Source organism: Klenkia soli, assembly GCF_900103975.1.
Lineage (GTDB): Bacteria > Actinomycetota > Actinomycetes > Mycobacteriales > Geodermatophilaceae > Klenkia > Klenkia soli.
Genome location: NZ_FNIR01000002.1, coordinates 1 through 114,156 on the forward strand (window position 1 = coordinate 1; position 114,156 = coordinate 114,156).

Here is a 114,156-nt window from a genome sequence, read left to right on the forward strand (position 1 = left end):
ACAAGTCCCTGTGCCTGCACGACCCGGTCTGGTACGACCACCTGCCCTACCTGCCGTTCCCGGACAACTGGCCGGTGTTCGCGCCCAAGGACAAGATCGGCGACTGGCTGGAGATGTACACCAAGGTCATGGAGCTCAACTACTGGAGCTCCACCACCGTCGAGTCCGCCTCCTTCGACGAGGCCGCCGGGCACTGGGACGTCCAGGTCACCCGGGACGGCGAGCGGCTCACCCTGCACCCCACCGAGCTGGTCTTCGCCACCGGCATGAGCGGCAAGGCCCGCATGCCGCAGTTCCCCGGCATGGACCGCTTCCGCGGCGAGCAGCAGCACTCCTCGGCCCACCCCGGACCCGAGGCCTACCGGGACAAGAAGGTCGTCGTCGTCGGGAGCAACAACTCCGCGCACGACATCTGCGCCGCCCTCTGGGAGAACGGCGCCGACGTCACCATGGTGCAGCGCAGCTCCACCCTCGTGGTGCGCTCCGAGGCCGTGCTGCAGTCGATGGCCGGCACCTACTCCGAGGCCGCGGTCGCCGCCGGCACGACCACCGCACGGGCCGACCTGGTGGGGGCGTCGGTCCCCATGGCGCTGCTCGGGCGCTTCCAGAAGCCGGTCTACGACCGCATCCGGGTGCAGGACGCCGACTTCTACGCCCGCCTCGAGGCGGCCGGCTTCGCGCTCGACTTCGGTGAGGACGACACCGGGATGTCGCTGAAGTACCTCCGCCGGGGCTCGGGCTACTACATCGACGTGGGGGCCTCCGGGTTGGTCGCCGACGGCTCGGTCGCCCTGGCGCGCGGGCAGGTCCAGGAGCTCACCGAGGACGCCGTCGTGCTGGCGGACGGGACGGCGCTGCCCGCCGACCTGGTCGTCTACGCCACCGGCTACGAACCGGCGAACGGCTGGGTGGCCGACCTGGTCGACCAGGAGACGGCCGACCGGCTGGGCCGGGTCTGGGGTCTGGGCTCGGGCACGACCGGCGACCCGGGACCGTGGGAGGGCGAGCTGCGCAACGTCTGGAAGCCGACCGCGGTCCCCCAGCTGTGGTTCCACGGCGGCAACCTGGCCCTGTCGCGGCACTACTCCCTCTACCTGGCCCTGCAGCTCAAGGCCCGGTACGAGGGCATCCCCACCCCGGTCAGCGAGCGTGCGCCGGTGCACCACCCGCGCTGAGGGGTCAGCGGGCGGTGCGGGCGATCCGCTCCAGGAACCGGTCGACCAGGAGCACCTGGTGGTCCGGGGTCATGTGGCCCGGGTCGACGATCGCCTGGATCGACAGCGAGTCGACCATGCCCACGACGTCGTCGACCAGCCGCGGCAGGTCGGCGTCGTCGGCCAGCTCGCCCGCGGCCGAGGCCTGGTCGAGGAAGCCGCGCCACAGCCGGCGCGACCCCTCGTAGGACGCGCTGCGGATCCCGCGCAGGTACGCGTTGCCCACCGACTGGCCCAGGAAGCTGACGTCGACCTGGGCCTCGACGAACCGCTCGTCGTCCAGCGGCAGCGCCTCGAGCATGGCCAGCCGCAGGGCCGTGGTCCCGGTGCACTCCCGGGTGGCAGCCAGGATCCGGTCGCGCGCACGGGCGAAGGCGAGCCGGTGCGCCGAGACCAGGATGTCCTGCTTGTCGCTGAAGTAGTGCGTCAGCACCCCGATGGAGTACCCGGCCTCCTCGGCGATCGCCCGGGTGGTGGCGGTGTCCAGACCCGACCGCGCGATCACCCGCCAGGTGGCGTCCAGCACCTCCCGTCGCCGCTCGGCGTGGTCGACGATCTTCGGCACGGAGCTCCTCGCTGACGGCCCGGGGGTGGTGACCCCGGTCACGGAAATCGCCGGTGGGGTCTTTACAGCAGCGTAGTCGGAATCTAACTTATCTCGAACATCCGACATAAATAGTTCGGACGTCGCACCACCCCCCTGGAGGCCTGCCGTGACCGTCGCCGACGAACGCCTGACCGAGACGCGGACGCGCGACGCCGAGCTGCGTGCCCGGGCCGCCCGGGTCATCCCCGGTGGCATGTACGGCCACATGCTGGTCAACGAGCACACGATGCCGCCGTCCTACCCGCAGTTCTACGAGCGCGGCGAGGGCGCCCTGACCTGGGACGTCGACGGCAACCGCTACATCGACTTCCTGTGCGCCTTCGGGCCGATGCTGCTCGGGCACCGCAACCCCCGGGTCGACGCCGCGGCGGCCGCCCAGCAGGCCCTCGGCGACACCCTCACCGGGCCCTCGGCCCGGATGGTGGAGCTCGCCGAGGTGCTCACCGGGACCATCGCGCACGCCGACTGGGCGATGTTCGCCAAGAACGGCACGGACGCGACCTCGATGGGGATCCGGATCACCCGCGCCGCCACCGGCAAGGCCAAGTTCCTCAAGGCCGCCGTCGCCTACCACGGGGCCAACGACTGGTTCACCCCGCGCACGGCCGGTGTCACCGACGCCGACCGGGCCAACATCGTCGAGTTCGAGTACAACGACGTCGCCTCGCTGCGGGCCGCCGTCGCAGCGCACTCCGGGGACATCGCGGCGATCATCGTCACGCCGTTCCGGCACGACGCCTTCGTCCCCCAGGAGCTGGTCGACCCGGCGTTCGCCCGGGCCGCCCGCGAGTCGGCCACGGCCGAGGGCGCCGCGCTGCTGCTGGACGAGGTGCGGACCGGGTTCCGGCTCGACGTCCGCGGCGCCTGGGAGTCCCTCGGCGTGCGACCGGACCTCACCGCGTTCTCCAAGGCGCTGGCCAACGGCTACGCGATCGCCGCCCTGGTGGGCACCGACGCGCTGTCGGCCGCGGCGTCCGAGGTCTACGTCACCGGCTCGTTCTGGTCCTCCGCCGTGTCGATGGCGGCGGGCATCGCCACGGTCCGCGAGGCGATCGCGGTCGACGCCCCGGCGCTCACGCGGTCGGCCGGCGCCCGCTTCAAGGCCGGGTTGGAGGCCCAGTCGATCGCCGCCGGACTGCCGCTCGAGCTCACCGGGCCCACGCAGATGCCGCTGCTGGTCTTCGCCGACGACGTGCACAAGAAGCGCGCCTTCGCCTTCACCGACGCCGCGGTCAGGCGCGGGGTGCTGCTGCACCCCTGGCACAACATGTTCCTCTCCACGGCCCACACCGACGAGGTCGTCGACGAGGCGTTGCTGCGCACGCAGGACGCCTTCGACGAGCTCGCCGCGCTCGACGTCTGATCCCCCACCCCACCCCACCCGGCACGGCAGAGGAGACCCATGAGCACCGCCCGCCCGAAGGCCCGCCACCGTCGTCGCACCGCAGTACGGGCAGGGGTCGTGGTCCTGGCCGCGACGGCCCTGGCGGCGTGCTCCTCGACCGGACCGGCCACCACCGACCGGACCGGCATCATCATCGGCCGGGCGATGGACGTGAACTCCCTCGACATCTCGCGGTCGCTGTGCGACACCTGCCAGATCTACAACTCCGCCGTGTACGAGACGGTCGTGCGGGCCACCCCCGACGGCGAGCTCGAGCCGTTGCTGGCGGAGTCGTGGGAGGCCAACGAGGACTCCACCCAGTTCACCTTCACCCTCGACCCGGACGCCGTCTTCGCCGACGGCTCGCCGGTCGAGGCGAAGGACGTCGCCTGGTCGTGGCTGCGGGTGCAGAACCTGCAGGGTCTGCCCAGCTACTTCATGCAGGGCATCACCGGGGTGGAGGCCACCGACGACCGCACCGTCGTGGTGACGTCGGCGGCGCCGAACTCGGCCTTCCTCAACATCACCTCGGCCTCCTACATGGGGGTCGTGAACTCCGACCTGGCCGCGGAGAACGGCGCGACCGCCGACGCCGACGCCGCCAGCACCGACACCGCGGAGCAGTGGTTCCTGGAGAACTCGGCCGGCTCGGGCCAGTACGTGCTGGACTCCTACAGCGAGGGGTCGGAGATCGTGCTGTCGGCCAACGACTCGTACTGGGGCGAGGAGCCCAACTTCTCCAGCGTGACCATCAAGGAGGTCACGGACGCCTCGGCGCAGCTGCAGCAGCTGCAGCAGGGCGACATCGACCTGGCCATGCAGATCAGCTTCGACGCCCTGGACCAGATCGAGGGGGACTCCTCGCTGACCACGGACGTCGTCCCCTCGTACAACTTCCTGTACCTGGCGCTGTCCCCCGGGGTGGCCGGGGGCGAGGCCCTGCAGGACGTGCGGGTGCGCGACGCCATCCGGATGGGCATCGACTACGACTCCGTCATCGACGCCACCCTGGCCGGCAACGGCGAGCGGCAGTCCACCGGCATCCCCAACGGCTTCGAGGGCAGCGACGACCTGCCGATCCCCGACTTCGACCCCGAGGGCGCGAAGGCGTTGCTCGCCGAGGCCGGGTACCCCGACGGGCTGACCCTCGACGCCACCTACCCGACGTTCTCCGCCTACGGCGTCAGCTCCAACACCGAGATGCAGTCGATCCAGCAGAGCCTGGCCCAGATCGGCGTGACGCTGAACCTGGCCCCGGTGGACTTCTCCACCTGGGGCGAGCAGATCGACAGCACCGGCTACCCGGTCACCGCGATCTACTTCGCCCCCGACCACCCCGACACCGTCCAGTACTTCCAGTACTTCTCCCTGATCGACGGGTCGGTCTGGGCGGGCCGGGCCCGGATGCCGGTCAACCCGGAGGAGAACTCCCTGGTGGCCGCCGCACTGGCGCAGTCCGGCGACGAGCGGACGGCGACCTACACCGAGCTGGGCCAGCTGATGTACGACGACGCGATCATCCTGCCGATCGTCAACCCGAAGTACATCCTGGCCAGCTCGGCCGAGCTCGAGGGCAACAACTACGACATCACCCGGAACCTGGACCTGACCCGGCTGACGTTCGCAGACTGACCCCCTGGACCTCCCGGGGGGCGCTCACCCGCCTCCCGGGACCCGGACGCCACCCCCACCCAGGGAGCAGCCCGTGCTTCGCTTCACCCTCCGCCGCCTGGCGCTGATCCCCCTCCTGCTGTGGGGCATCGTGACCATCGCGTTCTTCCTGTCCCGCTCGGTCTCCAGCAACCCGCTGGTGACCATCGTGGGCGAGCGCAACCTCGGCAACCCCGACGTCGTGGCCGCGGCCACCCGCCGGTGGGGCCTGGACAAGAGCCTGCCCGAGCAGTACTGGGTGTACCTGTCCAACCTGGTCCACGGTGACCTGGGAACCTCGTTCCGGACCAAGTCCCCCGTGCTGGACGACCTGGGCGCCCGGTTGCCGGCCACCCTCGAGCTGGCGTTCACCGCCCTGGTCATCGCGGTCGTGCTCGGCACCCTGGGCGGGGTGGTCGCCGCCCGGAACAAGGGGCGGGCCGCCGACGGCGTGCTGCGGGTCGCCGCGCTGGCCGGGTCCTCCCTGCCGGTGTTCTGGGTCGGCCTGATCTTCCTGTTCGTCTTCTACGCGACGCTGGGCATCGCGCCCTCCCCCGGCCGGCTGTCGGCCCGCGTCATCCCGCCCCCGGACGTCACCGGCTTCTACACGGTGGACTCCCTGCTGGCCGGGGACTGGCCGCTGTTCACCGACGCCTTCGCGCACCTGCTGATGCCGGCGTTCATCATGAGCCTGGCCCTGCTGGGCACGGTGATCCGGCTGGTGCGCTCGCAGATGCTGGAGGAGCAGGGCGCCGACTACGTCCGCACCGCCCGGGCGAAGGGCATGGCCCGCGGCCAGGTGCTCAACCGGCACGTGCTCAAGAACGCGATCACCCCGGTGGTCACCCTGATCGGCGTCTCGGTCGGCTTGCTGATCATGGGTGCGGTGCTGATCGAGACGATCTTCTCCTGGAACGGCATCGGCACCTACGCGGTCGAGTCGTCCCGGGGCCTGGACTTCCCGGCCATCACCGGCGTCTGCCTGGTGGGCGGGGTGCTCTTCCTGCTCGGCAACCTGCTCACCGACATCGCCTACGCGACCATCGACCCCAGGGTGCGGCTGTCATGACCATCACCGCAGGCGCCCTCCCCGAGACCGGACCGTTCGGCGGCGCCGGTCTCCCGCAGACCCCGCTCGACGACGAGAAGCTGCCCTTCCGGGTGCGGATGCGGCGGTTCGCCCGACCGCAGATCGTGGTCGGCGCCGTCGTCGTCCTGGTGTGGGTGGGCGTCATCGCCCTGGCCGGCGTGCTGGCCCCGCACGACCCGTTCGCGTCGTCGGGTGGCCGGCTGCTCCCGCCGTCGGCCGAGCACCTGTTCGGCACCGACTCCCTGGGCCGGGACGTGTTCTCCCGCGTGCTGCACGGCGCCCGCCTGTCGTTGCCGATCGCCGTGCTGGCCATCGTGCTGTCGGTGGCGGTGGGCAGCGTGGTGGGCGCGGTGGCCGGCTTCTTCGGCGGCTGGGTGGATGCGGTGCTGATGCGCACCGCCGACATCACCATGGCCTTCCCCTCGATCCTGCTGGCCATGGCGGTGGCCGCCGCGCTCGGGCCGGGTCTGACGAACGCGTTCCTGGCCATCGTCGCGGTCTGGTGGCCGATCTACGCCCGGCTGGTCCGCGGGCAGATCCTGTCGATCAAGGAGCGCGAGCACGTGCTCGCGGCCCGGGCGATCGGCATGAGCCGGACGGCGATCCTGCGCAAGCACGTGCTGCCGCACTCGCTGACCCCGGTCTCGGTCAACGCCACGATGGACCTGGGCTCGATCATCATCCTGGTCGCCTCGTTGAGCTTCCTGGGCCTGGGCGCCCTGCCGCCCTCGCCCGAGTGGGGCGCGATGATCACCGACGGCGCGGCGAACTTCTACCAGTGGTGGATCGCCGCGGGGCCCGGCATCGCGATGATCACGGTGGTGCTGGCGGTCAACTTCCTGGGCGACGGCCTGCGCGACGTGTTCGACGTCAAGAACAGAGGACGCTGACATGACCGATGCCCTGCTCGAGGTCCGCGACCTGTCGGTGGCCTTCCGCACCGACCGCGGCGACGTCGAGGCCGTGTCCGGTGCCTCGCTGACCGTGCACGCCGGGCAGACCGTCGCGGTGGTCGGCGAGTCGGGGTCGGGCAAGTCCACGCTGACCGCAGCGGTCAACCGGTTGCTGGCCCCCAACGGACGGGTGACCGGGGGGTCGGTGACCTTCGACGGGGTCGACCTGCTGGCCCGGTCCGAGAAGCAGATGAACGGCGTCCGGGGCAAGCGGATCGGCCTGGTGCCGCAGGACCCGATGTCGAACCTGAACCCGCTGCGCTCGGTCGGGTCGCAGATCGCCGAGGTGTTCACCGTGCACCGCGAGGCCCGGGGCCGGGAGGCGAAGAAGAAGGCGACCGAGCTGCTGGAGCGGGTGGGCATCGCCGACGCCGGCCGCCGCTACGCCCAGTACCCCCACGAGTTCTCCGGGGGCATGCGCCAGCGGGTGCTCATCGCGATGGGCCTGGCCCTGCGCCCGCAGCTGCTGATCGCCGACGAGCCGACCTCCGCGCTGGACGTCACCGTGCAGAAGACCGTGCTCGACCAGCTCGCCGAGCTCACCGCGACGATGGGCACCGCTGTCCTGCTGGTCACCCACGACCTCGCGCTGGCCGCCGAGCGGGCCGACCACGTGGTGGTCATGCGCAAGGGGCGGGTCGTCGAGGAGGGCTCCGCCCGGACCGTCCTCACCTCCCCCACGGCCGACTACACCCGGCTGCTGATCTCCGCTGCGCCCAGCCTGGCCACCTCCTCGATGGTGACGCCGCCGGAGGGCACCCCCGAGCCGATCATCGAGGTCACCGGCCTGCGCAAGGACTACCCCGTGCGCACCGGCGCCCTGGGCCGGCGCACCCCGTTCACCGCGGCCGACGACGTCACCTTCACCATCCCGCGCGGGACCACGGTCGGGATCGTCGGCGAGAGCGGTTCGGGCAAGTCGACGGTGGCCAAGATGGTGCTGAAGCTGGAGCAGCCCACGGCCGGCGAGCTGGCCTTCGAGGGCACGTCGGTCACCGGCATCGGCGGCAAGGAGCTCTTCGCGTTCCGGCGCCGGGTGCAGCCGGTGTTCCAGAACCCCTACGCCGCGCTGGACTCCCGCTACACCGTCGGCGACGCCGTCCGCGAACCGCTGGACGTGCACGAGGTCGGCACCCCCGCGCAGCGCCGGGCGAAGGTCGCCGAGCTGCTGCAGCAGGTCGCGCTGGACCCCGAGCTGGCCCGTCGCTACCCGCACGAGCTGTCCGGCGGGCAACGGCAGCGGGTCGCCATCGCCCGGGCCCTGGCCCTGGACCCCGACGTCGTCGTGCTGGACGAGGCGGTCTCGGCGCTGGACGTGCTGGTCCAGGCCCAGATCCTCGAGCTGCTGGTCTCGCTGCAGCAGCGGCTGGGGCTGAGCTTCCTGTTCATCAGCCACGACCTGGCGGTCGTCCGGATGATCTGCCACGTCGTGCACGTGATGAAGGGCGGTCGCATCCTCGAGAGCGGCAGCCCGGCCGAGTTGTTCGACCACCCGCAGCACGCCTACACGCAGGCGCTGCTGGCGGCCATCCCGGTGGGCGAGGCCGCTCCGGCCTGAACTCGCTCAGCCGCGGTGCGCGTCCAGCCAACCGACGACGTCGTCCAGGACCTGCTCCTGCTCGGGCTCGTTGTGCGGCTCGTGGAACAGGCCCGGGTGGACGGTGTGGGTGACGTCGGCCGAGGAGACCGTGGACGCCACGAACTCGCTGGCCGCCGGCGGGACCAGCCGGTCGGCGCCGCCGTGGACCACCAGCACCGGCATGGTCAGCCGGCGCAGCCGCTCGGGCATGGCGGCGACCGTGGTGATCATCTCGGCCCCGGTGCGGGCCCGGACCTTGCCCATCCGGTTGAGCGGGTCGGCCCGGTAGGCAGCCACCACGGCGGGATCGCGGCTCACGGCGTCGGAGTCGAGGGTGAGGACGCCCAGGTCGGGCAGCAGCCGGCCCAGCACCGGCGCCACCTTCTGCTGGAGGGCGTTGGCGGCGCCGAGGTCCAGCGCGGCCGCCGAGAGGACGGCGCCGCGCACCGGTACCGACGGCGAGCCGGTCAGGTGCTGCGCGGCGACCAGCCCGCCCATGCTGTGCCCGTACACGAACACCGGGACGTCGGGGTGCCGGCGGGCGGCCAGCACGGCGGTCTCGTCCACGCCGGTGACGGTCGCGGCCATCGACCCGATGTTCCCGCGGGTGCCCGGCGAGCGGCCGTGCCCCGGGTGGTCGACGGCGTAGGTGGCGTACCCGGACCGGGCCAGCCGTTGCGCGACGTGGGCGTACCGGCCACCGTGCTCGTGCAGGCCGTGCACCAGGACGACGACACCGGTCACCTCGTCGGGCGCCCAGCCCTGCCAGTACTGGCCCGTGGAGAGGTGTCCGTCGGCGTGGCTCGTCATCGCCGCAGGTTAGACCCGCTCGCCGGTAGGGGAGTCTTCGGACGTCTAGGGGAGCAGCTAGACATCCGTAGACGAGCCGATGGAGGGCGGCGCCGCTACCTTGCCACCGTGTCCACCGTCGTGAGGTTCGCGCTCCGCGTCGTCGTCCTGGCCGTGATCATCTACGTGGTCACCCGGCTGGTCAGCGGCATCACCGTCGTCGGCAACACCGAGGGGACCTTCGGGGTGGCCGGCACCTACCTCTGGGTCGCCCTGCTGTTCGCCGTGGTCAACACGATCGTCGGCCCGGTGGTGCGGTTGCTGTCGCTGCCGTTCGTCGTCCTGACCCTGGGGTTGTTCCTGCTGGTCGTCAACGCGGCCCTGCTGGGCATCACCGCGGCGATCAGCGACCGCCTGGAGGTCGACGGCTTCTGGACGGCGGTCGCCGGTGGCTTCCTCATCGCCCTGTTCAGCTGGATCGCCGAGCTGCTGCTCCCGCTCGAGGTCAAGAGCTGAACACTCCGTGCGCCGGATGACGTCCAGGACGTCTGCCCACTAGCGTCGGGGTCATGGCTCGTCCCGGGACCGTCCCCAGCTCCGCCACCACCACCCGGGACGCCGCCCCGGCCGACGAGATGGCCGCGCTCGAGGCGGCCCGCACCGAGAAGGCGAACCTGCTCGACCTGGCCGGCGAGGCGCTGGCCACCGAGGAGGTGCCCGACCTGCCGGCCGGGCTGACCGACGACGACGTCCCCGCGGTGGTGCACTCCTACTTCCGCGGCGAGCCCGCCGCCGAGGTGGTCGGGCACGACCCCGGCTCGCTGGCCCGCCTGGCGCTGGACCACCTGGCCCTGGCCGCGACCCGGCCGCAGGGGGCGGCGGTGGTGGCGGTCGACCGCACGCAGAACGGCTCCTCCGTGCTGCGCGTGGTCACCGACGACATGCCGTTCCTGGTCGACTCCGTCGCCGCCGAGGTCGTGCGGCAGAAGGTGGTGCTCGACCACGTCGTCCACCCGGTGGTGCACGTGCGCCGCGACATCACCGGCACCCTGCTGCAGTTCTGCGACGGCACCGACCCCGCCGACGCCATCGCCGAGTCCTGGATCGCGGTCGTGCTGGCCGGCACCATCGACGACGAGGCAGCCGATGACCTGGTCGCCGGCCTGCGCACCGTGCTCGCCGACGTCCGCGGGGTGCACGAGGACGCCGAGAAGCTCAAGGCCCGCGCCCTGGACCTCGCCCACTTCCTCGAGCGGGAGCCGGCGAGCACCAGCACCGACCCCGCCGACGACCCGCACGAGGCCGCCGCGCTGCTGCGCTGGATGGTCGAGGGCAACTTCGTCTTCCTCGGCGCCCGCGACGTCGACCTGGTCGAGACCGACGGCGAGCCCGCCACCGCCGCGGTGCCGGCCAGCGGCCTGGGCGTGCTGCGCGACGACACCGACATGAGCACCCCGGTGGTGCCGGTCAGCGCCGCCGCCCGGGGCGCGCTGGGCCGGCGGGTGCTGGTCACCAAGGCCGACGTCCGCTCGACCGTGCACCGCCCGGCGTGGTTGGACGTCGTCGCCATCTCGCTGCCCGGGCCGAAGGGGTCGCGGATCCGGCAGCACCGCATCGTCGGGCTGTTCCCCACCGGCGCGTACACGGCCAGCGTCACCGAGGTGCCGCTGGTGCGCCGCACGGCGGCGGCGGTGCTGGCCCGCTCCGGCGTGGAGGCCGAGAGCCACACCGGCAAGGAGCTGCTCGACGTCCTCGAGACCTACCCGCGCGACGAGCTGCTGCAGGTCGACGTCGAGGAGCTGCTGCCGGTCGCGCTGGCGGTGCTGCACCTGCGCGAGCGCCGGCAGACCCGGTTGTTCCTGCGCCGCGACCCGTTCGGCCGGTTCTTCTCCGCGCTGGTCTACCTGCCCCGCGACCGGTACACCACCGAGGTCCGGCTGGCGATGCAGCGGCTGCTGCTGGAGACCCTGGGCGGGTCCTCCATCGAGTACACCGCGCGCTCCACCGAGTCGGTGCTCACCCGCATCCACTTCGTCGTGCGGGTGCAGGCCCGCCGCGGGGTCGCCGCGCTGCCCGAGGTCGACGTCCAGGAGCTCGAGCGGCAGCTGGCCGCCGCGGCCCGCAGCTGGACCGACGACCTGGGCGACGTCCTCGCCGCCGAGTACGGGCGCGACGCCGAGCGTCGCCTGGCCCAGGTCGCCGATGCGTTCCCGCCCGCCTACCAGGCCGACTTCCCCGCCTCCACCGCCGTGGGCGACCTGGACCGGCTGGAGTCCCTGCAGCCCGGTGAGCTGTCGCTGCGGCTGTGGACCCCCCGCGACGCCGCCCCCGGCGAGCGCCGGCTGACGGTGTTCCGGGTGGGCGAGCGCCTGCTGCTCAGCCAGGTGCTGCCCGTGCTCCAGCACCTCGGCGTCGACGTCGTCGACGAGCGGCCCTACGAGATCGACCGGATCGGCGCCCCGCTGGCGTGGGTGTACGACTTCGGCCTGGCGCTGCCGGCGCAGATCGAGATCCCGGCCACCGACACCCTCCCCCGCCGGTTCACCGACGCGATCGCCGCCGTGTGGCGCGGCGACGCCGAGGACGACGGTCTCGGTGCGCTGGTGCTGGTCGCCGGGCTGACCTGGCAGCAGGTCGCCGTGGTGCGGGCCTACGTGCAGTGGCTGCGCCAGGGCGGGCTGCCGTTCTCGGCGCGGTACGTGGAGACGGTGCTGGCCGAGCACCCCGATCTGGTCGCGATCGTCCTCGAGCTGTTCGCGGTGCGGTTCGACCCGCGGCAGACCGGTGACCGGGCCGGCGCCGAGAACGCGCTGGTCGAGCGGCTGACCGACGGGATCGGCGCCGTCTCCTCGCTGGACGCCGACCGCGTGCTCACCGCGCTGCTGGCCGCCGTCCGGGCCACCCAGCGCACGACCGCCTACACCGCGGGTGCCTTCACCGACGGCACCCCGCTGGCCATCAAGCTGGACCCGCACGCCGTCCCCGACCTGCCCGAACCGCGCCCGGCCCGCGAGGTCTGGGTCTCCTCCCCCCGCGTCACCGGCGTGCACCTGCGCTTCGGCGCAGTGGCCCGCGGCGGGCTGCGCTGGTCCGACCGGCGCGAGGACCTCCGCACAGAGATCCTCGGCCTGGTCAAGGCGCAGACGGTGAAGAACACCGTCATCGTGCCCACCGGCGCGAAGGGCGGCTTCGTGCTGCTGCGCCCGCCGGCCGACCGCGAGGCGTGGCTGGCCGAGGGCAAGGCCTGCTACCGGCTGTTCATCGGCGCCCTGCTGTCGCTGACCGACAACCTGGTCGACGGCGCCGTCGTCCCCGCCGAGGGCGTGGTGCGGCACGACGGCGACGACACCTACCTCGTCGTCGCGGCCGACAAGGGGACGGCGACCTTCTCCGACCTGGCCAACTCGGTGTCGATCGAGCGCGGCTTCTGGCTGGGCGACGCCTTCGCCTCGGGCGGGTCGGTCGGCTACGACCACAAGGCCATGGGCATCACCGCCCGCGGCGCCTGGGAGTCGGTGACCCGGCACTTCCGCGAGCTGGGCATCGACACCCAGACGCAGGAGATCACCGTCGTCGGCGTCGGCGACATGAGCGGCGACGTGTTCGGCAACGGGATGCTGCTGTCCGAGCACCTGCGGGTGGTGGCGGCGTTCGACCACCGGCACGTGTTCGTCGACCCCACCCCGGACGCCGCGACCTCGTTCGCCGAGCGGCAGCGGCTGTTCGCCCTCCCCCGGTCCAGCTGGGCCGACTACGACCCGATGCTGATCAGCGCCGGCGGTGGCGTGTGGCCCCGCACGGCGAAGTCCGTGCCGGTCAGCGAGCCGGTGCGCACCGCGCTCGGGCTGGCCGCCGACGTCGACCACCTCACCCCGGCCGAGCTGATCCGCGCGGTCCTGCTGGCCCCGGTCGACCTGCTGTTCAACGGCGGCATCGGCACCTACGTCAAGGCGTCGACCGAGAGCGCGCTGGACGTCGGGGACAAGGCCAACGACGCCGTGCGGGTGAACGGCGAGGACCTCCGGGTGCGGGTGGTCGGCGAGGGCGGCAACCTGGGGCTGACCCAGCGCGGCCGCATCGAGTACGCGCTGGCCGGCGGACGGGTCAACACCGACGCCATCGACAACTCGGCCGGGGTGGACACCTCCGACCACGAGGTCAACCTCAAGATCGCGCTGGGCGCCGTGCAGCTGGACGCCGAGGGCCGGGCCGCGCTGCTGGCCTCGATGACCGACGAGGTCGCCGCCCAGGTCCTCACCGACAACTACGCGCAGAACGCCACCCTGGCCGCCGAGTCCGCCTCCGCGCGCAGCCTGCTCGACGCCCACACCCGGTTCATGCGGGCCCTGGAGCGCTCGGGCCGGCTGGACCGGGCGGTCGAGGCCCTCCCCGACGGCCGGGCGCTGTCCGAGCGCCGCCGCGACGGCCAGGCGCTGACCTCCCCCGAGCTGTCGGTGCTGCTGGCCTACGCCAAGCTCGAGGCCGACGCCGCCGTGCTGCACTCCACGCTGCCCGACGACCCCGCGCTGGGCCGGCTGCTCACCGAGTACGCCCCGGCCCCGCTGCGCGAGCGCTTCCCCGAGGCGGTCGAGCAGCACCCGCTGCGCCGGGAGATCATCGCCACCGCGCTGGTCAACCGGGCGGTGAACGTCGCGGGGGTCACCGGGTTGTTCCGGCTGTCCGAGGAGACCGGTGCGCCGCTGGTGGCCGTCGTCCGGGCGCACGCGGTTGCTCGTGCGGTCTTCGACGTCGACCGGTTCTGGGACGCCGCCCGCCCGCTGGACAACCGGGTGCCGGCCGCCGTCCAGGTGCAGCTGCGCACCGAGGCGACCCGGTTGGCCGAGCGGGCCGCCCGCTGGCTGCTGCACCTGCCCGAGCTGGCCGCCGAGCCCGGTGAGTCGATCGCCGCGTCGGCCGCCCGGTTCGCCGGGCCGGCCGCGACCGTCGCCCGCGAGCTGCCGCAGTGGCTGCTGGGCGCCGACGCCGAGGCCTACGCCGAGCGCGCGGCGGGGTTCCGGGCCGCCGGGGTGCCCGCGGAGCTCGCCGCCACCGCGGCGGTCGCCCCGCTGCTGCCCGGCGCGCTGGACCTCACCCGGGTGTGCGAGGAGACCGGGGCGCCGATCCCGCTGGCCGGCCGGGTCTGGGAGTGCGTCGCCGCCCGGCTGGACCTCGTGCCGCTGCGCGAGCTGGTCATCGGTCTCCCCCGTGACCGTCGCTGGCCCTCGATGGCCCGGGCCGCGCTCCGCGACGACCTCACCGCCGAGCAGGCCGCGCTCACGGCCGAGGTGCTGCGCGGGCGCGCCGGCGACGACGAGGACCCCGACACCCTCGTCGCCCGCTGGGCCGACCGCTGGGACACCGCGCAGCGCCGGGCGGCCGCCCAGCTGGCCGAGCTGGCCGCGGGCGAGGCGCACGAGCTGGCCGAGCTGGTGGTCGCCGTCCGCACCCTGCGCGGCCTGCGGAGGGGCTGACCGGACCGGCCGCTCAGCGCAGGCGGGACAGGCGCACCAGAGCGACCACCACGGTGGCGATCCCGGTGGACGCGGCCAGCACCAGCAGCACCCCGCCGACGGCGATGGTGGTGCCGGCGCCGTTCTCCAGGGCCGACTGCAGCAGGCCCAGGGCGGTTCCGCCGCCCTGCTCCACGAACATCCCGGCCCCCACCAGTGCCAGGCCGGCGCCGACCCCGGCCCGTGCGCGCTGGACCACGGCGCCGACCACGAGCAGCGCCACCCCGACCAGCAGCACCAGACCCGCGGCCTGGAAGATCGACTCCTGGTCGCCGAAGCGCTGCAGGACCGGGCTGAAGTACCCGGTGCCGTCGGCGAAGGTGTAGGTCGGCAGGACCGTGCCCAGCGCCCCGAGGACGGCGGTCACCAGGGCGAGCACCAGAACCGGGGTGCCGCCCCCGGCGGCCGGCCGCGCCGCCGGGGTGCCCCACGCGGCCTGCCGGGCCTGGGGTGCCCACTGCTGCTGACCTCCCCACGCGGGCTGCGGCTGGTCCCAGGGCGGCTGCGGTGGCTGGCTCACGCCGGTGATCCTGCCGGGCACCCGGCGTACCTGCGCAGCAGCCGGCGCAGCGCGGTGACGGCGCGGCCGGTGCGTTCGGCGCCGCCGAATGCGGTCTGGTGGAGCACCAGGGCGTCCAGGGTGAGGAAGACCAGCTCGGCGAGGTCGGGGTCGTCCAGGCCGTTGCGCAGCAGCTCCTGGCTCACCGCGGCGCGGTAGCGGGCGTTGACCCGCTCCATGACGGCGGCGATCCCCGGTCGCCGGCGACCCTCGAGGTACAGCTCGAACTGGAAGGCCTGCGCCTCGGGGTGCAGGGTGACCATCTCGACGATGCCGGAGGCCAGGGACCCGAAGCCGGGGTCGGGGGAGCCCAGGTGGATCTCGGCGAGGCTCCGGGTGACGCAGTGCTGCAGTGCTTCCTCGACCAGGACGTCCCAGCTGCCGAAGTGGTACCGCACCGAGCCGTGGGTGACCCCCGCCTCGGCGGCGACCGACCGGTAGGTCAGGCCGCGCAGGCCCCGCGTGGCCGCGACGGTGACCGCGGCCTGCAGCAGCGCCTCCTTCGCCGTCCCGTACGGCACGCTCCTCACACCGGCAGCAGGGACAGGTCGAAGGTCAGGGTGCGGAAGGGGTTGGCGAGCCCGACCTGCGCGGCGCGCGCGGGGTCGTCGACCACGGGCACCTCGCGGACCAGGGAGTCCTTGACGCCGAAGACCGCGTCGGAGTCCAGGTAGGGGCTGTCGGCGACGAACACGTGGGTGGTGACGGACCGGTACCCCTCGGCCTGCGCGATGAAGTGCAGGTGCGCCGGCCGGTTCGGGTGCCGGCCGGTGGCGGCCAGCAGTTGCCCGACCGGGCCGTCGTCCGGGATCGGGTAGTAGCGGGGGACCACCGACCGGAACCAGAACCGGCCCTCGTCGTCGGTGGTGAAGATCCCCCGCAGGTTGCCCGCGGGCTGGACGTCGGGTTGCTGGACGTCGTAGAACCCGTCCTCGTTGGTCTGCCAGACGTCGACCGTGGCCCCGGGCAGGGGGTCGCCGTCGGGGCCGGTGACCTGGCCCGAGACCAGGCAGGGGGTGCCCTTGCCGTCGAGGGCGATGTCGTCGCCGAGCTCGCGGGCGGGGGAGACCACCATGTGGAACGGTCCCAGCACGGTGGACTCGGTCGCCGTCCCGCCGGTGCGGTGGTTGATCGTCTCCACCAGCATCGACAGCCCCAGGACGTCGGACAGCAGGATGAACTCCTGCCGGGTCGGGGTGCAGGTCTGGCCGGTGTCGGTGAGGAACCCGATCGCGGTCTCCCACTCGGCCTCGGTGAGCTCGACGTCCTTGACGAAGTCGTGCAGGTGCCGCACCAACGAGGTGAGCACCTGGCGCAACCGCGGGTCGGGGGTGCCGGCGAAGCTCTCGGCGACCACCTCGGCCGAGCGCTCCTCGCTGAACAGCTCGCCGGTCATCGAGCGGTCCGCAGGATGCGGGCGTCCCAGGGGCCGAGGACGGCGGGGTCGTGGTCGGGGAGGTGGTCGCGGTTGCCCAGCAGCACCTCGGCCTCGACCGCCTCGGGCAGCAGCTCCGCCAGCGGGTGGGGGATGCCGGACACGTTGCAGACCACCAGCAGGGTCTCGTCGTCCGAGGTCCGGGTGTAGGCGTACACGTCCTCGTGGTCGGGGAGCAGCATGTCGAACGCCCCCAGCTGGACCGTCCGGTTCTCGTGGCGGAGGGCGATGAGCGCCCGGTGGTGGGCCAGCACCGAGTGCGGGTCGTCGCGTTGTGCGGCGACGTTCCAGTCGACGTGGTCGGGGTTGACCGCCAGCCAGGGTTCACCGGTGGTGAAGCCGGCGTGGGGGGAGTCGTCCCACTGCACGGGGGTGCGGGCGTTGTCCCGGCTGGTCGGGCGGAGCGCGGCGAGCACGTCGTCGGGGTCCTGACCGCGGGCGGTGGCGTCGGCGAAGTGGTTCAGCGACTCGATGTCCCGGAAGTCCCGGACGTCGGCCCAGGTCGAGTTGGCCATGCCGATCTCCTCGCCCTGGTAGACGTAGGGCGTGCCGCGGTGGCCGTGCAGCAGCGTGGCCAGGCAGGTCGCCGAGTCCCGGCGGTGGGCGGGGGAGTCGTCGCCGAACCGGGAGACCGCCCGCGGCTGGTCGTGGTTGTCCCAGTAGAGGGAGTTCCAGCCGACGTCGGCGAGCCCGGCCTGCCAGCGGCCCAGCGAGGCCTTGAGGTCGGTCAGCCGCAGCGGGCGGCGGTCCCACTTCGAGTCGCCCTGGTCGAGCTGGACGTGCTCGAACTGGAACACCATGTCCAGCTCGGCGCGGGCCGGGTCGGTGACCAGCCGGGCCTGCTCGACGGTGGCGCCGGGCATCTCGCCGACGGTGATCAGGTCGGCGTCCCTCCCCGCGAACACCTCGCGGTGCATCTCGGCGAGGAACTCGTGCAACCGCGGGCCGAAGAAGGTGGCCACCGTGCCGTCGCCGTAGGGCGTGCCGGGGATCGGCGGGCCGTCGGGCAGGTCGGGGACCTTGCTGATCATGTTGATGACGTCCATGCGGAAGCCGTCGACCCCGCGGTCCAGCCACCACCGCATCATCTCGTGGACCGCCTGCCTGACCTGCGGGTTCTCCCAGTTGAGGTCGGGCTGCTTGCGGCTGAACAGGTGCAGGTAGTACTGCCCGGTGGTCTCGTCGAGCTCCCAGGCGGGGCCGGAGAAGAAGGACTCCCAGTTGGTCGGCTGGGCGCCCGGGTCGCCGGCGTCCATGCCCTCGCGGGCGTCGCGCCACCAGTACCAGTCGCGCTTGGGGTTGGTCGTCGAGCTGCGGGACTCGACGAACCAGGGGTGCTCGTCGCTGGTGTGGTTGACCACCAGGTCCATGACGACCTTGATGCCGCGGGCATGCGCGTCGGCGATCAGGCCGTCCATGTCGGCGAGCGTGCCGAAGGCCGGGTCGATGTCCTGGTAGTCGCTGATGTCGTAGCCGTTGTCGTCCTGCGGCGAGCGGTACACCGGCGACAGCCAGACGACGTCGACGCCCAGGTCGGCCAGGTGGTCCAGCCTGCCCCGGATGCCGGGGAGGTCACCGATGCCGTCGCCGTCGGAGTCGGCGAACGAGCGCGGGTAGATCTGGTAGACGACGGCGGAGGTCCACCACGCCGGGTTCTCGACGGTCACACCCCCATCCTGCCGGAGGCGGAGCGGACTACCCCATCTCAGGCCGGCGCTGCCCGTGGCCTGTGGCCTGCTCGAAGGCGTGGCCGACCTCGAGCACCCGGCGGTCGGCGCGGGGGGCGGCGACGACCTGCAGGCCCACCGGCAGGCCGTCGGGGGTGAAGCCGCCCGGGACGCTCAGCGCCGGGCAACCGGTGGCGCTGATCAGCGTGCAGGAGCGCATCCAGCCCAGGTAGTCGTCGAACTCCACGCCGGCCACCGAGGTCGGGTACTCCTGCTCGACCGGGAACGGCAGCACCTGGGTGACCGGGGCCAGCAGCACGTCGTACCGGGTGAAGAACTCGACCACCCGCTCGTAGAGCTTCGTGTGCGCGACCTCGGCCCGACCGACGTCGGCACCGGTGAGGGCCGCGCCCTTCGCCGCGTTCCACTTGATGGTGTCCTTGACCAGGTCGGGGGAGCGGCGCACCGCGTCGCCGAACGACGCCTCGAACAGCCAGGCGCGGAGCACCCCGAACGCCTCGTCGGCGCCGGTGAGGTCGGGGCAGTCCTCGTCGACCGTGGCGCCCAGGTCGCGGAAGACCTGCAGCTGGGCCGTCAGCACCTCGGTGATGGCCGGGTCGACCGGCACCCGGCCCCCGAGGTCCGGCGTCCAGGCGATGCGCAGCCCGGTCAGCTCGGTGGGCAGCGGGTCGGCGAAGGCGGCAGCCGGGTCGGTCAACGAGATCGGCACCCGCGGGTCGGGGCCGGCCAGCACCGACAGGCCCAGCGCGACGTCGGAGACGGTGCGGGCCATCGGGCCCTGCACCGACAGCTGCGACCAGCCGATCGCGGTGGGGTGCGAGGGCACCCGACCGGGTGTGGGTCGCAGGCCGACCACGTTGTTGAACGCGGCGGGGTTGCGCAGCGAGCCGCCCATGTCGCTGCCCTCGGCCAGCGGCACGAAGCCCGCGGCCAGCGCGGCGGCGGCCCCGCCCGAGGACCCACCCGCGGAGAGCCCGTGCCGGTACGGGTTGTGGGTGGCGCCGAAGAGGGTGTTGAACGTGTGCGACCCGGCCGCGAACTCGGGCACGTTGGTCTTGCCGACCCGGATCGCCCCGGCGGCCTTCAGCCGGGCCACCACCAGCTCGTCGCGGGCAGGCACGGTGTCCCGGTGGAGGGGTGAGCCCCAGGTGGTGCGCATGCCGCCGGTCTGGTGGGTGTCCTTGTGCGCGACCGGCACGCCGTGCAGCGGGCCGACCGCCTCCCCGGCCGCCAGCCGCGCGTCGGCGTCGTCCGCGGCGTCGCGGGCCGCGTCGTCGTCCCGGGTGACGATCGCGTTGACCCGGCCGTCGTACCGGTCGATGCGGGCCAGGTGCGCCTCCAGCACCTCGCGGGCGCTGACCTCGCGGGTGCGGATGAGGGCAGCCAGCTCGGTGGCGGGACGGGTGCACAGCTCGTCGGTCACCGAGCGACCGTAGCGCGGAAAGTACCTCAGCGGTGAGATAGTTCTGGACGACGTCAGACTCCCCGGGTGACCGTGCGACCCGCCACCGCCGAGGACGCCGCGGCGATCACCGCCGTCTACGCCCACCACGTGCTGCACACCCTGGCCACCTTCGACCTGGTGCCGCCGACGGTCGAGCAGCGGCTCGCCTGGCTGGCCGAGCACCCCGGTGGCCGGCACCGCGCCCTGGTGGCCGAGCGCGACGGCATGGTCGTCGGCTTCGCCGCCAGCGGTCCCTTCCGTCCGCGGCCGGCCTACGACGCCACCGTCGAGACCAGCGTCTACCTGGCACCCGACGCCGTCGGCCAGGGGCTCGGCAGGGAGCTGTACACGGCGTTGTTCGAGGTGCTGGCGGGGGAGGGGGTGCACCGGGCGCTCGCGGTCATCGCCCAGCCGAATCCGGCGTCCGAGGCCCTGCACCGGGCGTTCGGGTTCACCCGCGTGGGCACCTTCGGCGAGGTCGGGCACAAGTTCGGCCGCTGGGTCGACGTCGCCTGGTTCCAGAAGGAGATGTGACCCACCTCGCCACATGCATCGCGTGCAATGCATCTGGTTCCGGGTAGGTGGTGAGGGCGCCGCCGGGTCCCCGTGATCCCGGCGCTCCCCCGACCGCCAGACCCGAGGAGAACCACGTGCCCACCACCGTGACCGCCCGGTCCACCGCCTCCGCCGGCGGCTCCTTCGAGCGCACCACCATCGAGCGCCGCGACGTGCGCCCGCACGACGTCCGGATCGAGATCGCCTTCGCCGGCATCTGCCACTCCGACATCCACACCGCCCGCGACGAGTGGGGTGCCGCCAACTACCCGCTGGTGCCCGGCCACGAGATCGCCGGCACCGTCGCCGAGGTCGGCGCCGAGGTCACCAAGTACCAGGTCGGCGACCGGGTCGGCGTCGGCTGCTTCATCGACTCCTGCCGCGAGTGCGAGAACTGCAAGGCCGGCGAGGAGCAGTACTGCCTGAAGGGCGAGACCGGCACCTACGGCGGCATGCAGGACGGCAAGCCCACCGACGGCGGCTACTCCGAGCAGATCGTCGTCGACGAGAACTACGTGCTGGGCATCCCCGAGGGCATCTCGCTCGACGAGGCCGCCCCGCTGCTGTGCGCCGGCATCACCCTGTACTCCCCGCTGAAGCACTGGGGTGCCGGCCCGGGCAAGAAGGTCGCGATCGTCGGCCTCGGCGGGCTGGGCCACATGGGCGTCAAGATCGCTGCCGCTCTGGGCGCCGAGGTCACCGTGCTCTCGCAGTCGCTGAAGAAGCAGGAGGACGGCCTCCGCTTCGGCGCGCAGCACTACTACGCCACCAGTGACCCGGAGACCTTCGAGAAGCTCGCCGGTGAGTTCGACCTGATCGTCAACACCGTCTCGGCGAACCTGGACCTCGACGCCTACCTGGGCATGCTGCGGGTCAACGGCACCCTGGTCGAGGTCGGCGCCCCCGAGCAGCCGATGACCGAGGCCGCGTTCTCCCTCATCCAGAACCGGCGCTCGCTGGCCGGCTCGAAGATCGGCGGCATCCGCGAGACCCAGGAGATGCTCGACTTCTGCGCCGAGCACCACCTGGGTGCCGACGTCGAGGTCATCGGCGGCGACCAGATCGACGAGGCCTACGAGCGCGTCGTCCACTCCGACGTCCGCTACCGCTTCGTCATCGACACCGCGAAGCTCTGACGCCCTGACCGCGTGCCCCCGACCCATCGGGTCGGGGGCACGCGTGCGTTCAGGAGACGGTGAACTCGCCGAGGTCGTCCCAGTGGTCGCCCTCGATGAGCATGTTGCGCACCTTCGGGGTGCGGACCAGGTACTGCGGCAGCTCGGCCTGGGCCGTCCTGAAGTGGTCGCTCGTCACGTGGGCCTCGGCGGCGTCGTCCTGGAAGCCCTCGACCACGATGTACTCGTTCGGGTCCTCGACGTTGCGGGACCAGTCGAAGAAGAGGTTGCCGGGCTCGGCCCGGGTGCCCTCGGTGAACGCGCGGGTGAGCTCGGGCCACTGGTCGGCGTACTCGGGCTTCACCGGGAATCGGACGCAGATGAAGATCATGCGCCCAGTCTGCGGGGAGCCGGACCGGTCCGCCCCCGGGCGGCTGTCTCGATCTGCGACAGGGCTCAGGCCGGGACGACGAGGGTCAGCGCACTCGACCCCCGCGCCCGTTCCACGTGGAACCCGCCCCGGCGGAGCAGCCCCACGAGGGCGGTGGCGTCGGCCGGCTCGGCCCGGCTGGTCACCAGGTGCCGGGCCAGCCGGCCCTTGTGCGCCTTGTTGAAGTGGCTGACCACGGCCCGCGACCCGTCGGCCCGCTCGCTGAGCACGTCGACGGTCACCGCACCCGGCACCGGCGCCAGCGCCTGGTAGCCGCCCGAGCGCAGGTCGACGACCAGCCCCTCGTGCGCGGCCAGCACGGGGGGCAGCACCGGCTTCCACAGCGTGCGCAGCGTGGGCAGGCCGGGCAGCTGCGACCCCGACGACAGCCGGTAGGCCGGGATCGGGTCCCCGGCCCGGACGACGCCGAACAGCGCCGAGCCCACGGCGAGCCGGGCGTCGGCCTTCGCGCGCTGCACCTTCGTCAGCGAGCCGACGTCGAGGGCGTCGTAGAGCACGCCGGTGTACCGCTGGATCGCCGGCAGCGTGGGGGAGTGCCGGAGGGCGGCGTTCCGCGCGATCTCGCCGTCCAGACCGGGGGACAGGCCCAGCGCGGCCCGGGACGCCGGGACGTCGCCGGCCAGCTCCACCACCGCGTCGACCAGCCGCGCCCGCACCTCCGTCAGCTCGTCCGGCGCGGTCAGCGCGGCGAGGTCCAGCGGCGGCCCGCTGCCTCCCGCGTGCTTGGTCTCCGAGGGCGGCAGCAGGACGAGCACGAGGAGCGAGGCTACGTCCAGTACAGGAAGCGGGCCCCGGGCAGGCGGTGCTCGACCGCGTCGGTGAACCAGCCGCGCAGCTCGGCCATCACGTCCTTCGGGTAGACGTGCTTGACCGCGCCGAACTTCCCGCGTTTCTGCACCCGCAGGTCCTCGTCCATCTCCAGCTTGGTGCGCGGGTACCACTCGGTCAGCGTGGCCTTGGAGTTCGGCGTGAACCGGTGGGTGATGCACTCGACGGTCAGGTCGGCGCCGGGCGGCAGCACCGCGGCCACGGAGTCCAGCAGCTCGCCGTACTCGGTGTGCCAGTCCTCGACCGGCATGATCGGCGCGATGGTCAGGCCCACCGGGTACCCGGCCTCGGCGACCCGGCCCAGCGCGGCCACCCGGGCGGCGATCGGCGAGGTGGCGCCCTCGAAGCGACGGCCGACGGTAGCGGCGTTGACGGAGAACCGCAGCCGGGTGCGGCCGCGGTGGGGCAGGTCCAGCAGCGGGCCGACGTCGTCGAACTTCGTCGTCGCCCGCAGCTGCACCGGGCCGGGCCATTCGTGCGTGCCGAAGTGCTCGATCGCCGTGGCGAGGCCACCCGTGAGGTGCTCGATCGCCAGCGGGTCGGTGTAGCAGGAGGCCTCGAACGTCGTCCCCTCGTGGCCGCGCTCGAGCGTGCCCGACGTGATCGACCCGTGGCCGACGTAGCCGTCGAGGGAGGCCAGCACGTCGGGCAGGTCGGCGAACACCCGGGTGATCGGCGGGCCGGTCAGCGAGCCGGCGAGGTAGCAGTACTGGCAGTGCGCCGGGCAGCCCTCGGCCAGATCGAACCGCCAGTCCGCCGAGGGCGGGATCGGCTGCAGCTTGCGCTTGGACGGCGCGCCCACGACCACGGCGAGGGTGTCCTTGGCGGCCATGAAGGCGGCGCGGTCGCCGTCCCCGCGCAGGTTGGGCAGCCGGTCGCCGGGCAGCACCCGGACGTCGGCCACGCCGGCGGCCTGCACCCGCTCGAGCACCGAGCGGCCGTACGGCAACGCTGCGGCGGAGCGGGTCACCAGGACCCTTGACGGCGTCCACACGCGGGTGGGGGCAGGGGCGGTGGTCATCACCAGGGAGAACCCCAGGGGGTGGGGGCTCGCTTCCCCATCTGTTGACGAACGGCCCCGCAGCCAGGATCTTCGTGCCATGACGGTGCCGGCAGTGACGCGCATGGGGTCGTGGGTGCTGGACCGCCGCGGTCAGGGCCGGGGCGTGCGCATCACCCGGCACCCCGAGATGCACGCCATCAACCTCAGCATCTGGCGCGACAGCGTGTGCGCCGGCACGGTCCACCTCACGCCGGCCGACGCCGCCGACGTCGTGCACGCGATCACCGTGCAGCTGGCGGCGCTCGCCGTGCCGGCCCCGGCGGTGCGCGCCGCCGGCCGAGTGGACGAGCTCGAGGCCCGCATCGCCCAGCTGGAGCAGCAGGCGAAGCCGCGCCCGCCGGTCTGGCGGCGAGCGGTCGACAAGCTGGTCGCGGTCAGCGCCGCGCACCCGTTCGGCACGCCCGGGCCGCCGACGCCGACCGGGCCGATCGGCGTCGTCCGCTAGTCGGTCAGCTCCACGACCACGGGGGCGTGGTCGCTGGCGCCCTTGCCCTTGCGCTCCTGCCGGTCGATCGACGCACCGGTGACCCGGGCGGCCAGGGCGGGGGAGCAGAGCGCGAAGTCGATCCGCATGCCCTCGCGGCGCGGGAAGCGCAGCTGGGTGTAGTCCCAGTACGTGAACTCACCGGGTGTGTACGGGCGGACGACGTCGGCGTAGCCGGCCTCGACCACCGCGGCGAACGCGGCGCGCTCGGGCGGGCTGACGTGGGTGGAGTGGGCGAAGACCGCCATGTCCCACACGTCGCCGTCCTCGGGGGCGATGTTCCAGTCGCCGGTCAGCGCGATCTGGGCGTCGTCGGTGAGCCAGCCCGCGGCCGCCGTCCGCAACGCCTCGAGCCACTCCAGCTTGTAGGCCAGGTGCGGGTCGCTCAGCTGCCGGCCGTTGGGCACGTACAGCGACCAGGTCCGCACCCCGCCGCAGGTGGCGCCGATCGCCCGCGCCTCGGGGGCGGGGTCCACACCCTCCTTGCTCGACCACGAGGGCATGCCGTCGAAGCCGACCTGCACGTCCTCGATGCCCACCCGCGACACGATCGCGACGCCGTTCCACTGGTTCAGCCCGACGTGGGCGACCTCGTAGCCGATCGCCTCGAACGGCAGGTGCGGGAACTGGTCGTCCCGGCACTTGGTCTCCTGGATCGCCAGGACGTCGACCTCGCTGCGCTCCAGGAACGCGGTGACCCGGTCGACCCGGGTCCGGACGGAGTTCACGTTCCAGGTCGCCAGGCGCACGCCGTCGACCCTAAGGACGACGCCGTCCGGCGGCCGGGCCGGGGGTGGACCTGGCCCCCGGCCGTCAGGCCTGGGCGAGAGGGGCGATCTCGGTGTCCTGCCTCGCCTGCACCCGGGCGCGCATGCGGTCGCGGGACTCCACGAACTTGGTCGCCTGCGCGTCGAGGCCGGTCATGAACTGCGCCAGCTCCTCGCGGGCCTGCTCGCCCTGCGCGCCGAAGCCGGTGCGCTCGAACACCTTCCAGTGCCGCAGGATCGGGGCGACGACGTCGTCGTGGTGCAGCCGCAGGTCGTAGATGCCGGCCTTGGCGATGATCGTGGAGTTCTTGCGGAAGCCGGCCATCGTGGCGCCGGGCATCTCGAAGCCGATGACCTCGTCGGCGATGGCCCGCATCGTCTCGTCGGGGGCGATCTCCAGCGCCGCGGCCACGATGTTCCGGTAGAAGACCATGTGCAGGTTCTCGTCCTTGGCGATCCGGGCGAGCATCTGGTCGGCGATCGGGTCGTTCGTGGCCTTGCCGGTGTTGCGGTGGCTGACCCGGGTGGCCAGCTCCTGGAAGGACACGTAGGTGACGGCCTCGAGCGGGGTCTTGTCGCCGGAGTCGTAGCCGGAGGTCATGTAGTCCATGCGGGCCCGCTCGAGCTCGACCGGGTCGACGCCGCGGGTGACCACCAGGTAGTCGCGGATGGCGATGCCGTGCCGGTTCTCCTCGGCGGTCCAGCGGCCCACCCAGGTGCCCCACGCGCCGTCCCGGCTGAACCGGGTGGCGATCTCGCGGTGGTAGCTCGGGAGGTTGTCCTCGGTGAGCAGGTTGGTGATCATCGCGGCCTTGGCGGTGGCGTCGAGCCGGGACTGCTCGGGCGCCCAGTCCTCGCCGCCCAGGAACGCGAAGTCGCGGCCCTGCGACCACGGCACGTAGTCGTGCGGGTGCCACTCCTGGGCCATCTTCTCGTGCCGGTTCAGGTTCTCCTCGACGACCGGCTCGAGCTCGGCGAGCAGGGCTGCCGTGGCGGGGGTCTGGGACACCGTGCACCTCCAGTGGGACGACGGGTCCGACGCTACTCGCCGTCGTCCTGTGGCACCCTGTTGCCTGATGCTCGCAACAAGCACCCACGTGGACCTGGCCGGCCCCGCCGACGTCGACGCCGCGCGGACGCTGATGATGCGCGTCCTCGCCGAGGACCTCGGCTACGGCTTCCGCCCCGAGTGGCACGCCGACCTCGCCGACCCGGCCACCGCCTACCTGCACACCCCGGGGCAGGCGCTGTTCCTGGCCCGCGACCCCGACGGCACCCTGCTGGGCACCACCGCGGTCAAGGCCGGTGGCCCGCGCAGCCCGCAGCTGCTGGTCGACCACTACGCCGGCCGGCCGGTCGCCCAGCTGGCCCGGGTCTGGGTGCTGGCCGAGCACCGCCGGCGCGGGGTGGCGCGGGCCCTGGTGCACGCCGCGGCCCGCTGGGCGGTGGCCGAGGGCGGGTACCGCACCGTCTACCTGCACACCGATGCCGCCGTCCCCGGCGCCGAGGCGTTCTGGCGGTCGATGCCGGTCCGCGAGGTCCTCGACGAGCGGGCACCGGGCGAGCTGCTGCAGACCATCCACTTCGAGCTGGACGTCACAGCGCTGCCCGGGAACCCCGCGCGGCCCGCGCGCGACTGAGGGACCGTGCCCGACCTCGCGATCGACGACGTCTTCGCCCCGCTGACCCGGGTGGACGTCGACCCGGTGCCGTGGCTGGCCGACCGCCGCGAGGAGGGCCCGGTCACCCGGCTGGACCTGTTCGGCAACCCGGTGTGGCTGGTGACCCGGCACGCCGACGTCCGCGCCGTGCTCGCCGACACCGCCGCCTTCAGCAACGACTTCGCCCACCTGGCCGCCGCCGGCGGGGACGACGACGGCGACCTCGGGCTGGCCGACCCGGGCGGCCTCGGGTTCCGCGACCCGCCCGACCACACCCGGCTGCGCCGCATGCTGGCGCCGGCCTTCACCGCCCGCCGCCTGGCCGCGCTGGCCCCCGCGGTCGAACGGGTGGTGCACGAGCGCCTGGACGCCCTCGCCGCCGCCGGCCCGGGCGCCGACCTGGTCGCCGAGTTCGCCACCCCGGTGCCGGCCATGGTGATCGGCGAGCTGCTCGGGGTCTCGCGGGCCGACCAGGAGTCCTTCGCCGACATCGCCACCGGCCGGTTCGACCTGCTGTCCTCGATCGTGGCGCCGCTGGACTCCGCGGCCGAGGGGCTGGCCCACCTGCGCGACCTGGTCGCCCGCGAGCGCGCGCACCCGGGGCCCGGGCTGCTCGGCGACCTCGTGCGCGACCACGGCGACCACGTGGACGACGTCGAGCTGGCCGGGCTGGTCGACGGCCTGCTGGTGGGTGGCCACGAGACGACGGCCAGCATGCTCGCCCTGGGCAGCCTCCTGCTGCTGCGCGACCCGGCCCGCGCCGCCCTGGTCCGCGACGAGCCGGGGGCGGTGGCCGGTGCGGTCGAGGAGCTGCTGCGGCACCTGACCGTCGTCCAGGTGGCGTTCCCGCGGTTCGCCCGGGCCGACGTCGAGCTCGGCGGGCAGCAGGTGGCGGCCGGCGACCTGGTGCTGTGCTCGCTGGCCGGTGCCGACCGCGACCCCCGGCTGGCCGCCGACCTGGACCGCCTCGACCTGCGCCGGGCGCCCACCCAGCACGTGGCCTTCGGGCACGGCATCCACCACTGCCTCGGTGCCCCGCTGGCCCGCCTCGAGCTGCAGATCGCCTTCCCGGCGCTGCTGCGCCGGTTCCCCGGCCTGGCCGTCGACGCCGCCCCCGAGATGCTGACGTTCCGTCAGCGGTCGATCGTGTTCGGTCTGGACGCGCTGCCGGTCCGCTGGTGATCCTCCCGCCAACGGGTGGTCTTGATCGCTGACCGGCGACCCGGCCGGGCCGCGGTGGGACGATGGGTCGATGTGCCGACGGGAGAGCGAGCGGGCGAGAGCGTGCAGGTGACCGGCTGATGGGTCCCACCGACCCGCAGGACCCGATCGACAGCACGGCCCGCATCCCGCGCCGCGAGCTCGACGCCGGTCGCCCGCCTGCCCCGGGCACCCGGCGCAGCCGACGGGCCGAGGGGAAGACCGACCCGGAGCTGGCCGCCCGGGCGCGGGCCGCGGCCGGGCTGCCCCCGGTCACGCCGGAGCCCCCCGTGCGCACCCACCCCACCACCCACGAGGACGACGTCGAGACCGCCTGGGTGGCCCCGGTGGTCGACGTCGAGCCCGCGGACCGGCCCACCCCGTCCGGCCACCGTCGTCGTCCGTCCCGCAGCTTCGGCCGGGCAGCCGGGCTGACCGTCCTGGGCGCGGTGGTCCCGGGCGCCGGGCTGCTGGCCGCGGGCTGGCGGCGGACCGGGGCCGTCGTCCTCGCGGTGTTCGTGCTGCTGCTGGGCGGACTGGTCTGGCTGGTGACGGCGGGGCAGCGCACCGCCGTGCGGGCCGCGGTCGACCCGGGCCTGCTGCTCGGCGTGATGGTCGGCGTCGGCGTGCTCGCCCTGCTGTGGATCATCGTGGTCGTGCTGGGCTACCGGCTGCTCGTGCCCCGGCGGTTGTCCCGGGTGCAGCAGGTGGCCGGGGCGCTGCTGGTCCTGGTGCTGGTCGGCGGGGTCGCCGCACCGGCGGTGACCGCCGTCCGGCTGGCCGGCGCGCAGCGCGACCTGGTCGACACCGTCTTCGCCGACACCGACAGCGCGACGGTGGTCGAACCCGCCGACCCGGTGAACCCCTTCGGCGACCAGGAGCGGGTCAACGTGCTGCTGCTGGGCGGGGACGGCGGCGACGGCCGCGAGGGCGTGCGCACCGACACCGTGATCGTGGCCAGCATCGAGACCGCGACCGGCGCCACCACGCTGTTCAGCCTGCCGCGCAACCTGGAGAACCTGCCGTTCCCCGCGGGCACCGAGCTCGCCGACCTGTTCCCCGACGGGTTCGACACGGGCGAGGAGAGCGAGAGCCTGCTCAACGCCGTCTACCGCAACGGCCCGGCGCTGTACCCCGACGCCCTGGGCGCCCCCAGCGACAACCCGGGTGCCGACTGGCTCAAGCTCGGGGTGGGCGAGGCCCTGGGGTTGCCGATCGACTACTACGTGCTGGTCAACCTGGACGGCTTCAGCCAGCTGGTCGACGCCCTGGGCGGCATCACGGTCAACGTCAACTACTACGTGCCGGTCGGCGGCGAGCCGAACGTCTCGCTGCCCGACTCCTACATCGCGCCGGGCCCCGACCAGGAGATGGACGGCGCGACCGCGCTGGCCTTCGCCCGGGGGCGCATCGGGCTGTCGGACTACCTGCGGATGGACCGCCAGCGCTGCGTGCTGGACTCCATCGTCGCGGCCGCCGACCCGGTCACCCTGCTCACCCGCTACCAGCAGCTGGCCGCGACCACCTCGGACATCGTGAGCACCGACATCCCGCAGTCGGTGCTGGACGACTTCGTGGACCTGGCCTTCCTGGTCAAGGACGCCGGCATCCGCAGCGTGGTCTTCGACAACACGGTGATCGAGCCCGCCTACCCGGACTACGACCAGATCCGGCTGCTGGTCCAGCAGGCCCTGGGCACCGCGCCCCCGACGACCACCGGCAGCGCACCGTCGTCGGCGGCCCCCACCACGGCCCCCACCACGACTCCCGCGCCCACCACCGACGCGGGCCCGACCACCGCAGCGCCCACGGGTGCCGTGGCGGACGTCGCCGACGCCTGCGCCTACGACCCCGCAGCTGCGCAGGCGGCCCTGGACGCCGGCGAGCCGCCGACCCGCGGCTGACGTCAGTCGGCGGCGACGGCGGCGAGCACGACCGGGTCCGCGCAGCCCGCGGCGAAGCCGGCGATCCGGCGGCGGATGTCCCGGCCCAGCACCAGCACCCCGAGGCGCTCGACGGCCGGGGCGGCCCACCGCGGGCGGCACCGGAAGACGTAGCGCCAGACCGCGCGGGTGCCGCCGTCCCCGGTCGGGGTGAATCGCCAGCTCCCGGCGAACACCTCGAAGAACCAGGGCCCCTCGGTCATCCGCATGCCCACGTGCGATCCCGGGGCCCAGCTCACGTACTCGCTGACCATGTGCAGGTGGTGCCGGGACGTGGTCGACGTCCGCACCCCCTTGCCGGGGGCCGTGGCGCCGTCCAGGAAGTGCTGCTCGGCGACGAAGGGGTCCCACCGGTAGCGGGTGGGACCGGTCGTCTGCGAGACGGCGAAGGCGACGTCGGGGCTGACCGGGACGACCGCCTCGGCGGTCACCTGGGCCACGGTCAGGCGGAGATGGGCTCGCCGGCGCGGATGGCGCGGACCATCTCGGCGACGGCCGGGTCGCCGATCACCTGGTCGTAGGAGATGACCGGCCGGTCGCCGGCGGTCTCGCGGACCCGGTCGGCCAGCTTGCCGTGGGTGAGGACGACGTCGGCGTCGGCGGGGATGGCGTCGAGCGGGCTGTGCTCCACCACGACCCCACCGAGGCTCTTGCGCAGCTGCACGCTCATCAGCACGCTGCTGGCCATCCCCGCATCGCAGGCGATGACGAGCTTGCGGACGGCGGTTCCCTCGATCGTGGGCATGGGGGTGCGGAACTCCTCGCTGGGTGGACGAACCTTCATTCTCCCCTCCAACGGCAGGTGTGACCGTGTTCTCAACGGTGATCACCATCACCCCGCGTGCGTCGGAGGACTGGCAGAGTGCGGCCATGACGACGACGTCGCTCCACGTGAAACCCGGCACCGAGTGGGCCGCCGTCCTCGGCCGCGCTGCGGAGCGCGCCCCGGACGCCTTCGGCACCGACCGGCTGCACAACCTGGTCGACGGCACCTGGCGCCCGATCGGCGACCCCGAGACGCTGGTGTCGCCGGTGGACGGGTCGCGGTTGACCGGGCTGCCCAAGGTGAGCGCCGGCGAGGCGCAGCACGCCGTGCTGGCCTCGGCCGCCGCGCACCGCGAGTGGGCCACGACGCCGGTCGCCGAGCGCAAGGCCCGGGTGACGGCCGCCGTCGAGGCGCTGGCCGATGCCCGCGACGACCTGGCGCTGCTGCTGGCCTGGGAGATCGGCAAGCCGTGGAAGCTGGCCTGCGCCGACGTCGACCGGGCCCTGGACGGCGTCCGCTGGTACGTCGAGGAGATCGACGCGATGCTCGGCGAGCGGACGCCGCTGGACGGCCCGGTCTCGAACATCGCCAGCTGGAACTACCCGATGTCGGTGCTGGTGCACGCCGAGCTGGTGCAGCTGCTGGCCGGCAACGCGGTCATCGCGAAGACGCCCTCGCAGGGTGGGGCGACCTGCCTGACCCTGGCGCACGCGCTGATGGCCCGGGAGGGCCTGCCGGTCACGCTGCTCTCGGGCGGGGGAGCCGAGCTGTCCAGCGTGCTGGTGCGCTCGCCCGAGATCGGCGCGCTGGCCTTCGTCGGCGGGCGCTCGAACGGCGGCAAGGTCGCCGCCGGGCTGCTGGACACCGGCAAGCGGCACATGCTCGAGCAGGAGGGCCTCAACGCGTGGGGCATCTGGGAGTTCTCCGACTGGGACGGCCTGGCCGCGCACCTGAAGAAGGGCTTCGAGTACGGCAAGCAGCGCTGCACCGCCTACCCGCGCTACGTCGTGCAGCGCGAGCTGGTGGACCAGTTCCTGGCCACCTACCTGCCCGTCGTGCAGTCGCTGCGGTTCGGCCACCCGCTGGCCGTGGAGCACGACGACGACGAGCTGCCGACCCTGGACTTCGGGCCGGTGATCAGCGCCGGCAAGGCCACCGAGCTGCGCGACCGGGTGTCCGACGCGATGCACCGCGGCGCGGTCCCGCTCTGGCGGGGGTCGCTGGCCGACGGCCGGTTCATCGCCGGGCAGGACACCTCGGCCTACGTCGCCCCCGCCGCGCTGCTCTCGCCCGGCGGGGCCTCGGCGCTGATGCACTCCGAGCCCTTCGGGCCGGTGGACACCATCGTGGTGGTCGACAGCGAGGCCGAGCTGCTGGCCCAGATGAACGCGTCGAACGGGGCGCTGGTCGCCTCGCTGGCCTGCGACGACGAGGCCAAGGCGCACCGGCTGGCCCGCGAGGTGCAGGCGTTCAAGGTCGGCATCAACAAGCCCCGCTCGCGCGGTGACCGGGCCGAGCCCTTCGGCGGGCGCGGTGCCTCGTGGCTGGGCTGCTTCGTCGGCGGCGAGCTGCTCGTGCAGGCCGTCACCCAGGGCCCGGAGAACGAGCTGCTGTTCGGCAACTTCCCCGAGCACTCGCGCTACCCGGCCGCCATCTGACGGCTACGCGGTGGGGAGCCAGACGCGCATCGTGGAGCTGCCGGCCCGGCCCCAGCGGCGGTAGGGCACCAACGTCGCGGGCCGCTGCTCGGCGTCGGCGGCGGGGTGCGGCGCCTCGCCGTAGGGCAGGCCGTCGCCGTCCCGCGGGCCGGCGTCCGGGCGCACCTGCAGGGTGATCCCGACGCCGCCGTCGGCGGTCGCGGTGAGGCCGGCCGCCACGTCCACGGCGACCCGGTCGAGGTCCAGGCCCTGGTCGGCGGTGGCGTCCAGGCAGAGCACGTCGGGCCCGCGCTGGACGGTCACGCACCCGCGCACCGCGTCGATGCGCGCGTCGGGGTGGGACCACCGCGGGGTGGTGTTCAGCACCAGCTCGATCGTCGTCCCGGCCGGGAGCGCGCCGTGCAGGACGGCGGTGTCGTGCCCGACCGCCTGCTCAACGCCGTCGACCGTGACCCGGGCCCGCCCGCGGGACCAGCTCGGCACGCGCAGCGACAGCGTCCAGTCCCAGCCGGGCGCCTCGGTGACGGTGAGGACGACGGTGCCCTCGTCCGGGTAGCGGGTGCGCACCTGCAGCCCCACCCGGCCGGCGGGCAGGTCGGTGGCGATGTCGCACGAGGCGTACTGGTGCACCTGCAGGCCCTGGTCGTCGGCGGTGGCCAGGTAGCCGTCGAGGGAGGCCAGCAACCGGGCCACGTTGGGCAGGCAGCAGGAGACCTCGAACCAGGGCTGCCGCCCGCCGCCGCCGAAGGCCAGGGCCTCGCCGTCGGGGTCGGTGTCCGCGGTGGGGGTGCGCTGGTGCAGCGTGTTGGCGTAGAAGAACGACCGGCCGTCGTCCCCGGGCGAGGTGGCGACGACGTTGTAGAGCAGCCGCTCGACGACGTCGGCGTGCCGGGCGTCGCCGGTGGCCAGCAGCAGCCGCCAGGCCAGCATCACCCCGGCCACCCCGGCGCAGGTCTCGGCGTAGGCCCGGTCGGCGGGCAGCACCCAGTCGTCGGAGAACGCCTCGTCCTGGTGCCGCGAGCCCATGCCGCCGGTGACGTAGGTGCGCCGGGCCAGGGTGGTGTCCCACTGGGTGAGCACGGCCTGCAGCAGCTCGGCGTCGTCGGTCTCGACCGCGACGTCCACGGCGCCGGCGGCCAGGTACAGCGCCCGGACGGCGTGCCCGCGCAGCACCTGCGCCTCGCGGACCGGCTGGTCGTCGAGGAAGTAGGCGGCCCCGAACTCGTGCGGTGGCAGGGTGCCCCGGCCGCGGCGCTCCACGAACATCGCGGCCTGCTGCAGGTAGCGGGGCTCGCCGGTGGTGCGGTGCAGCTCGACCAGCGCCGTCTCGATCTCGGGGTGGCCGCAGACGGCGGCGACGCCGGCGGGGCCGAAGCGGTCGCACACCTGGTCGGCGACCCGGCGGGCGATCTGCAGCCACGCGTCGCCGGCCCCGGACCGGGCGTGCGCGACGGCGGCCTGCAGCAGGTGGCCGGCGCAGTACAGCTCGTGGCCGAAGGCGAGGTCGCTGTAGCGCTCGGGCTGGCCCGGTCGGCCGAAGGCGGTGTGCAGGTAGCCGTCCTCGGCCTGGGCCGAGCCCACCGTGGCGGCCAGCTTCTCCAGGTGCTCGAGCAGCTCCGGCGAGCCGGTGCGGGCGGCCTCCCAGGCCACCGCCTCGGCGTACTTGTAGATCTCGGAGTCGGTGAACTCCCGGCCGCGCCGGTCGGCGGGGGTGCCGGCGGCCGAGGCGTCGGTGAAGGCCTGCACCCAGCCCAGCCGCTCGGTCCAGCTGCGCAGGTGGTCCAGGGTCGCCGCACCGTTGACCGCCTGGAGCTCGTGCCACAGCCCACCGGTGAGGTGGACCTCGTCGAGGGTCAGCGGTCGCAGCCGGCCCCGTCCGGGCAGGGCCGGGGCGGCGGTCCGCGAGGTGGCAGCAGGCACGGTGGGATCCGTTCGGGAGCGGGGCGGGTGTCAGCAGCGGGAACGTAACAGCGCCGCGCCGTTATCGAAAGAACCCAGTACCAGCCGAAGAAAGTTTCCGAAAACATGCCAGAAACCGTTGACGGGTGGGTGGCACCGCTCACACACTCTCGCTCGACCACCTGTCGCACCCGGCAGGGAGCCACACCACAGAGAGGGACCTCCATGTCCGCACGCGTCACCTCGAGGGGCACCGCCGCCGGCCTCCTGGCGCTCGCCCTCGTCACCAGCCTGTCGGCCTGCTCCAACGGGAGCTCCGACGACTCGGCATCGGGCGGCGAGGGTTCGTCGTCGCTGACCCTGTGGGACCCGTACCCGCAGTTCGACGAGTCCGACGCCTGGCCCCAGCTGGTCCAGAAGTGCGGCGAGGAGAACGGGGTGACGATCGAGCGGACGGGCTACGACACCACCGACCTCACCAACCAGGTGCTGCGTGCGGCCCAGCAGGGCAACGCCCCCAGCGTGCTGGTGGTCGACAACCCCGTCGTCTCCACGCTGGCCGACGGCGGCGTGCTGGCCGACAACGACACCACCGGCCTGGACGCCTCGGGCGTCGAGGACAACATCCTGGCCGCCGGCGAGGTGGACGGGCAGACCTACGGGGTGCCGATCGGGGCCAACACCCTGGCGCTCTACTACAACAAGACGGTGCTCTCCGCGGCCGGTGTCGACCCCTCGACCATCACCGACTGGGACAGCCTCACCGATGCCCTGCAGAAGGTGGAGGACTCGGGGAAGAACGGCATCACCTTCTCCGCGATCGGCACCGAGGAGGGCTCCTTCCAGTTCCTCCCGTGGTTCTGGGGCTCCGGCGCCGAGCTGACCGACCTCGCCAGCAGCGACGCGCAGTCGGCCCTGTCGCTGTGGAGCGGCTGGGTGCAGCAGGGCCTCGCCCCGCAGACGGTGATCAGCAACAACCAGCAGTCGGCGTGGGAGGAGTTCCTCACCGGCGACTACGGCTTCGTCGAGAACGGCACCTGGCAGCTCGGCCCGGTCAAGGAGAGCGGCCTGGACTGGGGCGTCATCCCGATCCCCGGTCGCGACGGCGGCACGGCCCCGGCGCCCACGGGTGGTGAGTTCGTGACCATCCCGACCCAGGCCGACACCGCCAGCTACGACAAGTCCGCGGCCGTCGTCCAGTGCCTCACCTCGGCCGACAACGCCCTGGAGACCGACACCACGCTGTCCTACGTCTCGGCGCTGGCCGACGTGCAGGAGCAGCAGGTCTCGGCCGACGCCGACCTCCAGCCCTGGGTCGAGGCCGTCTCGGCCGCCCGCGGCCGCACGTCGGACGGCCTGGGCACCGACTACCCGGGCATCTCCGAGCAGCTCTGGAACGCCGTGCAGGCTGCGCTCAGCGGTTCGCAGTCCCCGCAGGCCGCCCTCGAGGCCGCCCAGCAGGCGGCGGGCAGCAACTGACCCGGGACCGGCCGGGGCTGCCCCCTGCGCCCCGGCCGGTCTCGCACCACCCGGCACCACTGCACAGAGCACGACAGGAGGAGCGGTAGATGGCCAGCACACTGACCCCCGTGGCGGACCCCGCGCGCGCGTCGGCCCCCAGCCAGGTGTCGGCTCCCCGGCCCCGCCGCCGGCGGCGGCCCGAACGCTGGGCGGCCGCAGCCTTCCTGGCGCCGCTGGTGGTCTACCTGGTGGCGTTCTACGCCTACCCGCTGTACCGCAACGTCGAGCTGAGCCTGCGCAACTACACCGTGGCCAGCTTCGTCAACGGCGGCGCGCAGTTCACCGGCTTCGACAACTACCGCACGGTGCTGTCGGACCCCGTGTTCGTGCAGGCCCTGTGGCACACCGCGGTGTTCACCCTCGGCTCCCTGGCCGTGCAGTTCACCCTCGGCATGGCCCTGGCGGTGTTCTTCTCCGCGCACTTCCGGCTCTCGGGCCTGCTCCGGGCGCTGTTCCTCGTGCCGTGGCTGCTGCCTCTCATCGTCTCCAGCTCCACCTGGGCGTGGATGCTCAACGGCCAGTCCGGCGTGGTCAACGCCGGCCTGCACGCGGTCGGGTTGCCCGAGCCGCAGTGGCTGTCCTCCCCGACGTGGTCCCTGGTCGCGGTGCTGATCGCCAACATCTGGATCGGCGTCCCGTTCAACCTGGTGCTGCTGCACTCGGGGCTGCAGGCCATCAGCAGCGACGTGAACGAGGCGGCGGCGCTGGACGGCGCGGGCGCCTGGCAGCGGTTCCGCCACATCACCTTCCCGCTGCTGCGCCCGGTCTCGGCGATCACCCTGCTGCTCGGCCTCGTGTACACGCTGAAGGTCTTCGACATCATCTGGATCATGACCCGGGGCGGGCCGTCGAACTCCTCCACGACGCTGGCGACCTGGTCCTACCAGCTGTCCTTCGGCGGGCTCATCCCGAAGTTCGGCCCCGGCGCCGCCGTGGGCAACCTGCTCATCGTCGTGGCGTTCCTGGCCGGCCTCCTCTACCTGCGCTACCAGCGGAAGGCCGAGCTGTGACCACCACGACCCCCACCACAACCTCCGCCAGCACCCGGCGGGCCCGGCGGGGCACCGGCCGCACCGTCCTCGGGGTCGTCGCGACCCTGGTGATGCTGTTCCCGGTCTACTGGATGGTCAACGTCTCGCTGACCCCCCAGGACCGCATGCGCAAGTCGCCGCCGGACCTGTTCCCGTTCCACCCCTCGCTGGAGGGCTACCGCACCGTCATCGCCGACCAGGGCCCCTACCTGGCGACGTCCCTGGTGATCTCGCTGGCCACCGTCGTCCTCACCCTGCTGATCAGCGCCCCGGCCGGGTTCGCGCTGGCCAAGCTGCGGCCCCGGGGTGCCGGCGCGCTGACCTTCGTCGTGCTGATCTCGCAGATGATCCCCGGGGTCATCATGGCCATGGGCTTCTACGCCGTGTTCCTCAACGCCGGGCTGCTGGACAACCCGGTGGGGCTGGTCATCGCCGACTCCACCATCGCCGTGCCGTTCGGGGTGCTGATCTTCTCGGCGTTCATGTCCGGCGTGCCCGACGAGATCATGCAGGCCGCGAAGATGGACGGCGCCGGCACCTTCCGCACCTTCTGGGCCATCGTGCTGCCGGTGTCGCGCAACGCCGCGGTCACCGTCTCGCTGTTCACGTTCCTGTGGGCCTGGTCGGACTTCCTCTACGCCAACACCCTGGCCCGCAGCTCCGACTACCAGCCGATCACGCTGGGCATCTACAAGTACATCGGGAACAACAGCTCCGACTGGAACGCCATCCTGGCCACCGCGGTCGTCGCCTCCATCCCGGCCGCCGTCCTCCTCGTCGCCGCCCAGCGCTACGTCTCGGCCGGCGTCACCGCCGGCGCGGTCAAGGACTGAGGCCCGCACATGTCGACCGCCGCCCCCGCCGAGCCGCCCCGCCCGGCGGTGATCGGCGACGTCGCCCTGCTGGCCGGGGTCTCGCGCCAGACGGTGTCGCGGGTGCTCAACGGCAGCGGGAGCGTCAGCGCCGAGGCCCGGCGCCGGGTGCAGGACGCCGTGGTCCGGCTGGGCTACGAGCCCGACGCCAGCGCCCGTGCCCTGGGTGCCCGGCGGCGGTCGTCCGCGGGCCGGGTGGTGCCGGCCGCACCGACGGGCGGGGTCGTCGAGCGGGTCGCCCCGGTCGCCCGGCACGTCCTGGTCACCGGCGGCAGCGGCAAGCTCGGCCGCGCGGTCGTGGCGCAGCTGGTCGAGGACGGCGACCGGGTCTCGGTGGTGGACCTCGCCCACCCCGGCCGGGACGACGTCGCCTGGACCCGCGCCGACCTCACCGACTACGGCCAGGCGGTCGGCGTCCTCACCGGCGTCGACGACCGCTGGGGGCGGCCGGACGCCGTCGTCCACCTGGCCGCCCTGCCGGCCCCGGGGCTGCGGCCGGACGCGACCACCTTCGCCGCCAACGTGACAACCACCTACAACGTCTTCTCGGCCTGCCGGGTGGCCGGCGTCGACACCGTCGTCTGGGCGTCCAGCGAGACGGTGCTGGGGTTGCCCTTCGACGTTCCGCCGCCCTACCTCCCCCTGGACGAGGGGTGCGGGCCGGCGCCGACCACCTCCTACTCGCTGTCCAAGACGCTGGAGGAGGAGATGGCCCGGCAGTTCGCCCGCTGGCGGCCCGAGCTGTCGATCACCGGGCTGCGGTTCTCCAACGTGATGGAGCCCGCCGACTACGCCGCGTTCCCCGGCTTCGACGCCGACCCCGCCGGCCGCCGCTGGAACGCGTGGGCCTACGTCGACGCCCGGGACGGCGCCCGGGCGGTCACCGCCGCGCTGGCCGCCCGGTTGCCCGGGGCCGAGCTGTTCGTGGTCGCCAACGACGACACCGTCATGGGCCGGCCCAGCGCGGAGCTCGCCGCCGGCTGGTTCCCCGGGGTGCCGGTGCGCGGGCAGGTCAGCGGCCACCGGGCGCTGATGAGCTCGGCCCGGGCGCAGCGGTTGCTGGGCTGGGTGCCCCGGCACAGCTGGCGCGACGAGGTCTGAACCCGCTCAGCCGCCGCCGAGGGTGGACTCGCGCAGCACCAGCCGGCAGGGCAGCCGCTGCACGCCGCGCTGCGGGCTGCCGTTGATCGCCTCGAACAGCGCCCGCGCCGCGGTCTGGCCCACCACCTCGAGGTTGAGGTCGATGCTGGTCAGCGGCGGCCGGGCGGCCACGGTGATGACCTCCCAGTTGTCGTAGCCGACCACCGCGACGTCGTGCGGGATGCGCACACCGCGGTCGCGCAGGGTGTCGCAGACCCCGCGGGCGATGTTGTCGTTGCCGCAGAAGATGGCGTCGACGTCGGGGTCCTGGCGCAGCACCATCTCGGCGGCCACCCGGCCCCACTGCTCGGTCCAGTCGCCGGTGAGCGGGCTGCGGCCCGACAGCGCCAGGTCGTGCTCGGCGAGGACCCGCTCGGTGGCCGTGGCCCGACGCCGGGTGGCGACGAAGTCGTCGGGGCCGGTGACGTGGGCGATGCGGCGGCGGCCCAGGGCCAGCAGGTGCTCGACCGCGGTGACCGCCCCGGCGTCCTCGTCGGGGACGACCGAGAAGTCGTCGGGGGAGGTCGACGCCCCGTAGGCGTAGACCACGGGGACGCCCAGGTCGCCGAGGGAGGGCTGGTCGTCGGTGGTGGCCCCCAGCGCGATCAGCCCGTCGATGCCGTGGTCGAGCAGGGTCTGCAGGTGGTGCCGCTTGCGGATGTCGTCACCGCGGGAGTCGCAGAGGACGACGGACATGCTCTCGGCACCCACGGCGTCGCCGGCGCCCAGCAGCACCGGGGTGCTGAACCGCCCCACGCTGTCGCTGGTGAGCAGCCCGACGGTGCGGGTCGAGCCGGCCCGCGGACGGCGCGTGCTGCTGGCCGACCGGTACCCCATCTCCTCGGCCAGCGCCCGCACCCGGGCGCGGGTGGCCGAGCTGATGTCCTGGCCGGACCCCAACGCCTTGGACACCGTGGCGATCGAGACCCCGGCGGCGTCGGCCACGTCGGTGAGACGGATGGGCACCGCGCTCACGCGGCCGGACGGATGGTGGCGGGCACAGGGTTTTCGTACGCCTTTCGATCCCTCGACGCAAGGGTCCTGGCCGTGGGCCGAGGCGCTTCTCGAAATCGTCGAAACTTCTCGACCTCCGCGGTCGGTCAGTGCCGGGGTGGCTCGGTGTCCATGCCGGCGGTGAACCGGTCGAACAGCTCGGCGAGGCGGGCCCGGTCGGCGGCCCGCCAGCCGGCGGCCAGCCCGTCGACGACCTGCGCGCCGTGCCCGTCGACGGCCTCCCGCAGCTCCTGGCCGGTCGTGCTGACCGTGAGCAGCACCACCCGACCGTCGGCGGGGTCCGGCGTGCGGACGACGAGGCCGCGCTCCTCCAGTCGGCGCAGCTGCACCGTGATGGTCGAGCGGTCGACGCCCTGCCACGCGGCCAGGTCGCTCGAGCGCACCGGGCCGTAGCGGGTGACCCCGTCGAGCAGCCACAGGTCGGTGGGGGTCAGGCCGGCGGCGGCCGGGCCGGCGCGGTCCTCGATCGAGCCCGGTCGGGTGGCCCAGCGCAGCAGCCGGGTCAGGGCCGCCTGCAGGCGGACGGCGTCGTCGTCGGGCACGGCTGGTGAGACTAGTCCAACTTCTTGTTTGACTTCTCAAGCACGTGGGCATCTCGAAGTCGTTGGACACGTACAACCACCCAGGGAGCCCCCGATGACCACGATCGACACCACCGTCCCCGCCGCCACCCCCACCCCGACCGGCCTGGTGACCCTCGCCCGCTTCGGCGACTACGCCTCCGCGCAGCGTCTGGTCGACCGCCTCTCCGACGAGCGGGTGCCGGTCGAGAACACCCGGATCGTCGGCCACGGGCTGACCAGCGTCGAGATCGTGACCGGTCGGCTGACCGTCGCCCGTGCGGCCCTCTACGGCGCCGGGTCGGGCGCCTGGTTCGGGTTCTTCATCGCCCTGCTGTTCGCGATCTTCACCATCGGCCCGGCCTGGCTCGGCGTGCTGCTGACCACCGTGGTGCTCGGCGCGGTGTTCGGCGGGCTGGCCGGCGCCATCGGGCACTGGGCCACCCGCGGCCGCCGCGACTTCTCCAGCGTCTCGACGATGCAGGCCGCCGAGTACGAGGTGCTGGTCGAGGCCGCCGTGCACGCCCAGGCCGCGCGCATCGCCGCGACCGCCTGACCGCCCACCGGACCGACCGCCGGGCTCAGCGGTCGGTCCGGTCCTGCACCTCGGCGTAGCGCTCGCGGACGGCCGGGGTCGGGGCGGCCTCGACCGTGCGGGAGCCACCCGCTGCCCAGGTCGGCAGGTCGCCGGTGAGCACCCAGGCAGCCTGCCGGGCGGCACCGTCGGCCACCGCCTCACCGGGCTCGGGGACGACGACCGGGCGGCCCAGCACCGCCGGGGCGATCTGCTGCACCGCCCGCGACCGGGCCCCTCCGCCCACGAGCAGCACGCGGTCGACCGCGGCACCCTGCGCGACCAGGGCGTCGATGCCGTCGGCCAACCCGCACAGCAGGCCCTCGACGGCGGCCCGGGCCCAGTGCGCCGGGGTCGAGGTGGCCAGGGTGAGGCCGTGCACCGAGCCGGTGGCGCGGGGGAGGTCCGGGGTGCGCTCGCCCTCCAGGTAGGGCACCAGCACCAACCCGCCGGCACCGGCCGGAGCCGACAGGGCCAGCTCGGCCAACTCGTCGAGGGACACCCGCAGCATCGCCGCGGCGGCGTCCAGCACGCGGGCGGCGTTGAGCGTGCAGACCAGCGGCAGGTGTCGGCCGGTGGCGTCGGCGAACCCGGCCACCGCGCCGGAGGGGTCGCACGCGGGGACGTCGGACACCGCGGTGGCCACGCCCGACGTCCCGATCGAGACGACGACGTCGCCGGGACCGGCGCCCAGGCCCAGCGCCGCGGCGGCGTTGTCCCCGGCGCCCGGGCCCAGGAGGACGTCCCCGTGCATGCCGACCCGCTCGGCCGGACCAGCCACCCGCGGGACCCGGGGGCTGCGCCCGCGCAGCGCCAGCTCGAGCAGGTCGCGGCGGTACTCGCCGGTGCGGGCCGACCAGTAGGCGGTGCCGCTGGCGTCGGACCGGTCCGTCACCAGCGAGTCCAGCCCGACCGCGCCGGACAGCTGCCAGGTCAGCCAGTCGTGCGGCAGGCAGACGGCCGCCGTGCGGTCGGCGTTGCCGGGCTCGGCGTCGGCCAGCCAGCGCAGCTTGGCGCCGGTGAACGAGGCGACCGGGACGACGCCCACGACGTCGGCCCACGCCTGCCCGCCACCCAGCTCGTCGACCAGGGCCGCGGCGGCGTCGGCGGAGCGGGTGTCGTTCCACAGCAGGGCCGGGCGGACCACCTCGCCGCCGTCGTCCAGGCAGACCATGCCGTGCTGCTGACCGCCCACGGAGAGGGCGGAGACGTCGGCGAGCCCGCCGGCCTGCGCCAGGGCGTCGGTGAGGGCGGCCTCCCAGGCGGCCGGGTCGACCTCGGTGCCCGCCGGGTGCGCGGCGCGGCCCTGGCGGACCAGCTCGCCGGTGTCGGCGTCGCGGACGACGACCTTGCAGGCCTGGGTCGAGCTGTCCACACCGGCGACGAGCGGCACGGTGGCCTCCTGGGCTTGACGGGATGACGTGACGCAGACAATAGTCCAGCGACCGAACGAATAGCCACATCCCAGGAACCACGGTTCCTGGGCCGGGATCCCGCAAACCGCGGTTCCCGGGACGAGGGGGGCCGGTGCAGACGCAAGGACAGGTGCGCAGCGCCAACCTCGCCGCCGTCCTGGCCTGCCTGCGGGACGACGGGCCCCGCAGCCGGGCCCAGCTGGCCGCCGGCACGGGGTTGACCAAGGCCACCGTGTCCAGCCTGGTCGGCGAGCTGGTCGACCGAGGCCTGGTGTCGGAGGGCGGGCTGCTCCGGCCCGGGTCGGTGGGCCGGCCGGGCACGCTGGTCGAGCTCGCCGGGCGCGGCACCTGCGGCATCGGGGTCGAGATCAACGTCGACTACCTCGCCGTGCTCGTGCTGGACGTCGCCGGGGAGGTGCGCCGGCAGGCGCGGGTCGCCCTGGACACCGCCGCGCTCGAGCCCGCCGAGGTGCTCGCCCGGGCCTCGGCGATGACCGCGGCGGCCCACGCCGAGCACCCCGCCGTCGGGGTCACCGTCGCCTTCCCGGGCGGGGTGCAGGGCAGCGTCGTCCGCACCGCCCCGAACCTGCCGCGCTGGGTGGGCACGGACGTCGCCGCCGGGTTCGCCGAGCTGGCGCTGCCGGTGCGGGTGGCCAACGACGCCGACCTGTCCGCGCTCGCCGAGTGGTCGGCCGGCCCGCACGCGCACGTCCCGGACCTGGTCTACCTGACCGGCGAGGTCGGGGTCGGCGGCGGTGTCATCACCGGCGGGCAGCTGCTGCGCGGCAGCACCGGACTCGGCGGCGAGGTCGGCCACCTGGCGCTGACCCCCGGCGACGCGGCGTGCGGGTGCGGTCGCACCGGCTGCTGGGAGACCGTCGTCGGGCTGGCCGCGCTGCTGCGCGCCGCGGCCGACCCCGGGGACCCGCTGCGCGACCCGGGCCGGGACCTCGAGGACCGGCTCGCCGAGGTCGCCGACCGTGCCAGGGACGGCGACGCCCGCACCCTGGCCGCGCTGGCCGACATCGGCACCGGCCTGGGGGTGGGCGCCGCCGTCCTGGTGTCGCTGTTCGACCCCGCGGTCGTCGTCCTCGGCGGGTACTTCGCCCAGCTCGGGGAGTTCCTGCTCGACCCGCTCACGCAGGCGCTGGGCGCCCGCGTCGCCGACCCGCACCGGGTGGTCCTGTCGACCCTCGGTTTCACCGCAGCCGTCCGGGGTGGCGCGCACGTCGCGCTGCAGCCGGTGTTCACCGATCCCACCACCGTGCCCTTGGAGGCCTCCGCATGACCCGTACCCCGACGCCCGCCGACCGCTTCTCCTTCGGCCTCTGGACCGTCGGCTGGCAGGGCGTCGACGTGTTCGGCGGCGCCGTCCGCCCGCCGATGGACCCGGTCGAGGCCGTGCACCGCCTCGCCGAGCTGGGCGCCGCCGCGGTGACCTTCCACGACGACGACCTGGTGCCCGACGACACCACCCGCGACGCCACCCTCGCCCGCTTCAAGGACGCCCTGACCGAGACCGGCATGGGCGTGGAGATGGCCACCACCAACCTGTTCGGGCACGCGGTGTTCAAGGACGGCGCGTTCACCGCCAACGACCGCGACGTCCGCCGGTACGCCCTGGCCAAGGCTGCCCGCAACATCGACCTGGCCGCCGAGCTGGGTGCCACCACCTACGTGTTCTGGGGTGGCCGCGAGGGTGCCGAGTCCGGTGCCGCCAAGGACATCGGCGCCGCGCTCGAGCGCTACAAGGAGGGTCTGGACACCCTCTGCGGCTACGTGCAGGAGCAGGGCTACGACCTGCGCTTCGCCATCGAGCCCAAGCCGAACGAGCCCCGCGGTGACATCCTGCTGCCGACCATCGGCCACGCGCTGGCGCTGATCAACGAGCTCGACCACAGCGAGATGGTCGGGCTGAACCCCGAGGTCGGGCACGAGGAGATGGCCGGGCTGAACTTCGCCGCGGGCATCGCCCAGGCGATGTGGCACGGCAAGCTGTTCCACGTGGACCTGAACGGGCAGCACGGGCCGCGCTTCGACCAGGACCTCCGCTTCGGCGCCGGCAACCTGCGCGGGGCGTTCTGGACCGTGGACACCCTGGAGCAGGGCGGCTACGACGGCTACCTGCACTTCGACTACAAGCCCCCGCGCACCGAGGACGTCGCCGGTGTGTGGGAGTCCGCGCGCGGCTGCATGGCCAACTACCTCGTGCTCAAGGAGAAGGCCGCGGCGTTCCGGGCCGACCCCGAGGTGCACGAGGCCCTGGCGGCGTCGCGGGTGGCCGAGCTGTCGCAGTCGACGCTGGCCGCGGGGGAGACGCTGGCGACCGTGCGGGCCGAGTCCTTCGACGTCGCCGCGATGGCCGCCCGCGGGATGGCCTTCGAGCGGCTGGACCAGCTGGCGATGGACCACCTCCTCGGCGTCCGCTGACCCGCCGGGTGCGGGGCTCCTAGGCTGCAGGCATGGCCGAGCCCCGCACCCGCAACGCCCGCCGCGAGCGCCTGGTGGGGTTGCTCCTGCTGGGCATCGCCGTCGTCCTGCTGCTGTCGTCGCCGACCTGGTTCTCCCGCGACGAGTCCGCGGTCGCGATCGCCCAGATCGTCGTCGCCCTGGTGCTCGGCGGCATCGGCGGCTTCCTGGTCAAGCGGGCGCAGACGCCGTGAGCGGGTGGGTCACCGGCGTGCTCGCGCGCGTCGAGGTGGCCGACCTCGACGCCGCCCTCCCGCTCTACCGGGAGCTGGCCGGCACCGACGAGGTGCGCCGGTTCCGCGCCGGACCGGTCGAGCTCGCCTGGGTCGGGGACTTCCTGCTGCTGCAGGGCGCGCCGGCCGACCTCGAGCGGGTCCGCCGGGTGGCCACGGTGCTGGTCACCGACGCCGAGGCGGTGGCCGCGGCCGTGACCGCGGTCGGCGGTGAGCTGCTGGAGGGCCCCGCCCCCGGGCCGAACGGCCCGCGGCTGGTCGCCCGGCACCCCGACGGCGCGGTCGTGGAGTACGTCCAGCCGGCGTGACTCGTGGGGGCAGTTCGGAAGAGCAGGACAACGGGACCTGCGTAGGCGAGGGCGGTGCTCGCAGTCCTACTCGGCCGCCACAGACCCGGCGGACGAGCTGGGGACTCGCCCGATCTCGTCCATCAGACCGGGGAACGGGTCGATGACCGCACGACGGGCGGAGCGGACAGATGCACGTAGTTCGCGGAGCTCGTCGCCTGCAACGTAGTAGCGACCCCGCGTCTGGCCCACGGCGTCGAGCAATCCCCGTTCGGTGAGGAGGGCCAGATCGCGGGTAGCGGTGCGCTTCTCCAGCTCGGTGTGCTTGATGTAGGTGCTGCGCTGGACGCGGAGGCCGAGGGCAGCCTCGAACAGCAGGTTGGTGACCCGGTCGGGGAGTCGGTGCTGCGCGGTCAGTTGATCCAGCGCAACCCAGGTCCGCTCAGCCTCGTCGAACCTCCGCTGCAGGGTCTGGGCCTGCATGTGGTGTGCGCGGACGTTGAACTTCACCCAGAGGTGGGAGTCGTTCTCCGGGTGCCATGCGCCCTGTCCCGTGGCGCTCAGCACGCGGTAGTAGTCACCCGTGTTGGCGCCCAGCCATTCCTCGATGCTGGAGAAGACGGGTTCGATGACGTCGTCCTGGGCCAGGGCCATGGTCTGCAGGGCTCGTGCCATGCGCCCGTTGCCGTCGCGGAACGGGTGGATCATCACCAGGTTCAGGTGGGCGAGGGCGCCGCGGACGAGTGGGTCGGCGTCCCGGTCCTCGTCCAGGCTGAGGATGAGCGACGCCATCAGTGCGGGGACGTCGTCGCTGTCTGGCCCCTCGTACACGGTGACGTCGCGGACGTCGTCCCGTACGTAGATCGCCCGTTGTCGGTACTGCCCGGGCCCCTTGCCGAGGTCGTGCTCGAGGAGCATGAAGTGCAGAGCCTTCACCGTGGCCTCGTCGATGCGGAAGCCGGGCTGGGTGGCGACGTTCAGGACATACGTGAGCACTCGGCGGTAGCCCAGGATCTCGGCCCAGGTCTTCTGGTCCGCGGTCAGTGGCGCCTCGTCCTCGACAGCGGCTGCGGCGTCCTGGTTGCTGACGGAGTAGCCCTCGATGCTGTTGGAACCCTGGATGGCTCGAGCCTGGCTGGTCTTGCGCAGTCCTCCCTGCCACCGTCGAGGGGCGCGGAGGACAGAGGCCAGATCGGACCGCATCTGGTGGACGCCGTCGATGGCTGCTTGGTCGTCGAGATCCAGATCGGGTAGTTCGTAGAGGCGAGGCATGTCCCAATGTCCTTATGAAGAGGACATCATCCTAGCCCCTGTCGGCTTCATGTCTCAACGATTGAGACATAGGGACATGTGCTGGACGCCGTCAGCCGGTGTAGGGGCGCTCGCGGGCGAGTTCCTCCTTGGCGACCGAGCGGATGTGCACCGCATCGGGGCCGTCGACGATGCGCAGGGTGCGGGCGTGCGCCCAGAATTCGGCCAGCGGGGTGTCGTCGCTGACCCCGGCGCCGCCGTGCACCTGGATGGCCCGATCGATGACGTCCAGGCACACCTTCGGCGCGGACACCTTGATCGCGGCGATCTCGGTGCGGGCGCCCTTGGCGCCGTACTTGTCGATGAGGTCGGCGGTCTTGAGCACCAGCAGCCGGGCATGGTCGATCTCGATGCGCGAGAGCGCGATCTGCTCGCGCACGGTGCCCTGCTCGGCCAGCGGCCGACCGAAGGCGACCCGCTCCTGGGTGCGCCGCACCATCAGGCCCAGCGCCCGCTCGGCCATGCCGATGGCGCGCATGCAGTGGTGGATGCGGCCCGGGCCCAGGCGGGCCTGGGCGATCATGAAGCCGTCGCCCTCGCCGGCCAGCATGTTGGTCGCCGGCACCCGGACGTCGGTGAACCGCAGCTCGGAGTGCCCGTGCTGGTCCTGGTACCCGAAGACCGGCAGGTGCCGCACGATCTCCAGGCCCGGGGTGTCGCGGGGCACCAGGATCATCGACTGCTGGCGGTGCGCGGGCCCGTCGGGGTCGGTCTTGCCCATCACGATGAAGATCGCGCAGCGCTCGTCGGCCGAGCCGGTGATCCACCACTTGCGGCCGTTGATGACGTAGTCGTCGCCGTCGCGGACGATCGAGGTGGAGATGTTGCGGGCGTCGGAGGACGCGACGTCGGGCTCGGTCATCGCGAACCCGGACCGGATCTCCCCGGCCAGCAGCGGCTCGAGCCACTGCGACTTCTGCTCGGGCGTGCCGAACAGCATCAGGGTCTCCATGTTCCCGGTGTCCGGGGCCCCGCAGTTGATGACCTCGGGGGCGATGACCGGTGACCAGCCGGTGATCTCGGCGACCGACGCGTACTCCAGGTTCGACAGCCCGGCGAGGTCGTGGTGGAACAGGTTCCACAGCCCGCGTGAGCGCGCCTCGGCCTTGAGCTCCTCGACCACCGGCGGCAGCCCGTGGTCGTCGTGGCCCCGCTCGGTGCGCCAGGCGTGGTAGATCGCCTCGGCCGGGAAGACCTGCTCCCGCATGAAGTCCCACAGGCGGCCGGTGACGTCCTCGGCCTTGGCCGACAGCGCGAAGTCCATGCCCGCGACCGTAGCCGGGGTCACCTCAGGCGGCGCGGGGCCGCAGCAGGTCGTGCTCCCGGACGGCGGCCAGCACCAGCGTCTTGTAGCCGGCCCGGTCGAACAGGACGACGACCCGGTCGCCCTCGGTGCGCATGACCACGCCGGGGCCCCACTCGGTGTGCTCGACGGCGGTGTCCACCGCGAACTCGCCGTCCTCGTGCTGGACGACGACGGCGGTGCCGGCCGAGCAGGTGTCGCAGTTGCCGCAGGGCTGGGTCAGCTCCTCGCCGAAGTAGCCCAGCAGGTACTGGCGCCGGCAGCCGGTCGTGTCGGCCAGGCCGCGCATCATCTCCACCCGGCTGGTGTCCACCCGCTGGCGGTGCTCGGCGAGCTCCCGGGCGGCCGTCGCGGCGGGGCCCGGTGCCGGGCCCTCCGGGGCGGGGGTGACGGTGCCGTCGTCGGCGAGCACGACCGCGCCGACCTGGTCGAGCAGGTTCAGGTCCTTGGTGAGCGGGCTGGCGCCGCGGCCGGTCTCGTCGCGCAGCGCGGTGACGTCGACCCGGGCGCCGGCCGCGGCGCCGGCGCGGACGAGCCCGGCCACCTGCTGGAGGTCCTCCTCGGCGGGCACACCGGCGGCGAAGAAGGTGCGCAGCCCGAGGTCCTCCTGCCGGAAGAAGAGGACGGCGACCGCGGGCCGGCCGTCGCGCCCGGCCCGGCCGATCTCCTGGTACCAGCTGTCCACGGAGTCGGCCGGCTCGGCGTGGAGCACGAAGCGGACGTCGGGCTTGTCGATGCCCATGCCGAACGCGGTGGTGGCCACGACGACGTCCAGCTCGTCGGCCATGAACGCCCGCTGCACGTCCTCGCGCTCGGCCTTGCGGAGCCCCGCGTGGTAGGCCCGGGCCCGCAGTCCGCGGTCGACCAGGGCCTCGGCCAGCTCGACCGTGCCCTTGCGGGTGGCGGCGTAGACGATGCCGGTGCCGTCCTCGGCGACGGCGCGGTCCAGGAGCGCGGCCCGCTTGCCGTCGGCGTCGGCGTGGTGCTCGACCTCCAGGCGGATCTCCGGGCGGTCGAACCCGGCCACGACGACGGCGGGATCGGTCATCCGGAGCCGCTCGACGACCTCGGCGCGCACCGGGGGAGCGGCCGTGGCGGTCAGCGCGAGCACCGTGGGCGAACCCAGCTGCTCGACGACGGCCCCCAGCCGCAGGTAGTCGGGGCGGAAGTCGTGTCCCCACGCCGACACGCAGTGCGCCTCGTCGACCACGAACAACGCCGGTGCGGTCGCGGCCAGCGCGGCGACGACCTCGGCGCGGGCCAGCTGCTCGGGGGCCAGGAACAGGTAGCGGACCGATCCGTCCCGCAGGCCGTCCAGTGCCGCCTGCTGGTCGGTGGCGGACTCCGCGGAGTTGAGCAGGGCGGCGGTCAGGCCGAGGGTGGTCAGCCGGCCGACCTGGTCCCGCTGCAGCGCGATCAGCGGGGAGACCACCACGACCGGGCCGTCGAGCAGCTCGCCGGCGACGGTGAAGACCAGCGACTTGCCGGCGCCGCTGGGGAGCACTGCGAGGGTGTCCTGGCCGGCGCAGACGGCCTGGAGAGCGGCCTCCTGGCCGGGGCGGAAGACGGCCTCCGGATCACCCAACACCTCGCGGGCGCGCTCCCGGATGCGGCGGGTGCGCACGGCGGCGGTGGCTCCCGCAGTGGCCCGTCGCGAAACGGTGCTGGCGCTGGTCAACGGTGAGTTCCGCAGTCGGTCACGAGATCCTGCTGCCCCGGTGGGCGAGATCGTCAAACAGGTTGCAGGTCAGCGGTCGCATTCGTTCCGTAGCTCAACCCAGATCGCGACCCCGGGGTGCCGGGCAGGCGTCGAGCCAGGCCTGCTCGCCGGCGTCGAAGACCCGGCTGCGGGTGAGGAACCGGACGCCCTCGGGTGCCTCCAGGCTGAACCCGGCCCCGCGGCCCGGGACGACGTCCAGCAGCAGCTGGGTGTGCCGCCACAGCGCGAACTGCGGCCCCGAGATCCACACCGGAGACAGGTCGTCCGGGATCGCCGTGCCCGGCTGCAGGACCGGTGCCGGTGCGCCGGGGTGGGCGTCGTCCAGCAGGCCGAGCAGCACGTCGTCGTCGCCCACCAGGAAGTCCCCCCGGGGGTAGCACATCGGGGCCGACCCGTCGCAGCAGCCGCCGGACTGGTGGAACATCAGCGGGCCGTGCGTCGCCCGGAGGCGGCGGACCACCTCCGCCGCCTCCGGGGTGAGCGACACCCGTTCGACCGCGTCCACGGTCAGAAGAAGCCCTGTGCCTGGTCCGAGTAGCTGACCAGGAGGTTCTTCGTCTGCTGGTAGTGGTCCAGCATCATCTTGTGGTTCTCCCGGCCGATGCCGGAGGCCTTGTAGCCGCCGAACGCCGCGTGCGCCGGGTAGGCGTGGTAGCAGTTGGTCCACACCCGGCCGGCCTGGATCTCGCGGCCGGCCCGGTAGGCGGTGTTGCCGTTGCGGCTCCACACGCCGGCCCCCAGGCCGTACAGGGTGTCGTTGGCGATGGAGATGGCCTGGTCGTAGTCGGCGAACGCGGCCACCGACAGCACGGGGCCGAAGATCTCCTCCTGGAAGATCCGCATGTCGTTGCGGCCCTCGAAGATCGTCGGCTGCACGTAGAACCCGCCGTCGAGGTCCCCGCCCAGCCGCGTCCGCTCGCCGCCGGTGACCAGGCGGGCCCCCTCGGCCTTGCCGATGTCGATGTAGCTGAGGATCTTCTCCAGCTGGTCGTTGCTGGCCTGCGCGCCGATCATCGTGTCGGTGTCGAGCGGGTTGCCCTGCCGCACGGCCTTGGTGCGGATCGCGCCGAGCTCGAGGAACTCGTCGTAGATCGAGTTCTGGATGAGGGCCCGCGAGGGGCAGGTGCACACCTCGCCCTGGTTGAGGGCGAACATCGTGAAGCCCTCCAGCGCCTTGTCCTGGAAGGCGTCGTTCTCGGCCATGACGTCGGCGAAGAAGATGTTCGGGCTCTTGCCGCCCAGTTCCAGCGTCGTGGGGATCAGGTTCTGCGAGGCGTACTGCAGGATCAGCCGCCCGGTCGTCGTCTCGCCGGTGAAGGCGATCTTCCGGATCCGGGACGACGACGCCAGCGGCTTGCCGGCCTCCACGCCGAACCCGTTGACCACGTTGAGCACCCCGGGGGGCAGCAGGTCCCCGACCAGCTCGACCAGGTGCAGGATCGAGACCGGGGTCTGCTCGGCCGGCTTGAGGACGACGGCGTTCCCCGCGGCCAGCGCGGGCGCCAGCTTCCAGATCGCCATGAGGATCGGGAAGTTCCACGGGATGATCTGGCCGACCACGCCCAGGGGCTCGTGGAAGTGGTAGGCGACGGTGTCCTCGTCGATCTGCGAGACCCCGCCCTCCTGGCCGCGGGCGGCGCCGGCGAAGTAGCGCAGGTGGTCGATGGCCAGCGGCAGGTCCGCGGCCAGGGACTCCCGGATCGGCTTGCCGTTGTCCCAGGACTCGATGACGGCGAGGTCCTCGAGGTGGGCCTCCATCCGGTCGGCGATCCTCAGCAGGATGCCGGCGCGCTCGGCGACCGCGGTCCTCCCCCACGCGGGCGCGGCGGCCCACGCGGCGTCGAGGGCCTTCTCGACGTCGTCGGCGGTACCGCGGGCGACCTGGGTGTAGACCTCGCCGGTGACCGGGGTCGGGTTGTCGAAGTACTGACCGGTGGCCGGCGGGGTCCACCGCCCGCCGATCCAGTTGTCGTAGCGGGACTTCACCGCGACCGTGCTGTCGCTGCTGCCGGGAGCCGGGTAGACGGCCATCGGGTCCTCCTCGAACGGGGCGGTGCCGGAGGTGACCGGCGTCACCCCAGGGTGGGAGGGCCGGGGTTGCAACCGGGTGGCACCGGCAACGTCGGGGCAACGACCAGCGGTCGGCACGTGTCTTCGGTCACACCGCGACCCGGTCTGCGGATCGTCGTCCGAGGCCCGCGCCGCTCGTGCGGCCGGACGGGAACCGGCAGCTCAGCGGCGCCCTAGCCTCGGTCGCGACATCCCGTCCCGACCTGAGGAGCCCCCTGTGCGCCTGTCCACCCGCAACCAGCTCGCCGGCACCGTCACCGCCATCAACGTCGGCTCCGTGATGACCACGGTGAAGATCGACGTCTCCGGCCAGGAGGTCACCGCCGCCGTCACCAAGGAGGCCGTCGAGGAGCTGGGCCTGACCGTCGGGTCCCCCGTCGTCGCCCTGGTGAAGTCGACCGAGGTCATGCTGGGCGTCGAGGACTGACCTCGGCGCAGGGCTCAGCTGCCCAGCAGGGTCCGCTCGACCTCGTCGAGCCGTAGCAGCGCCGTCGTCCGCCGGGCCGAACCCACCGGCAGGCGGTCGACGAGCGCCTGCCAGGCCTCCGCGGCGTCGGCGCCCTCGGCCCGGTCGGCGTACTCCAGGAGCAGGTCCACGTGCGCGTGGGCGACCAGCGCCTGGCGCAGGTGGTCGGCCACCCGGCGACGGAGCTGCGCGGCGACCGGGGACGTCGAGGTCGGCAGCACCGGACCCCGGTGCACCTGGAGCGCCTGCCGGTGGGCCCCCCGGCGCAGCAGGGCCAGCAGCTCGACCGCGTCGACCTCGAGCGGCCGCTGCAGCCGGTAGGGGTGCTCGTCGCGCAGGACCCCGGGCGCGAGCCGGCGCAGCCGGTGCACCTCGGCCCGCACCGTGGTCGTCGGGGTCTCGCCGTCCCAGCAGTCGGCGGCCAGCTCCTCGGCGGTGCGTCCCCGGTCCTGCGCGCCGGCCAGCGCCAGGCTGAGCAGCAGGTCGGAGTGCTTCGGCGACAGGACGACGTCCCCGGTCGGCCCGTGGAGCACGGCCCGGTCCCTGCCCAGCACCCGCAGCTGCGTGCCGCCGGGCTCGGATCCCGCGTCCTCGGTGAGCTCGCGACCCAGTGCGTCGGCGACGAACCGCACCAGCGCGAGCACCGCCGGCGTCGCCACGTGGTCACCACCGAGCAGCCCCACGGCACCGCGGACCCGGCCGGACCGGTCGCGCACCGGTGCTGCGGCGCCGGCGAACACCCGCGCCGCCACGAGGTGGTGCTCGGCCCGGAGCACCTGGGTGCACACCCCGGTCGCGAGGCACGTGCCGACCGCGTTGGTGCCGACGTCCGGCTCGGCCCACGAGGCCCCCGGCACCAGGCCGACCCGGGCGGTGCGGTGGCCCATCATCACCGAGCCGCCGGCCCACAGCACGACGCCCGCGGCATCGGCGAGCACCACCGACAGGGTGTCCGCTGCGGCGTCCTCGACCAGGTCGGCCTGCAGCCGCCCGACCGCGGGCGTCCACGGTCCACCGGCGAGCACCGCGGCGACCTCGCCCGGACCGCGCACCACCGCGGGCCGATCCAGCGCCGGGTCGACCCCGGCGGCGACCGACCGGCGCCACGAGGCCCAGACCTCGGGGCGCACGGCGGGCAGGGGAGGGTCGGCGGGGGCGTCGACCCCCATGGCCAGCAGCCAGGCACGCGCCTCCTCGACGGCGCGTCCGTCGTCCAGCGGCAGGTGCGGGGCCAGTGCGAAGCGCGGCCGGTGCGGCACCGGTCCGGGGCTGCTCCTGCTCACCACGCCTCCTCGTCCGATCCGCTGCTGCGGTCGATCATGCCTGGTTTTTCCGACTGTGCGGAGCTCTGGGCTTCCCAGGACGGCGGATGCGTGCTCATGATGGCCGTGCCGCCGGTCACACCTGACCGGTCGCGCCCCGGGCCCACGGGCCCCGCAGCCGAGGAGTTGACGTCGACATGACGCTCATCGAGGAGAGTCGTACCGAGCTCGACCGCACCCGCTTCTTCATCGACGGGGAGTGGGTCGCGCCGCAGGGCAGCGAGCTGCACACCGCGATCGAGGCGCACACCGAGGAGGCCTTCGGCGTCGCCTCGCTGGGCACCGAGGCCGACATGGACGCCGCGGTGCGGGCCGCCCGGCGGGCCCTGGACGAGGGGCCGTGGGGCCGGACGACGGCGGCCGAGCGGGCCGACGTCATGGACCGGTTCGCCGCCGCGCTGTCGGCCCGCGCCGACGCCACGAGCACGCTGGTCACCCGCGAGAACGGCATGCCGATCACGCTGTCGAACGCGTTCAACGGCGCGGCCCCGGCCGGGCTGCTCCAGATGTACGCCCAGATCGCCCGGCAGACCGAGTTCGAGTCGGTACGACCCAGCATGAGCGGTGCGACGATCGTCCGCCGCGAGCCGGTCGGCGTGGTCGCGGCGATCACGCCGTGGAACTACCCCCAGGTGCTGGCGATGATGAAGATCGCCCCGGCCCTGGCCGCGGGGTGCACCATCGTGCTCAAGCCCTCGCCCGAGACCGCGCTGGACACCTACGTGTTCGCCGATGCCGCACAGGAGGCCGGGCTGCCCCCGGGTGTGCTCAACATCGTGCTGGCCGGGCGTGAGGCCGGTGCCGCCCTCGTCCGGCACCCGCTGGTGGACAAGGTGGCCTTCACGGGGTCCACCGCTGCCGGGCGGGCGATCGGAGCCGAGTGCGGTGGGCTGATCCGCCGCATGACCCTCGAGCTGGGCGGCAAGTCGGCGGCGATCGTGCTCGACGACGCCGACATGGACACCTTCCTGGCCAACCTGGACGGCGCCTCGTTCATGAACAACGGCCAGACCTGCACCACGCAGTCGCGGATCCTGGCCCCGCGCAGCCGGTACGCCGAGGTGACCGATGCGCTGGCCGACTACTGCCGCAACCTGGTCGTGGGCAACCCGCTCGAGGAGTCGACCACCCTCGGCCCGATGGCCAGCGAGACGCACCTGAAGCGGGTGCAGGGCTACATCGACATCGGCAAGGCCTCCGGTGCCCGGCTGATCACCGGCGGTGGGCGCCCGGCCGGCCTGGACCGCGGCTGGTTCGTCGAGCCCACCGTCTTCGCCGACGTCGACAACGACGACCAGCTGGCCCGCGAAGAGGTGTTCGGGCCGGTCTACGCGGTCATGCCCTACGACTCCGAGGAGGACGCGATCCGCATCGCCAACGACAGCGAGTACGGGCTGGGCGGCTCGGTGTTCACCGCCGACGAGGGGCGCGGCATCGAGGTCGCGCGGAGGATCCGCACCGGCACGATCGGGGTGAACTACTACCAGCTCGACCTCGGCGCCCCGTTCGGCGGCATGAAGAACAGCGGCGTCGGCCGGGAGCTCGGACCCGAGGCGCTGAACGCCTACCTCGAGTACAAGTCGGTGTTCGTGAGCGCCGACCAGCTGGGCTGAGCCGGGCGCCCGGGGCACGGGCGGGCACACTGACGGGCCTCCCGACCGGAAGGCCCGCCAGTGTCCCGCCCGCTCACCCTCATGGCCGTCCACGCCCACCCCGACGACGAGGCGACCTCGACCGGCGGCGTCCTCGCCAGGTACGCCGCCGAGGGCGTCACCACGGTGCTGGTCACCTGCACGGACGGGGCGCTGGGCGACGCCGGCACGGTCAAGCCCGGCGAGGAGGGCCACTCCACCGCGGAGGTCGTCGCGCTGCGCGCCGCCGAGCTGGCCGAGAGCTGCCGCATCCTGGGCATCACCCACGCCCACCAGCTGGGCTACCACGACAGCGGGATGATGGGCTGGCCGCAGAACGACGCCGAGGGCGCCTTCTGGACGACGCCGCTGGAGGAGCCGGTCGCCCGGCTGGCCGAGCTGATCCGCCGGCACCGGCCCGACGTCGTCGTCACCTACGACGAGAACGGCTTCTACGGGCACCCGGACCACATCCAGGCCCACCGCATCACCGTCGCCGCCCTCGAGGCCACCGGCTCGGACGCCCGGTTGTACTACTCCACGATCCGGCGCAGCGACTTCGCCCGGTTCGGCGAGCTGATGCGGGAGGCCGGCGAGGAGTTCCCCGAGCCCGAGGAGGGCCAGGAGCAGCCCGGGTGGGGCGTGGACGACGACCAGGTCGCCGCCGACGTCGACGTCACCGCGTTCGCGCAGGCCAAGCGCGATGCCCTGGCCGCGCACACCAGCCAGGTCGAGAACATCTTCTTCCTCAAGCTGCCGCTGGAGGTCTTCACCGCCGCCATGGGCCGGGAGGCCTTCGTGCAGGCCCGCCCCGCCCGCACCGACGCTGTGCTGCACGACGACCTCTTCCACGGCCTGCGCTGACCCCGGATCCCGGACACCGCGGTTTCCGGGAACGGGGATCCGCAGGTGCGGGCACCCGGGCGTTGCTGGTCCGCGGGTGCGTGTCTAGGGTGCGGCTGTGACCGCCACCTACCGGATCGCCGAGGCCGCCGAGCTGCTCGGGGTCAGCGACGACACCGTGCGGCGCTGGATCGACAGCGACCGGCTGGTCGCCCACCGCGGCGACCACGGCCCCGCCCAGGTCGACGGCACCGACCTCGCCCGGGTGGCCAAGCAGCTGCACGAGGCGCCCGCGCCCGGCACGACCAGCGGCTCCAGCGCCCGCAACCGGCTCACCGGCATCGTCACCCGCGTCGTGCGGGACACCGTGATGGCGCAGGTCGAGATCCAGTGCGGGCCCTACCGCATGGTCTCGCTGATGAGCCGCGAGGCCGCCGACGAGCTGGGCCTGGAGATCGGCGTCCGCGCGGTCGCCACGGTCAAGGCCACCCAGGTCAGCGTCGACGTCCCCTGATCCACCCACCCACCGAGAGAAGGCACCCGTGCGTCTGCGCGCCCTCCCCGTCCTGGCCGTCGCCGGGCTGCTCACCCTGACCGCCTGCGGCGGCTCCTCGTCGTCGTCGGACGCCGCGTCGTCGACCTCGGCCGCCGCCTCGAGCTCCGCGGGGGGCGGCGACCTCACCGGCACCCTCACCGTCTTCGCCGCGGCCTCGCTGACCGACGTCTTCACCGACCTCGGCGACCAGCTGATGGCCGACAACCCCGAGCTCACGATCACCTTCAACTTCGCCGGCAGCTCGGCGCTGGCCACCCAGATCACCCAGGGCGCGCCCGCCGACGTGTTCGCCAGCGCCAACCAGAAGCAGATGACGGTGGTCACCGACGCCGGGCTGGACGCCGACGACCCGACGGTGTTCACCGAGAACGTGCTGGAGATCGCCGTGCCCCCGGGCAACCCGGGCGGCATCACCGGGCTGGCCGACTTCGGCGACGCCGACAAGACGCTGGCGATCTGCGCGCCCGACGTCCCGTGCGGCGCCGCCGCCGAGACGGTGTTCGCGGCCGCCGGCATCACCGCGCAGCCCGACACCCTCGAGGAGGACGTGCGCGCCGCGCTGACCAAGGTCGAGCTCGGCGAGGTCGACGCCGCCCTGGTCTACGCCTCCGACGTCCAGGCCGCCGGTGACGGCGTCGAGGGCATCGAGTTCCCCGAGGCCGAGGACGCCGTCAACGAGTACCCGATCTGCACGCTGACCGGGGCCAGCAACCCCGAGGCGGCCCAGGCGTTCCTCGACCTGGTCGAGTCCGACGAGGGCCAGCAGGCGCTCACCGACGCCGGTTTCCGGAGCCCGTCCAACTGAGCACCGCACTCCGCACACCGCCCCGGCGCCGACGACGGCCCCGGGGCGGTGGCGTGCCCGCACCCCTGCTGGTCCCGGCGCTGGTCGGCGTCGCGTTCCTGGTCCTGCCCCTGCTCGGGCTGCTGATCCGCGCGCCCTGGTCGGACCTGTGGCCGCAGCTGACCCAGCCCCAGGTCGGCCAGGCGCTGCGGTTGTCGCTGGTGAGCGCGACGCTGGCCACCCTGGTGTCGCTGGTCCTCGGGGTGCCGATCGCGTGGGTGCTCGCCCGCTCGACGCTGCCGGGCCGGTCGGTGCTGCGGGCGCTGGTCACCGTGCCGCTGGTGCTGCCGCCGGTCGTCGGCGGCGTCGCGCTGTTCCTGGTGCTGGGTCGGCAGGGGATCCTGGGCCGGTACCTGTACGAGGAGTTCGACTACACGATCCCGTTCACCACGACCGCGGTCGTCATCGCCGAGACGTTCGTGGCCATGCCGTTCCTGGTGATCAGCGTCGAGGGCGCGCTGCGGGCCGCCGACGCCCGGTTCGAGGACGCCGCCGCCACCCTGGGCGCGAACCGGTGGACGACGTTCCGCCGGGTCACGCTGCCGCTGGTGGCCCCGGGCGTCGCCGCCGGCGCGGTGCTCTGCTGGGCCCGCGCGCTGGGCGAGTTCGGCGCGACCATCACCTTCGCCGGCAACTTCCCGGGGACCACGCAGACCATGCCGCTGGCGGTCTACCTGGCCCTGCAGAGCAACCCCGAGGGCGCGATCGTGCTCTCGCTGGTGCTGCTGTTCGTCTCCCTGGCCACCCTCCTGCTGCTGCGGGACCGCTGGCTGGGCCGGTCCGGGGCGCCGCTCGCGTGAGCCTGCGTGCGCACGTCGTCGTCCAGCGGGGGGCGCTGCTGGTCGACGTCGACCTGACCGTCGCCGACGGCGAGGTGCTGGCCGTGCTGGGTCCCAACGGCGCCGGCAAGTCCACGGTGCTGCGGGTGCTGGCCGGGTTGCTGGCCCCCGACGGCGGCCGGGTGGCCATCGACGTCCCGGGTGGTGAGCTGGTGTGGGACGGCGACCAGCGGCACGTGCCCGCGCACGAGCGGCCGCTGGGCATGGTGTTCCAGGACCACCTGCTCTTCCCGCACCTGAGCACCACCGACAACGTGGCCTTCGGCCTGCGGACCCGGGGCGTACGCAAGGCCCAGGCCCGGACGACGGCGGCCGCCTGGTTGGCGAGGGTCGGGTTGGCCGAGTTCGGCGACCGGCGGCCCACCCAGCTCTCCGGCGGCCAGGCGCAGCGGGCGGCGCTGGCCCGGGCGCTGGTGGGCGAGCCGCGGTTGCTGCTGCTCGACGAGCCGCTGAGCGCGCTGGACGCCCGCACCCGGCTGACCGTGCGGGCCGAGCTGCGCCGGCACCTGGCCGAGTTCGGCGGGTGCACCGTGCTGGTCAGCCACGACCCGGTCGACGCGATGGCGCTGGCCGACCGGGTCGTGGTGGTCGAGGACGGCGTCGTCGTGCAGGAGGGGACGCCGGCCGAGGTCGCCCGGATGCCGCGGACGGACTACGTCGCCCGGCTGGTCGGGCTGTCCCTGCTCCCGGGCACGGCGTCGGGCACGCGCGTGGACCTCGACGGCGGTGGCCTGGTGTGGACCGGGGAGGAGGCCGCGGGCGAGGTGTTCGTCGCCGTCCGGCCCGAGACCGTGTCGCTCTACCTCGCGCGGCCCGACGGCAGCCCGCGCAACGTCTGGGCCCTGACCCTGGTGGCGGCCACGCCGCACGGGTCGACGGTGCGCTGCGACCTCGACGGCGAGGTGCCGCTCACCGCGGACGTCACCGCGACGGCGTTCGCCGAGCTGGGCCTGGTGCCCGGTGCGCAGGTGTGGGCGAGCGTCAAGGCCTCGGAGATCGCGGTCTACCCCCGCTGACCGCCGCAGCCCGGCGGGGAGGACGCCCTCCCCGCCGACCTGCAGCAGCGGCTCAGGAAGTGATCTTGGCGCTGATCTCGGCGAGCCGGCGGCCCTGGTAGCGGGCGGCGGCGAGCGCGGCGTCCGAGGCGGCGTCGGCGTCCCCGCCCGAGGCGACGGAGGTGCCGTAGGGGTTGCCGCCCGCGGCGAACAGCAGCGGGTCGGTGTAGCCCGGCGGGACGATGACCGCACCGAAGTGCGAGAACACGTTGAACAGCGTCAGGATCGTGGACTCGTTGCCGCCGTGGGTGTTCTGCGCGCTGGTGAACGCCGTCGCCCCGCGGTTCGCGAGCTTGCCGGTGGCCCACAGGCCGCCGAGGGTGTCGATGAACCCCTTGAGCTGCGCGGACGGCGTGCCGAAGCGGGTCGGGGTGCCCAGCGCGTAGCCGTCGGCCCACTCCAGGTCGTCCGGGGTCGCCAGCGGGACGTCGGCCACCGAGTCGGCGTGCGCGCGCCAGGCCGGGTTCGCGTCGATCGCGGCGTCGGGGGCCGTCTCGGCGACGCGGCGGAGGCGGACCTCCGCGCCGGCGTCCTCGGCGCCCTGGGCGAGGGCCTGGGCGATCTGGTGCGTGTTGCCGGTGGACGAGTAGTAGACGACGGCGATCTTGGTCATGCGGGAGAAGCCTCCGGGGTGTGGACGATTGCGTCCTCAACCATCTACCCCGGTCGGCCAGATCTACCCGTCGCGCCCGGGGCGGACGACGGGCCGGCGCAGCGGCCACCGGAAGGGCGGCGTGCCGGGTCCGCCGGGCGGGACGGGGCGGCGGGTCCGGGTGGTGTGCGGCGGGACGGGGTGAGCGGGCACGACTGCTCCTCGGGTGGGGGTGGTTCCACGGTCTCATACTTGCTTGTCAGCCGACAAGTAAATGAGCTGAGCCGGGATGGGAGAGTGTCGGGGTGCCGGGACCGGTGGTGCGCAGGACGCAGGACCAGCGCCGTGCGGAGACCGAGCGCCGGGTGCTGGACGCCGCGGTGCAGCTCATCGCCCGCAAGGGCTCCCGCGCGGTGACGCTGGCCGAGGTGGGCCGGGCTGCCGGGTACAGCCGCGGCATCGTGCACTCGCACTTCGGCAGCCGCGAGCAGCTGATCGAGGCCGTCGTCCGCGACGCCCAGCGCTTCCCCGTCCCCGGCACGACCGGGACCGGGCTGGACCGGCTCGCCACCCTGGTCGAGGCCTACCTCGGCAACGTGCACGCCCGCCGGCCGGCCACCGGGGCCTTCCTGCTGATGTGGGCCGAGTCGGTGGCCTCCGAACCGGTGCTCGGACCGCTCTACGCCGAGCGGGACCGGTCCTTCCGGCAGTCCCTGGCCGACGTCGTCCGCGACGGGATCGCCGACGGCTCGGTCCGGGCCGACGCCGACCCGGACGCCGTGGGGGTCCTCCTGCTGGGGTTGCTCCGCGGCATCGGCATGCAGCAGGTCTCCCCGGCCGGGGTGTCGGTCGACGCCGTCCTCGCCGAGCAGGTCGTCGAGCTGCTCCGGCGCGGCCTGGCGGCCTGAGCGGCTCACCCGGGGCGGGGGACCCCCAGGCGCACCACGAGGACGGCGACGTCGTCCGAGCGGTCCACCACCAGGTCGTCGACGCCCCGGCAGGCGTCGTCCGGCGTCGCGGCGGCGGGCATGGCCGCCCACCGCTCGTGCAGCCGGGCGATGCCCTCGTCGATGTCGCGGACCCGGCCACCGGCCAGGCTGGGCTGCTCGATGAGCCCGTCGGTGTAGAGCAGCAGCTGGCTGCCGGCGGGCAGCTCGCGGGTGGTGCAGGCGCGGGGCGGCCGCTCGTGGGACAGGCCGGTGCCCAGCAGCAGCCCGTGCTCGTCGCAGAAGACCTCCACCGCCCCCTCGGGGGTGCGCACGAGCACCGGCGGGTGGCCGGCGTTCGCGCACTCGACCACCCAGGAGCCGCCGCCCTGCGGGTCCCCGGACGGGGTGGCGCGCATCAGCGCAGCGGTGGCCACGACCGGCAGCCCGAGGACGCCGAGCAACCGGTCCACCCGGGCCAGCACCGCGGCCGGGTCGGGGGCGTCGGTGGCCCAGGCCTCGGAGCGGATCAGCCCCCGCAGCTGGCCCATGGCGGCCGCCGCGGTGATGTCGTGGCCGGCGACGTCGCCGATCACGACGCCGACGGCACCCCCGGGCAGCGGCAGCAGGTCGTAGAAGTCCCCGCCCACGGCGGCCGCGGTCGAGGCGGCGGTGTAGTGCGCCGCCGCGGCCAGCCCGGGGATGGCGGGCAGCTCGGGGAGCAGCGCGTGCTGCAGGGTCTCGGCGACCGAGGCCTCCTGGCTGAACCGCCGGGCGTTGTCCAGCGCCTGGCCGGCCCGCCGGCCGAGGTCCCGGGCGACCTCGACGTCGTCCTGGTGGAAACCCGCCGGGTCCTCGCGGACCAGGACGAAGACACCCCACGTGCGGGAGCGCGAGGTCAGCGGGATGGCCACCACCGAGCCGGTGCCCAGGGTGGCCAGGGTGTCGGTCCCGTGCAGCCGCCGGCTCCACGGCCGCATGCCCTCGTCGGTCAGCCCGGCCAGCACCACGGGCTGGCCGGTCGCCATGGCGACGGCGTTGGGTGAGGTGTCGGGGAAGCGTCGGCCCAGGTACTGCGCGGACATGGTGTCCAGCGCCTCGCGCGCGGCCTCGCCGGCGCGGTGCTCGGCGACCACCGAGGTGACCACGCCCTCGTCGTCCACCTCGGAGATGGCCACCCAGTCGGCCAGCAGCGGCACGCACAACCGGGCCGTGCGCTGCTGCAGCTCGGCCATGTCCAGGCTGGCGCCCAGCTGGGTCGTCGCCTCGGCCATCAGGGCCAGGCGTGCGCGGGCGGCCTCGGCGACCGCCCGGTCCCGCTCGGCCGCCCTCCGTGCCGACTGCTCGGCGGCCAGCGCGGCGTCGCGCTCGGCGTCGGCGACCACCCGGGCCGTGACGTCGGTCTGCACGCCGACGAAGCTCACCAGCTCGCCCGCGCCGTCCCGGACCGGGCTGATCGCCACGTGGTTCCAGAAGGCGGTGCCGTCGGGGCGGTGGTTGAGCAGGGTGACCGCCGTCGACCGGCCCGCGTCCAGGTCGGCGACCATCTGCGCGACGGCGGCCGGGTCGGTGGCCGGGCCCTGCAGGAACTTGCAGTTGCGGCCGACCGACTGCTCGACGGTGTACCCGGTGACCCGGGTGAACGCGGGGTTGACCCAGACCAGCGGGTTCCCCGGCTGCCGGGGGTCGGAGATGGTGAAGCAGATGTCGGTGGCCAGGACGGCCCGCTCGCGCAGGGCCTGCATCACCTGGTCGGGGTCGGCGGCACCGCGGGGTTGCTCGACCGGGAGGAAGACCAGCAGCGACAGCTGGTCGCCGTCGGTGTCCAGCGGGAAGCCGGTGGCCCAGACGACCGGGCCGGGCTCGCCGTCCTCGTCGGTGCCCCGGACGCGGACGGGCTCCCCGGCCAGCGGGTCGCCGGCGGCGATGCGGCTCAGCGGCTCGCTCGTGGCGGCGAGCGGGGTGCCGTCGATGTCGGTGACCCCGGCCGCGGCGGCCCACCGGTCGGTGGCCACCGGCAGTCGCACGTCACCGGCCAGGGCGAGGGCGGCGGTGTTGGCGTAGGTGACCTGGCCCGACGACCGGTCGACCAGCAGCACCGCGACGGGGGAGTCCCCCAGCACGCGGGACAGCAGGAGCGGTCCGGCGGCGTGCGACGCGCCGGTCAGCGCGTCGTTCGCCGGGCCGACCACCGAGGTCTGCAGCTGGTCCGTCGACGAGCTCGGCGAGGTGTCGCCGGACCCGCCGGCGCTGGTGTGCACCTCGCAAGGCTAGAGCATTTACGCAGGTGGTCCTGGGGGGCCGTGCGCGGTGCCGGTGGTCGGCGGGTCGTCGGGCTGCGCCCGTGCCACACTCGCCGGGATCGAGCGAGGAGGATCCGTGGTCGACCGGGCTCGGCTCACCCCGCAGGAGCACGCTGCCGCAGCGGCGTCCTGGGCGCACGACACCCCGGTGCCGCAGCCGCCGCAGGCCGACCGCCTCGTCCACCTCCTCGAGTCGATCCGGTCGCTGGGCGCGGTCCGCCGGCAGGTGCGCGCGTTCCTGCGGGCCGGGCTGCCCGACGACGCCGGCGAGGCCGCGGAGGACGCCGTCGAGCACGCCGTCCTGGTCATCGACGAGCTCACCTCCAACGCGCTGCGGCACGGCCGGCCGCCGTCGCGGCTGCAGGTGTGCGACGAGCCCGACCGCTGGATCGTGGTCGTCAGCGACGCGGCCCCCGAGCGCATGCCCACCCCCGCGGTCGAGCGGCCGGCGGGGGCCGGCGGGTACGGCCTGCACCTGGTCGCCGACCTGACCGGCGCGCACGGGGTGCACTACGAGACCGACCAAAAGCTGGTCTGGGCGTGCCTGGAGAAGCCCGGTCGCTGATCAGGCCGGCCGCCACGCGCTGCGGCGCAGCAGGCGGACCCCGTTCAGCGCCACCAGGATCGTCGAGCCCTCGTGCCCGGCCACGCCCAGCGGCAGCGGCAGGTGCGCCACGAGGTCCCAGGTGACCAGCCCGACGACGACCACCCCGGCGAGCACCAGGTTCTGCACCACGAGCCGCCGGGCCCGCCGCGCGAGGTCGAGGACGGCGGGCAAGGTGGCCAGGTCGTCGCGCACCACCACGACGTCCGCGCTGGACACCGCGAGGTCGGACCCGATGCCGCCCATCGCCACCCCCACGTCGGCGGCGGCGAGCGCGGGCGCGTCGTTCACGCCGTCCCCGACCACCAGCACCCGGTGGCCGGCGGCCTGCAGCTGGCGCACGGCGTCGACCTTGTCCTCGGGGAGCAGCCCGGCCCGGACGTCGGTGATGCCCACCTCGGCGGCCAGCGCACCCGCCGCCCGCTCGCCGTCGCCGGTCAGCAGCACCGGCGCGCGGCCCAGCGACCGGTGCAGCGCGGCGACCGTGGCCGCCGCGGCGGGGCGCACCCGGTCGGCCAGGGCGATCCAGCCGGCGGGCTCGCCGTCCACGGTCACCGCCACCACGGTGCGGCCGCGGGCCTGCTCGGCGGCGCCGCCCTCCGGGTCGTCGCCGTCGGGCGCCGCGGCGACCGCGACGACCCGGCCGCCCACGCTGCCGGTGACCCCGTGCCCGACCCGGGCGCGGAAACCGGACACCGGCCCGTACGCGATCCCGCGGGTGCGGGCGGCCTCGACCACGGCCCGACCCAGCGGGTGCTCGCTGGGCGCCTCGACCGCCGCGGCCAGGGCCAGCAGCTCGGCCCCGGACCACCCGGGGCGGGGACCCACGGCGACGACGGTCGGCGTGCCGTCGGTCAGCGTGCCGGTCTTGTCCACGACCACCGCGGTGACGCTGCCCAGGCCCTCCAGGGCCACCGCCGAGGTGACCAGCACGCCGTTGCGGCCGGCCGTGGCGATCGCCGACAGCAGCGGCGGCATGGTGGCCAGCACCAGCGCGCACGGCGAGGCGACGATCATGAACGTCATCGCCCGCAGCAGCGCGCTCTGCAGGTCGGCGCCCAGCAGCAGCGGCACGGCGAAGATCGCCACCGTGGCGACGACGACGCCGACCGAGTAGCGCTGCTCGACCTTCTCGATCAGCAGCTGGGCGCGTGCCTTGGTGCCCGAGGCCTGCTCGACCAGCACCCCGATGCGGGCCACCACGCTGTCGTGCGACGGCGCGCCCACCCGCACGGTGAGCGTGCCCGTGCCGTTCACCGTGCCGGCGAACACCGCGTCGCCGGCCTGCTTGTCCGCCGGCAGCGGTTCGCCGGTGATCGATGCCTGGTCGACCTCCGAGGCGCCGTCCAGCACGGTGCCGTCGGCCGGGAGCCGGTCCCCGGGCCGGACCAGCACCCGGTCGCCGACCGCCAGCTCGGCCGCCGGGACCTGCCGCTGCGTGCCGTCGTCGGCCACCCGGCAGGCCTGCTCGGGGGCGAGGTCGGTCAGGGACCGGACGGCGTCGCGGGTCCGCTGCGTGGCGAAGGCCTCGAGCGCGCCGGAGGTCGCGAAGATGACGATCAGCAGCGCGGCGTCGAACACCTGGCCGATGCCGACGGCGCCGACCGCGGCCACGACCATCAGCAGGTCGACGTCCAGCGTGCGCTCCCGCAGCGCCTGCACCCCGGCCACCGCGGGCTCCCACCCGCCGGCCACGCCGCAGGCCAGGTAGGCCGTCCACCACAGCGGCGCCGGGGCGCCGGCGAGGTGCAGCGACGCGCCGACGGCGAACAGCGCCAGCGACAGCGCCGCCCACCGCACCTCGGGCAGCGTCCAGGCCACCCGCGCGGCCACCCGCGCGGCCACCGCCGGGCGGTCGCGGCGGTCGCGGCGGTCGACGTGGACGGTCCGGTCGGCGGTCGTCGCGGTCACCCTTGGCACACTACCTGCGCATGCGTGAAGAAACGCAGGCTGTCGAGCAGGCCGGGTGAGAGGGTGGGGTCGTGTCGGTCGCCGCGCTCGTCCTGGCCGCCGGGGGCGGTCGCCGCTACGGCATGCCCAAGGCCCTGGCCCCGCTGCCCGACGGCGAGCTGTTCGTCGAGCGGGCCGTGCGCACCGCCCGGGCGGTGTGCGACCCGGTGCTGGTCGTGCTGGGGGCGGCGATGGTGGAGGTCTGGCAGCGGGCCGACCTGCACGGCGCCACCGTGGTGGGCAACCGCGACTGGGAGACCGGCATGGCCTCTTCGCTGCGCACCGGCATCCAGGGGCTGCAGGCCCTCGGCGCGGGCATCGAGGCGGCCGTGGTGATGCTCGTCGACGTCCCCGGCCTGACCCCCGAGGCGCTGGCCCGGGTCACCGCGCACGCGGCGCCCGACGCGCTCGTCGTCCCCACCTACGACGGCGTCCCCGGGCACCCGGTGCTGATCGGGCGGGACCACTGGGCCGGGGTGGCCGACTCGGCCACCGGCGACGAGGGCGCCCGGGCCTACCTGCGCGAGCACGCCGTGACCGAGGTCGACTGCACGGGCCTGGCCGACCCGGCCGACCACGACACGCCGCGCGCGTAACGTCCGTGCGGTGATCGCCCGCATCAGCGAGGAACCGCTGGACGTCGCCGCCCACGAGGCCGCGGCCGCCCACCCGGCCGCCGGGGCCACCGTCAGCTTCGCCGGGGTGGTCCGCGACCACGACGGCGGCCGGTCGGTCACCGAGCTCGAGTACGTCGGCCACCCCACCGCGCAGGCGCTGCTCGAGGAGATCGCCGCCGAGTTCGCCGCCCGCCCCGAGGTGCACGCCGTCGCGGTCAGCCACCGGGTCGGCCTGCTCGCGATCGGCGACGTCGCGCTGGCCTGCGCGGTCTCGACCAGCCACCGGGGCCAGGCGTTCAGCGCCTGCGCGGAGCTGGTGGACGAGGTGAAGGCGAGGCTGCCGATCTGGAAGCGGCAGGTGTTCACCGACGGCGCCGAGGAATGGGTGGCCTGCCCCTAAGCTGAGCGCCGTCGGGAGGGGGCCCCGGGTGGTGCGGCAGGCCGGTACAGGGGTGCTCGAGGGCATGCCCATGGGGTTCCTGCAGTTCTCCGCCGACTGGACGGTCACCTACGTCAACGCCGGTGCCGAGCGGGCCTTCCGCCGCCGCCGCGAGGACCTCCTCGGCCGCAACGCGTGGCAGGCCTTCCCCGGCAACGAGGACTCCGCCCTGGGCCGGGCCTACCGGCGGGTGGCGAGCACCCGCGACCGCGAGGTCCTCGAGGTGCGGTCCGCGGTGCTGGGTGTCTGGTTCGAGGTCCGGATCGTGCCGGCCGAGGGCGGGGGTGTCAGCGCCTTCTTCACCGACACCACCGACCGGCACCGCACGCAGGAGCGGCTGGCCGTGCTGGCCCAGATCAGCGCCGAGGTGGCCGGCACACCCGACGCCGTGCAGAGCATGAGCCGCATCCCCCGGGTCCTGGTGCCGGCGCTGGCCGACTGGGCCGTCGTCACCGTGCTGGAGGACGACGGCCGGCCCCGGGACGTGGGGTGCTGGCACGCCGACCCCGCGCTGCGGCCGGTGCTGGCCCGGTACAGCGAGCTGCGGCTGGGCGAGCTGCCGGCGACCACCCCGCTGATCCGCTCGATGCACACCCAGGAGCCGACCCCGGTCACCGCGGCCGAGGTGGCCGACAGCCTCCCGCCGGGCGAGAGCCGCGACCTCCAGCGGCGGCTGGCCACCGGCTCGGGGCTCTACCTGCCGCTGCTGGGCCGTGGCCGCACCCTGGGCGTCATCACGCTGTGGTGGGCCGCGGGGCACACCCCGGAGGCCGAGGACCTCGCCGCCGCCCGCGAGGCCGCCGACCGGATCGGCCTGGCCCTCGACAACGGCCGGCTGTACCGCCAGCAGGCCGCGCTGGCCGAGGAGCTGCAGCGCAGCCTGCTGACCCAGCCGTTCCAGCCGGCCGGCGCCGACGTCGCGGTGCGGTACACCCCCGCGGCCGAGGCGGCCCGGGTCGGCGGCGACTGGTACGACGCCTTCCGGGCCTCCGACGGGGCCACCACCCTGGTGATCGGCGACGTCGTCGGGCACGACACCGCCGCGGCCGCCGCGATGGGCCAGCTGCGGGGGCTGCTGCGCGGCATCGCCACCTACTCCGACGCCGGCCCCGCCGAGGTGCTGCGGGGGCTGGACGCCGCCATGGCCCAGCTGTCCTTCCCCACCCTGGCCACGGCCGCCGTCGCCCGGCTGGTGCCCACCGGCGACGGCGGGGCCTGCCTGCGCTGGTCCAGCGCCGGCCACCTGGCCCCCGTGGTGCTGCGCCCCGACGGCACCCTCGACCCGCCGCCCCCGTGGCAGGGCGACCTGCTGCTGGGCGTCGACCGCCTCGCGCCCCGGGTCGAGCACGACGTCGCGCTGGCGCCGGGGTCGACGGTGCTGCTGTTCACCGACGGCCTGGTCGAGCGGCGCAACGAGGACCTCGACACCGGCCTGGCCCGGCTGCGCGCCGCCGTCGAGCAGCTGGCCGACCGGCCGCTGGACGACCTGTGCGACGAGCTCGTCGACCTGCTCGTGCACGGCCGGCCGGACGACGACGTCGCGCTGGTCGCCGTCCGGCTGCGCTGACCTACCGCGCGCCGGCCAGCCCGTCGTCGTCCCGGCGGTGGTGGTCGCGCTGCTCGAGGGCCTCCTCCTCGGCCTCGCCCTCGAGGCGGCGGGCCTCGCCGGCGACCTCCGCCGCGGCGTCGCCGTGGGACTCGCCGTAGACCTCCGTCGCCCGGCCGAGCAGCTCCTCCGCCTTGGCCTTGGCCTTGTCGAACACGCTCATCCCAGTGCTCCTCTCATCGGTGGGCCGAATCCCTGATCTCCCCGACCAGCTCCTCGAGGATGTCCTCGAGGGCGACGACGCCGACCACCCGGTCCTCGTCGACCACGGCGGCCAGCTGCGCCCGGCCGGCCTGCATGGTCTGCAGCGTGGTCCGCAGGTCGGTGGTCGCCTGCACCCGGGGGAGCGGGCGGGTGATGTCGGCGACCCGCACGTCGGCCTCGCCCTCGGCCACCAGCACGTCCTTCAGGTGCACGTAGCCGGCCAGCTCGCCGTCGACGACCACCGGGAACCGGGAGAACCCGGTGCTGGCGGCCAGCTGCTCGACGGCCAGGCCGTCGTCGTCGCGGTCCAGGACGGCCAGCTCGCTGCGCGGGATGAGGACCGACCGGGTGTCCCGGTCCTCCAGGGCCAGGGCGCCGGTGAGCAGGTCGTGGTCGGCGGCGTCCAGCAGCCCGCCCTCGCGCGACTGGTCCAGCAGCCCGGCCACCTCGTCGCGGGTGAAGGAGCTGGTCACCTCGTCCTTGGGCTCGACCCCCACCAGCCGCAGGACGGCGTTGGCCACGGCGTTCATGAGCAGCAGGAACGGCTTGAGCACCGCCACCACGACCTTGAGCGGCGGGGCCAGCGCCAGCGCGGCGCGGTCGGGGCCGGCCAGGGCCAGGTTCTTGGGCACCATCTCGCCGATCACCACGTGCAGCGCGACGACGACCGAGAGCGCGATGGCGAACGAGATCGGGTAAACCGCGGCCTCGGGCACCCGGAGGGCCTCGAACACCGGCTCGAGCAGGTGCGCCACGGCCGGCTCGCCGATGGCACCCAGGCCCAGCGAGCAGACCGTGATGCCCAGCTGCGCGCCGGCCATCATCAGCGAGACCTGCTCCATGGCGGCCAGCGTGGTGCGGGCCCGCCGGGACCCGGCCTCGGCCAGCGGCTCGATCGACGAGCGGCGCGCCGAGATCAGCGCGAACTCGGCGGCCACGAAGAACGCGTTGGCGCCCAGCAGCACGACGGCCACCAGCAGCCCGACCCAGTCGCTCATCGGTTCGCCTCCTCGACGGCTGCGGCGGGTTCGGTGTCCTCGCCGGTGGCCGGGATCTCCCCGACCAGCAACCGGTCGACCCGGCTCCCCTCCAGCGACACGACCTCGAGCCACACGCCGCCCAGGCCGGTCTCGTCGTCGACGTCGTCGGCCAGCTCGGGCGGCAGCTCGCGCATGACCTCGACCCGGTCGCCCACCTCGGGCATGCGGCCGAGCTGGCGGAGCACCAGCCCGCCGAGGGTCTCGTAGCTGTGGTCGTCGGGGACCTGCAGCGCGGTGGCCTCGCGCACCTCGTCGGGGCGCAGCAGGCCGCTCAGCGACCAGGTGCCGTCGCCGAGGTCGGTCAGGCCGGGCACCTCGGGCTCGTCGTGCTCGTCGGCCACCTCGCCGACCAGCTCCTCGACCAGGTCCTCGACGGTGACGACGCCGTCGGTGCCGCCGTACTCGTCGACCAGCACGGCCATCTGCAGGCTGCCCTGGCGGAGGTCGGTGAGCAGGTCGTCCAGGCGGCGGCTGGTGGGCACGTGCAGCGCGGGCACCATGACCGCCGCGACGGCCGTGGTGCGCCGGTCGGGGCGGGGCACGGCGAGGGCGTGTTTCACGTGGACCAGCCCGACGACGTCGTCCACGCCGTCGCCGACCACCGGGAATCGGGAGTGCCCGGACTCGCGGGCGGCGTCCAGCACGGCGGACACGGCGGCGTCGGCCGGGATCGTGGTCATCTGCAGGCGACGGGTGGCGACGTCGGAGGCGCGCAGCTCGCCGAAGGCCAGGCTGCGGGTGAGCAGCTGGGCCGTGGTGGCCTCGAGCGTGCCCTGGCTGCCCGACCGGCGGACCAGCGAGGTCAGCTCCTCGGCGGAGCGGGCCGAGGCGAGCTCCTCCTGCGGCTCGACCTTGAACAGCCTCATGAGGATGGCGTTGGCCCAGCCGTTGAGCGCCCGGATGACCAGCGCGGTGGAGCGGGTGAAGCCGCGCTGGAAGCCCGAGACCGCCCGCGCGGTGCGCAACGGCTCGGACAGCGCGATGTTCTTGGGCACCAGCTCGCCGAACACCATGGTCAGCGCGGTGGCCAGCACCAGGGCCAGGGTGATGGACACCGACCGGGCAGCGGCCTCGCCGAGACCGAGCGCCCCGAGGGGTCCCTGCAGCAGGGCGGCGATCGACGGCTCGGCGACGAAGCCGACGGCCAGGTTGGTCACGGTGATGCCGAGCTGGGCGCCCGACAGCTGGGTGGACAGCGTGCGCAGCGCCGCGAGGACCCCCTCGGAGCCCTTGTCGCCGTCGGCCACCTGGCGCTCGACGGTGGCGCGGTCGACGGTCACCAGGGAGAACTCGAAGGCGACGAACGCTGCGCAGCCGGCGATCATCACGATCCCCACCAGGACGAGCAGCCATTCGATCACGGGGCGCACGTCCCCAGCGGGGCCAGTCGGGAAACCGGTGGGACAGGACTGTGAGGCAACGAGCTCACGAGCGGGGTGGATCAGCCTCCGGCGAAGGGGGGCAGCACGTCGACGACCGCCCCGGGTGCCAGCACCAACGCGCGATCACGGGTGGAGGTTCCGTCGACCAGGAACGAGCAGGCGGTGAGCACCCGTTCGAGCTTCTCGCCGTGCTCGCCGACGATCTGCCCGACCAGCTCGTCGAGCGAGCCGGCGTCGCGGGTCTCGGTGTCCACGCCGACCGCGGCGCGCGCCCCGGCGAAGTAGCGCACGGTGACGGCCACCTCAGCCCCCGATCGCGGACATGGGCCGGGAGGGCTGCAGGAACGACGGGTCGTCGATGCCGTGGCCGGGCAGCTTGGTCAGCGTGGCGATCCGCCAGCGGTCGGCCAGCTCCTGGTCGCTGGCGCCGTCCCGCATCGCCGTGCGCAGGTCGCTCTCCTCGCGGGCGAACAGGCAGTTGCGGATCTGCCCGTCGGCGGTGAGCCGGGTGCGGTCGCAGGCGCCGCAGAAGCTGCGGGTGACCGAGGCGATGACGCCGACGGTGAGGTCGGTGCCGTCGACCAGCCAGCGCTCGGCGGGGGCGGCGCCGCGCTCCTCGACGTCCGGGGTGAGGGTGTGGGTGGCCGACAGCTTGGCCAGGATGTCCTCGGCCGTGACCATCTCGGCGCGGGTCCAGGCGTGGTGGGCGTCCAGCGGCATCTGCTCGATGAAGCGCAGCTCGTAGCCGTGCTCGAGGCAGTACTCCAGCAGCGGGACGGCGTCGTCCTCGTTGATGCCCTTGAGCAGCACCGTGTTGACCTTGACCGGGGTCAGCCCGGCCTCCTTGGCGGCCTTGAGGCCGGCCAGCACGTCGGGCAGCCGGTCGCGGTGGGTGAGCTGCTTGAACCGCTCGCGGTCGAGGGTGTCGAGGCTGACGTTGAGCCGGTCGAGGCCGGCCGCGGCCAGGGCGGGCGCCATGCGGGAGAGCCCGACGGCGTTCGTGGTCAGGCTGACCTCGGGGCGGGGGAGCAGCGCGGTGGTGGCCGCGACGATGCCGGGCAGGCCGGGGCGCAGCAGCGGCTCGCCGCCGGTGAACCGGACCTCCTCGATGCCCAGCTGCTCGACGCCGATGCGCACCAGCCGGACGACCTCGTCGTCGGTGAGCTGCTCGACCTTGGGCAGCCAGTCCAGGCCCTCGGGCGGCATGCAGTAGCTGCAGCGCAGGTTGCAGCGGTCGGTCAGCGAGACCCGCAGGTCGGTCGCGGTGCGACCGTGCCGGTCGACCAGTCCGCCGCTGCCCGGGGCGGGCGCGGGCATGCGGACCACCGGGTCGGGGAGCGGGCTCGGCGTCGTCACCCTCCCGACTGTAGGGCCGCCTCGTGACGGGTTCGTGACGGCTGTGTCCGCGGTCACCCACCCCTCCGCGACTGCGGATCTAGTGGCCGCTCCCCGCCGCACCAGCGGGTTGCACGACGTTGCTCAGTGGGTGAGGACGAGCTTGAGGACGACGACCAGCAGCGCCACGCCCGCCGCGACGGCACCCACCAGCACGGCCCGCCCGAACGGGACGTCGGCCCGCAACCGCCGGTACACCACCCCGATGCCGGCCACCCGGACCAGCCCGACCAGCGCGGCCAGCGCCTGCCCCCACAGCTCCGGCGGCCAGCCCAGCGCGGTGGCGGCCAGGACGAGGGCCGGCAGCGCCCCCGAGCTCAGGATCGGCGTCGCGTCCCGGGCGGCCTGCCGCAGCTCCCGGTGCTCGCCGCCGGTGACCAGCGCCCCGACCGAGTGCGCGAGCACGTGCGCGACGTAGGTCGAGAGCACCGTGCCCACCACGATCGTCACGGCCGCACCCGAGTCCACCGCCTCGGGCGAGCAGCCGACGACGGCGGCCAGCACCAGCACCGTCCCGTAGACGTAGGCCGACACCCGGCTCTCGGCCCGGTGCGGGTCGAGGTCCTCGCGTCGGCGGGTGAGCGGACGCACCACGCGGGAACCGGTCACGGACCCATTCTGGGTGGCGCGGGTCGTTAGCATCGGCAACGCCACCCGGGAGTCCGGCAGGCCCCCCTGTCTCCGCCAGTGGCCAGGAAGTCGAGATCGATCCCCGTGTTCAACCCGTTCTCCCCGTACGGCCGCATCTTCGCGGTCCCGGGTGCCCGTTCCTTCTCCTTCGCCGGCTGGCTGGCCCGCGTCCCGATGTCGAGCATGGGCCTCGGCTCGGTGCTGATGGTCGCCGGCGAGACCGGCAGCTACGGCCTGGCCGGGGCCGTCTCCGGCACCCTCGCGCTGGCCAACGCCGTCGGCAGCCCGCAGTGGGCCCGCGGCATGGACCGGCTCGGCCAGGGCCGGGTGCTCGTCTGGTCGGCCGCGGTCTTCCTGGTGCTGGGCATCTCGTTCGCCGCGGTCGTCGTCTCCGGCGGCCCGCGGTGGTCGTGGTTCGTGCTCGCCGCGCTGACCGGGGCGTCGGCGGCCAACGTCGGCGCCGCCGTCCGGGCCCGCTGGGCGCACGCGCTGCCCGGCACCGATGCGCGGCAGACGGCCTTCGCGTTCGAGTCGGTGGTCGACGAGGTCGTCTTCGTCGTCGGCCCGCCGACCATCACCTTCCTGGCCGCGCTGATCGCCCCGCCGGTCGGCTTCCTGGTCGGCCTGCTGGTCGGGGTGGCCGGCTCGCTCTGGCTGGCGCGCCAGGTGGCCACCCAGCCGCCGGCGCACGCCCGCACCCGCGGGACGAAGCGGTCGGCGACGTCGGTGCTGAGCCCCACCCTGGTCGTCGTCGCGATCGCCTACCTCGCCGTCGGCACCGTCTTCGGCGCGATGGACGTCGTCGTGGTCGGGTTCGCCCAGGAGCAGGGCCGACCGGTCATGGCCGGGGTCGCGCTGGCCGCCTACGCCGGGGGCAGCCTGGTGTCGGGGCTGCTCTACGGCATCGTCCGGCTGCCCGGCACGCTGCTGACCCGCTTCGTGGGCTGCGGCCTGCTGTTCGGGATCGCCACCCAGAGCCTGCTGCTGGTCGGTTCGCTGCCCTGGCTGGTGGTCGCGGTGTTCCTCGCCGGCCTGACCATCGCCCCGGTGCTGGTGGCGGGGATGTCGCTGGTCGAGTCGCGGGTGGCCCGGGCCGCGCTGAACGAGGGCCTCACCTGGACGACGACCGGCCTCACCGTGGGCGTCACCGCCGGCGCCGCGCTGGCCGGCACCGCCGTCGACGCGTGGGGTGCGCAGCCGGCCTTCCTGGTGCCGGCACTGGGCGCGGCCTCCGCCGGGGTGCTCGCACTGGTCGGTGGCCTGCTGGTGCGCGGCAGCGCCCCGGTCGAGGCGGTCCCCGTGTCCCCCGCCCCCGCGCCCGTGGCTCCTGTGCAGCGTTGATCAAGGGGGTGCACAAGAGTCCGTCCTCCCGGCGCAGAGCTGGTGGAGGAGGACGGATTTCCCCGGAGGAGGACGACGGCCTGCCCGGTTGCCGCCGATGGCCCACCACGCCGGGTAGCTCTTCGATCGCCGAGAATGACCTGGCCAGCGGCCTGTTCGGCTGACCGGAATTGTCGTACCCCTCTGGTGGACTGGGTCCATGACGGCGACGGCGGAGCGGTCTGGGTGAGCGGTGGCCGGGGCCGGTGCTGGCGATGGCCGGTGCTGATGATGGCCGGGGCTGATGCGGACCGGGGCTGATGCGGACCGGCGGCCGGGGTCGGGGCCGACCGGCGGTCGGTGGCGGACAGCTGGTCCCGACCACGTGGCTCCGTGGCCCGGGGGTGTGGGGCGCGGGGCAGGCGGCAGGATCGGGGCGTGGACCTCACCGTGCGCCCGATGACCGAGGACGACCTGGCAGAGGCCTGGGCACTGGGCCGCTGGGCGTTCGGCGGGCCCGCGGAGGCACCGCCGCGCGCCCTGCAGGTGCTGCCCGAGACCCACCGCTGGGGCGCCTACGACGCCGGCGGCCGGCTGGTCGGCAAGGTCACCGACCACGAGGAGCGCTCCTGGTGGGGTGGCCGGCAGGTCCCCTCGGCGCACGTCAGCGGCGTCGCCGTCGCCCCGGAGGTCCGCGGCGGTGGGGTGGCCCGAAGACTGCTCACCACCGCGCTGGCCGCCGCCCGCGACCGCGGCGCCGCGGTGAGCGCGCTCTACCCGACCGTCTCGGCGGCCTACCGGTCGCTGGGGTACTCGGTCACCGGGCTGCTCGGCTCGGCCGTCCTGGACACCGCCGCGCTGCCGGTGCTGCGCGCCCCGGAGGGCGTCGTCCTGCGGGCGGGCACGCCCGCCGACCGGCCCGCCGTCGTCGACCTCTACGAGCAGATCGCGCGCGGCTTCGACGGCCCGCTCACCCGACGGGGCGGCCGGTGGGAACTGCCGCCCCGCGATGAGCAACCCCTCGGGGACGGCGTCGACCTGCTCACCCTCGCCGAGCAGGACGGCGTGGTCACCGGGGCGCTGGCCTACGAGCGCGGTCGGGGCTACGACGCGTCGGCCGGGCTCGACGTCAGCGACCTGCTGGCCACCACGCCGGCTGCTGCCCGCGCGCTGGTCGACGTCCTCGCCGGGTGGCGCACCGTCACGCGCACCGTCGACGTCCCGGTCCTGCTGGGCGACGCCGTGTCCGCCGTCCTTCCGCTGGAGCGGGCCACCGCCCGCGGCACGCACGTGTTCATGCACCGGCTCGTCGACGTCGAGCGCGCCGTCGCGGCCCGCGGCTGGCCGGCGCACGTGCGCGGCTCGGTGCGCTTCTCGGTGGTCGACGACGCCGCCCCGTGGAACAGCGGCAGCTGGCAGCTCGAGCTCGACGCCGGTGAGGGCCGGTTGACCCGCACCACCGAGGACGCCGACCTGGTGCTCGGCCCGCAGGGTCTGGCCCTGCTGTGGACCGGGGCCGGCCGCGGACACGGGGCGGCGACGGCCGGCCTGGTCACCGGTCCCGGCGACCCGGCCGGGCTGGACCTGCTCGCCTGCGGTCAGGCCCCGCAGCTCGTGGACTACTTCTGACCCCCATCCGTCCCGGCAGGCATATCCGTTGCGCGCCACGGGCATGGCAGGAGGCATGGCGAACGTCCCGAACATCACCCTGAACAACGGCGTCGAGATCCCCCAGCTGGGCTTCGGCACCTACCAGATCGAGCCCGAGAACACCCGCGAGGCCGTGAAGACCGCGCTCGAGGTGGGCTACCGGCACATCGACACCGCCGAGATGTACGGCAACGAGAAGGAGGTCGGCGAGGGTTTCCGCGACTCCGGGCTGGCCCGCGACGAGGTCTTCATCACCTCGAAGCTGAACAACGGCTTCCACGCCGAGGCCGACGTCGCGAAGGCGATCGACCAGTCGCTGGCCGACCTGCAGCTCGAGCACCTCGACCTGTTCCTCATCCACTGGCCGCTGCCGGGCATCGACGTCGACTTCGTCGAGACCTGGAAGGCCATGGAGCAGCTGTACCGCGACGGCAAGGCCCGCGCGATCGGCGTCTCCAACTTCCAGACCAACCACCTGAACAAGCTGCGCGACCAGACCGACATCACCCCGGCGGTCAACCAGATCGAGGTGCACCCCTACCTCACCCAGGACGAGCTGCGCGCCTACAACGCCGAGCACTCCATCCACACCGAGGCCTGGTCGCCCATCGCCCAGGGCAAGGTCCTCGACGACCCGGCCATCGTGCGCGTCGCCGAGCGCGTCGGCCGCACCCCGGCTCAGGTCACCCTCCGCTGGGCCATCCAGCGCGGCGACATCGTGTTCCCGAAGTCGGTCACCCGCAGCCGGGTCGAGGAGAACTTCGCCCTGTTCGACTTCGAGCTGAGCCAGGACGACATCACCGCGATCAGCACCCTGAACCGCGACGAGCGCACCGGCCCGAACCCGGACACGTTCAACATGATTCCGTAGGTGGGGGACGGCCGTCCCCGGTCGTGGAGGCCGGGGACGGCACAGGTCCGGGTGGCCGTGGTCGCGGGGGTCGGAGACCTCCCGACCGCGGCCACCGGACGGGCTCGGCGCACCAGGGGGACGGCACGTGGCCGCCGTGCGATCCGGAGGATCGCGATGTGCTCAGCCGGTCGTGACGAAGTCGATCAGTTCCTCGACGCGGCCGATCAGTGCTGGCTCCAGGTCGGTCCAGGTGGTCACGCGGGCGAGGATGCGCTGGGCCCAGACGTAGCCGGTGTCGTCCTCCCAGCCCAGCCGGCGGCAGACGCCGCCCTTCCAGTCCTCGCCCTTCGGGACCGTCGGCCAGGCCTTGATCCCGACGACGGCGGGCTTCACCGCCTGCCAGATGTCGATGAACGGGTGCCCGACGACCAGCGCGTGCGCGCCGGTGACCTGGGCGGCGATCCGGGTCTCCTTCGAGCCGGTGACCAGGTGGTCGACCAGCACCCCCAGCCGGCGCCCGGACGACGGCCGGAACTCCCGCACGATGCCCGGGAGGTCGTCCACGCCGTGCAGCGGTTCGACGACGACGCCCTCGATGCGCAGGTCGTGGCCCCACACCTTCTCGACCAGCTCGGCGTCGTGCTTGCCCTCGACGTAGATGCGGCCCTCGCGGGCCACGCGCGCCCTGGCCCCGGCCACGTAGGTCGACCCCGACGCGCTGCGGGTGGGGGCGGTGACCACGGCGGCCTTCGGGCGCACCAGCGTCACCGGGCGGCCCTCCACCCAGAAGCCCGGGCCCAGCGGGTAGCCCTTCACCCGGCCGAAGCGGTCCTCGAGGTGGACGACGTCCCTCTCGCAGCGCACGACGGCGCCGACGAAGCCCGAGCTGGGGTCCTCGACGACGAGGTCCTTCTCGGCCTCCACCTGCACGGGTGGCTTCTTCACCGTGCGCGGGTGCACCAGGTTGTCGTACTGCGAGCGAGGAGGCACCGATCGAGTCTGCGCAGCCCGCGGCGCAGCCCGGAGCAGCGACACGCAGGGGGCGTAGCGTTCACCCCTCAGCCGCAGGCGCACGCCACCTCCGGACCGCGCTCCGTGACAGTCCGCCGGGTTCCGGTGGCGAGGAGTCCCCATGGCCGGCAAGAACAAGGGTGGCCGCGAGGCCAAGAAGCCCAAGGCCGAGAAGGTCAAGAACAACGCGTCGCAGCCCAGCCTGAAGGACAGCGCCGTCCAGGCCATCAAGCAGAAGGCCCGCTAGAGCCCGCCCGCCCGCAGGTCCTCGACGCAGGCGGCCCACGGGCTGGTGGGGTCCTTCGGGCGGCGGGTGTGCCCCCGCAGCGCACCGCGGGGCACTGGCCGCCCGCGCCGTCCCGGCGTCCCGCGCCACCAGTCGGCCAGCAGCTGGGCCTGCTGCTCCAGCCCGTAGGCAACCAGCGGTCGCACCGGCAGGTCGTAGGCGTAGGCGTCCCGGCCCGTCGAGTGCCGCACCTGGGCGAGGACGGCCGTGGTGACCCAGCTCCGCCGGCTGGCTGCCGCGTGCACCTGGCAGGTGTGCACCAGCTCGTGCAGGAACGTGTGCGGGTCGGTGCCCACCGGGTCGGCGTACAGCTCCGGGCCCAGGTTGACCGTGATCGCGCCGTCCCAGCGCGGGAAGACGAACGGCCGCCCGCCGGCGCCGATCGTGTCGGTGACGACCAGCCGTCCCCGGGGCGGCAGCGCGTCGCCGAGCAGCTCGGTGCGCGCCCATTCGTGCTCGACCGCGGTCATGCCCCGCTCGCGCGAGCGCAGCGCGGCCACCCCGGAGGCGAGCACGGCCAGCAGCGAGTTCTCCGGCCCGGCGCCCCACAGCAGGCCGTCGGCGATGCGCGCCCCGGCGGCGGGGGACCCGGTGGTGACCAGCGAGCCCAGCACCAGCCCGGCGCCGGTGACCACCCCGGCCGGGTGCAGCGCCGTGCCGACGGCCCAGGCCGTCGTCGTGGCCAGGACCCCGGCACGGTTCACCGGCTGATCGTGGCAGGTCCGACCACCCGGTCCGGTTTCCACCCCCGGCCGGTCCGGGCAGACCCCGGAGGCAACCGCACCACCCGCGCACCACCACCGAGGAGCACCCATGAGCAGCACGGACGACGACGGCGTGCGCTTGGGCGCCGACCTGGACGACCGCGGCACCCGCACCGGGGACGCCCCCGTCCGGCTCGGCGACGACCTGGACGACCGCGGCCAGCACGCCCCCCGCTCCGCCGAGGACGGCCCCGACCGGGACGACGAGGTCGCCGGCTGACCGGGTCTCAGCCCAGCGCGCGGGCCAGCTCCTGCACCCGGGTCGTCGCGGCGACCCGCTGGGCCTCGGCGTCGCCGGCGAGCGGTGCCATCGCCGGCACCCGGCCGGCCAGCGTCAGGTCCAGCGTCACCACCTCGACGTGCATGCCGAAGCTCTGGCCCAGCACCTGCGCCAACGGCGGGACGGTGTGGTCCAGGCCGGCCGTCGGTCCGCCGGGGGCGTAGCCAGCACCCCGGCTGGACACCACGACCGCCGTCCGGCCGGCGAGCGGCTGGTCGGTCCGGTCACCGAAGGGCACCGTCGTCCCCAGGACGTGCACGTGGTCGACCCAGGCCTTGAGCGTCGAGGGCAGCGACCAGTTGTACATCGGTGCGCCGACCAGCAGGACGTCCGCGGCGAGCAGCTCGTCCAGCAGCGCCCGCTGCACCGGGTCGTCGACCTCCGCCGCGGCCTCGTCGGCGGTGCGCAGGGGCGCCGCCCAGTGGAGCGCGGCGTGCGCCAGGTGCGGGGGCGGGTCGGCCTGCAGGTCGTGGTGGGTGACGGTGTGGTCGGGGCCGAGCGCCCGCCAGGCCTGCGCGAAGGCGGCGGTGACCGGCCGGGACGACGACGCCCGCGGGTCGAGGGCGGAATCGAGGTGCAGCAGGTGGGGCACGGGGACTCCTCGGGACGGCCCGGGCAGAACCGTGCGCCCGGGGGGTGGTGGCACTGAGTGTCACAGGGCATCCTGAGACCCACAGCACAGTGCGGCACCGCAGCCGCCGGAGGAGGACAGCAATGGCCAACCAGTGGTTCGAGACCGTCGCCGAGGCGCAACGGCGGGCCAAGCGCCGGCTGCCGAAGTCCGTGTACGGGGCGCTGATCGCCGGCTCCGAGCGGGGCTGGACGGTGGAGGACAACACCCGGGCCTACGCCGAGCTGGGGTTCGCCCCGCACGTGGCAGGCCTGCAGGGCGAGCGCGACCTGTCCACGACGGTGATGGGCCAGCCGCTGTCGATGCCGGTGATGATCTCCCCGACCGGTGTGCAGGCGGTCCACCCCGACGGCGAGGTCGCCGTCGCGCGGGCCGCGGCCGCCCGCGGCATCACCATGGGCCTGTCCTCGTTCGCCTCCAAGAGCGTGGAGGAGGTCGCCGCGGCCAGCCCGCAGACGTTCTTCCAGATGTACTGGGTGGGCTCGCGCGACGTGCTCGTGCAGCGCATGGAGCGGGCGCGCAAGGCCGGCGCGGTCGGGCTGATCATGACCCTGGACTGGTCGTTCTCCAACGGCCGCGACTGGGGCTCACCGGCCATCCCGGAGAAGGTGAACCTCAAGGCGGCGTTGCAGTTCGGCCCCGAGGTCGCGCTGCGCCCGCAGTGGTTGGCCACCTGGCTGCGCAGCGGGGCGATCCCCGACCTGACCACCCCGAACCTGACCCCGCCCGGGGGCACCGCGCCCACGTTCTTCGGCGCGTACGGGGAGTGGATGGGCACCCCGCTGCCGACCTGGGACGACGTCGCGTGGCTGCGGGAGCAGTGGGGCGGGCCGTTCATGCTCAAGGGCGTGATGCGTGTCGACGACGCGCACCGCGCGGTGGACGCCGGGTGCACGGCGATCTCGGTGTCCAACCACGGCGGCAACAACCTCGACGGGACCCCGGCCCCGGTCCGGGCGTTGCCGGCGATCGCCAAGGCCGTGGGCCACGAGGTCGAGGTGGTCACCGACGGCGGCATCCGCCGCGGGTCCGACGTCGTGAAGGCCCTGGCCCTGGGTGCCAAGGCCGCGATGATCGGCCGCGCGTACCTGTGGGGCCTGGCCGCCAACGGGCAGGCCGGGGTGGAGAACGTGCTGGACATCCTCCGGTCGGGCATCGACTCCGCCGTCCTGGGCCTGGGCCACCGGGACGTGAAGGACCTGCGACCCGAGGACGTCGTCGTCCCGGCGAACTGGCCCCGCGTGCTGGGCACCGCCGACCAGAAGGACGTGGTCTAGGAGCGGAGCAGGTCGACCCGCCAGTCGGCCTCGGGGTGCCGGCCGCCGCGCCACCACGGGCGGACCAGCTCGAACCGGCTGAGCACCCCGGCCCGGTCGGCCCACAGCAGCGCGAGGTGGTTGCCGGCCGGCGGGGCGCCGTCCAGCGCGAGCTGGGTGGTGGGCGCCTGCTGGTAGAACGCCCGCAGCGCCGCCGTGTCGGCCGGCGGGAGCTCGCCGTCGTCGGAGTGCCAGACCCGGACGACGTCGTGGTCGGTGGTGATGATCAGCCCGCTCATCGGCAGACCGAGGTTCTCGCCGCCGCTGTCGCCGACGTCGAAGGTGAGCTGCTCGCCGATCGACGCCCGCCACGGCTTCAGCTGCTCGACGGCGTGCCGGCGGACCAGCTGCCGGTCCAGGTGGGGGTCGGCCGCGCGCTGCCACCCGTGCTGCCGGTGGACCTGCTGGCTGACGGCCACCCCGGCCACCAGCGCCTCCTGCACGGCGCGCAGCAGCGGCCGCAACCGGGCCGTCGTCGCCTCCCGGGTCCCGTCCACCCGACGATCATGCCCGCCGGCACCGACATCAGCCGGGCAGCAGCACCGTGCGCAGCTCGTGCGCGCCGTCGGGCCGGGTGATCTCGTAGAACCAGCGGACGTCGCCGCCGGGCAGCTCGACGGCGTCGGCGTACCGCAGGCCGCCGTCCGGGCCCTGCAGGTGCGGGCCGTCGGGGAGTGCCCGCCACCCCTCGCCGTCGCGGACGGCGACGCCGGTGCGCTCCTCCCAGTTCTCCGCCGCGCTCGCCCGGCCGTCGTACAGCGCCCAGTCGCCGAGGACGGCGGCGAACCGCACCCCGCGGGCGTCCCAGGTGCCCGGTGTGCCGGTGAGCGCGGTGTCCACCCAGGTCCACGCCACGCCGTCGGCGCTGACCGCGTGCTCGGTGGTCATCCGGTCGGTGGCGTCGGGGTCGTCGAGCGGGTGCACCGACGCCCACAGGTGCCAGCGGGCCCCGTGCTCCCGGCCCTGCCCCCCGACCCCGCCCTCGTGCCGGATGACCGGGTCCTTCACCGCCGAGCCGGGCACCGGGCCCGACCCGAGCACGGTGCGCGCGGGGGCGCCCGCGAGGCCCTCGACGGTGTCGGCCTCGAGCAGGTCGACCCGCCAGTGCTTGGTGCCCGGGGTGGCGCAGCTGACGTAGAGCCGCCACCGGCCCTCGGGGGTGTGCACCAGTGCCGGGCGCTCCAGCGAGTCGCAGGCGAAGGACTCGCGCAGCACGGTGGCGACCGGCGTGAAGTGCACGCCGTCGGCGGACCGGGAGACGACGTTGGCGAACCCGCGGCCCTCGCCCACCGGGCGGCGCAGCCGGTGGGCCAGCCACCAGGTGCCGGCGACGAACTGGGCGCTCGGCCCGCCGGCCCACGACCCGGGTCGTGGGTCCTCGGGGGCCAGCACCAGCTCGGCGTCGGCGAGGAAGCGGTCGACGTCCACGGGCAGGGTCACCCGGCCGAGTCTGCCTCGCGGGCCGCGGCCCGGCTGGCGTAGTCCCCGCGCCCGGTGTCCCCGCGCCAGTCGTCGAAGGACTCGCCGGTGACCTCCTCCAGCAGCGCGATGTCGTCGAGCACCCGGGCCTGCACGGCCCGCCGGACCTCGACCGCCAGCGGTGGCCGCTTCGTCGCCGCGGCGTGGATCGCGGCGAGCACGGGGCGGCTGGCCTGCCGCCAGACCTGCGGCGGCACGTGCGCACCGGCAGCGGCGCCGGCCCGGGCCAGCTGCGCCAGGCGCCGGTACCGCGGGGTGTCGGCGACGTAGGGCTTGACGTTCTCCGGCGGGACGGCGCGGGCCACCCCGGTGCGGACGCCGAGGAAGTCGCTGACCCGGTCCAGCGTGCGGGCCTGCTCGGAGACGACCTCGCGGAAGCGGAGCAGCAGCAGCTGCTCGCGCGGGACCAGCGTGAGCAGGTGCTGCAGCTGCTCGCCGTACCGGCCCATGCGCGTGTAGTGCCAGAACGGGGCGTACCCGTCGGCGACCCGCTGGTCCTCCAGCTCGACGGCCCGGCCGAAGTCGGGCTCGGGCTCCAGCCCGTCCGCCCGGAGGTGCACCCAGTTGGAGATCGCTCTGTCGACCGGGTCGCGGACCACGGCGATCACCTTGACGTCGGGGACGTCGGCCACCAGCCGGCGCTGGGCCGCCCGGTCGTACAGGTAGAACGGCGTGCTCTCGCCCCGCACGGCGTCGGCGGGCGCCCGGTCGAACAGCGCCAGGTAGCGGTCGCGGCGCCAGACCCACTCCTGCGCGCTGTGCGCGTCGCCGGGCCCGCGCTGCGCGGCCGGCGGCGGCGGACGCCCGTCGGTCAGGTAGAACTTCGGCTCCTTCACCGGCGACAGGTACAGCTCCGGGTGGGTGGCCAGCGCCGCGTGCAGCGCCGTCGTCCCCGCCTTGGGGGCGCCGGCGATCACGAACTGCGGCAGGCGGTCGGTCATGCAGGATCCAATCGGTAGCCCCGGCCGCGGACGGTGACCAGCTGGCCGGCGGCGGGGCCGAGCTTGGCGCGCAACCGGGCGACGTGCACGTCGACCGACCGGCGACCGCGGTCGTCGTCGGTGCCCCAGACCGCAGCCAGCACCTGCTCCCTGCTGCGGGTGCGGCCCCGGGCGCGGGCCAGGTCGGCCAGCACCTCGAACTCGCGGACGGTCAGCGGCAACCGGCGGCCGGCGAGGGTGGCCACGTGCGACGCGGGGTGGACGGCGAGGTCCCCGAGCTCGACGGCGTCGCTGTCGGGGGTACGGGCGGTGGCCCGGTCGAGCAGGGCCGCCAGGGGGGCCAGCTGGTCCGGGGTGGGCGGCAGCAACCGGCCGTCCTCGGTGAGCACCAGCAGGGCCACCGGGGCGGACGAGGGCGGCGGCACGACCTGCAGCCGGGGCGCGGGGACGGGGGAGGACAGGGCAGCGGACATCGGGGCTCCAGCGAGGGGTGACGGGTGGCGTGACGGAGGCGTCAGGCCCGACAGCTGCTGGAGCCCACCCGGACGAGGTCGACGTGCAGACGTCGGCTCAGGGTCGGGTGGCTCACGGGGAGAGTTCTACCAGCAACCCCAGTTTCTCCATCGAACCGGTAGGGATTTGCAGCACCCGGGTCCGGAGGTGCACGCTGGTGCACGTGACCCGTCCCGAGCTGGAGCCGTTCTGGCCCGGCCGGAGGTCGGACGCCTTCGACGAGCTCTGTCGGCCGGCCCGCCCCGCCGTCCGCCCGATCCAGCCCTGAGGAGCACCACCGTGACCGTCACCGACGACCTGCTGCAGAACAACGCCCGCTACGCCGAGTCCTTCTCCGGTCCCCTCCCGCTGCCCCCGGCCAAGCAGATCGCCGTCCTGGCCTGCATGGACGCCCGCATCGACGTCTACCGCGTGCTCGGCCTCGCCGAGGGGGAGTCGCACGTGATCCGCAACGCCGGTGGCGTGGTCACCGACGACGAGATCCGCTCGCTGGCGATCAGCCAGCGGCTGCTCGGCACGAAGGAGATCGTGCTGATCCACCACACCGACTGCGGCATGCTCACCTTCACCGACGAGCAGTTCCGCGACGGCATCGCGGACGAGGTCGGCACCCGCCCGACGTGGGCGTCGGAGGCGTTCACCGACCTCGAGGACGACGTCCGGGCTTCACGGCAGCGGATCCTCGACAGCCCGTTCATCCCGGTCAAGGACAGCGTGCGCGGGTTCGTGTTCGACGTCGCCACCGGGCAGTTGCACGAGGTCTCCTGACCCACCCGCCCGACCCACCGCAGGCGGTGCCCGGCCCCGGCGACAGCCCGGGGCCCGGGCGCTGCCGAGCCCCGTACGGAGGAAGCACGTGCCCGACCCCTCGTCCCCGCTCCACCTCGTCGCCGCCCTCGACGGCGCCGGCTGGCACCCCGCCGCCTGGCGCGAACCGGGCGCCCGCCCGACCGAGCTGCTCACCGCCGGCTACTGGACCGACCTGGCCCAGGAGGCCGAGCGCGGCCTGCTCGACGCCGTCACGATCGAGGACGCGCTGAACCTGCAGTCCGACGACCCGTTCACCCCCGACGACCGCACCGACCGCGTGCGCGGCCGGTTGGACGCCGTGCTCGTCGCCTCCCGCGTGGCCCCGACCACCCGGCACCTGGGGTTCCTGCCGACCGCGGTGGTCACCCACACCGAGCCCTTCCACCTGTCCAAGGCGATCGCGACGCTGGACTACGTGAGCACCGGCCGGGCCGGCGTCCGCGTGCAGGTCGCCGCCCGTCCGGACACCGCCGCGAACTTCGGCCGCCGGGAGCTCCCCCCGGTCGACCGGTCGACCGCCGCCACCGGGCCGCTGGTCACCGAGCTGTTCGACGAGGCCGCCGAGTACGTCGAGGTGCTCCGCCGGCTCTGGGACAGCTGGGAGGACGACGCCGAGATCCGGGACGCCGCCACCGGCCGGTTCGTCGACGTCGACAAGCTGCACTACATCGACTTCGCCGGCCAGAACTTCTCCGTCCGCGGCCCGTCGATCACCCCGCGGCCGCCCCAGGGACAGCCCGTGGTCGCGGCCCTGGGCCACGCCGAGGGGCCGTGGCGGCTGATCGGCCGCTCCGCCGACCTGGGCTTCGTCACGCCCACGGATGCCGCCGACGCCGCCCGGCTGGTGGCCGCCGTCCGCACCGAGCAGGCGGCGGCCGGCCGGTCGGAGGAGCCCGTGCACGTGTTCGGCGACCTGGTCGTCGTCCTGGACGACGACGCCACCGCGGCCGCGGACCGACTGGCCCGGCTCGACGACGTGGCCGGCGCGCCGCTGCGCAGCGACGCACACGTGTTCACCGGCACCCCGGCGCAGCTGGCCGACCTGCTCGCCGAGTGGCAGCGGGCCGGGCTGACCGGCTTCCGCCTGCGGCCGGCCGTGCTGCCCGACGACCTCGAGCGGATCACCCGCGGCCTGGTGCCCGAGCTGCGGCGCCGCGGGCTGTTCCGCACCGGGTACGAGGCCGACACCCTGCGCGGGCTGCTCGGCCTGACCCGCCCCGCCAACCGCTACGCGCACGCCTGAGGGACCCGAGATGACCAAGCAGATCCACCTCGCCGCGCACTTCCCCGGCGTCAACAACACCACCGTGTGGAGCGACCCGGAGTCGGGCAGCCACATCGAGTTCGACTCGTTCCGCGAGTTCGCCCGGATCGCCGAGGCCGGCAAGCTCGACTTCATCTTCCTGGCCGAGGGCCTGCGGCTGCGCGAGCAGAACGACCGCATCTACGACCTGGACGTCGTCGGCCGGCCCGACACCTTCACGGTGCTGGCCGCGCTGGCCGCGGTCACCGAGCGCATCGGGCTGACCGGCACGATCAACTCCACCTTCAACGAGCCCTACGAGGTGGCCCGGCAGTTCGCCAGCCTCGACCACCTCTCCGCCGGCCGGGCCGCCTGGAACGTGGTCACCTCGTGGGACGCGTTCACCGGCGAGAACTTCCGGCGTGGGGGCTTCCTGGCCCAGGTCGACCGCTACGACCGGGCGAAGTCCTTCCTGCAGACCGCGCACGAGCTGTTCGACTCCTGGCGGGGCGACGAGGTCGTCGCGGACAAGGAGACCGGCACCTTCCTGGCCGACCCGCACCCGGGCGCCTTCGCCCACCACGACCGGTTCTTCGACATCGCCGGCCAGTTCGACGTGCCGCGCAGCCCGCAGGGGCGGCCGGTCGTGTTCCAGGCCGGTGACTCCGACGAGGGCCGGGACTTCGCCGCGGCCGCGGCCGACGTGATCTTCTCGAGGCACAGCACGCTGGAGGCCGGTCAGGCGTTCTACGCCGACGTCAAGGGCCGGCTTCCCCGGTTCGGCCGCACCCGCGACGAGCTGCTGATCATGCCGGCGGCCACGTTCGTGCTCGGCGACACCGAGGTCGAGGCCGCCGAGCTCGCCCAGGAGGTGCGGCTGGCGCAGGTGTCGCCGGCGACGGCGATCAAGTTCCTCGAGCAGCTGTGGAACCGCGACCTCTCCGACCACGACCCCGACGGCCCGCTGCCCTCGGTCGACCCCGTGGTCGGGGAGAACACCATCGCCCGCGGCCGGGCCAGCGTGCGCATGCACCGCGACCCGGTGGCGACGGCGCACGAGTGGCGGGCCAAGGCCGAGGCGGAGCACCTGACCACCCGCGAGCTGATCGTCGAGGTGACCGGCCGGCAGTCCTTCATCGGCACCCCGGCCACGGTCGCGGCGACGATCGACGAGTTCGTGCAGAACGACGCCAGCGACGGCTTCGTGCTCGCCCCGCACATCACCCCGGGCGGGCTCGGCCGGTTCGTCGAGCAGGTGGTCCCCCTGCTGCAGGAGCGCGGCGTCTTCCGCACCGACTACGAGGGGACGACGCTGCGCGACCACCTGGGACTGCCGCTGCGGGACGGCGACCACCGGTCCCGGACACTGGCGGGGTGACCGACGCGCACCCCCTGGACACCGCCGCCTGGTCGTCCCTGACCGGCCCGCACGCGCGGTTCGCCGAGCGCGTCGGCCGGGTGGTCCGCTACCCGGCCGACGTCTCGCCGTTCGCCGCGCTCCCGCCGGACCCGGCGCCGCAGGACTGGGCCGACGCCGCCGAGCTGGTCGGCCCGGGCGGGGTCGTCGTCCTGACCCTGCCCGCGACCGCGCCGGACGGGTGGACGCAGGAGTTCGCGATCCCCGGCGTGCAGCTGGTCGACGAGGGCGTCGCGGCGGCCCCGGACGACGAGGCGGTGCGGCTCGGGGCGGACGACGTCCCCGAGATGACCGCGCTGGTCGCCCGCACCGAGCCGGGCCCCTTCCTGGCGCGCACCCACGAGCTGGGCAGCTACCTGGGCATCCGGCGCGACGGCGAGCTGGTGGCGATGGCGGGGGAGCGGCTGCACCCGGCCGGCTTCACCGAGATCAGTGCCGTGTGCACCGACGCCGGCCACCGCGGGCAGGGCCTGGGCACCCGGCTGGTGCTGGCCGTGGCGCACGGCATCCGGGCCCGCGGCGAGACCCCGTTCCTGCACGCCTCGGCCAGCAACACCGGCCCGATCGCGCTGTACGAGCACCTGGGTTTCCGGCTGCGCCGCACGACGACCTTCGCCGGGTACCGCCCGCCGGGGTCAGCGCAGCAGGGGTAGCACCTCCTCGCCGACCCGCCACGCCTCCTCGAGGTGTGGGTAGCCCGAGAGCACGAACTCGTCGAAGCCCAGCTCGGCGTACTCGGTGATCCGCTCGGCCACCTGCTCGTGGCTGCCGACCAGCGCGGTGGCCGCGCCCTCGCGGACCAGGCCGATGCCGGCCCACAGGTTGGGGGCGACCTCCAGCGAGCGGGCGCCGTCCCCCGCGCTGCCGCCGTGCAGCGAGGCCATCCGGGCCTGGCCGACGGAGTCCATCCGGGCGAACCGCTCCTGGGTGGCCGCGATCGCGCTGGCCGGCATGCCCGCCAGCATGCGGTCGGCCTCGGCCCAGGCCTGCTCGGGGGTGTCCCGGCTGACCACGTGCAACCGGATGCCGAACCTGATGGTGCGGTCCTGCGCGGCGGCCTTCTCCCGCACCCGGTCCAGCCGCTCGCGCACCATCGTGGGCGGCTCGCCCCAGGTCAGGTAGGTGTCCACGTACCGGGCCGACACGTCCTCGGCCGGCCCGGACGCCCCGCCCAGGTAGATCGGGGGTGCGGTCTCCGGCGGGTCGGTCAGCCCGGCGCCCTGCACCTGCACGTGCTCGCCGGCCAGGTCGAACCGCTCGCCGGCGAAGCTGCGCCGCACGACGTCGAGGAACTCCGCCGTCCGGGCGTAGCGGGCGTCGTGGTCGAGGAAGTCGCCGTAGGCGCGCTGCTCGACCGGATCGCCGCCGGTGACGACGTTGAGCCGCAGCCGCCCGCCCGAGAGCCGCTGGAAGGTGGCCGCCTGCTGCGCGGCGAGCGTGGGCAGGATGAAGCCGGGCCGGAAGGCCACCAGGAAGTGCAGCCGCTGCGTGCGGTCCAGCAGCGCCGCGCAGGTCACCCAGGCGTCCTCGCAGCCCGACCCGGTCGGGGTGAGGACGGCGGTGAACCCGGCCTGCTCGGCGGCCCCGGCGACCGCGCCCAGGTAGTCGAGGGTGGGCCGGCGCCTGAGCGCGGCGGCGTTGTGCCCGCGGTCGGTGGTGGCCGGGCCGACGTCCCGGCCGTCGCCGCGGGTGGGCAGGAACCAGTGCAACTCCATCCCTGAAGTGCACCATGCCGATCGGGATTGTCTGCTAGCGTCTCCGGCAGGTCACGAGCACCAGCGCGAAGCCCCGGCTCGCTGGTCGGCAACCCTTCCACCGCGATGGGGTGCTCCGGGTGACGACCCGGCGGCTGCGCAGTGCAGCCGCAAGCGCGGGCCCGCGGGCCCTGGACCACCAGGAGTGCACCACCATGACTGCCGTCCTCGACTGCCCTCCCACCACCGCAGCCCTGCTCCCGACCGTCGGTGCCGACACCCGCGTCCCGCTGGTCGACGGCGCCACCGCGACCTACGCCAACCTCGACGTCGCGGCCAGTGCCCCGGCCCTGGTGTCCGTCGCGGCGAAGGTCGCCGAGGCCCTGCCGCTCTACGCCAGCGTGCACCGGGGCGCCGGGTACCTCTCCCAGGTCTCCACCGCCCTCTACGAGTCCGCCCGCGACACCGTGGCCGCCTTCGTCGGCGCCCGCGAGGACGACGTCTGCGTGCTGACCCGCACCACCACCGACTCGCTGTCCCTGCTGGCCGGCTGCCTGCCCGCCGACGGCGCCGTCCTGGTGCTGGACGTCGAGCACCACGCCGACCTGCTGCCCTGGCAGCAGCGTTCCCGCGAGCTGTGCGACGTGCTGCAGGCGGCGCCGACCGTGGCCGGGACGCTGGACCTGCTCGCCGACGCACTCGCCGCCCGGCGGTACGTGCTGCTCGCCGTCACCGGCGCCTCGAACGTGACGGGGGAGTCCCTCCCGCTGAGCCGGGTCGCCGACCTCGCGCACGACCACGGCGCGCTGCTGCTCGTCGACGGCGCCCAGCTGGTGCCGCACCGGCGGTTCTCCCTCGCCGAGTCCGGCGCCGACTGGGTCGCCTTCTCCGGCCACAAGCTCTACGCCCCGTTCGGCACCGGTGCGCTCGTCGGCCGCCGCGACTGGCTCGACACCGGCCGCCCCTACCTGCCCGGCGGCGGCGCCGTCGCCCAGGTGGACCTCGACGCCACGACCTGGGTCGCCGCCCCGCACCGGCACGAGGGTGGATCGCCCAACGTGCTCGGCGCGGTCGCGCTGGCCGCCGCCTGCGACGCGCTGTCCGCGCTCGCCCCCGGGGCCCTCGAGCAGCACGAGCGCGACCTGCGCACCCGGCTGGTCGACGGGTTGGTCGGCATCGACGGGGTCCGCCTGCTGCGCATCTGGTCGGACTCCGTCGACCCCACCGGCGTCGTCTCCTTCACCGTCGACGGCGCCGACCCCGGCCTGGTCGCCGCGTACCTGTCGGCCGAGCACGGCATCGGCGTCCGGGACGGCCGGTTCTGCGCGCACCCGCTGCTGGCCCGGCTCGGCGTCGGGGGCGGGGCGCTGCGGGCCAGCGTCGGCGTCGGCACGTCGTCCGACGACGTCGACCGCCTGGTGACCGCGATCACCCGGTTCGTCGCGCTCGGACCGGGCACCGACTACGCCGTGGTCGACGGGCGGCACCAGCCGGTCGCCGACCCGCGTCCGGTCGCCGGCCTGGCCGGCGCCGACCTGTCCGCGGTGGCCCGCGGCGCAGGGTGCGGGCCGTCGCCGGTCCGCTGAACCGAACCCCCAGACCCCGCCGAACCACGGCGGACATCCACCCCGGCACCGAGGAGAACACCCATGGCCACCCGGCCCAAGGCGAGCGTCGTCCCCTTCACCAACCACGCGGAGGGCACCGGCGTGGCCCAGACCGTCACCGTCGGCGGCGACGCCGGCCACGTCTTCGACGTGGACACCTACCCGGCCTTCGGCGGCGCGGACGCCCAGCCCAGCCCGCTGTCCTACGTGCTCGGCGCGCTGACCTCGTGCAACCAGATCACCGCCTCGATCGTGGCCAAAGAGCTCGGGGTGACCCTCGGCGCCTGGACCTTCGACGTGCAGGGCGACCTCGACACCGCCGTGATGGTGGGCGGCGAGGAGGGCAACGCGAACTTCGACGCCGTCACCGTGCGCGCGACCGTCGCCACCGACGCCGACGAGGAGACCTTCGCCCGGCTGCAGGCCGAGACCGAGCGGCGCTGCCCCGTCACCCAGCTCTTCCAGCGCTCCGGCCTGGAGTACTCCAGCGACTGGACCCGCGCCGCCCTCTGACCCCCACCCCCGGCGGCCCGGGGTTCAGCGACGATCAGGGGGGTGCGCCGGAGTCCGTCCTCCGCCACGAGATCTGGCGGAGGAGGACAGACCTGCGTGCACCCCCCTGATCAACGCTGCGGGGGGCTCGTGGCTGCGACCAGCGCGGCGGTCAGCGCGCGCAGCTGGTCCAGGGTCTCGGCGACGGCGACGCGCGCCAGGTTCTCCGGGCGGGCGAGGACGTCGACGTCGCGGGTGACGGCGATGCCGTGCAGCGGTCGGGTGACGACACCCGGGTGCAGGCCGGGGCGGCCCAGGTGCCGGGGGACCAGCGCGAGGCACCGGCCGGCGGCCGCGACGGCGCTCGCCAGCCCGAAGTCGTTCACCCGGTGCACGACGTCGAGGGGGCGCCCGGCGGCGGCGCCGATGCCGTCCAGCACCCCGGTGAGCGGGAACCCCTGGTGGACGGCCACCCACGGGTGCGCGGCGGCGTCGACCGGCGCCACCTCGGGCGCGGCGGCCAGCGGGTGGTCGGCGGCCAGGGCGACGTCCATCGGCTCGGAGAGCAGCCGGGTGACCACCAGGCCCCGGTCGGTCGGCCAGCGGGGCCCGTGCCGCAGCCGGTGGGCCAGCACGAGGTCGTGGTCGGCGACCAGGGCCGGGAACGACGCCTGGGCGATGTCCTCGTCGCGGCAGTGCACCGGCGGTCCACCGGAACCGCTCGACCAGGCCAGCAGCGGGCCGAAGAACGCCTGACCCGCGCTGTGGAACGCGCTCACCCGCACCGGCGCCGTGCGGTCGGCCAGGTGGCCGCCGACCGCCCGCTCGGCCCGCCCGAGCGCCTCGGCGATGTCGACGGCGGCCCCCGCCAGGGCCCGGCCGGCCGGGGTGAGCGCCAGCCGTCGTCCCCGGCGCTCGGTGAGCGGCACCGCGGCCTGCCGCTGCAGTGCACGCAGCTGCTGCGACACCGCCGAGGGGCTGACGTGCGCCGCCTCGGCGACCGCGGCCAGGCTGCCGCGCTCGCCGAGCTCCCGGAGCAGGTGGAGGTGCCGGATCTCCATGAAGCCCAGGCTAAACCGTCGATGAACGAAGAGGCCGTTGCTCTCATGTGTCCGGGCGCCGGATGCTGCCCTCGTGCGCCTCTCCCGGACCGACGTCAGCCTGCTCGCGGTCGCCGCGGTGTGGGGCAGCAGCTACTGGGCGGCGCAGCACGCCGCCGGCACGATCGGGGTCCTGCCGCTGCTGGCGGCGCGGTTCGGCCTCGCGGCCGCCGTCCTCACCGTCGTCGCCGTCCTCCTGCGGGTCGCCCGGCCGTCCCGCGACGAGCTGCGGCTGGGCCTGCTGCTGGGTGGGTCGCAGGCCGTCGTCCTGGTCCTGGAGACGTGGGGGGTGACCCGGACGACGGCGACCAACGCGGGGCTGCTGATCAGCCTGACCGTGGTGCTGACCCCGGTGCTGGAGAGCCTGGCCGGTCGCCGGTGGCTGCCCCGGCCGTTCTTCGTCGCCGCGGTGACCGCGGTCGTCGGGGTGGCCCTGCTGGTCTCCGGCGACGGGTTCAGCGCACCGACGGTGGGGGACACGCTGATGCTCGTGGCCGCGCTGGTGCGGTCGGTGCACGTGACGGCCAGCGGCTCGCTGACCCGGCACCGCGAGGTGCGGACGGTGACGCTGACGCTGGTGCAGAGCTGGGTGTGCGCGGTCGGGTTCACCGTCGCGGCCCTGCCCGGCGGGCTGGGGGCGGCGTTCGGGGCCGCGGACGCCGGGACGTGGTGGGCGGTGGCCTGGTTGGGGCTGGCCTGCACGCTGTTCGCGTTCCTGGTCCAGCTCTGGGCGGTGCGGGCGACGTCGGCGGCGCGGGCCAGCCTCGTCATGGGCACCGAACCGGTCTGGGCCGTCGCGGTCGGCATCACGCTCGCCGGGGACCAGCTGACCTCGCTCATGGCCGCGGGCGCTGCGCTGGTGCTCGTGGGCACCGGCTGGGGGCAGCAGGTCGAGGTGCGCCACCGCACCGGCCCGGCCCTGAGCGCGGATCAGGGGGGTGCACCGGAGTCCCGCCTCCTCCACCAGAGCTGATGGCGGAGGACGGAGCTTCGTGCACCCCCCTGATCATCGCTGCGGGGGCAGCGGGGGCTACGAGGCGACCGCGGGGTTGAGCTCGGGGGCGTCCACCGCCTCGTCGGACAGGCCCCAGCGGTCCAGGGTCTGCTGGTAGCTGCCGTCGTCGAAGGCGTGCTGCAGCGCGGCCTGGACCGCCTCGGCCAGCCCGTTGCCCTTCAGCGTCGTCGCCGCGACGTAGGTGGTGTTCGGCCAGCCGGCGTTCACCGTGCCCACGACCTCCACCGTGCCCTTCGAGGCCTGGTACACCGCGTTCGGGTTCGGCCCGAGGTAGGTGTCCAGCCGGCCCGACTGGATGGCGAGCAGGGCGTCGGCGGCGTTGGCGTAGTACTCCAGCGTCGCGGGCGCCTCGCCCTCGGCCTCGAGCGTCGCGTTCCAGTCGAGCAGGATGCGCTCCTGGTTGGTGCCCGAGCCCACGCCCACCGACAGGCCCGAGATGGCCTGGGCATCGGTGATGTCCAGCCCGCTGTCCGGGGCGGCGACGAAGGCCATGATCCCCTGCCGGTAGGTGGCGAAGTCGAACAGCTGCAGCCGCTCGGCGTTGACCCCGACGTTGGAGAACACCGCCTCCAGGTCGCCGGACTGCACGCCCAGCGGCCACGCCTCCCACGTCGTGTTGACCACCTCGAGCTCGAGGCCGAGGCCGTCGGCGACCAGCTGGGCGATGTCGACCTCGCTGCCGACGACGGTGCTGTTGTCGTCGGCCAGGAAGCCCAGCGGCGGGTCACCCGCGCCGTTGACGCCCACCCGCAGCACGCCGTCCTCGGCGACGTCGGCGGGCACCAGGGCGGCGGCGTCCGGGTCCTCGTCGGTGCGCACCCGGTCGGCCTGCTCGGGTGAGGTGTCCACCACCAGGGCCGAGGACGGTGCGTCGGACGACTGCGCCTCCTGCTCGATCTCCGCCGAGCTGGTGCACGAGGTCAGCAGCAGGACGGCGACGACCGGGAAGGCGGCGACGAGCCGGGACAGACGGATGCGTTCCACGTGGAACCCCTTCATCAGGCGCTCAGACCGGGCGGGTTGAGCTGGGAGGAGTCGACGGCCTCGGCCGACAGGCCCCAGCGGTCGAGCACCTGGGCGTAGGTGCCGTCGGCGATCACGTGGTCGACGGCGGCCTGGAACGCCGCGGCGTAGCCGTTGCCCTTGACGGTGGTCACCGCGATGTCGGCGGTGGCCGGCCAGCCGCCGCTGGTGGTCCCGGCGATGGTGAAGTCCTGCGGCGCGGTGGCGGCGCTGTAGGCCGCGGTCGGGTTGGGGCCGACGTAGGCGTCCAGCCGGCCCGACTGCAGCGCCAGGATCGCGTCGTCGTACTTCGGGTAGTAGTCGATGGTCACCGGCGCCAGGCCGGCGTCGACGTTCTCCTGGTTCCAGGCCAGCAGGATCTGCTCCTGGTTGGTGCCCGAGGCGACCCCGACGGTGAGCCCGGCGATGTCCGGTGCCGAGGAGATCTGCAGGCCGGAGTCGGCGCCGACCAGCCAGCCGAGCACGTCGGAGCGGTAGGTGGCGAAGTCGTAGAGCTGCTTGCGCTCCTCGGTCACCGTCACGTTGGATATGACGGCGTCGACGTCGCCGGACTGCACCGACAGCGGCCAGTTGGACCAGTCGTTGACCACGAACTCGACGTCGAGGCCCAGGGCGTCCCCGAACAGGGTCGCCAGGTCGGTCTCGCTGCCGATCACGGTGGAGTTGTCGTCGGCGTAGAACGCCAGCGGCACGGCGCCCTGGGTCACGGAGACCCGCAGGACGCCGTCGTCGAACGCGCCGGCGGGCAGCAGGGCCACCGCGGCGGGGTCGACGGTGGAGTGGATCCGGTCCTGGTCCGGGCTGGTGTTCACGGAGATGGCCGAGCTGTCGGCTGCGGCCCCGGTGCGGGCCTCCTCCTCGATCTCGGCGCTGTTGCTGCACGCCCCGAGGGCCAGGAGTGCGGCGGTGGCCAGGGACAGTGCGACGGTGCTGCGCCGCAGGTGTGCAGTCACGGGTGTTCTTCCTCTTCTGGACGTGCTTCAGCTACCGGCGACGCGGGTGCGCCGTCGGGGGATCAGGGGCAGGAGCTAGAGGACCTTGGCCAGGAACGCCTTCGTGCGCTCGTGCTGCGGGTGGTCGAGCACGTCGGTGGGCGTGCCCTGCTCGACGATGCGGCCCTCGTCCATGAACACGATCTGGTCCGCGGCCTGCCGGGCGAAGCCGATCTCGTGGGTGACCACGATCATCGTGGTGCCGGTGCGGGCCAGGTCGGCGATGACGGCGAGCACCTCGCCGACCAGCTCGGGGTCCAGCGCCGAGGTCGGCTCGTCGAACAGCAGGACGGCGGGCCTCATGGCCAGCGCGCGGGCGATCGCCACCCGCTGCTGCTGGCCGCCGGAGAGCTGCCGGGGGTGGGCGTCGGCCTTGTCGGCCAGCCCGACCCGGGCCAGCAGCTCGCGGGCCTCGGCCTCGACCTCGCGGCGGTTGCGGCCCTGGGCCGACACCGGTGCCTCGACGACGTTCTCGAGCGCCGTGAGGTGCGGGAACAGGTTGAAGCTCTGGAAGACGAAGCCGAACCGGGTGCGCTGGCGCAGCAGGTCGCGCTCCTTGAGCTCGTGCAGGGTGTCGCCCTTGCGGCGGTAGCCCACGAGCTCGCCGTCCAGGGCGATGAACCCGCGGTCGACGGCCTCGAGGTGGTTGATGCTGCGCAGCAGCGTCGACTTGCCCGACCCGGAGGGCCCGAGGACGACGGTGACGCTGCCGGGCTCGACCACCAGGTCGACGCCGTTCAGCACCTCGTGGGCGCCGAAGGACTTGTGCACGCCGTGCACCTCCACCCGACCGGTGCGGGTCTCGACGGCGGTCACCGGTGGTCCCCGACCGGGCGCACGCGGGACAGCCCCGCGGTCAGGTTGCCGCGCAGCCGTTGCAGCGGTGTGGGTGGCAGCGTGCGGACCGCGCCCTTGGCGTAGTACCGCTCCACGTAGTACTGGATCACCGTGACCACGGTGGTCAGGACGACGTACCAGATCGCGGCGACCACCAGCATCGGGAGCACGCGCTGCGTGCGGCCGTAGATGACGCTCACGGTGTAGAACAGCTCGCCGAGGGCCAGCACGTAGACGATCGACGTGCCCTTGAACAGGCCGATGATCTCGTTGACCGCGGTGGGCACGATGGTGCGCATCGCCTGGGGCAGCACGATCTTCGTGGACTGCCGGCGCCGTGGGATCCCCAGCGAGGCGGCCGCCTCGTGCTGGCCCTGGTCGACCGACAGGATCCCGGCCCGGACGATCTCGGCCGAGTAGGCGGCCTGGTGCAACCCGAGGCCGAGGATCGCGGCGCCGAACTTGTCGATCAGCGACAGCGTCTCGAACGAGGCGAAGGACGGGCCGAACGGGATGCCGACGTCGAGGGACTGGTAGAGGTAGGCGAGGTTGTACCAGAGCAGCAGCTGCAGGATCAGCGGCACGGAGCGGAACACCCAGGTGTAGCCCCAGCTCACCGCCCGCAGCAGCGGCGACTGCGAGAGCCGCATGAGGGCGAGCACGGTGCCCAGCGCGAACCCGAGCACCGCGGTGATCAGGGTGAGCTTGATCGTCATCCAGACGCCCTGGACGATCGACACCTCGCCGAGGTAGGCCCAGACCACGCCCCACTCCCACCGAGGGTTGGTGATCAGCGAGTTCAGCACCATCGCCAGCAGGACGGCGACGACGGCGGTGGCGGCCCAGCGGCCCGGGTTCTTGGCCTTGACCACCCGGAACTGGTCGTACGGGGTGCCCGCGGGCGGCGCGGCGGCCGACGGGCGGGTCTCGAGCGTGGTCATCGGGGATCCCCCTGGAGGTCCTTCACGAACGGGTAGATGCGCTGCTCCACGGGCAGGGCGCGCAGGGTCTCGAGGTCGGTGGGTCGCAGGTGCGCGGGGTCGAACATCGGGGTGTAGCCGGCGGCCAGGTACAGGTGGCGGGCCTCGGGCTGGCGGGGGCCGGTCGTGAGGTACACCCGCCGGGCTCCGCGCTCGACGGCGAGGGCCTCCAGCTCGGCCAGCACCCGGCGGGCGAGTCCGTGCCGGCGGTGGGTGGCGGCGGTCCACATCCGCTTGACCTCGACGGTGCCGTCGTCCGGGTGCGGCTTGAAGGCGCCCCCGGCGACGGCGACGCCGTCGGCCAGCAGCAGCACGAACGCGCCGTGGGGTGCGGTGAACAGCTCCGCCGGGTAGCGGTGCAGCTCGTGCTCCGCGCCGCCGAACAGGTCGCCGTAGCGGGTGTCGTACTCGACGGCGAGCTCGGCGAACAGCGGGGCGGCCAGCGGGTCGTCGGGATGGACGACGACGACGTCCACGTCGAGGCCGAGCAGGGGTGATCGGGACATGCGGGTGCTCCAGGGGAGGCGGTCTGGCCCCGGGACTGTGCGACCGGGGTGGGGGAGCGCGGGAACAGCTCAGCGACAGAGCGCGCTGTCGGTACGGACCAGGTCGATGACCGGCCGTCCGACCAGGAGGAGGACAGGCAGCGCCAGGGACCGCGGGGCGGCCTCGGGGATCTCCACGTCGTCTCCTCGTCCCCCGCCGAGCGGCGGGGCTGCACTTGCGACGGTCGGACGCCGTCGCCAGGTCGTCACCCGGGGCACCCCACCGCAGCGGAGGGTTGCCGGCCAGCGAGCCGGGGCTTGTCGCTGGCACTCAGAACCTGTGCAGGAACGTAGGACCACCCAGGCCGATGCGTCAAATCCGATCGACTTGGTAGAGAATGGGCGGGTCCCCCGCTCCGGAGAGGAGGTCCGCGATGCCCGACCAACCGCTCGTCCGCCGTCGGCACGTGGACCTGTGCCGCACCGGCAGCGCGCTGGGCCGGTGCCGGTAGGCCCTTCCCGCCTGTCCGCACCCCAGCTCCGGAGCAGCCCCGTGACCAGCTCGAACACCCTCACCGTCGCCCTCGTCGGCGCCGGTCCCACCGCACTCGGCGTGCTCGAGCGGCTCGCCGCCCGGGCTGCGGGCCGCGGGCTCGTCGTGCACCTGGTCGACCCGTTCCCGCCCGGTGGCGGGCGGGTGTGGCGGACCGCGCAGTCCGACCTCCTGTGGGCCAACTCATTGGCCCGCGACGTCACCGTGCTGCCCGACGAGTCGGTCACGGTGCCCGGCCGGGTGCTCGCGGGGTCCACCGTCGCGCAGTGGGCCGAGCAGGTCGGGTCGGCGCTCCCCGGCGAGGTCGGCGCGGCCGCCCGGGCCCTGACGCCGGGCACGTTCCCGCCGCGTCGGTTGGTCAGCTCCTACCTGCGGTGGGTGCTGGACTCCCTCACCGACCTCCCCGGGGTCGCCGTGCACGAGCACCGCACCCGCGCGGTCGACCTCGTCGAGCACGACGCCGGCGTGCAGGTCCTGCTCGAGGACGGCGACCGGTTGGACGTCGACACCGTCGTGCTCGCCCAGGGCCACCTCGGCCGCACGCGCACCGACCGGGAGGTCGAGCTGGCCGCGGCAGCGGCCACCGCTGGCCTCACCCACGTGCCCACCGGCTACACCGCGGACCTCGACCTCTCGGTGCTGCGTCCGGGCGAGGACGTCCTGGTCCGGGGCGCCGGTCTGGCCTTCGTCGACCTGGTCACCCTCCTCACCGGTGGTCGCGGCGGCAGCTTCGCGACCGTCGACGGCACCCTGGTCTACCGACCCTCGGGGCAGGAGCCCGTGCTGCACGTCGGCTCCCGCCGGGGCACGCCGTACAAGGCCAAGCTGGACTACGACTGGGCCGGTCCGCCGGTGCCGCTGCGGTTCTTCACCCCCGCCGAGCTCACCGCCCGGTTCGGGGACCGCCCGCTGGACCTGCGGGCCGACCTGGCCCCCGTGATCGCCCGTGAGCTGGCGTGGGCGCACTGCACGGAGCTGTTCCGCGCGCACCCGGAGCGGGTCACGATGCCGTGGGCGGAGTTCGCCGAGCGCTTCGTCGCCGGCGCGGACCCCCAGGCCGAGGCGATCCCCGACCCGGCCGACCGGTTCGACCTGGCCGTCCTGGACCGCCCGCTGGCCGGCGCCCGGTTCGCCACCGGCGAGCAGCTGCAGGAGTGGGTGCGTGGCTACGTCCGGGCCGACCTCGCCCGGGCCGCGGACCCCGCGCACAGCGCTGACCAGGCCGTCTTCACCGCGCTGCTGTTCTGCCACGGCACGATCGCCGGGCTGGTCCGGGCCGGTCGGCTCACCCTCCGCTCGGCCCGCGAGGACGTCAGCGGCTGGTGGATGAACCTGTTCAGCCACCTGGCCAGCGGTCCGCCGTCCCCGCGGTCGGCCGAGCTGCTGGCCCTCAGCGAGGCCGGTGTCGTGCGGTTCACCGGCGCCGACACGGTGGTCACCCTCGAGGAGGGTCGCTGGGTCGCGCGCTCCGCGAGCACCGACGAGGTGACGACGGCGACGGCGCTGGTCGAGGCCCGGGTGCCGGCGGTCGACGTCCGCGCGACCACGGATCCGCTGCTGCGCGCCCTGCAGGCCCGCGGCACGGCCGCCGAGCAGCCCGGCACCGGCCGCCTGCACGTCGACGCCGGCCACCGGCTGGTGTCGGCCACGGGCGGGTCCGCCGAGCGGGTGCACGCCGTCGGCTTCTGGACCTCCGGGGCCCAGGTCGCGGCCTTCGCCCGGCCGCGCACCGACGCCCCCTTCTTCCACCAGGACGACCACGTGGCGCAGGAGCTGTGGGCGCTGGTGCCCGCGGCCGCCGTGCGGGCGGCGTGACTCAGGCGGTGATCGAGCGCAGCACCAGCGCGGCGACGGCGACCAGCAGCAGGAAGGCGGCCGGGCCGTAGCCGTTGTCCTTCACCCGCAGGTGCGCGACGACGGCACCGAGGAAGTACAGGACGACGCCCACCGCGGCGGCGATGCCCAGCGGCGCCCACAGCACCAGCCCGATCACCAGGCCCACGGCACCGGCCAGCTCCAGGGCGGCCAGCACGGGGATCCGGTTCGCCGGCACCCCCACGCCGAGCACGGCCGCGGTGGCGCCCTCGTTCTTCGTGAGCTTGCCGATCGCGGAGGCGACCAGGGCGACGGTGAGGAAGACGGTGACGACGACGGTGGCGATGAACACGGGTGCTCCAGGGGTCAGCGGATCGGGCAGCCCCCGCAGCGCCCGGGCGGGCGGCGCTGTTCCCGCCCGGTGATCACGATCCGGTGACGGTCACAGGGCCGAGCTCAGCGACCCCAGCACGGGGTTCCACTCGGCCACGGTGGTCGAGGCGACGACCCCGCGCAGGGCGAACGGGTCGGCGTCCAGCCAGCCCTGCACCTGGGCCTCGTCCTCGGCCCGGAAGACCAGCAGGGCACCGGCCGGCGCCGCCGGCCCGAAGGGACCCGACAGGAGCAGGGAGCCGGCGTCGGCGAGCCCGCCCAGGTACTCGCGGTGCTCGGCGCGCACCTCGTCCCGCAGGGCGACGTCCTCGGTGTAGCGGTAGGTGACGGCGACGATCACGCGGAGCTCCTCGGTCGGTGGCAGGACCTGCGATCCTGCCACCGCGGCCGGTCAGGCCAGGATCGCCCGGGTGACCGCGACCTGCTCGGTCAGCACCCCGCCGATGACGGCCTGGGTCTCGTTGATCGTCTCGATCACCGTGCCGATGGAGGCCAGCGACGAGACGACGGCCTCGACCTGCTCCTGGATCGCGTTGATCTTGGCGTTGACGTCGGTGGTGGCCACCGCGGTCTCGCGGGCCAGCTCCTTGACCTCGTTGGCCACGACGGCGAACCCGCGGCCGGCCTCGCCGGCGCGGGCGGCCTCGATGGTGGCGTTGAGGGCCAGCAGGTTGGTCTGGGCGGCGATGCTGCCGATGGTGTGCGCGACCTGGCCGACCTGCTGGCTGGACTCGCCGAGCTGGGCGACGACCCGGTTGGCCTCGTCGGCCAGGGTTCGGCCCTCGCTGGCCACGTTGGTCGCCGAGAGCACGTTGCGCTCGACCTCCTCGATGGAGATCACCAGCTCCTGGCCCGCGGTGGACAGCCGCTCGGTCGAGGCGATGCGGTCGAGGGCCTGGCCGAGCAGGTAGGCGGTGTTGCGGAGGGCGGCCTCGCGGCCGGGGGACAGCACCATGGTCCAGGTGGCGAAGAAGTCCATCGTGCCGATGATCTCGCCGCCGACGACGATCGGGAGGCAGACGCCGGACTTCACGCCGGCCTTCTGGGCGACGGGGGCCCGCACGCAGTCGGTCATCTCGCCCAGGTCGGGGACGAAGAAGAGGTCCTTGTTCCGCCAGGTCCGACCGGACAGGCCGACGCCCGGGGCGAAGGTGGCCGACAGGGTGACGGCGCGGAACTCGGGGCCGGCGTCGCCGGACTCGCGCTCGAAGCGCAGCACGTTGGCCGAGGGGTCGACCCGCCAGAAGGAGCCGTAGATCCAGCCGAAGCCGGAGCGGATGGTGTCCAGGGCGATCCGCAGCGCGGCGTCGGCGTCGGTGGTGGTGGTGAGCTGCTGGAGCACCGAGGTGACCGCGGCGACGTCCTGGGCGGTCTTGCGGTCGGCCTCGACCGCGGCGAACCGGGCCAGGGACTGCGAGACCAGCGTGCCCACGCAGCGCAGCGTCGACAACCGCCGCGGGGAGGGGGTGAGCTCCTTCATGCAGAAGAAGTCCATGGTGCCGGTGACCTGGCCGTCGGCGAACAGCGGGAAGCAGATGCCCGAGCGCACGCCCACCCGCTGGGCGACCGGGGCGCGCACGCAGTCCTTCACCTCGCCCAGGTTGGAGGTGAAGACCAGGTCGCGGGTCGACCACGCGCGGCCGGAGAGGCCCACCCCGCGGGCGAACGTGGCGGTGGCGGTGACCTGCGCGAACTCGTCGCTCACCGAGCCGCTCTCGGAGGAGAAGTGCAGGGTCTGGTCGACCGGGTCGACGGTCCAGTGCGAGCCGTAGGCGTAGCCGAAGGCGTCCCGGACGGCGGTCAGCGCCGCGACGACGGCGCTCCTGGTGTCGGTGGCCGCGGCCAGCGCGGTGACGACCGCGGTGACGGCCTCGATGTCGAGCTCGGCCTCGGTGGGGCCGAGCACCTCGCTGCGGGCGGTGCGACTGGCGAACACGGGCACTCCTCGGGACGGAGCGCGCGGGAGCGCGCCGGTGGTGATCTCGGCCGCGCGCAGTGCATGTTGATCCGAATCGCCCGCGGAACTGGAACGGCTCCATCCATCGGGGGGAGAGGCGTGCAACGCCGTTGCAACGCGGCGTCGTCGCACGCGTGCGAAGGTGGGCCGGTGAGCCAGCCCACAGCCACCCCGCCGTCCGCGGCCGCGCCGGCCGACCCGGATGCCCTGGCCGAGTCGCTGCGGGCGACCGGCTACCTGCCCGACGAGGGGCTGGCCACCGCGGCCTACCTGGCGCTGGCGATGCACCGCCCGCTGTTCCTCGAGGGCGAGGCCGGGGTGGGCAAGACCGCGCTGGCGCACGCGCTGGCCGAGGTGACCGGCCGGCCGATGTACCGGCTGCAGTGCTACGAGGGCCTCGAGGCCAGCCAGGCGCTCTACGACTGGGACTTCGGCCGCCAGCTGCTGCACCTGCGCGCCGCCGAGGCCGCCGGCTCCGGCGGCGACACCGCCGCGCTCGAGGCCGGCCTCTACGACCGCCGGTTCCTGCTGGCCCGCCCGTTGCTGCAGGCCCTCGAGGACTCCCCGAGCGTGCTGCTGGTCGACGAGATCGACCGCGCCGACGACGAGTTCGAGGCCTTCCTGCTCGAGCTGCTCAGCGACTTCACCATCTCCATCCCCGAGCTGGGCACGGTGCGGGCCGCCGTCCCCCCGCTGGTCGTGCTCACCTCCAACCGCACCCGCGAGGTGCACGACGCGCTCAAGCGCCGCTGCCTCTACCACTGGCTCGAGCACCCCGACTTCGAGCGCGAGGTCGCCATCCTGCGCAGCCGGCTGCCCGAGGTGACCGAGACCCTCGCCCGCCAGGTGGCGCGGGCAACCGCGAAGCTGCGCAGCCTGGACCTGCTCAAGCCCCCCGGCATCGCCGAGGCCATGGACTGGGCCACCGCGCTGCACACCCTCGGCGCCCGTGAGCTCGACCCCGACACCGCCGCCCGCACCCTCGGCGCGGTGCTGAAGTACCGCGAGGACACCGACCGCGTGCACGCCCTCACCCGGGGTGCGCTCTTCGGATGACGGAGCTCGCCTTCGGGCTCACCGTCGAGCGCCGCCAGCGGGACGTCGTCGAGGTGGTGCTCGGCTTCGCCCGCACCCTGCGGCACGCCGGCGTGGCCGCCTCGCCGGACCGGGTCGAGGCCATGCTGGCCGCCGTCGGCCACCTCGACGTCCTCGATCCCACCGACGTGTACTGGGCCGGGCGGCTCACGCTGTGCGGCAGCCCCGACGACCTCGACCGCTACGACGCCGCGTTCGCCGCCTACTTCGCCGGCGAGGCGCCCCGGAAGAGCCGGACGAGCGCCCAGCACGAGCAACGGCTGGCCGAGTCCGCACCGTTGAGCGCGTCCGAGGGGTCGGGCGAGGAGTCGGAGGAGGCACCGGACCTGAAGGCCGCGGCCAGCGAGGCCGAGGTGCTGCGCAGCCGGGACGTCGCCGACCTCACCGTCGCCGAGCGCGACCAGCTGCGCCGGCTGTTCGCCCTGCTCGTGCCGGCGGCCCCGATGCGGCCCTCCCGCCGGCGCCGCCCCGACCGGCACGGCGGGGTCGACATGGCCCGCACCATCCGGCACGCCCTGCACGACGGCGGCGAGATCACCCGGCTGCGGCGACGACGGCCCCGGCCCCGGCCGCGGCGGGTGGTGCTGCTGGTCGACGTCTCGGGCTCGATGAGCCCCTACGCCGACGCGCTGCTGCGGTTCGCGCACGCCGCCGTGCGGGCCCGGCCCGCGGCCACCGAGGTGTTCACCATAGGCACCCGGCTGACCCGGGTCACCCGGGAGATGCGGCTGCGCGACCCGGACAAGGCGCTGGCCGCCAGCGGGCACGCCATCCCCGACTGGTCGGGTGGCACCCGCATCGGCGAGGTGCTCAAGGCGTTCCTGGACCGGTGGGGCCAGCGCGGCACCGCCCGCGGCGCGGTCGTCGTGCTGTGCAGCGACGGGTGGGAGCGCGGGGGCACCGAGCTGCTGGGCGAGCAGATGGCCCGGCTGCACCGCCTGGCGCACAGCGTGGTGTGGGTGAACCCGCACAAGGGCCGGGCCGGCTACGAGCCGCTGACCGGCGGGATGCAGGCGGCCCTGCCCGCTGTTGACCACTTCGTCGCCGGGCACAGCCTGGCCGCCTTCGAGGAACTGGCAGGAGTGATCGAACGTGCCTGAAGGACCTCGGTCCCCCCACCACTCGCAGGCTCGCGGCGGGCCCCTGACCGAGGCCGAACAACGAGAGGGATCTGACGATGCGTGACGTCTTGGAGGACCTGGTCGGGTGGTGGCAGGCGGGGGAGACCGTCGGCATGGGCACCGTCGTGGCCACGTGGCGGTCGGCGCCGCGGCCGGCGGGGGCCTCGATGCTCGTCGGCCCCGACGGCACCGCGGTGGGCAGCGTGTCCGGCGGCTGCGTCGAGGGCGCGGTCTACGAGGAGGCCAAGGACGTCGTCGCCTCGGGGTCGCCGACGCTGGAGCGCTACGGCGTCAGCGACGACGACGCGTTCGCCGTCGGGCTGACCTGCGGCGGGATCCTCGACGTCTATGTTGAGTCGATCTCCCGCGAGTCCTTCCCCGAGCTGGGCGAGGTGGCCGAGAGCGTCGGCCGGCACGAGCCGGTCGCCGTCGTCACCGTGGTCAAGGGCGCCGACGACCGGCTGGGCCACCGGCTGGTGGTCTGGAACGACCGGACGTCGGGCACCCTGGGCTCGCAGCGCCTGGACGACGCCGTCGCGGCCGACACCCGCGGCATGCTCGCCGCCGGGCGCACCGCCACCCTGGGCTTCGGGCACGACGGCGAGCGCCGCGGCGACGACCTGACGCTGTTCGTGTCCAGCTTCGCCCCACCGGCCCGCATGGTCGTGTTCGGCGCGATCGACTTCGCCGCCGCCGTCGCCCGGGTCGGGGCGTTCCTGGGCTACCGGGTCACCGTCTGCGACGCCCGCCCGGTGTTCGCCACCGCACGCCGGTTCCCCGACGCGCACGAGGTGGTCGTCGAGTGGCCGCACAGCTACCTGCAGACCGAGGTCGACGCCGGGCGCATCGACGAGCGCACCGTGCTGTGCGTGCTCACCCACGACCCCAAGTTCGACGTCCCGCTGCTGGAGGTGGCGCTCGACCTGGACGTCGCCTACGTCGGCGCCATGGGGTCGCGGCGCACCCACGACGAGCGGCTCGAGCGGCTGCGCGAGGCCGGGCTGACCGACGCGCAGCTCGCGAAGCTGTCCTCCCCGATCGGCCTGGACCTCGGCGCCCGCACGCCCGAGGAGACCGCCATCTCGATCGCCGCCGAGATCATCGCCGGCCGCTGGGGTGGCTCGGGCGAGCGGCTGACCGGCGCCGCGGGCCCCATCCACGCCACCGCCGACCGCTGACCCCCTGTCCCGGGAACCGCGGTTCCCGGGAGCCGAGGGGCTAGCGTGCGGCATGGCGCTGACCGTGCGGGCCGTCGACGCGGCGTCCTTCGACGACGTCCAGACCGTCCTCGGCACCCGCGGGCAGGCCGCGCGCTGCCAGTGCCAGGGGTACCGGCTGGGCTGGTACGACCAGCACTCCGACGACGTCGCCGGCCGGCGCGAGCTGCTGCGCGACCAGGTCGCCGAGGGGTACGGGCTGCTGGCCCACGACGACGGCGAGCCGGTCGGCTGGTGCGCGGTGGCGCCGCGGGCCGACCTCGGGTACCTGCGCAAGACCACCTGGAGCGGCCGGCAGGAGGACCCGCAGGACCCCCGGGTCTGGGCGGTCACCTGCTTCGTGACCCGGGCCGGCCACCGGCGGCAGGGCGTGATGCGGGCGCTGGCGGCCGGCACGGTGCCCCTGGCCCGGGACGCCGGCGCCGGTGTCGTCGAGGCCTACCCGATGAAGCCGGCGCCCGGGGGCAAGGACGTGCCGTGGGGGGAGCTGCACGTCGGTGAGCTGCAGGTCTTCCTCGACGCCGGGTACCGGGTCGCGCACGTGCCGTCGCTGCGCCGGGTGGTCGTGCGGTACGAGTTCTGATCTCCCACTTCAAGGTATAACCGCTGGTGGGGCTTGCGGCAAGACCCCCGTGACGGCGGAGCATGCTCCGCCGTGCCGCACTTCGCCCTCCCCGCCAGCCGCTCCGCCAAGGCCGCCCCGGCCCTCGTCGCCGACGACGAGCAGTTCTTCGACACCCTCGCCGCCTGCCTCGCCGAGCAGGTCGCCGACCTCGAGCGGCGGCTGTCCGCCGAGCGCGCCGCGCCCGTCCGGCACGGGACGGCGGTCCTCGAGCGCGACCAGGAGGTGCACCGGCTCACCGCGCGGCTGCGCACCCTGCGCCGCTACGGCGTGGACCTCTGCCTGGGCCGCATCGTGACCCCCGACGCGGTGGTGCACGTCGGCCGGCTCGGGCTGACCGGCGCGGGGGGCGAGCGGCTGCTGGTCGACTGGCGCTCACCGGCCGCCGAGCCGTTCTTCGCCGCGAGCCACGCCGACCCGATGGGGCTGGTCAGCCGCCGTCGGTACCGGTGGACCCGCGGTCAGGTCACCGACTTCTGGGACGAGGTCTTCACCGACGACGGGCTGGCGGACAACGCCGCCCTCGACGACCACTCCGCCTTCCTCGCCACGCTCGCCGGGGCCCGGTCGGCGCAGATGCGTGACGTGCTGGGCACCATCGCCGCCGACCAGGACGCGGTCGTGCGGGCCTCCGCCGCCGGACCGCTGGTGGTCGACGGCGGCCCCGGCACCGGCAAGACCGTCGTCGCGCTGCACCGCACGGCCTACCTGCTGCACGCCGACCCGCAGGTGGGGCAGCACCGCGGCGGCGTGCTGGTGGTCGGGCCGCACGAGCCCTACCTGGCCTACACCGCCGACGTGCTGCCCAGCCTGGGCGAGGATGGCGTGCGGACGGCGACCCTGCGCGATCTGGTGCCCGAGGGGAGGGCGGCCGGCGTGGAGACCGACGCCGTGGTGGCCGCGCTCAAGGCCGGGCTGGACGTCGAGGCCGTGGTGGAGGCCGTGGTCGCGTTCTCCGAGGAGCCGCCGCGGACCGCCACCGTGCTGGACACCCCCTGGGGCGAGGTCCGGCTGGGCCGCGCCGAGTGGGCCGAGGCGTTCGGCGTGGTCGACCCCGGGACGCCGCACGACGACGCCCGCGACGAGGTGTGGGACGAACTGGTCCTGCTCGTGGCCGACCGTCTGGAGGAGGCCGAGCCGGACCGGCTGCGCCGCTGGCTGGCCCAGGACGCCGACCTGGTGCGGGCCTTCGACGTGGCCTGGCCGCTGCTGGACGCCGCCGACGTCGTCGCCGACCTGTGGTCGGTGCCGGCCCTGCTGCGCCGCTGCGCCCCGGGGCTGACCGCGGACGACGTCCGGGCGCTGCAGCGGACCGACCCGCGCGCCTGGACGACGGCCGACCTGCCCCTGCTGGACGCCGCCCGGCGGCGGGTGGGCGACCCGGCGGCGTCCCGCCGGCGCCGGGCGACCGAGGCCGAGACCGCCGCCCAGCGCGCCCGGATGGACGACGTCGTGGCCGACCTGATCGCCGCCGACGACTCCGAGCTGAAGCTGATGCACAGCCTCCGGCAGGCCGACCTGCGCGACGCCCTGGTCGACCCCGGCGGGTGGGACGCCGCCGACCCCGACCGGCTGGCCGGCCCGTTCGCGCACGTCGTGGTCGACGAGGCGCAGGAGCTCAGCGACGCCGAGTGGGCGATGCTGCTGGCCCGGTGCCCGTCCCGCAGCCTCACCGTCGTCGGCGACCGTGCGCAGGCCCGGCACGGCTTCCGCGAGTCCTGGGTCGACCGGCTGGCCCGGGTGGGGCTGCCCGGCGCCCGGCTGGCGACGCTGGGGGTCAACTACCGCACGCCGTCGGAGGTCATGGCGGTCGCCGAGCCGGAGATCCGGGCCGCGGTGCCCGACGCCAACGTGCCGACGTCGATCCGCGCCTCGGGGGTGCCGGTGCGGTACGGGCCGGCGTCGTCGCTGCCCGACGTGCTCACCGGCTGGCTGGCCGCCCACGCCGACGGCGTCGCCTGCGTGGTCGGGGCACCCGCGCCGGTGGACTCGCCGCGGGTGCGGGCGCTGAGCCCGGTGCTGGCCAAGGGCCTGGAGTTCGACCTGGTCGTGCTGGTCGACCCGGCCGCGCTCGGCGACGGGGTCGAGGGCGCGGTGGACCGCTACGTGGCGATGACCCGGGCGACCGCGGAGCTGGTCGTGCTCACGACGTGAGCGTCGCCGCGGGGTCGGGCGGCAGGCCGGGCGGCACCTGGGTGGGGCCGGCCTCCGGCGGGCGGGGCTGGTCCTGCCGGTGCAGCCGGACGGCGACCAGGGCGATGTCGTCGTCGTTGCGGCCGTCGACCAACCGCGAGACCAGGCCGTCGCAGAGCTCCTCGAGGGTGCCCCCGGCGAGGTCCACGACGGCCTCCTGCAGGCGGGCCATGTCGTCGTCGAGGGTGCTGGCCCGACGCTCGACGAGGCCGTCGGTGAACAGCAGGATGGTCGACCCCCGGTCGAGGGTGATGACCTGCTCGGTGCGCCGGGTGGTCGGGTCGACGCCCAGCAGCAGGTTGCCGCGCCAGTCGGCCAGGACGGCGAGGCTGCCGTCGGGGTGGACGACGACCGGGGGCAGGTGGCCGGCGTTGGACCACACCATGCGGGTGACCCCGCGGCGCAGCTCGTCGGGCGTCTGCTCGAACCGGGCGACCGCCGCGGTGGCCAGGGTGGGGACCTGCAGCACCTCCATGGCGGCGTCCAGCCCGCGCAGCACCTCGGCCGGCCCGGCGTCGCTGTAGGCGGCGATGCCGCGCAGCAGGCCGCGCAGCTGGCCCATGGCGGCGGCGGCCTCGATGTCGTGGCCCACGACGTCGCCGATCACCAGCATCGTCGTGCCGCTGGGCTGCAGGAACGCGTCGTACCAGTCGCCGCCGACCTTGGCCGACTCGGTGGCCGGGATGTAGCGCACGACGATCTCGGAGTGGTTGGGCGCCGGGGGGTCGGTGAGCAGGCTGCGCTGCAGGCCCTCGGCGACCTGGGACTGGCTGGCCAGCAGGGCGGCGTTGTCCAGGGCCAGCCCGACCCGGTCGACGACGTCCCGGGCGGTCGACTCGTCGTCCAGGTCGCGGGCCCGGGTGGGCCCCGAGAAGAGGGTGACCGCCCCCCGCACCCGGTCGCGGCCGCGGATCGGGAGCACCAGGGACGTGGGGGAGTCCAACGCGTCGAGCAGGTCGCGGGTCTCGCCGGCGGGCAGCGTGTCGCGGACCTCGGCCGCGTCGTGGTGCACCGGCTCACCGGTGGTCAGCGCCCGGGCCAGCGGGGAGGTCAGCGACTGCGCGGCGATGCGGGTGCGGGTGTAGCGCTCCAGCAGCGGACGCTTCTCGGGGTCGGCGTGCCAGGAGCCGACGTCGCGGGGCCGGCCGTCGTCGGCCAGCAGGGTGACGACGCAGCCGTCGGCCAGGGTGGGGACGAGCAGGCGGGGCAGCTCGGCGACGGTCACCGGGACGTCGGCGGCGTCGACCAGCGAGCGGTTGACCGAGGCCAGCAGGGCCAACCGTGCACTGGACGCCTCGGCACGCCGGGTGGTCAGCGTGCGCTGCGTGGTGTCGGTGAAGAACAGCGACAGCCCGTCGGGGGAGGGCCAGCACAGGACCTCGTAGTAGGCGTCCAACGGGGCCGGGTAGTAGGCCTGGACGGTCTGCGGCAGGCCGGTCGCGACCGCCGTCCGGTAGCTCCGCTCGAAGTCGCTGCCGACGTTGTGGGGGAAGGCCTCGAAGATGCTGCGACCCAGCAGCTCGTCGCGGCTCTGCCCGAGCAGGCTCTCGGCGGCGGTGTTGATGACCGTGAACCGCCACTCGTGGTCCATCGAGAGGTACCCGGTGGGCATGGCCTCGAGCACCCGGCCGGTGCGGGCCTCGCCGTCGTGCACGGCGGTGGTGTCGTAGGCGACGCCGATCAGCCGCTCCGCCGTGCCGGACGCGTCGGGCAGCGCCTGCCCGCGGGCCTGCACCCAGCGCGTGCGGCCGTCGGGCAGCACGATCCGGTACTCCGCCTCGTAGATGCCCAGGGTGTCGATGGCCCGCTGGATGGCGTGCGCGACCCGCTCGGCGTCCGCGGGCAGCACGGCCTTGTTGAAGGCGGCGATGTTGCCGTCGAAGGTGTCCTCGGTCAGGCCGAAGATGTCGAGCAGGCGCTGGTCCCACGTCAGCTCGTCGGCGGGCAGGTGCCAGTCGAAGCTGCCCACCTGACCGGCGTCCATGGCCAGGGCCCACCGGGTCCGGTCGGCGTCGTGCCGGGTGCGCATCTCGCCGGTGCGCTGCTGGGTGCTGCGCAGCTGCAGCTCCGAGCTGCAGGCGTCGGCGAGGTCGCGCAGCACGTCGAGGTCGGTGCTGGTCCACTCGTGCGGCTCGCCGTCGATCGCGCACAGCGAGCCCACGACGGTGCCGTCCTCGGCGACCAGCGGCATGCCCGCGTAGGCCACGACGCCCAGGTCGGGGATGGCCAGGTTGTCCTTGACCAACGGGTGCTCGCGGGCGTCGGTGATGACCAGCGGCTGCGCGGAGGTGACCACGTGCTGGCAGAACGAGTGGCTCAGCGGCGTGCTGCGGTCGGTCTGCCACGGCTCGGGCAGCCCCAGCGAGCCGGGGAAGACCTGCTCGTCGGCCGACACCAGCGTGACCAGCGCGACCGGCACGCCCAGCGTCGCGCGGACCAGCCGGGCGAACCGCTCGAAGGCCGGGTCCGACGCGGCCGGCAGGGGGGTGGACGCAGGCAGCGAGCCGGTCATGCTGCCTCCGTCCCGCTCAGTGGACCCGACGGGCGGACGCGAGTCAGGGGCTCGGGGATGGTACGTCGTGCGGCCCCGGGGCAGGTGCATCCCGTACGGGAACTGCCCCACACGGGTCTCACCTGCGTCACGGGGTGCGCCCGTGCTCCGCCACCCACGTGCATCCGCCCCTCACGACATCGGGACGAGGACGCCGACCCGTCACCCGTCTGGTCCGCGCCCGGCACCACCGTCGCGCGGAGTTGCGCGGAGCGGGCCGATCGTCGGTATGACCTGGCCTTTCTCGTTGCGAGCGATGGGTGGAGCAGGTAGTCTTCGATCAGGTGTTCGAGTGGACGGAGGTGGTCGAGGGTGGGTGACTATGCCGGCGCGTTCGGCACCTCGGGCTCGGCTGGTGAGGGGTGGGCGGCTCTGGATGCAGAGGTCGCCGCAACCCGAGAGGCCGAGGAGCAGGCCGCGCCGAAGCGAGCGGAGACGGGCCGGGCGGCTCGCACCGCGGAGCGGGAGGCTGCTCGTCAGCTGTCGATGACCGTTCCCGTGGACGTCGCCGCCGTATTGACAGCTGCACTCGGCCTGGTCGACGCAGAGATGCCCCTGGGTGGGCCGGCCGTCGTGGCACCGGCGCTGCTGGCCCGGGTGCGCGGGTTGGCGCAGCTGGCCAACGTCGTGGACACCGCCCTGGCCCATGCCGTGCGGGCCGCGGAGTGCGCGCAGGCGGCGGAGTTCGACGGTCACAAGACCATGCGCGCCTGGCTGCCGGGCCACCTCAACATCAGCCCCGCGACCGCGGCCCGGGTCGTGCGCGCGGGGCGCCCCCTGGAGCAGCTGCCCCGGTGGGACACCGCCGCCCGCGAGGGCCGGGTGACCCCCGACCAGACCGCCACCGTGGCCAGGGTCGCCACCCCCGCCCGACTCGCCACCGCCACCGAGCTGGGTGTCGACGTGCACGGCGAGGACGGCCTGGACGCGACCCTGCTGGGCTGTGCCACCGGGCAGAGTCCTGACGCGCTGCCGGCGATGGTCAAGCGGGCCCTGGACTGGATCGATCCCGACGGCCCCGAACCCGACCCCACCAAGCAGCGCGAGTTCCACATGTCACCGTCCCCGAACGGGGGTGGCACCTTCCACGGCCGGCTCGACGCCGTGGGCTACGAGAAGCTCGCGACCGCCGTCACCGCGTTCCAGCAGGCCGGCCGGTGCGCCGATGACGACCGGTCCCACGCCCAGCAGATGGGTGATGCGTTGGTGCAGCTGTCCGACAACGCCCTCGCCTCGGCCACCACGCCGATGCTGCGCAAGAGCCATGCCCACATCGCGGCCACCATCGCAGCCGAGGACCTCCTCGACACCGAGACCGTGGCCGGCGCCGCGCGCCTGGGCTCCGGGCAGCAGGTCTCCAACGACATCGCCCGCCAGATCGTCTGCGACTCGATCATCACCCGCATCCTCTTCGGCCCCGACGGCGTGCCGCTGAACATCGGCCGCGCCCAACGCCTCGTCCCCGCCCACATCCGCCGGGCCGCCGAGGCCCGTGACGGCGGCTGCGTGTTCACCGGCTGCTCGGCACCCACCTGGTGGTGCGACGCCCACCACGTCGCCGAGTGGATCGCCGACCACGGCGACACATCGGTCGAGAACACCGCCCTGCTCTGCGAACGGCACCACACCCAGGTCCACCACGGCTACGCCGTGCGGTGGGACCCCGACGAGAGACGCTGGCGCACCTTCCGCGAGAACGGCACCGAGATCATCACCGGCTACCCACCGGCAGCGGCACCTGCGTGACCGGTCGGGGCCGCTGGCTGCCTGTCGTCGGGACCTCCGTGGTTGCGGAGGATGGGGGTGTGCCCGAGGTCGAGATCGTCGCGTTGATGGCGTCGCCGCAGCACCGGTACGACGGTCGGCCGGGTACCGAGGTCCCCGAGCAGGAGGCCGACCGGCGCAGCGAGCTGGTCGTGCGCGGCGGGTTCGGCGTCGTCGGCGACCGGTACGCAGGCAGGCCGGCCCACCGCGACGCCGCCGTCACCGTGCTGGCGATCGAGTCGCTGGAGGCCCTGGCTGCCGAGCTCGGGGTGCCGCCGTTCGACCCGCTGCTGGCCCGGCGCAACGTCGTCCTCCGCGGGGCCGACGTCGAGGCGCTGCGCGGCCACACCTTCACCCTGGGCGGGGTCACCCTGCTCGGCGGCCGGGCGGCCAACCCGTGCCGCTGGATGGACGTCGTCCTGGCGCCCGGCGCCCACCGCGGGATGCGGGGTCGCGGCGGCGTGCGGTGCCGCCCGCTGAGCGACGGCGTCCTGCGCCTGGGACCGACCACGCTGACACCCGGCGTGTGACCGCTGACACGGCCCAGGCAGGATCCGGCCATGGACGTCATCGGGCTGCGCCGGGAGCGCGAGGTGCTCACCGTCGCGCTGCAGACCGACCGGCACGTGGTGCTCGAGGGCCCACCGGGCACCGGCAAGTCGACGCTGCTGCGCTCCATCGCCGCCGACGTCGGCACCGAGGTGGTCTTCGTCGAGGGCAACGCCGAGCTGACCCCGGCCCGGCTGGTCGGCCAGTACGACCCGTCCGCGGTCATGACCGACGGGTACGTGCCGACGAGCTTCACCGACGGCCCGCTGCTCACCGCCATGCGCGGCTCGGGCCTGCTCTACCTCGAGGAGCTCAACCGCATCCCCGAGGAGACCCTCAACGTCCTCATCACCGTGCTCACCGAGGGCGAGATCGCCGTCCCCCGGCTGGGTCGGGTGCGCGCGGCCGCCGGGTTCCGGCTGATCGCGGCGATGAACCCCTTCGACGCGATCGGCACCGCCCGGGTCGGGCAGGCCATCGCCGACCGCATGTGCCGGGTGGTGCTCGGCTACCAGGACGCCGACGCCGAGC

The 114,156-nt window shown here is 74.2% G+C and carries 110 protein-coding genes and 2 riboswitches (1 of these 112 only partly in view); of the genes, 59 read left to right on the forward strand and 51 right to left on the reverse strand.

Features of this window, described 5'->3' with window-relative positions; genetic code table 11:
• Positions 1-1,175, forward strand: a 1,175-nt coding sequence (locus BLS67_RS02875; RefSeq protein ID WP_131801660.1) for an NAD(P)-binding domain-containing protein, incomplete at its 5' end; no start/stop codon positions are given.
• A 4-nt stretch (positions 1,176-1,179) separates the two neighbouring features.
• On the opposite strand, the gene BLS67_RS23380 is transcribed toward BLS67_RS02875, so the two are convergent.
• The gene (locus BLS67_RS23380) at positions 1,180-1,779 is read right to left on the reverse strand and encodes a TetR/AcrR family transcriptional regulator (protein ID WP_165617451.1); all 600 of its coding nucleotides are present in this window, start codon (positions 1,777-1,779) and stop codon (positions 1,180-1,182) included.
• Between the two features lie 148 nt (positions 1,780-1,927).
• On the opposite strand from BLS67_RS23380, the gene BLS67_RS02890 reads away from it, so the two are divergent.
• From BLS67_RS02890 to BLS67_RS02910, 5 genes are all read left to right on the forward strand, one after another.
• On the forward strand, positions 1,928-3,184 hold the full coding sequence (locus BLS67_RS02890) for an aminotransferase class III-fold pyridoxal phosphate-dependent enzyme (RefSeq protein ID WP_207500212.1): 1,257 nt from the start codon (positions 1,928-1,930) through the stop codon (positions 3,182-3,184).
• A 39-nt stretch (positions 3,185-3,223) separates the two neighbouring features.
• Entirely contained in the window at positions 3,224-4,837 is a 1,614-nt protein-coding gene (locus tag BLS67_RS02895; RefSeq protein WP_091239464.1) for an ABC transporter substrate-binding protein, read from the forward strand.
• Between the two features lie 73 nt (positions 4,838-4,910).
• Entirely contained in the window at positions 4,911-5,924 is a 1,014-nt protein-coding gene (locus BLS67_RS02900; protein ID WP_091239468.1) for an ABC transporter permease, read from the forward strand.
• Positions 5,921-6,835: an ABC transporter permease gene (locus BLS67_RS02905; protein ID WP_207500214.1), complete on the forward strand. Its 915-nt coding sequence runs from the start codon at positions 5,921-5,923 to the stop codon at positions 6,833-6,835. The genes BLS67_RS02900 and BLS67_RS02905 overlap by 4 nt, the downstream gene beginning before the upstream one ends.
• Position 6,836: 1 nt before the next feature.
• The gene (locus tag BLS67_RS02910; protein ID WP_091239471.1) at positions 6,837-8,456 is read left to right on the forward strand and encodes an ABC transporter ATP-binding protein; all 1,620 of its coding nucleotides are present in this window, start codon (positions 6,837-6,839) and stop codon (positions 8,454-8,456) included.
• A 6-nt stretch (positions 8,457-8,462) separates the two neighbouring features.
• Here BLS67_RS02910 and BLS67_RS02915 read toward each other — a convergent pair whose 3' ends face one another.
• Positions 8,463-9,287 (reverse strand): alpha/beta hydrolase, encoded by an 825-nt coding sequence (locus tag BLS67_RS02915; RefSeq protein ID WP_091239474.1) that lies wholly within the window; start codon positions 9,285-9,287, stop codon positions 8,463-8,465.
• 108 nt (positions 9,288-9,395) lie between these two features.
• Here BLS67_RS02915 and BLS67_RS02920 point away from each other — a divergent pair, with 108 nt between their 5' ends.
• The gene (locus BLS67_RS02920; RefSeq protein ID WP_242653777.1) at positions 9,396-9,782 is read left to right on the forward strand and encodes a phage holin family protein; all 387 of its coding nucleotides are present in this window, start codon (positions 9,396-9,398) and stop codon (positions 9,780-9,782) included.
• 53 nt (positions 9,783-9,835) lie between these two features.
• Complete coding sequence (locus BLS67_RS02925; protein WP_091239478.1) at positions 9,836-14,737, forward strand: NAD-glutamate dehydrogenase; 4,902 nt, start codon at positions 9,836-9,838, stop codon at positions 14,735-14,737.
• 13 nt (positions 14,738-14,750) lie between these two features.
• On the opposite strand, the gene BLS67_RS02930 is transcribed toward BLS67_RS02925, so the two are convergent.
• The 5 genes from BLS67_RS02930 to BLS67_RS02950 are packed head-to-tail and all read right to left on the reverse strand — an operon-like array spanning position 14,751 to position 19,881.
• Complete coding sequence (locus tag BLS67_RS02930; RefSeq protein WP_091239481.1) at positions 14,751-15,296, reverse strand: hypothetical protein; 546 nt, start codon at positions 15,294-15,296, stop codon at positions 14,751-14,753.
• Complete coding sequence (locus tag BLS67_RS02935) at positions 15,293-15,865, reverse strand: TetR/AcrR family transcriptional regulator (protein WP_091239484.1); 573 nt, start codon at positions 15,863-15,865, stop codon at positions 15,293-15,295. The genes BLS67_RS02930 and BLS67_RS02935 overlap by 4 nt, the downstream gene beginning before the upstream one ends.
• Positions 15,862-16,731, reverse strand: a complete 870-nt coding sequence (locus BLS67_RS02940; RefSeq protein ID WP_091239488.1) for an intradiol ring-cleavage dioxygenase — start codon at positions 16,729-16,731, stop codon at positions 15,862-15,864. The genes BLS67_RS02935 and BLS67_RS02940 overlap by 4 nt, the downstream gene beginning before the upstream one ends.
• Positions 16,728-18,437, reverse strand: a complete 1,710-nt coding sequence (locus tag BLS67_RS02945; RefSeq protein WP_091239490.1) for a glycoside hydrolase family 13 protein — start codon at positions 18,435-18,437, stop codon at positions 16,728-16,730. Before BLS67_RS02945 ends, BLS67_RS02940 begins: the two co-directional genes overlap by 4 nt.
• Before the next feature lie 28 nt (positions 18,438-18,465).
• On the reverse strand, positions 18,466-19,881 hold the full coding sequence (locus BLS67_RS02950) for an amidase (protein WP_091239492.1): 1,416 nt from the start codon (positions 19,879-19,881) through the stop codon (positions 18,466-18,468).
• Positions 19,882-19,947: 66 nt separating this feature from the next.
• Here BLS67_RS02950 and BLS67_RS02955 point away from each other — a divergent pair, with 66 nt between their 5' ends.
• Positions 19,948-20,436 (forward strand): GNAT family N-acetyltransferase, encoded by a 489-nt coding sequence (locus tag BLS67_RS02955; RefSeq protein ID WP_091239493.1) that lies wholly within the window; start codon positions 19,948-19,950, stop codon positions 20,434-20,436.
• A 116-nt stretch (positions 20,437-20,552) separates the two neighbouring features.
• Positions 20,553-21,593, forward strand: coding sequence for an NAD(P)-dependent alcohol dehydrogenase (locus tag BLS67_RS02960; RefSeq protein ID WP_091239495.1), 1,041 nt, complete (start codon positions 20,553-20,555; stop codon positions 21,591-21,593).
• A 49-nt stretch (positions 21,594-21,642) separates the two neighbouring features.
• On the opposite strand, the gene BLS67_RS02965 is transcribed toward BLS67_RS02960, so the two are convergent.
• The 3 genes from BLS67_RS02965 to BLS67_RS02975 form a co-directional block, all read right to left on the reverse strand.
• Complete coding sequence (locus BLS67_RS02965; RefSeq protein WP_091239499.1) at positions 21,643-21,963, reverse strand: putative quinol monooxygenase; 321 nt, start codon at positions 21,961-21,963, stop codon at positions 21,643-21,645.
• Positions 21,964-22,028: 65 nt separating this feature from the next.
• Positions 22,029-22,778: a peroxide stress protein YaaA gene (gene yaaA, locus BLS67_RS02970; RefSeq protein WP_091239501.1), complete on the reverse strand. Its 750-nt coding sequence runs from the start codon at positions 22,776-22,778 to the stop codon at positions 22,029-22,031.
• A gap of 11 nt (positions 22,779-22,789) precedes the next feature.
• Positions 22,790-23,872 carry an SPL family radical SAM protein gene (locus tag BLS67_RS02975; protein WP_091239504.1) on the reverse strand — a complete coding sequence of 361 codons (1,083 nt, stop codon included), beginning with the start codon at positions 23,870-23,872 and terminating at the stop codon, positions 22,790-22,792.
• A 79-nt stretch (positions 23,873-23,951) separates the two neighbouring features.
• Between BLS67_RS02975 and BLS67_RS02980 the strand changes: the two genes are divergently transcribed.
• Positions 23,952-24,359 (forward strand): hypothetical protein, encoded by a 408-nt coding sequence (locus tag BLS67_RS02980; RefSeq protein ID WP_131801662.1) that lies wholly within the window; start codon positions 23,952-23,954, stop codon positions 24,357-24,359.
• Here the strand turns inward: BLS67_RS02980 and BLS67_RS02985 are convergent.
• Complete coding sequence (locus BLS67_RS02985) at positions 24,356-25,147, reverse strand: exodeoxyribonuclease III (RefSeq protein ID WP_091239512.1); 792 nt, start codon at positions 25,145-25,147, stop codon at positions 24,356-24,358. The two genes, BLS67_RS02980 and BLS67_RS02985, sit on opposite strands and share 4 nt — an antisense overlap.
• A 64-nt stretch (positions 25,148-25,211) precedes the next feature.
• Positions 25,212-26,174: an acyl-ACP desaturase gene (locus BLS67_RS02990; RefSeq protein WP_091239514.1), complete on the reverse strand. Its 963-nt coding sequence runs from the start codon at positions 26,172-26,174 to the stop codon at positions 25,212-25,214.
• A 67-nt stretch (positions 26,175-26,241) separates the two neighbouring features.
• Here BLS67_RS02990 and BLS67_RS02995 point away from each other — a divergent pair, with 67 nt between their 5' ends.
• The 3 genes from BLS67_RS02995 to BLS67_RS03005 all read left to right on the forward strand — a co-directional run bounded on the left by BLS67_RS02995 (position 26,242) and on the right by BLS67_RS03005 (position 29,930).
• Positions 26,242-26,805: a GNAT family N-acetyltransferase gene (locus BLS67_RS02995; RefSeq protein ID WP_091239517.1), complete on the forward strand. Its 564-nt coding sequence runs from the start codon at positions 26,242-26,244 to the stop codon at positions 26,803-26,805.
• Positions 26,806-26,811: 6 nt separating this feature from the next.
• Positions 26,812-28,008 (forward strand): cytochrome P450, encoded by a 1,197-nt coding sequence (locus BLS67_RS03000; RefSeq protein ID WP_242653781.1) that lies wholly within the window; start codon positions 26,812-26,814, stop codon positions 28,006-28,008.
• A gap of 119 nt (positions 28,009-28,127) precedes the next feature.
• Positions 28,128-29,930, forward strand: coding sequence for an LCP family protein (locus BLS67_RS03005; protein ID WP_091239520.1), 1,803 nt, complete (start codon positions 28,128-28,130; stop codon positions 29,928-29,930).
• A 2-nt stretch (positions 29,931-29,932) separates the two neighbouring features.
• Here the strand turns inward: BLS67_RS03005 and BLS67_RS03010 are convergent, their stop codons facing one another.
• Together BLS67_RS03010 and BLS67_RS03015 are read right to left on the reverse strand one after the other, a co-directional pair.
• Positions 29,933-30,400, reverse strand: a complete 468-nt coding sequence (locus BLS67_RS03010; RefSeq protein WP_091240582.1) for an SRPBCC family protein — start codon at positions 30,398-30,400, stop codon at positions 29,933-29,935.
• An 11-nt stretch (positions 30,401-30,411) separates the two neighbouring features.
• A complete protein-coding gene (locus BLS67_RS03015) occupies positions 30,412-30,714 on the reverse strand; it encodes a PTS lactose transporter subunit IIB (protein ID WP_091239525.1) in 303 nt (100 codons plus the stop codon).
• Between the two features lie 65 nt (positions 30,715-30,779).
• Here BLS67_RS03015 and BLS67_RS03020 point away from each other — a divergent pair, with 65 nt between their 5' ends.
• Positions 30,780-32,393 carry an aldehyde dehydrogenase family protein gene (locus BLS67_RS03020; protein WP_207500217.1) on the forward strand — a complete coding sequence of 538 codons (1,614 nt, stop codon included), beginning with the start codon at positions 30,780-30,782 and terminating at the stop codon, positions 32,391-32,393.
• A 3-nt stretch (positions 32,394-32,396) separates the two neighbouring features.
• Here the strand turns inward: BLS67_RS03020 and BLS67_RS03025 are convergent, their stop codons facing one another.
• Complete coding sequence (locus BLS67_RS03025; RefSeq protein WP_091239527.1) at positions 32,397-34,313, reverse strand: glycoside hydrolase family 127 protein; 1,917 nt, start codon at positions 34,311-34,313, stop codon at positions 32,397-32,399.
• 204 nt (positions 34,314-34,517) lie between these two features.
• On the opposite strand from BLS67_RS03025, the gene BLS67_RS03030 reads away from it, so the two are divergent.
• The 4 genes from BLS67_RS03030 to BLS67_RS03045 all read left to right on the forward strand — a co-directional run bounded on the left by BLS67_RS03030 (position 34,518) and on the right by BLS67_RS03045 (position 38,817).
• Positions 34,518-35,771, forward strand: a complete 1,254-nt coding sequence (locus tag BLS67_RS03030) for a sugar ABC transporter substrate-binding protein (protein ID WP_091239530.1) — start codon at positions 34,518-34,520, stop codon at positions 35,769-35,771.
• Positions 35,772-35,860: 89 nt separating this feature from the next.
• Positions 35,861-36,823, forward strand: coding sequence for a carbohydrate ABC transporter permease (locus BLS67_RS03035; protein WP_091239539.1), 963 nt, complete (start codon positions 35,861-35,863; stop codon positions 36,821-36,823).
• Entirely contained in the window at positions 36,820-37,677 is an 858-nt protein-coding gene (locus BLS67_RS03040) for a carbohydrate ABC transporter permease (RefSeq protein WP_242653783.1), read from the forward strand. The genes BLS67_RS03035 and BLS67_RS03040 overlap by 4 nt, the downstream gene beginning before the upstream one ends.
• A 9-nt stretch (positions 37,678-37,686) precedes the next feature.
• A complete protein-coding gene (locus BLS67_RS03045) occupies positions 37,687-38,817 on the forward strand; it encodes an NAD-dependent epimerase/dehydratase family protein (protein WP_091239545.1) in 1,131 nt (376 codons plus the stop codon).
• A gap of 6 nt (positions 38,818-38,823) precedes the next feature.
• Here the strand turns inward: BLS67_RS03045 and BLS67_RS03050 are convergent, their stop codons facing one another.
• The gene (locus BLS67_RS03050; protein WP_207500220.1) at positions 38,824-39,831 is read right to left on the reverse strand and encodes a LacI family DNA-binding transcriptional regulator; all 1,008 of its coding nucleotides are present in this window, start codon (positions 39,829-39,831) and stop codon (positions 38,824-38,826) included.
• Positions 39,832-39,956: 125 nt separating this feature from the next.
• Positions 39,957-40,412, reverse strand: a complete 456-nt coding sequence (locus BLS67_RS03055; protein ID WP_091239548.1) for a MarR family winged helix-turn-helix transcriptional regulator — start codon at positions 40,410-40,412, stop codon at positions 39,957-39,959.
• A gap of 94 nt (positions 40,413-40,506) precedes the next feature.
• On the opposite strand from BLS67_RS03055, the gene BLS67_RS03060 reads away from it, so the two are divergent.
• Complete coding sequence (locus BLS67_RS03060) at positions 40,507-40,986, forward strand: YflT domain-containing protein (RefSeq protein ID WP_091239549.1); 480 nt, start codon at positions 40,507-40,509, stop codon at positions 40,984-40,986.
• Positions 40,987-41,011: 25 nt separating this feature from the next.
• Here the strand turns inward: BLS67_RS03060 and xylB are convergent, their stop codons facing one another.
• Positions 41,012-42,397, reverse strand: coding sequence for a xylulokinase (gene xylB / locus BLS67_RS03065; RefSeq protein WP_091239552.1), 1,386 nt, complete (start codon positions 42,395-42,397; stop codon positions 41,012-41,014).
• Positions 42,398-42,549: 152 nt separating this feature from the next.
• On the opposite strand from xylB, the gene BLS67_RS03070 reads away from it, so the two are divergent.
• The 4 genes from BLS67_RS03070 to BLS67_RS03085 are packed head-to-tail and all read left to right on the forward strand — an operon-like array spanning position 42,550 to position 45,429.
• The gene (locus tag BLS67_RS03070) at positions 42,550-43,707 is read left to right on the forward strand and encodes an ROK family transcriptional regulator (protein WP_242653785.1); all 1,158 of its coding nucleotides are present in this window, start codon (positions 42,550-42,552) and stop codon (positions 43,705-43,707) included.
• A complete protein-coding gene (xylA, locus tag BLS67_RS03075) occupies positions 43,704-44,849 on the forward strand; it encodes a xylose isomerase (RefSeq protein WP_091239559.1) in 1,146 nt (381 codons plus the stop codon). The genes BLS67_RS03070 and xylA overlap by 4 nt, the downstream gene beginning before the upstream one ends.
• Positions 44,850-44,881: 32 nt before the next feature.
• Positions 44,882-45,082, forward strand: a complete 201-nt coding sequence (locus BLS67_RS03080; protein WP_091239561.1) for a hypothetical protein — start codon at positions 44,882-44,884, stop codon at positions 45,080-45,082.
• Positions 45,079-45,429: a hypothetical protein gene (locus tag BLS67_RS03085; RefSeq protein ID WP_091239565.1), complete on the forward strand. Its 351-nt coding sequence runs from the start codon at positions 45,079-45,081 to the stop codon at positions 45,427-45,429. The genes BLS67_RS03080 and BLS67_RS03085 overlap by 4 nt, the downstream gene beginning before the upstream one ends.
• 66 nt (positions 45,430-45,495) lie before the next feature.
• On the opposite strand, the gene BLS67_RS03090 is transcribed toward BLS67_RS03085, so the two are convergent.
• The 5 genes from BLS67_RS03090 to exaC form a co-directional block, all read right to left on the reverse strand.
• Complete coding sequence (locus tag BLS67_RS03090) at positions 45,496-46,680, reverse strand: Fic family protein (protein ID WP_091239569.1); 1,185 nt, start codon at positions 46,678-46,680, stop codon at positions 45,496-45,498.
• 91 nt (positions 46,681-46,771) lie between these two features.
• Complete coding sequence (locus BLS67_RS03095) at positions 46,772-47,983, reverse strand: acyl-CoA dehydrogenase family protein (RefSeq protein ID WP_091239572.1); 1,212 nt, start codon at positions 47,981-47,983, stop codon at positions 46,772-46,774.
• A 25-nt stretch (positions 47,984-48,008) separates the two neighbouring features.
• The gene (locus BLS67_RS03100) at positions 48,009-49,646 is read right to left on the reverse strand and encodes a RecQ family ATP-dependent DNA helicase (RefSeq protein ID WP_091239576.1); all 1,638 of its coding nucleotides are present in this window, start codon (positions 49,644-49,646) and stop codon (positions 48,009-48,011) included.
• Positions 49,647-49,794: 148 nt separating this feature from the next.
• On the reverse strand, positions 49,795-50,247 hold the full coding sequence (locus BLS67_RS03105) for a DUF779 domain-containing protein (protein ID WP_091239579.1): 453 nt from the start codon (positions 50,245-50,247) through the stop codon (positions 49,795-49,797).
• A 2-nt stretch (positions 50,248-50,249) separates the two neighbouring features.
• The gene (exaC, locus tag BLS67_RS03110) at positions 50,250-51,818 is read right to left on the reverse strand and encodes an acetaldehyde dehydrogenase ExaC (RefSeq protein ID WP_278247101.1); all 1,569 of its coding nucleotides are present in this window, start codon (positions 51,816-51,818) and stop codon (positions 50,250-50,252) included.
• Between the two features lie 211 nt (positions 51,819-52,029).
• Between exaC and BLS67_RS03115 the strand changes: the two genes are divergently transcribed.
• The gene (locus BLS67_RS03115; RefSeq protein ID WP_091239586.1) at positions 52,030-52,239 is read left to right on the forward strand and encodes a TOBE domain-containing protein; all 210 of its coding nucleotides are present in this window, start codon (positions 52,030-52,032) and stop codon (positions 52,237-52,239) included.
• A 14-nt stretch (positions 52,240-52,253) separates the two neighbouring features.
• Here the strand turns inward: BLS67_RS03115 and BLS67_RS03120 are convergent, their stop codons facing one another.
• On the reverse strand, positions 52,254-53,561 hold the full coding sequence (locus BLS67_RS03120) for a phytochrome sensor protein (RefSeq protein WP_131801663.1): 1,308 nt from the start codon (positions 53,559-53,561) through the stop codon (positions 52,254-52,256).
• 176 nt (positions 53,562-53,737) lie between these two features.
• Between BLS67_RS03120 and BLS67_RS03125 the strand changes: the two genes are divergently transcribed.
• The 6 genes from BLS67_RS03125 (at position 53,738) to BLS67_RS03150 (ending at position 59,329) form a co-directional block, all read left to right on the forward strand.
• The gene (locus BLS67_RS03125; RefSeq protein ID WP_091239599.1) at positions 53,738-55,213 is read left to right on the forward strand and encodes an aldehyde dehydrogenase; all 1,476 of its coding nucleotides are present in this window, start codon (positions 53,738-53,740) and stop codon (positions 55,211-55,213) included.
• A 60-nt stretch (positions 55,214-55,273) separates the two neighbouring features.
• Positions 55,274-56,095, forward strand: coding sequence for a PIG-L family deacetylase (locus tag BLS67_RS03130; protein ID WP_207500222.1), 822 nt, complete (start codon positions 55,274-55,276; stop codon positions 56,093-56,095).
• Between the two features lie 97 nt (positions 56,096-56,192).
• Entirely contained in the window at positions 56,193-56,588 is a 396-nt protein-coding gene (locus BLS67_RS03135; protein WP_091239603.1) for a TOBE domain-containing protein, read from the forward strand.
• A gap of 28 nt (positions 56,589-56,616) precedes the next feature.
• Positions 56,617-57,435 (forward strand): molybdate ABC transporter substrate-binding protein, encoded by an 819-nt coding sequence (gene modA / locus BLS67_RS03140; protein WP_091239608.1) that lies wholly within the window; start codon positions 56,617-56,619, stop codon positions 57,433-57,435.
• Positions 57,436-57,488: 53 nt separating this feature from the next.
• Positions 57,489-58,274: an ABC transporter permease gene (locus BLS67_RS03145; protein WP_207500224.1), complete on the forward strand. Its 786-nt coding sequence runs from the start codon at positions 57,489-57,491 to the stop codon at positions 58,272-58,274.
• Positions 58,271-59,329 (forward strand): ABC transporter ATP-binding protein, encoded by a 1,059-nt coding sequence (locus BLS67_RS03150; protein ID WP_091239615.1) that lies wholly within the window; start codon positions 58,271-58,273, stop codon positions 59,327-59,329. Before BLS67_RS03145 ends, BLS67_RS03150 begins: the two co-directional genes overlap by 4 nt.
• Positions 59,330-59,381: 52 nt before the next feature.
• Here BLS67_RS03150 and wrbA read toward each other — a convergent pair whose 3' ends face one another.
• Positions 59,382-59,981, reverse strand: coding sequence for an NAD(P)H:quinone oxidoreductase (wrbA, locus tag BLS67_RS03155; protein WP_091239619.1), 600 nt, complete (start codon positions 59,979-59,981; stop codon positions 59,382-59,384).
• Between the two features lie 299 nt (positions 59,982-60,280).
• Here wrbA and BLS67_RS03160 point away from each other — a divergent pair, with 299 nt between their 5' ends.
• Positions 60,281-60,868, forward strand: coding sequence for a TetR/AcrR family transcriptional regulator (locus tag BLS67_RS03160; RefSeq protein WP_207500226.1), 588 nt, complete (start codon positions 60,281-60,283; stop codon positions 60,866-60,868).
• Between the two features lie 5 nt (positions 60,869-60,873).
• On the opposite strand, the gene BLS67_RS03165 is transcribed toward BLS67_RS03160, so the two are convergent.
• Entirely contained in the window at positions 60,874-63,147 is a 2,274-nt protein-coding gene (locus tag BLS67_RS03165; protein ID WP_091239626.1) for a SpoIIE family protein phosphatase, read from the reverse strand.
• 118 nt (positions 63,148-63,265) lie between these two features.
• Here BLS67_RS03165 and BLS67_RS03170 point away from each other — a divergent pair, with 118 nt between their 5' ends.
• Positions 63,266-63,754, forward strand: a complete 489-nt coding sequence (locus BLS67_RS03170; protein WP_165617452.1) for an ATP-binding protein — start codon at positions 63,266-63,268, stop codon at positions 63,752-63,754.
• On the opposite strand, the gene BLS67_RS03175 is transcribed toward BLS67_RS03170, so the two are convergent.
• Complete coding sequence (locus BLS67_RS03175) at positions 63,755-65,704, reverse strand: heavy metal translocating P-type ATPase (protein WP_278247102.1); 1,950 nt, start codon at positions 65,702-65,704, stop codon at positions 63,755-63,757. It lies immediately after the preceding gene.
• Positions 65,705-65,775: 71 nt separating this feature from the next.
• Here BLS67_RS03175 and BLS67_RS03180 point away from each other — a divergent pair, with 71 nt between their 5' ends.
• The 3 genes from BLS67_RS03180 (at position 65,776) to BLS67_RS03190 (ending at position 68,366) form a co-directional block, all read left to right on the forward strand.
• Positions 65,776-66,339 (forward strand): nucleotidyltransferase family protein, encoded by a 564-nt coding sequence (locus tag BLS67_RS03180; protein ID WP_091239637.1) that lies wholly within the window; start codon positions 65,776-65,778, stop codon positions 66,337-66,339.
• Positions 66,340-66,349: 10 nt separating this feature from the next.
• Positions 66,350-66,760: a molybdenum cofactor biosynthesis protein MoaE gene (locus BLS67_RS03185; RefSeq protein WP_091239640.1), complete on the forward strand. Its 411-nt coding sequence runs from the start codon at positions 66,350-66,352 to the stop codon at positions 66,758-66,760.
• 64 nt (positions 66,761-66,824) lie between these two features.
• A complete protein-coding gene (locus BLS67_RS03190) occupies positions 66,825-68,366 on the forward strand; it encodes a SpoIIE family protein phosphatase (RefSeq protein ID WP_091240606.1) in 1,542 nt (513 codons plus the stop codon).
• A gap of 1 nt (position 68,367) precedes the next feature.
• Here BLS67_RS03190 and BLS67_RS03195 read toward each other — a convergent pair whose 3' ends face one another.
• From BLS67_RS03195 to BLS67_RS03220, 6 genes are all read right to left on the reverse strand, one after another.
• Positions 68,368-68,568: a hypothetical protein gene (locus BLS67_RS03195; protein WP_091239643.1), complete on the reverse strand. Its 201-nt coding sequence runs from the start codon at positions 68,566-68,568 to the stop codon at positions 68,368-68,370.
• A 13-nt stretch (positions 68,569-68,581) separates the two neighbouring features.
• Positions 68,582-69,607 (reverse strand): hemolysin family protein, encoded by a 1,026-nt coding sequence (locus BLS67_RS03200; protein WP_091239646.1) that lies wholly within the window; start codon positions 69,605-69,607, stop codon positions 68,582-68,584.
• Positions 69,604-71,010, reverse strand: a complete 1,407-nt coding sequence (locus BLS67_RS03205; RefSeq protein WP_091239648.1) for a hemolysin family protein — start codon at positions 71,008-71,010, stop codon at positions 69,604-69,606. Before BLS67_RS03205 ends, BLS67_RS03200 begins: the two co-directional genes overlap by 4 nt.
• Positions 71,011-71,090: 80 nt before the next feature.
• Positions 71,091-71,333 (reverse strand): MoaD/ThiS family protein, encoded by a 243-nt coding sequence (locus BLS67_RS03210; protein ID WP_091239651.1) that lies wholly within the window; start codon positions 71,331-71,333, stop codon positions 71,091-71,093.
• A 1-nt stretch (position 71,334) separates the two neighbouring features.
• Positions 71,335-72,387: a GTP 3',8-cyclase MoaA gene (moaA, locus tag BLS67_RS03215; RefSeq protein WP_242653787.1), complete on the reverse strand. Its 1,053-nt coding sequence runs from the start codon at positions 72,385-72,387 to the stop codon at positions 71,335-71,337.
• Between the two features lie 123 nt (positions 72,388-72,510).
• Positions 72,511-73,035 (reverse strand): hypothetical protein, encoded by a 525-nt coding sequence (locus BLS67_RS03220; RefSeq protein WP_091239654.1) that lies wholly within the window; start codon positions 73,033-73,035, stop codon positions 72,511-72,513.
• A 105-nt stretch (positions 73,036-73,140) separates the two neighbouring features.
• Between BLS67_RS03220 and BLS67_RS03225 the strand changes: the two genes are divergently transcribed.
• From BLS67_RS03225 to BLS67_RS03235, 3 genes are all read left to right on the forward strand, one after another.
• Positions 73,141-74,397 (forward strand): MFS transporter, encoded by a 1,257-nt coding sequence (locus BLS67_RS03225; protein WP_207500228.1) that lies wholly within the window; start codon positions 73,141-73,143, stop codon positions 74,395-74,397.
• A 438-nt stretch (positions 74,398-74,835) separates the two neighbouring features.
• Positions 74,836-76,005, forward strand: coding sequence for a GNAT family N-acetyltransferase (locus BLS67_RS03230; RefSeq protein WP_242653789.1), 1,170 nt, complete (start codon positions 74,836-74,838; stop codon positions 76,003-76,005).
• 55 nt (positions 76,006-76,060) lie between these two features.
• Positions 76,061-76,897: an aldo/keto reductase gene (locus BLS67_RS03235; protein ID WP_091239661.1), complete on the forward strand. Its 837-nt coding sequence runs from the start codon at positions 76,061-76,063 to the stop codon at positions 76,895-76,897.
• A gap of 162 nt (positions 76,898-77,059) precedes the next feature.
• Here BLS67_RS03235 and BLS67_RS03240 read toward each other — a convergent pair whose 3' ends face one another.
• Positions 77,060-77,869 (reverse strand): DUF3097 domain-containing protein, encoded by an 810-nt coding sequence (locus tag BLS67_RS03240; protein ID WP_091239665.1) that lies wholly within the window; start codon positions 77,867-77,869, stop codon positions 77,060-77,062.
• A 142-nt stretch (positions 77,870-78,011) separates the two neighbouring features.
• Between BLS67_RS03240 and BLS67_RS24680 the strand changes: the two genes are divergently transcribed.
• A complete protein-coding gene (locus BLS67_RS24680) occupies positions 78,012-78,137 on the forward strand; it encodes a hypothetical protein (RefSeq protein ID WP_278247103.1) in 126 nt (41 codons plus the stop codon).
• Here BLS67_RS24680 and BLS67_RS03245 read toward each other — a convergent pair.
• On the reverse strand, positions 78,134-78,880 hold the full coding sequence (locus BLS67_RS03245) for a hypothetical protein (protein ID WP_091239668.1): 747 nt from the start codon (positions 78,878-78,880) through the stop codon (positions 78,134-78,136). The two genes, BLS67_RS24680 and BLS67_RS03245, sit on opposite strands and share 4 nt — an antisense overlap.
• A gap of 109 nt (positions 78,881-78,989) precedes the next feature.
• Between BLS67_RS03245 and BLS67_RS23640 the strand changes: the two genes are divergently transcribed.
• Positions 78,990-79,160, forward strand: coding sequence for a hypothetical protein (locus BLS67_RS23640; protein WP_165617453.1), 171 nt, complete (start codon positions 78,990-78,992; stop codon positions 79,158-79,160).
• Between the two features lie 7 nt (positions 79,161-79,167).
• Here the strand turns inward: BLS67_RS23640 and BLS67_RS03250 are convergent, their stop codons facing one another.
• The gene (locus BLS67_RS03250) at positions 79,168-79,812 is read right to left on the reverse strand and encodes an FMN-dependent NADH-azoreductase (RefSeq protein ID WP_091239671.1); all 645 of its coding nucleotides are present in this window, start codon (positions 79,810-79,812) and stop codon (positions 79,168-79,170) included.
• A 122-nt stretch (positions 79,813-79,934) separates the two neighbouring features.
• Here BLS67_RS03250 and mftD point away from each other — a divergent pair, with 122 nt between their 5' ends.
• On the forward strand, positions 79,935-81,128 hold the full coding sequence (gene mftD / locus BLS67_RS03255) for a pre-mycofactocin synthase MftD (RefSeq protein ID WP_091239675.1): 1,194 nt from the start codon (positions 79,935-79,937) through the stop codon (positions 81,126-81,128).
• Here mftD and BLS67_RS03260 read toward each other — a convergent pair.
• From BLS67_RS03260 to BLS67_RS03275, 4 genes are read right to left on the reverse strand one after another with little or no spacing between them, the layout of a single operon-like run.
• Positions 81,125-81,664 (reverse strand): hypothetical protein, encoded by a 540-nt coding sequence (locus tag BLS67_RS03260; protein WP_091239681.1) that lies wholly within the window; start codon positions 81,662-81,664, stop codon positions 81,125-81,127. The genes mftD and BLS67_RS03260 overlap by 4 nt on opposite strands.
• A 28-nt stretch (positions 81,665-81,692) precedes the next feature.
• Positions 81,693-82,607, reverse strand: coding sequence for a hypothetical protein (locus BLS67_RS03265; RefSeq protein WP_207500230.1), 915 nt, complete (start codon positions 82,605-82,607; stop codon positions 81,693-81,695).
• Positions 82,604-83,587 carry a sulfotransferase family protein gene (locus BLS67_RS03270; RefSeq protein ID WP_091239685.1) on the reverse strand — a complete coding sequence of 328 codons (984 nt, stop codon included), beginning with the start codon at positions 83,585-83,587 and terminating at the stop codon, positions 82,604-82,606. Before BLS67_RS03270 ends, BLS67_RS03265 begins: the two co-directional genes overlap by 4 nt.
• Positions 83,584-84,060 carry a winged helix-turn-helix domain-containing protein gene (locus tag BLS67_RS03275; protein ID WP_091239689.1) on the reverse strand — a complete coding sequence of 159 codons (477 nt, stop codon included), beginning with the start codon at positions 84,058-84,060 and terminating at the stop codon, positions 83,584-83,586. Before BLS67_RS03275 ends, BLS67_RS03270 begins: the two co-directional genes overlap by 4 nt.
• A 319-nt stretch (positions 84,061-84,379) precedes the next feature.
• On the opposite strand from BLS67_RS03275, the gene BLS67_RS03285 reads away from it, so the two are divergent.
• The 4 genes from BLS67_RS03285 to BLS67_RS03300 all read left to right on the forward strand — a co-directional run bounded on the left by BLS67_RS03285 (position 84,380) and on the right by BLS67_RS03300 (position 88,223).
• The gene (locus tag BLS67_RS03285; RefSeq protein WP_091239697.1) at positions 84,380-84,868 is read left to right on the forward strand and encodes a beta-class carbonic anhydrase; all 489 of its coding nucleotides are present in this window, start codon (positions 84,380-84,382) and stop codon (positions 84,866-84,868) included.
• A gap of 88 nt (positions 84,869-84,956) precedes the next feature.
• Positions 84,957-86,153, forward strand: a complete 1,197-nt coding sequence (locus BLS67_RS03290; protein WP_091239701.1) for an LLM class flavin-dependent oxidoreductase — start codon at positions 84,957-84,959, stop codon at positions 86,151-86,153.
• A gap of 10 nt (positions 86,154-86,163) precedes the next feature.
• Positions 86,164-87,531, forward strand: a complete 1,368-nt coding sequence (locus tag BLS67_RS03295; protein ID WP_091239705.1) for an NtaA/DmoA family FMN-dependent monooxygenase — start codon at positions 86,164-86,166, stop codon at positions 87,529-87,531.
• Positions 87,528-88,223, forward strand: coding sequence for a GNAT family N-acetyltransferase (locus BLS67_RS03300; protein WP_091239708.1), 696 nt, complete (start codon positions 87,528-87,530; stop codon positions 88,221-88,223). Before BLS67_RS03295 ends, BLS67_RS03300 begins: the two co-directional genes overlap by 4 nt.
• Here the strand turns inward: BLS67_RS03300 and BLS67_RS03305 are convergent.
• Positions 88,206-89,285, reverse strand: coding sequence for an LLM class flavin-dependent oxidoreductase (locus tag BLS67_RS03305; RefSeq protein WP_091239711.1), 1,080 nt, complete (start codon positions 89,283-89,285; stop codon positions 88,206-88,208). The two genes, BLS67_RS03300 and BLS67_RS03305, sit on opposite strands and share 18 nt — an antisense overlap.
• Positions 89,286-89,334: 49 nt before the next feature.
• Positions 89,335-89,447, forward strand: a riboswitch (SAM riboswitch).
• Between the two features lie 32 nt (positions 89,448-89,479).
• Between BLS67_RS03305 and BLS67_RS03310 the strand changes: the two genes are divergently transcribed.
• On the forward strand, positions 89,480-90,850 hold the full coding sequence (locus BLS67_RS03310; RefSeq protein ID WP_091239713.1) for an aminotransferase class V-fold PLP-dependent enzyme: 1,371 nt from the start codon (positions 89,480-89,482) through the stop codon (positions 90,848-90,850).
• A 63-nt stretch (positions 90,851-90,913) separates the two neighbouring features.
• The gene (locus BLS67_RS03315; RefSeq protein ID WP_091239716.1) at positions 90,914-91,384 is read left to right on the forward strand and encodes an OsmC family protein; all 471 of its coding nucleotides are present in this window, start codon (positions 90,914-90,916) and stop codon (positions 91,382-91,384) included.
• A 110-nt stretch (positions 91,385-91,494) separates the two neighbouring features.
• Here BLS67_RS03315 and BLS67_RS03320 read toward each other — a convergent pair whose 3' ends face one another.
• On the reverse strand, positions 91,495-92,424 hold the full coding sequence (locus tag BLS67_RS03320; RefSeq protein WP_091239719.1) for a LysR family transcriptional regulator: 930 nt from the start codon (positions 92,422-92,424) through the stop codon (positions 91,495-91,497).
• A 73-nt stretch (positions 92,425-92,497) separates the two neighbouring features.
• Here BLS67_RS03320 and BLS67_RS03325 point away from each other — a divergent pair, with 73 nt between their 5' ends.
• The gene (locus BLS67_RS03325; RefSeq protein ID WP_091239723.1) at positions 92,498-93,436 is read left to right on the forward strand and encodes a DMT family transporter; all 939 of its coding nucleotides are present in this window, start codon (positions 92,498-92,500) and stop codon (positions 93,434-93,436) included.
• Between the two features lie 57 nt (positions 93,437-93,493).
• Here the strand turns inward: BLS67_RS03325 and BLS67_RS03330 are convergent, their stop codons facing one another.
• The 5 genes from BLS67_RS03330 to BLS67_RS03350 form a co-directional block, all read right to left on the reverse strand.
• Positions 93,494-94,462, reverse strand: a complete 969-nt coding sequence (locus tag BLS67_RS03330) for an ABC transporter substrate-binding protein (protein ID WP_242653791.1) — start codon at positions 94,460-94,462, stop codon at positions 93,494-93,496.
• 14 nt (positions 94,463-94,476) lie between these two features.
• Positions 94,477-95,454, reverse strand: a complete 978-nt coding sequence (locus tag BLS67_RS03335; RefSeq protein WP_091239730.1) for an ABC transporter substrate-binding protein — start codon at positions 95,452-95,454, stop codon at positions 94,477-94,479.
• A 75-nt stretch (positions 95,455-95,529) separates the two neighbouring features.
• Complete coding sequence (locus tag BLS67_RS03340) at positions 95,530-96,309, reverse strand: amino acid ABC transporter ATP-binding protein (protein ID WP_091239734.1); 780 nt, start codon at positions 96,307-96,309, stop codon at positions 95,530-95,532.
• Positions 96,306-97,271 carry an amino acid ABC transporter permease gene (locus BLS67_RS03345; protein WP_091239737.1) on the reverse strand — a complete coding sequence of 322 codons (966 nt, stop codon included), beginning with the start codon at positions 97,269-97,271 and terminating at the stop codon, positions 96,306-96,308. Before BLS67_RS03345 ends, BLS67_RS03340 begins: the two co-directional genes overlap by 4 nt.
• Positions 97,268-97,816, reverse strand: a complete 549-nt coding sequence (locus tag BLS67_RS03350) for a GNAT family N-acetyltransferase (RefSeq protein WP_091239739.1) — start codon at positions 97,814-97,816, stop codon at positions 97,268-97,270. The genes BLS67_RS03345 and BLS67_RS03350 overlap by 4 nt, the downstream gene beginning before the upstream one ends.
• A 206-nt stretch (positions 97,817-98,022) precedes the next feature.
• Positions 98,023-98,134, reverse strand: a riboswitch (SAM riboswitch).
• A gap of 95 nt (positions 98,135-98,229) precedes the next feature.
• Between BLS67_RS03350 and BLS67_RS24925 the strand changes: the two genes are divergently transcribed.
• Together BLS67_RS24925 and BLS67_RS24685 are read left to right on the forward strand one after the other, a co-directional pair.
• Entirely contained in the window at positions 98,230-98,307 is a 78-nt protein-coding gene (locus BLS67_RS24925; protein WP_380095999.1) for a putative leader peptide, read from the forward strand.
• A gap of 41 nt (positions 98,308-98,348) precedes the next feature.
• On the forward strand, positions 98,349-100,163 hold the full coding sequence (locus tag BLS67_RS24685) for an FAD/NAD(P)-binding protein (protein ID WP_091239744.1): 1,815 nt from the start codon (positions 98,349-98,351) through the stop codon (positions 100,161-100,163).
• A gap of 1 nt (position 100,164) precedes the next feature.
• Here BLS67_RS24685 and BLS67_RS03360 read toward each other — a convergent pair whose 3' ends face one another.
• From BLS67_RS03360 to BLS67_RS03370, 3 genes are all read right to left on the reverse strand, one after another.
• Positions 100,165-100,515, reverse strand: coding sequence for a DoxX family protein (locus BLS67_RS03360; RefSeq protein WP_091239747.1), 351 nt, complete (start codon positions 100,513-100,515; stop codon positions 100,165-100,167).
• A 90-nt stretch (positions 100,516-100,605) separates the two neighbouring features.
• Positions 100,606-100,896: a YciI family protein gene (locus BLS67_RS03365; RefSeq protein ID WP_091239750.1), complete on the reverse strand. Its 291-nt coding sequence runs from the start codon at positions 100,894-100,896 to the stop codon at positions 100,606-100,608.
• Between the two features lie 51 nt (positions 100,897-100,947).
• Positions 100,948-102,492, reverse strand: coding sequence for a GAF domain-containing protein (locus BLS67_RS03370; RefSeq protein WP_242653793.1), 1,545 nt, complete (start codon positions 102,490-102,492; stop codon positions 100,948-100,950).
• Between the two features lie 171 nt (positions 102,493-102,663).
• Between BLS67_RS03370 and BLS67_RS03375 the strand changes: the two genes are divergently transcribed.
• From BLS67_RS03375 to helR, 5 genes are all read left to right on the forward strand, one after another.
• Complete coding sequence (locus BLS67_RS03375; RefSeq protein WP_091239756.1) at positions 102,664-103,569, forward strand: AAA family ATPase; 906 nt, start codon at positions 102,664-102,666, stop codon at positions 103,567-103,569.
• A complete protein-coding gene (locus tag BLS67_RS03380; RefSeq protein ID WP_091239759.1) occupies positions 103,566-104,708 on the forward strand; it encodes a vWA domain-containing protein in 1,143 nt (380 codons plus the stop codon). Before BLS67_RS03375 ends, BLS67_RS03380 begins: the two co-directional genes overlap by 4 nt.
• Positions 104,709-104,785: 77 nt before the next feature.
• A complete protein-coding gene (locus tag BLS67_RS03385) occupies positions 104,786-105,907 on the forward strand; it encodes an XdhC family protein (RefSeq protein WP_091239764.1) in 1,122 nt (373 codons plus the stop codon).
• 52 nt (positions 105,908-105,959) lie between these two features.
• Positions 105,960-106,529: a GNAT family N-acetyltransferase gene (locus BLS67_RS03390; protein ID WP_091239769.1), complete on the forward strand. Its 570-nt coding sequence runs from the start codon at positions 105,960-105,962 to the stop codon at positions 106,527-106,529.
• A 72-nt stretch (positions 106,530-106,601) separates the two neighbouring features.
• Positions 106,602-108,722: an RNA polymerase recycling motor ATPase HelR gene (gene helR, locus BLS67_RS03395; RefSeq protein WP_091239772.1), complete on the forward strand. Its 2,121-nt coding sequence runs from the start codon at positions 106,602-106,604 to the stop codon at positions 108,720-108,722.
• Here the strand turns inward: helR and BLS67_RS03400 are convergent.
• Positions 108,712-111,273 carry a SpoIIE family protein phosphatase gene (locus BLS67_RS03400; protein ID WP_091239774.1) on the reverse strand — a complete coding sequence of 854 codons (2,562 nt, stop codon included), beginning with the start codon at positions 111,271-111,273 and terminating at the stop codon, positions 108,712-108,714. The two genes, helR and BLS67_RS03400, sit on opposite strands and share 11 nt — an antisense overlap.
• A gap of 525 nt (positions 111,274-111,798) precedes the next feature.
• Between BLS67_RS03400 and BLS67_RS03405 the strand changes: the two genes are divergently transcribed.
• The 3 genes in view from BLS67_RS03405 to BLS67_RS23645 are tightly spaced (at most 59 nt apart) and all read left to right on the forward strand, a layout consistent with a single transcriptional unit that may run on beyond the window.
• On the forward strand, positions 111,799-113,058 hold the full coding sequence (locus BLS67_RS03405; RefSeq protein WP_091239778.1) for an HNH endonuclease signature motif containing protein: 1,260 nt from the start codon (positions 111,799-111,801) through the stop codon (positions 113,056-113,058).
• 59 nt (positions 113,059-113,117) lie between these two features.
• A complete protein-coding gene (locus BLS67_RS03410; protein ID WP_242653796.1) occupies positions 113,118-113,606 on the forward strand; it encodes an MOSC domain-containing protein in 489 nt (162 codons plus the stop codon).
• Between the two features lie 30 nt (positions 113,607-113,636).
• Positions 113,637-114,156 carry the start of an AAA family ATPase gene (locus BLS67_RS23645; RefSeq protein WP_165617454.1) on the forward strand. The gene runs 1,310 nt beyond the window's last position, so only the first 520 of its 1,830 coding nucleotides appear in the window; the start codon lies at positions 113,637-113,639; its stop codon lies beyond the right edge, outside the window.

Coding starts and splice junctions, on each gene's coding strand:
- BLS67_RS02895 (WP_091239464.1), top strand. CDS start 3,224: ATGAGCACCGCCCGCCCGAAGGCCCGCCACCGTCGTCGCACCGCAGTA.
- BLS67_RS02905 (WP_207500214.1), top strand. CDS start 5,921: ATGACCATCACCGCAGGCGCCCTCCCCGAGACCGGACCGTTCGGCGGC.
- BLS67_RS02910 (WP_091239471.1), top strand. CDS start 6,837: ATGACCGATGCCCTGCTCGAGGTCCGCGACCTGTCGGTGGCCTTCCGC.
- BLS67_RS02915 (WP_091239474.1), bottom strand. CDS start 9,287: ATGACGAGCCACGCCGACGGACACCTCTCCACGGGCCAGTACTGGCAG.
- BLS67_RS02925 (WP_091239478.1), top strand. CDS start 9,836: ATGGCTCGTCCCGGGACCGTCCCCAGCTCCGCCACCACCACCCGGGAC.
- BLS67_RS02940 (WP_091239488.1), bottom strand. CDS start 16,731: ATGACCGGCGAGCTGTTCAGCGAGGAGCGCTCGGCCGAGGTGGTCGCC.
- BLS67_RS02965 (WP_091239499.1), bottom strand. CDS start 21,963: ATGATCTTCATCTGCGTCCGATTCCCGGTGAAGCCCGAGTACGCCGAC.
- BLS67_RS02975 (WP_091239504.1), bottom strand. CDS start 23,872: ATGACCACCGCCCCTGCCCCCACCCGCGTGTGGACGCCGTCAAGGGTC.
- BLS67_RS02980 (WP_131801662.1), top strand. CDS start 23,952: ATGACGGTGCCGGCAGTGACGCGCATGGGGTCGTGGGTGCTGGACCGC.
- BLS67_RS02995 (WP_091239517.1), top strand. CDS start 26,242: ATGCTCGCAACAAGCACCCACGTGGACCTGGCCGGCCCCGCCGACGTC.
- BLS67_RS03005 (WP_091239520.1), top strand. CDS start 28,128: ATGGGTCCCACCGACCCGCAGGACCCGATCGACAGCACGGCCCGCATC.
- BLS67_RS03015 (WP_091239525.1), bottom strand. CDS start 30,714: ATGCCCACGATCGAGGGAACCGCCGTCCGCAAGCTCGTCATCGCCTGC.
- BLS67_RS03030 (WP_091239530.1), top strand. CDS start 34,518: ATGTCCGCACGCGTCACCTCGAGGGGCACCGCCGCCGGCCTCCTGGCG.
- BLS67_RS03035 (WP_091239539.1), top strand. CDS start 35,861: ATGGCCAGCACACTGACCCCCGTGGCGGACCCCGCGCGCGCGTCGGCC.
- BLS67_RS03045 (WP_091239545.1), top strand. CDS start 37,687: ATGTCGACCGCCGCCCCCGCCGAGCCGCCCCGCCCGGCGGTGATCGGC.
- BLS67_RS03060 (WP_091239549.1), top strand. CDS start 40,507: ATGACCACGATCGACACCACCGTCCCCGCCGCCACCCCCACCCCGACC.
- xylA (WP_091239559.1), top strand. CDS start 43,704: ATGACCCGTACCCCGACGCCCGCCGACCGCTTCTCCTTCGGCCTCTGG.
- BLS67_RS03080 (WP_091239561.1), top strand. CDS start 44,882: ATGGCCGAGCCCCGCACCCGCAACGCCCGCCGCGAGCGCCTGGTGGGG.
- BLS67_RS03090 (WP_091239569.1), bottom strand. CDS start 46,680: ATGCCTCGCCTCTACGAACTACCCGATCTGGATCTCGACGACCAAGCA.
- BLS67_RS03095 (WP_091239572.1), bottom strand. CDS start 47,983: ATGGACTTCGCGCTGTCGGCCAAGGCCGAGGACGTCACCGGCCGCCTG.
- BLS67_RS03125 (WP_091239599.1), top strand. CDS start 53,738: ATGACGCTCATCGAGGAGAGTCGTACCGAGCTCGACCGCACCCGCTTC.
- wrbA (WP_091239619.1), bottom strand. CDS start 59,981: ATGACCAAGATCGCCGTCGTCTACTACTCGTCCACCGGCAACACGCAC.
- BLS67_RS03190 (WP_091240606.1), top strand. CDS start 66,825: ATGCCCATGGGGTTCCTGCAGTTCTCCGCCGACTGGACGGTCACCTAC.
- BLS67_RS03195 (WP_091239643.1), bottom strand. CDS start 68,568: ATGAGCGTGTTCGACAAGGCCAAGGCCAAGGCGGAGGAGCTGCTCGGC.
- BLS67_RS03200 (WP_091239646.1), bottom strand. CDS start 69,607: ATGAGCGACTGGGTCGGGCTGCTGGTGGCCGTCGTGCTGCTGGGCGCC.
- BLS67_RS03230 (WP_242653789.1), top strand. CDS start 74,836: ATGACCGAGGACGACCTGGCAGAGGCCTGGGCACTGGGCCGCTGGGCG.
- BLS67_RS03235 (WP_091239661.1), top strand. CDS start 76,061: ATGGCGAACGTCCCGAACATCACCCTGAACAACGGCGTCGAGATCCCC.
- BLS67_RS24680 (WP_278247103.1), top strand. CDS start 78,012: ATGGCCGGCAAGAACAAGGGTGGCCGCGAGGCCAAGAAGCCCAAGGCC.
- BLS67_RS23640 (WP_165617453.1), top strand. CDS start 78,990: ATGAGCAGCACGGACGACGACGGCGTGCGCTTGGGCGCCGACCTGGAC.
- mftD (WP_091239675.1), top strand. CDS start 79,935: ATGGCCAACCAGTGGTTCGAGACCGTCGCCGAGGCGCAACGGCGGGCC.
- BLS67_RS03270 (WP_091239685.1), bottom strand. CDS start 83,587: ATGACCGACCGCCTGCCGCAGTTCGTGATCGCCGGCGCCCCCAAGGCG.
- BLS67_RS03275 (WP_091239689.1), bottom strand. CDS start 84,060: ATGTCCGCTGCCCTGTCCTCCCCCGTCCCCGCGCCCCGGCTGCAGGTC.
- BLS67_RS03295 (WP_091239705.1), top strand. CDS start 86,164: ATGACCAAGCAGATCCACCTCGCCGCGCACTTCCCCGGCGTCAACAAC.
- BLS67_RS03305 (WP_091239711.1), bottom strand. CDS start 89,285: ATGGAGTTGCACTGGTTCCTGCCCACCCGCGGCGACGGCCGGGACGTC.
- BLS67_RS03310 (WP_091239713.1), top strand. CDS start 89,480: ATGACTGCCGTCCTCGACTGCCCTCCCACCACCGCAGCCCTGCTCCCG.
- BLS67_RS03315 (WP_091239716.1), top strand. CDS start 90,914: ATGGCCACCCGGCCCAAGGCGAGCGTCGTCCCCTTCACCAACCACGCG.
- BLS67_RS03320 (WP_091239719.1), bottom strand. CDS start 92,424: ATGGAGATCCGGCACCTCCACCTGCTCCGGGAGCTCGGCGAGCGCGGC.
- BLS67_RS03345 (WP_091239737.1), bottom strand. CDS start 97,271: ATGACCACGCTCGAGACCCGCCCGTCGGCCGCCGCGCCGCCCGCGGGC.
- BLS67_RS03350 (WP_091239739.1), bottom strand. CDS start 97,816: ATGTCCCGATCACCCCTGCTCGGCCTCGACGTGGACGTCGTCGTCGTC.
- BLS67_RS24925 (WP_380095999.1), top strand. CDS start 98,230: ATGCCCGACCAACCGCTCGTCCGCCGTCGGCACGTGGACCTGTGCCGC.
- BLS67_RS03380 (WP_091239759.1), top strand. CDS start 103,566: ATGACGGAGCTCGCCTTCGGGCTCACCGTCGAGCGCCGCCAGCGGGAC.
- BLS67_RS03385 (WP_091239764.1), top strand. CDS start 104,786: ATGCGTGACGTCTTGGAGGACCTGGTCGGGTGGTGGCAGGCGGGGGAG.
- BLS67_RS03390 (WP_091239769.1), top strand. CDS start 105,960: ATGGCGCTGACCGTGCGGGCCGTCGACGCGGCGTCCTTCGACGACGTC.
- BLS67_RS03400 (WP_091239774.1), bottom strand. CDS start 111,273: ATGACCGGCTCGCTGCCTGCGTCCACCCCCCTGCCGGCCGCGTCGGAC.
- BLS67_RS03405 (WP_091239778.1), top strand. CDS start 111,799: ATGACCGTTCCCGTGGACGTCGCCGCCGTATTGACAGCTGCACTCGGC.